We start from the raw sequence: 114,660 nt of genomic DNA on the forward strand, positions 1-114,660 counted from the left end.
TTCTGCAGCAGGCCTTCGCGCACGAACACATCGATGGTGCGGTCAATGCGCTGCGCGAACTCGTACTCGCTCCACGGCAGGAACAGCTCGGCCTGCAGGAACGGGTACACCGTGCGGCCCAGCTGGACCAGGCCGGTACGGCTCATGCGGCGGTTGTTCTGGAAGCAGCAGGCCACCCACGACGAGGCGGTGAACAGGTGCACCACGTTGTTGCGGAAGTAGCTGAGCAGCACCGCGGTGTCGCCGCTGACGCTGAGCACATCGCCGAGCGGGTGCTTGATGCGGGTGAGGACGTTGATCTCCTCGGCATGGGCGATGATCCGCTCCGGCGAGTGCGGGGTCACCGTCACCCGGTCCGAGTACGGCATCTCGACCAGCAGCGTCTTGCACAGCTCGATCTGCGCGATCAGGTCGGCCTCGCCCATCGCGTGCTTCGGCGTGGACAGCAGGGCCAGCGCCAGCAGGTTGATGGGGTTGACGTCGGCAGCGCCGTTGATGCGCACCTGGATGCGTTCGGCCAGCGTATCCACCGTGGTCGACAGCCAGGCCGGCTTCTCGTCCTCGGGCACCGCCTCGCCCTTCCACTCCGGGGCCTTCTCGGCCAGCACATCGTTCAGCGCGATCGGCTCGCCGAAGTTCACCACCACCTGGCCGTAGTTCTGCTTGAGCACCTTGGGGATGCCCCACAGCAGCGACCAGATCGACTCCTTTTCCTTCGGCCGGCCGGACAGTTCGTCCAGGTAGCTGCCGCCCTCCATCAGCTTCTCGTAGCCGATGTAGATGGGCTGGAACAGGACCGGCTTGCGCGGCTGGCGCAGGAATGCACGCAGCGTCATCGAGATCATGCCGCCCTTGGGCTGCAGCAGGCGCCCGGTACGCGAGCGGCCGCCTTCGACGAAGTACTCCAGCGAATAGCCACCGGCCACCAGCTGCGCGACGTACTCACTGAGCACCGCAGAGTACAGCGCATTGCCACGGATCGAACGGCGGATGAAGAACGCACCGCCCTTGCGCAGCAGGGTGCCGACCACCGGCAGGTTCAGGTTGATGCCGGCCACGATGTGCGGCGGCACGATGCCACGGTCGTACAGCAGGTAGGACAGCAGCAGGTAGTCCATGTGGCTGCGGTGGCTGGGCACGTAGACCACTTCGTGGCCCGGCGCGGCGGCCTTGAACTTGTCCAGGTGGTGCACCAGCACGCCCGCATAGATGCGGTTCCACACGTGGCTGAGCATGAAGCTGGCCGAGCGCACCACCGGGCTGGAATAGTCCGCAGCGATTTCCCAGGCGTAGGCGTGCGCCTTCTTCCAGGCATCGGCCGGCTTCGAGTTGTCGCGCTTGGCCTGTGCGGCGATCGCTTCGCGGACCGGCTCGGCGGCCAGCACCTGGTCCACCAGCAGGCGCCGGGTCGACAGGTCCGGGCCGATCACCGATTCACGGATGCGGCGGAAATGGGTGCGCAGCACGCGCTGCAGCTTGCGCACCGTGCGCTCCGGCTCCAGGCCTTCGTCGACGGTGCTGCGCAGCGAGATCGGCGGAGCGAAGCGCACGATGGTATTGCGCCCGTTCAGCAGCAGCCCCAGCAGGCGGCGGAAGCGGCCCACCAGCGCCCAGTTTTCCGAGAACAGCACCGCGAACCAGCCGCTCTGCTTGTCCGGCGCGCGGCCGACGAAGATCGACACCGGCACCAGGTGCACATCCAGGTCGTCGCGCACGCGGTGCGCCTGCAGGACCTTGGCCAGCGAATCGGAGTGGGTCTTGGCGCCGCGCTGCTCGGGAATCAGCGAGTTGCTGGAGCTGCGCCGCGACAGCGCCAGATAGGCGCGCTTGCGGCCGGTCGGATCACCGGCCAGCGGCACCAGCGGCGACGGCAGGCCGGCCTGGCGGCAGGCCTTGTCCAGGATCAGCGCGTTGGACAGGCCGTAGTCTTCCAGCACGTACATGACCGGGCGGCCATCGTTGTACTGGCCCGGGTCTTCCGGTTCGATCTTCAGCGACAGCCACGGCTCGACCAGGCGACCGAGCAGGCGGGCCCACAGTGGACGGCGTCCGGCCGGACGCGCGTGCGCGGGCGGCGGTACCGGGTTCGGGCCGGTACCGGTCGAGGGAGACGCCGGCACCGTATCGGCGGGCGTCGACTGGGATTCTTCGCCGGGGAACGGCAGCGGGTTCTGTTTCGACATCGGCGCCATTATGGCTTAGGCGGTGGCATTGCCGCTTCCCCACCCTCGGCGGGGGCTTCAGCCGGTGCTGGCGACGCAGCCGCGCGGGCCGCATCGGCCTTGCGCAGCAGCGCGTCGGTGTCGGCCAAGGTGCGGGTCAAGTACCAGTGGCCCTCGCGCCGGCTCAGTGGCAGCTGCAGGGTCATCTCGCGACCGGCCAGGTCGTAGTGCAGGCGCACCAGCGCATTGTCGCCCTGCACCGACAGCAGTTCGCCGCGCACGCTGCGCAGCGCATCGTCCACGCCGAGTCCGTAGCTGCCCAGCACCGCCTTGAGGGTGTGGATGAACGGCGCCAGCTGCTGCAGGCTGCCTTCCATGCCGGCCGCCTGCAGGCCGGCTTCATCATCGAAGCCGACCTTGCTGGCGGCGCCGACCAGCGCGGCGATGGTGCTGCGGGCACGTGCGCGGTCGCTGATCGGGGCAGCCTGCGCCCACCCCGCCAGGGTCTCGACCAGGGCGATGTAGTGGGCCTGCTGGCTGGGCGTGTAGCCCTTCTGGTGGCGCAGGTACTGCACGCCGAAGTTGCCCATCGACTGTGCGGCCTGGCGCACGGCGCCGGCCTGGCCAGCCAGCTGGCGATCGAAGCTGCGCTGCAGTTCGGTGCTGGCATCGGGCTTGCGCAGCGCGGCCAGCATCGGCAGCAGCTGGTCACCCAGCGGCAGTTCGGTCAGCGGCCACTGGCTGTGGCCCTCCGCCCAGGCCTGCTGCAGGCGTTGGTACTGGCCCGGCGGCACCGACAGCTTTGCGTAGCCGACCAGATCATCCTCGGCCAGGCGCAACGCCATCGCCTGTACCGCAGCCACCGGCTCGGCCGCCGGCCTGGCCGGATCGTTGGCAGACTCGCGGCACCCCGCCACGGCCAGCAGCAGCACGGCCGCCAGCCCCCATCCACGCGCAGACTTTCCTCGCACCGCCACGCTCATGCACTCGGACTCCCCGGACCGGCCCGCATCTTGCGGCCTGCGACGTGACAGCGGCAAGCCGGGACGTCACGGTTTCCAGCCAAGGGGGGCGCAGATCTCCTCTGCTGCGGCAGAAGGGATCTGACCCCAGCGCCGCCATCGGGATAAAAAAAGAGCCCGGATCACGGGGATCACAGGCTCTTCAAGCCGGCGCGGGGCCGGAGGACAGTGTTGTGGCACATGTCCGGCCCGAGGACCGGATGGCGGCGATCCTACGCTGCCGTTCAAGTTAAGGCAACACTTCACGTAATGCTATGTATGTATTTGATTTTATTGTGTCAATCGCGTTGCCAAACCGCTTCGATGAAATCTACGGCGTGTTTTTCGGCGATTCGGGCATAAATCCCCGGATAGCCGGCCAGCGCACAGCCCTCGCCCCAACTGACGACACCGAACTGGGTCCAGCCTTCACGCAGGCGCAGCAGCAGGGGGCCTCCGGAATCCCCCTGGCAGCTGTCGATGCCCTCGCGGCCGGCGCAGATCACCTTGCCACGTGATAGTTCACCGCCGTACGCCTGCTGGCATTCATCGAATGACACGAACGGCACCTGTGCGGTCTGCAGCTGAGTCGGATAGACCCGGCCATCGCCGATGTCGGTGTCTCCCCAGCCGATCACCGTGAATTCACGGCCCGGCTTGAGATAGCTGGCGTCGGGCCGCAGCCGCAGTGCTACCGGCTGTGCGCCGACCAGCGGTGCGCTGAGCTGGATCAGGGCGACGTCGTGCTCCAGCGAATTGCCGCTGTTGAATGCCGGATGGACGTGGATCGCCTTGACGTTGGAGGGTCGTGGTCCGGCGTCAGTGGACAGGGCCGTGACCTTGCCGACAACGGCGATGCCACCAGGCGCTTCGCCCTGCATGCAGTGCGCGGCCGTCAGCACCCACGAGGGTGAGATGAGGGTGCCCCCGCAGAAGTGGCGATCATGGTCCGAATCGCCGTCGAAGATGCCCTGGATGCTGACCATGAACGGGTACTCGTCGGCCGGCGCCGCTTCGCCGCCGATGATGCGCGGCGCATCGCGCAGCTGCGGCGCAGCGGTGGCGGGTACGGCAGACGCGGCCAACAGCAGGCCGATGAACAAAGAGGTGCTGCGATACATTTCCCTGTACTCCTCTGTCGATGGTTGGAACCGGCGCGGCCGCGGTCCGTACCGGTGCATCGATTGGGGAGCAGTGGAGAGGCCCACAGCGCGAACCTGCGCACAGTTCTCATGGCTGGCGCCGCCTGCGACAGCTGCAGACCCACAAATGCGAACGCCATCCCGCATGGATCGGGATGGCGTTCGTGGTGCCGGCGTGACCGGCGTCGGCTGTGGGCTCAGCGTGCAGCCAGAGCCGACGCGATTTCCTGCTGGATCGCCCGCGCTGCGGCCTGCGGATCGGCGGCCAGGCGGATCGGGCGACCGACCACGATGGCATCGGCGCCATCGGCAAAGGCCTGCGCTACGCCAACGGTACGCTTCTGGTCATCGCCGACCGGGCCACCGGGGCGGATGCCCGGGCAGACGATCGAGAATCCGCTGCCGGTGGCAGCGCGGATCGGGCCGGCCTCCTGGCCCGAAGCGATCACGCCATCGATGCCGGCGGCCTGGGCGGCCAGCGCGCGCTCGACCACCACGTCCACCGGTTCGCGGTCGATGCCCATCTGTGCGAGGTCGGGGCGACCCATCGAGGTCAGCACGGTCACTGCCAGCAGGCGCATGTCGCCGCTGTTGGCGGCGGCGCACGCCTCCATCATGGCCGGGTGCCAGCCATGGATGGTGGCGTAGCTGACCGGCCACTGCGACAGGCGCTTGATCACCGCCGCAGCCGTGGCCGGGATGTCGAAGAACTTCAGGTCGACGAACACGCGCTTGTCGCGGCGGGCCAGCTCATCGAGCACCTGGAAGTACTCGCCGGAGGCGAGCAGTTCCATGCCGATCTTGTAGAACGCCACGCTGTCGCCCAGGCGGTCGACCCACGCCAGCGCCTGCGCGCGGTCAGGCACGTCCAGCGCGAAGATCAGGCGCTCGTCATCGCGCAGCGGCAGCGGTGCGCGGCTCATGGTGCGTAGTCCAGCGCGGCGCGCTTGGCGTCGTGGCGGGCCTGGCGCGACTGGCTGTAATCGTTGTTGAACTGCGCCGGCTCGAAGCCGCCGTAGGTCGGGTTCGGCAGCATCCACCAGCGCTCGCCGAACCAGTCGTGGTACTGCTGCAGCAGGGCGTCACGGCCTTCGTTGGTGTTGGCGGTCACTTCCACGAAGTCACCCAGCTGGTCGCCGAACTGCATCAGCACGCGGTACTTCTGCCCGGCCAGGCGGCGGCGGCAGTTCTTCTCGCTGCCAGCCTGCTCGCAGCCTTCGACCACGGTGCCCAGGCCCAGGAACACGCTGTCATCGGCCACCGGCAGGCCCTGCTCGCGCAGGTTGGCCAGGGTCGCGTCCTTCAGGTGCACGGCACGGTTGGAGATGTACAGCAGGGTCACGCCCTTGGCGTTGGCCGCCTTGGCGAAATCAACCACGCCCGGGATCGCCTTGGCCTTCTTTTCGGCCACCCACTGGTCCCAGCTCAGCTCGTCGTATTCCTTGCCGTCGCGCACCAGGCGCGCCTGGTAGGGCGAGTTGTCCAGCACGGTCTCGTCCACGTCCAGCACCACGGCCGGCTTCAGGCCCTTGGCCTCGTTGCCGCGTTCTTCCGGCACCAGAGCATCCCAATGGGCTTCCTTCAGCGCCACGTCCAGGTGGTCGGCGGCGGCGCGGTAGGTCTGCTCGGTGATCGCCCTGTACTCCTGCGCACGCTGCATCCACAGCACGGCGTTGAGGTTGTCGTTGGCGGTGGCATCACGCGCGCCATCGGCCTTGGCGGCGGACGCCGGGGCCTGCGGCGCCGCGGCTTCAGCGGCAGGCGCGTCCACGCGCTTGCAGGCGGACAGGCCCAGCGCCGCGGTGGCGAGCAGGGTCAGGGACAGGGAAACAGGACGACGCATGGATTCACCGGCAATCAGATATACCGGTGCATTTTACCGGCAAAGCCGGCCCTGGGACGGCTATGCTTGGCGGTTGACCCGTTGCTCTTCCGGAGGCCGCCATGACCGATTCCACCCAGACCCCCGACGTCCCCCTGCTCGATGCGGTGCAGGCCCGCCTGCTGGGCTGCCTGGTGGAGAAGGAGGCGACCACCCCGGACACCTACCCGTTGACCGTCAATGCCGCCCAATCGGCGGCCAACCAGAAGACCGCCCGCGAGCCGGTGATGAACGTGGACGCCGGCAGCGTGCAGCACGCGCTGCGCCAGCTGGAAGCACTGGGCCTGGCCCGCCAGCACTTCTCCTCGCGCGCCGACCGCTACGAGCACCGCCTGCAGGCCGCGCTGGACCTGACCCGGCAACAGACCGTGCTGCTGGCGCTGCTGCTGCTGCGCGGCCCACAGACCCTGGGCGAGCTGGTGTCGCGCAGCGAGCGTCTGTACCGGTTTGCGGATATCGACGAAGCCCGCCACGCCGTCGAGCGCCTGCAGCAGCGCGCGCTGCTGGTGGTGCTGCCGCGCGCCAGCGGCCAGCGCGAAGACCGCTACATGCACCTGCTGTGCGGTGAAGTGGATGGTGCCGCGCTGGCGGCCAAGTACGCCAGCAGTGGCGGGGGCAGCAGCGATGCGGCCGATCCGGGCCTGGCCGAGCGCGTGGCCCAGCTGGAAGCGGCCGTGGCCGAGCTGCAGGCGCAGCTGGCAGAACTGCGCGGCTGACGCAGCCTGCCGGGGTCGGATCCCGCAGCGCGGGCTCCGACCCCGTCCGCATCAGGTAGTGCCGACCCCTGGCCGGTCACCCCGCACCGATCGGCGCAGGATCGATCCGTGGATCAGCACCCTCCGACCCTGAGAATTCCGTCGCAGTTGGACAGGGCGCGTACCCCCCATTCCTCCATCGTGTACTGATTCACCAGTTTGCTGCCGTTGTTGCGCACGCAGCTGACATTGATGAAGCACTGCGTGCCGGGCCGCCCTTCAATGCGGTTGACATGGCAACTGCGGCTGGCAGACGACGCATTCCATGCGTTCTGACACGCCTGTGTACTGGAACGTGGCGAAAGAGCGCCCATCTGGGGAAGCGTGAATGCAGATGCGGATGCAGACGCCATGCTCAACAACATCGTCACGGCCAAGGTCATGGGCTTCATGAGAACTCCTGGAGTTTCCGGGTTTGGGTAATGACCACAGCGCTGTCCAATGCGGCGCGTCGGTCACCCTCATCAAAGCCGGAAGCATCGGCGGTGAACCGGACGACATGCCGGTTTATCGCCAAATACAAGAGTTCTCATTCGATTCGTGCAGATTGCGTCATGAGCGCGGGGCTGAGACCGCCACCGCCCCCGGTGTCGCGTACAACCGGCTGGGTGAATCCACTCCTGGCAACTGGATCACTCCGCGCTCCTGCATGCCCAGGCCCAGCAGGATCTTCCCGGACACCACGTTGTCCAGATCGGTAATGCCATACAGATCCCGCAAGCCCAGCGCTCCGCGTGCATGCGCGAACACCGCACGCGCCGCCTCACCGGCGTAGCCCTGCCCGGCAAATTCCGAGAGCACCGCATAGCCGATGTCCGGCCCCGGCAGGCCATCACGCCGCACCAGCCCGGCATTGCCCAGCCACGCGCCATCGGACAAGCGCTCGATGGCATACATGCCGAACCCGTTCAACGCATAGCTGTGCAGCACCCGCAGCGCGATGTACTCCCGCGCCTGCTCCTCGCTGCGTACGTTGCGGTCACCAATGAATCGCACGAAGCCCGGATCGTTCAACAGTGCCAACATCGGCACCGCATCGCGGTCGGGCTCGATCGCACGCAGACGCAGGCGTTCGCTTTCAATCGGATGCACGCGCAGACCTCCAGCCGAAACCCCGATTCTGCCTCAACCCCCAGCTGTTGAATCTGATTTTCTTTGCATTGCCGTGGAAGGACACGCCCGGCGGTCACTTCAGGGACGGGTTCACGGCGTCCCCCGCGAACCCACCCCGACCGGCCAGCCACCGAACCAACGCGTGCTCCACCACGGAGGGGCGGCGCCGTTGGAGCGCCTTAGTCGAACAACGCCTCGATCGCCGCCAACCCCGCGCTCGCCCGTTCCTTCTTCCGCGCCGCATCCGCCACCGGGTCCGCGCCATCGCGCTGGATCTCCTCGGCCGGGATCTCATCGAAGAACCGGCTCGGCTTCAGCCGCACATGCTCGCCGAACTTGCGCGTGAGCTTGCTGTAGCTCATCCACAGCTGGATCTTGGCGCGGGTGATGCCCACGTACAGCAGGCGACGTTCTTCCTGCAGGTTGCCTTCATCCAGGCTGACCTGGTGCGGCAACACGCCGTCCTCGCAGCCGACGATGAACACGTACGGGAACTCCAGGCCCTTGGAAGCGTGCAGGGTCATCATGCGCACCTGGTTGCCGCCCTCGTCCTTGTCGCTGCGCGAGAGCAGCGCCAGCTGGCCGGCCAGGTCGGCGGCGGTGGCACCGCGCGGGCCGCCCTCGAACCACTGCGCCAGTTCCTCGATGTTGTTCGCCCGGCGCTGGTAGCTGGCCTCTTCCTTGGCCTGCTGGCGCAGCTCGCTCAGCAACCCCGATTCCTTGGCCACCTTGCGGATCATGTCGCCGGACGTCACCTGGCGCATCTGCGCCCGCAGGTCGCGCAGGATGTCGGTGAAGCGCGCCAGGCTGTTGGCCGCGCGCGGCGGCAACTGCTGCAGGGCGCCGATGGTCTCGGCCACATGCGCCATCGGCATGTCCTTTTCCTGCGCCAGCTCGGCCAGCCTGGCCAGCGTACCGGCACCCACGTCGCGCTTGGGCGACTGCACCGCGCGCATGAACGCGGTGTCATCGTCCGGGTTCACCAGCAGCCGCAGCCAGGCCAGCGTGTCCTTCACTTCCTGGCGTTCCAGGAACATCGTGCCGCCGGTCAGGTGGTAGGGGATGCGCAGCAGCTGCATCGCCTTTTCCAGCGGCCGCGACTGGAAGTTGCCACGGAACAGGATGCAGAAATCACTCCACGGCACGTTGCGCGACTGCGCCACGAAGGCGATTTCGGCGGCGACCTTTTCCGCTTCGTGCTCACTGTTGCGGCACTCCCACACGCGGATGCGCTCACCGTCGGCCTGGTCGCTCCACAGCTTCTTCAGGTGTTCGTGCGGGTTGTTGGCGATCAGCGCATTGGCTGCACGCAGCACGCGGTTGGAGCAGCGGTAGTTCTGCTCCAGCTTGATGATTTCCAGCGTGGGGTAGTCACGCCCCATCTGCTGCAGGTTCTCCGGGTTGGCGCCACGCCAGGCGTAGATCGACTGGTCATCGTCGCCCACGCAGGTGAAATTGCCCTTCTCACCAGCCAGCTGCTTGAGCAGGCGGTATTGCGCGTCGTTGGTGTCCTGGCATTCGTCCACCAGCAGGTAGCCGATGCGCTCGCGCCAGGCCAGGGCGATCTCGGGGTTCTCTTCCAGGATCTGCACCGGCAGGCGGATCAGGTCATCGAAATCGACCGCATTGAACGCGGTCAGCCGCAGCTGGTAGCGCTCGTAGACGCTGGCCGCTTCCTTCTCGCGGTTGCTGCGTGCGGCGGCCATCGCCTGCTCGGGCGACAGCCCGGCGTTCTTCGCGCGCGACACCAGGTTCTTCATGTCCTCGATGTCATCGGGCTTGGCGCCGTGCATCAGGTCCTTGATCTGCGCGGCGGCATCATCGGCATCGAAGATGGAGAAGCCGCGCTTCAGGCCCACGGCGGCATGTTCGATCTGCAGGAACTTCAGGCCCAGCGCATGGAAGGTGCAGATGGTCACCTCGTCGGCGTCCTGCTCGCGCAGGCGCTTGGCCACGCGCTCGCGCATTTCCTTGGCCGATTTGTTGGTGAAGGTGATCGCCGCGATGCGGCGCGCCGGATAGCGGCCACTGCCGATCAGGTGGGCGATCTTCTCCACGATCACCCGCGTCTTGCCGCTGCCGGCGCCGGCGAGCACCAGCAAGGGGCCTTCGATGTGCAGGACGGCGGCGGCTTGGGGGGGATTGAGACCGTGCATGGGGACAGGATTGTAGCGGGGTGCCGGCGGGCCGACCTGACTTGCATGACGCCTGGCCCTAAGGTATTGAGTCGACTCCGGAACACAGGAGCGTGGTCCATGTCCTTGAACATCATCGCCCGCCCGCTGGTGGCTACCCTGCTGGGCCTGCTGGCCGTGCCTGCGGCCGGGTCCAGCCCGGCACCGCCTGCCGACGCCTATGAAACGATTGTGCTGCAGTCGCACGAGTTTCTTGTCTACCATCCGGACCTGCGCTTCCGTGGGCTCGGCATGCAGGCCCGCGAGCGGGGCCGCCACGAAGAAGCCCGCAACGACTTCCGCAATGCCGCGCGCTACGGCGACAAGCTCTCACAGGCAGCGCTGGCCGACATGCTCTGGAACGGGCAGGGCGGTCCGGTCGACCGCGCCCTGGGCTATGCATGGATGGACCTGGCGGCCGAGCGCGGCACCGAATGGCTGGTGGTACAGCGCGAACGCTTCTGGGAGGCGCTGTCCGCCGACGAGCGCGAGCGCGCGGTGCGCGAGGGCCGCGCGCTGTATGCCGAGTTCGGCGATCCGGCCGCGACGCCGCGGCTGGAACGTGAACTGCGGGCCGGCAGCATGCAGCAGACCGGCAGCCGCGCCGGCTGGAACGGCGCCATGCGCAGCCAGGGCCGTGGCGATGCGGGGGCCCGTGTGCTGCAACCGGAAAAGCACCAGTTGGCGCGCTACTGGGACCCGGTGGCCTACCGGCAATGGCAGGACGAGGAGCTGGCCAGATCGGGGCGATGAGCCACGCCTGCCAGGCCATCGTTGCCTCGGCGCTGCTGGCACCGGGGTACGCGACAGCCGGCACGTGATCGCCCGGCCACGGCCGATCCGCGACGGCGGGCCGGGTGGCGACTAGAATTGGCCGATGGCCAAGCTCTACTTCTACTACTCGGCGATGAACGCCGGCAAGACCACCACCCTGCTGCAGAGCGCGCACAACTACCGCGAGCGCGGCATGCGGGTGGCGATCCTGACCCCACGCCTGGACGATCGTGCCGGCGCCGGCGTGGTGGCCTCGCGGATCGGCCTGCGCGCTGACGGCATGGCCTTCGACCGCGATACCGACCTGCAGCGCTGGGTGGAGCAGGATCTGGCAGCCAACGGCCCGATGGGCTGCGTGCTGGTGGACGAGGCGCAGTTCCTGACCCGCGCCCAGGTCTGGCAGCTCAGTGAGGTGGTCGACCAGCTGCGCATTCCGGTGCTGTGCTACGGCCTTCGTACCGACTTCCGCGGCGAGCTGTTCGAAGGCAGCCAGTACCTGCTGGCCTGGGCCGACGAGATGCAGGAGATCAAGACCATCTGCCACAGCGGCAAGAAGGCGACGATGACCGTGCGCGTGGACGAGCATGGCCACGCCGTGCAGGACGGCCCGCAGGTGGAGATCGGTGGCAACGAGCGCTACGTGTCGGTCAGCCGTGCCGAGTTCAAGAAGATCACCCGCGGCGAAGGCCGGATCGATCCGGCGCAGGCGCCCCTGCCGCTGTAAGGGGTGTTCTTTTGCAGGGCTTGCAGCCCTGCACCTGCTTCAAGCCGAAGCAACGGCAACAGCGGGCATTCCGTGGAATGGCGGGGCGGTGTCGGAGTGCGGGGACGCTGCAAGTACGTCCCTGTAAGCTTGGCAGCCGCATCCATGCGGCTGACACCCCGCACTCCGACACCGCGCCACCTCTGACACAATCCCGCAGCTGTTGGTGGGTGTCGACCTTGGTCGACACATCTGTCAGATATCGAATGAAGTTCCGGGGTCAGATGCGTTTTCCTTCGGAAAACGGATCTGACCCCCAAGAGCGATTCCAACAGATCGCGCAAATCTGTCGAAGGCGGGGTGGGTCCGGTTGAGGGGGCGTGAGCGCCATGGATGGCGCGACCGAGGCTACATGGACGTATTTACGCCGCCCCCCTCAACCGGACCCACCCCGCCATCCCACGGAATGCACGCAATTGACGTTGCCTTGGCTTGAAGCAGGTGCAGGGCTGCAAGCCCTGCAAACCCAACCCCCTCTTAGTACAGCGTGCGCTCCGGCGCACCGGCCGGCGGCGGGGTGTACTGGTACAGCCAGGTCTCGGTGAGGGTCTTGCCACCACTGCGCAGGAACAGGCGGATGTCGATCTGCTCGGTACTGCCTTCCGGCGGCACCAGGTCGAACATCGCGCGATAGCCGTTGATCTCGCGCAGCGGGCGCGCCGACACGATCTCGACCCGGCCACGGCTGGCTTCCACCACCGCTTCGACCTCGGCCTTGTCGATCAGCCTGGCCAGTTCGCCACCTTCGAAGTCCACCGCGAAGCGCCAGCTGAAGTACTCACGCTTCTTGCCGACCACACCGCCCAGGCCGGTGCGGCTGGCCACGCAGTGCGCCAGCGGCGGGCGCGCCGGCGGTTCGGCGCCCCAGTACAAGCGGTAGCCGACCAGCAGCTCCTGGCCCGGCTGCGGCTTTTCCTTCGGGTTCCAGAACGCCACGATGTTGTCGAACGTCTCGTCCACGGTGGGAATCTCCACCAGCTGCACCGAGCCTTCGCCCCATTCGCCCTTCGGCTCCACCCACAGGCACGGGCGCTTCTCGTAGAACACGCCGTCGTCCTGGTAATGGTCGAAATTGCGGTCGCGCTGCAGCAGGCCGAAGCCGCGCGGGTTGCGGTCCACGAACATGTTGAAACGCAGGTTGCGCGGGTTCAGCAGCGGCCGCCAGATCCACTCGCCGGCACCGGTCCACAGCGACAGGCCATCGGTATCGTGGATCTCCGGGCGCCAGTCCCAGCCCATCCGGCGGTCGTTCTCGCCCACCTGGTACATGCTGGTGCACGGGGCGATGCCCAACCGCTCGATCGTCTTGCGCGGGTACAGCGCGCTGTCGATGTCCATCAGCAGCACGTCACCGTTGGTGATCGCGAAGCGATAGGCTCCGGCCACGCTGGGCGAATCCAGCAGGCCGTAGACCACGATCGTGTCCGAATCAGCCGACGGCTGTTCCAGGTAGTAGGCGATGAAATCCGGGAATTCCTCCGGCTTGCCCATGCCGGTGTCGATCGCCAGGCCACGCGCGGACTGCCCGTACTGGCCCTCCTTGCCGACTGCGCGGAAGTAGCTGGCGCCAAGGAAGGCGGCGAAGTCGCGGTCGGTGTCCTTGCGGGTGTTCAGGCGGAACCCGGCGAAGCCCAGATCGGCCGGCAGCTCGCCATCCTTGATGCCGCTCTTGCCGTAGTTGAACGCCGCGCCGTCATACGCCAGTTCCTGCGCCTTGCCGTCGACCACGTCGAACATGCGCACCGGCGAATGGAAGTACAGGCCCAGGTGGAAGAACTTGGCCTGGAACTTGCCGGGCTGGTCGGCCCACAGCGCATGGTCCTGGCGGTAGCCGATCGACTGGTACTGGTCCCAGTCCAGGCCTTCCAGGCGGCCCGGCAGCACCCGCTTGTGGCTCTTGTAGGGTGCCTGTGCAAGCGCGCGCGCCTGGCCCTTCAGGGTGGCGAAGTCGAACGGCTGCGGTTGGCCGAGGCGGCGCAGGCCCATCTGGCCGCTCCTGCTGGCCGCGCACGCGGGCAGGGACGGCAGGCCGAATGCAGCCAGGGCGAGGGAGGCATTGCGGATGAAGTCGCGTCGTTGCATGCAGGCGCGTCAGGCACAGGGAGGAAGGTCGGCCATCATAGGCAGACAAACGTTAACGGGCAGCGGAGACGCGCCCTGCCCGTTCAGCTGCCGCTGGTCGCCGGCTCAGCGCTGGCAGTGGCTGCACCAGACGCTGGTGCGCTGGCCGATGGTGGCGTGCTTCAGCGCGCGCCCGCAGTTCGGGCACGGCAGCCCGTCGCGGCCGTACACCAGCAGCTCCTGCTCGAAGTAGCCCGGCGCACCGTCGGGGCTGATGAAATCGCGCAGGGTGGTGCCGCCGCGGGTGATGGCGTAGCCCAGGATCTCCTTCACCGCGTCGGCCAGCCGCTGGTAGCGTGCTCGCGAGATCTTTCCTGCCTCGCGCAACGGACTGATGCCGGCCTTGAACAGGCTCTCGGCGGCGTAGATGTTGCCCACGCCCACCACCACCGCCTGGTCCATCAGGAAGGTCTTCACCGGCGCGCTGCGGCCCCGGCTGCGGGCGAACAGGTAGTCGCCGTCGAACGCCTCGTCCAGTGGCTCCGGGCCCAGCCCCTGCAGCAGCGGGTGGATCTCGCCAGCCGGCTGCCAGAGCAGGCTGCCGAAGCGACGCGGGTCGTTGAAGCGCAGCAGGCGGCCATTGTCCAGGCTGATGTCGACGTGGTCATGCGCCCGCAGCGGGGTATCACCGGGCAGCACGCGCAGGCTGCCGGACATGCCCAGGTGCAGCACGGCGCTGCCGATGGCGGTATCCAGCAGCAGGTACTTGGCTCGCCGGCGGATGTCCTCGATGCGCTGACCCGGCAGCAGCTCGGCCACTTCCGGTGGAATCGGCCAGCGCAGGTCGGCACGGCGCAGGATCACGCCATGCACGCGGCGGCCCTGCAGGTGCGGCGCCAGGCCGCGGCGGGTGGTTTCGACTTCGGGCAGTTCAGGCATGGGGCGATTCTACGCCCGCTCAACGCGGCGGCGCGGACAGCTCGCGGGCATCCAGGAAGCCATCACCGTTGGCATCCTGCTTGTGGAAGCGCTGCACGATCACCTGCCGCTGCTGCTCGCGGCTGATTGCCCTGCCCTTGCCGCCGGGCAGCTCGTCGGCGCTCAGCACGCCATCACCGTTGCGGTCCATGCGATCGAAGGCATACAGCATCCACTGTACGTACTCGGCCTCGCTGACCCTGCCGTCGCCATCGCTGTCCATCCGCTGCAGATAGCTGGCGGTGTCGGTGACCTGGGCCAGCGCCGCACCCGGCAGCAGCGCCGCCAGCAGAAGCCCGTACCCTGCCCTCACGCGCCCACCAGGCTGTAGCCCTTCAGCCGTGCGGCGTAGGCCTGCAACGCCGCGATGCCGCTTTCCTCGGCCTCGCGGCACCACGCCTGCAGCTGATGCAGGCGCTCAGCGGCGTCGTGGCCACGGGCTTCCAGCAGCGCAGCCAATCGCCCGCGGTACTCGACCAGGGTGCGGATGCGCGGCCGCTGCGCCACCCATGCGCTGAGCTGGGCGCGGCTGTCCGGCTTCAGCCAGCGGCCATCGTTGACCAGGCCACGGCGCAACCGGCGTGGCAGCAGGCGGCGCAGCTTGGCCCCGGCCTGCGCGGCCTCCTCGCGCAGGGCCGGCATGAACACGTTGCGCTGGTAATCGGTCATTGCCTGGAAGCGATGCGACAGCAGCGCCTTCAGGGTTTCGGCATCGGGCACGGCGATGTTCGGGCGCACGTCCATGGCCGGCGCCACCCGCAGCACCCTGGCCAGTCGCAGCGCCTGCAGCAGGCGGATCGCACTCCAGCCGATGTCGAACTCCCAGCGCCGCATCGCGAAGCGCGCCGAACTGGGGAAGGCATGGTGGTTGTTGTGCAGCTCCTCGCCACCGATCCAGAACCCCCACGGCGTGAGATTGGTGGAGGTATCGGCCGACTCGTAGTTGCGGTACCCCCACCAGTGGCCCAGGCCATTGACCACGCCCGCCGCCCAGAATGGGATCCATGCCATCTGGATCGCCCACAGCGCCACACCGGGCAGGCCGAACAGCACGCCGTTGATCGCCAGCAGCAATACCGGCCCCAGCGTGGCGTGCGGGGTATACAGGTGGCGCTCGATCGCGTCGTCCGGCGTGCCGCGCCCGTACTGCTCGATGTCCGCGCGCATGCCGCGCGCTTCGCGGTACAGCTCCACGCCATGCCAGAACACCTTGCCGATGCCGCGGGTGACCGGGCTGTGCGGATCGTCCTCGGTCTCCACCTTGGCGTGGTGCTTGCGATGGATGGCCACCCACTCGCGGGTGATCATCGACGTGGTCAGCCACAGCCAGAAACGGAACACGTGGGCCAGCGCCGGGTGGAAATCGACCCCGCGATGGGCCTGGCTGCGGTGCAGGTACAGGGTCACCGAGAAGATGGTGATCTGGGTGAAGACCAGCAGCACGCCCAACATGGCCCACCCGCCGAGGCCGAGCACACCACCGGTCAGCAGGGACATCAGGGCATCGGGCATGACAGCTCTCCGTATCGACGCGGGGATGGCAGACATGATGGGCGCTTGCGTTGCAAACTGCATCCCTGCGGCGGTGATTGCCACCGTCATCCGTGGCACCGTTCACAGTTGGGGACCTGAGTTGTCGAGCCTTGATCCACGCGCCAGCACCATGACTGCCGCCCCGCCCGTTGCGGAGCTGCCCCCCTTGATCGAACTGGACCGCGCCACCGTGGTGCGCGGTCAGGTGAAGGTGCTGCACGGGCTCAGCCTGCGCATCGCGCAGGGCCAGCACACCGCCCTGCTCGGCCCCAACGGCTGCGGCAAGTCGACCTTCATCAAGCTGATCACCCGCGAGCTGTACCCGCTGGCGCAGGTCGACGGCTCCGTGGCGGTAAGGGTGCTGGGGCAGAACCGCTGGCAGGTGGACCGGCTGCGATCGCAGCTAGGCATCGTCACCGGCGATCTCAGCAGCAATCTGGCCGACATGCCGGGCCTGACCGTGGAACAGGCAGTGCTGTCCGGCTTCTTCGCCAGCTACGTCGTGCCGGCCTTCCGCGAAGTGACCGCCGATATGCGCGCACGTGTGGGCGAGACACTGGCGATGACCGGCGCCCTGTCCCTGCGCGACCGCGCCTACGCCGAGTTGTCCGCTGGCGAGACCCGCCGCGTGCTGATCGCCCGCGCGCTGGTCAACCGGCCGCAGGCACTGCTGCTGGACGAACCCTCCACCGGGCTGGACCTGGTCGCCCGCGAGCAGCTGGTGGCGACCATGCGGGTGCTGGCGCAGCAGGGCATCACCCTGGTGCTGGTGACCCACCACATCGAAGAGATCATTCCCGAGATCGAGCGGGTGGTGCTGCTGCGCGATGGCCGCGTGCTGGCCGACGGCACCCGCGCCGAGCTGCTGCGCAACGAACCGCTGTCGGCGGTGTTCGGCGGCGCGATCACCGTCTGCGAGCAGGAAGGCCGGCTGACCGCATACGCGGGGTAGTCGGCATGCCTTTGTAGAGCCGAGCCCACGCTCGGCTGCTCCTGATCACGGCAAACGGCAGCCGAGCATGGGCTCGGCTCTACACAAGAAGGTGCAGCGGGCCGGACCCCGGCCCGCTGCACGCAACCTCAGAACCGCAACGCCAGCGCGCGCGACTCGATCGGTGCCATCCGGCTCTGGTCCTGCAGCTGCAGGTCACGCAGCTCGTACGGTGCGCCAAAACCGGCCGGCAACGCGGCCTCGCCGAACGGCAGCACCAGCTGGCCGGCGCCTGGGCCATCGAACCACGCGGCTGCATGTGCCTGCGCGACCGGCTTCATCCGGCCATCGCGGGCCGTGGCATACAGCGTGCCACGTGCCTCGTAGCGGCCTGCCGCAGCCACCTGCAGCGGCAGCGCCACCTGGCGGCTGGAAGGGTCCGGTGCTGCCTGGCCACTGAAACGCGCGGTCGGCCGTGCCACCGCGAAGGCCACCTTGCCATCGCGCAGCACGCCATCGGCCTGGGCGAACACCTGCAGCTCCCACAGCCCCTGCACGGTGCCGATGTCGGTCGGGATCCGCACCTGCGCGCGCAGGCTGCCATCGGTGGTGCGCAGCAGGCGCTGCGGCCAGCTGCGGCCATCCGGTGCGACCAGCAGGGCTTCCCCCCCCAGGCCGCCACGACGCGATGCCAGCTGCGCGGTGGTGGCGCCGTCTTCCAGCAGGCGTGCCTGCAGCTGCACGTTGCCACCGGCCAGCACCTGCGCCTGGTTGGCCTGGACTTCCAACCGCAGCGGGCTGTTGGGCTCCAGCACCTGCACCACATAGCGGCCCTGCGCCTGCGTGCTCTGCAGGGTGTACGCACCGGCGGCACTGGTCGCGCCGGTGCGCAGCATGCTGCTGCCATCACTCACCGGCATGCCGGCATCCTGCAGCGCGCGCGCATCGACACTGCGGGCCACGCTGCTGCGGCCAGCCGGGTCGCGCACCTGAAGGGTGTTGGCCGGCAGCGCGCGGGCTCCTGCGGCCGGACTCAGCTGGATCACCGCATCGGGCGCCGTCAGCGGCAGGTCCAGGCCGCGCTGCAGCTGCGTGCCATCGACCTGCTGCCAGTAACTGCGGCTGACCGAGGCATATGGCGTGGCCACCTGCAGCGGCTGTGCCGGGTCCAGCGCCCAGGCAAACGACAACGGCGCGTGTTCGCTTTCATCGGCAGGCAGCGGCGCGGCCACCAATGCGGCAGGCACCTGATCGCCCGCGCGGGCCGCCTGCAGAGGCTGCGCGGCCTGCGCGGCGGAAAGGGACAGTACTGCCAGCACCGCACTGGCCAGCAGGGTGGAATGGGTCGTCATGGTCATCTCCCTCACTGGGTCAGGTCGTTGCGCAGCAGGGTGCCGAGGCCGAAGCACTCGCGCCGGCTCTGGTTGTGGCTGAGCGGTTCTGCGCCCTGGGTGCGCGCTTTGTCGGTGAACCAGGTGGTGCCGGCCGCCTTCTGGCTGCTGCACTCCAGGAAGCCATCGGAGCAGGACGACAACCAGTTCTGGGTGAACTCCAGGCCAACGTTGGCGGCATAGCCACCGCAGTAGCTGTTGCTGTCCCACACCGCCGATTCCACGTCACTGCCGACCACCGCGCGGAACGGCCTGGGCAACGCCGGGCGACCGGCCGTGCCGTACAGGTTCTGCGCGTTGTAGGTGGCCATGCTGGCCACCTGCTGCTGGCGTACCGCGTCGTTCTTGTAGCCCAGCAGCCAGCCCAGTGACGTTTCGAAGGTATTGCCGTTGAGCACCGCATCGGCCAGTGGCGTGCCCGCCGAAGACGGTGCCAGTGCGTTGACCTTGCGCACCGTCCGGATGATCTTCGGATAGCGGCTGTCGTACGTCGGATTGGACAGGATCCAGCGCATCACGTTGCCGCCGTTGGAATGGGTAATCACCACCAGCTGGGTGATGCCACGGCTGTCGATGAAACTGGTCAGCTGGTTGGCCAGGCAGCCGGCGGCCTCCGGTTTCCACATGTACTGGGTGAAGTCACAGTTGATGACCACATAGTTGCTGCTGTTCGGCAGGCCCTGGCGCACGGTGTCGATGATCGCCGGCTGCCAGTAGTCCTGGGTGGCATTGGTCTGCGCGCCGGTGCCATGCACGAAGGCCACGCCGACCACGTCGGCGGCCTGCGCCGGTGCTGCTGCCAGCCCCAGAAGCAGGGCCAGGACGGTACTTCCTGTTGCGGTGCTGCGCATCGCTTCTCTCCCTCTGTCTTCGGATCCCCCCGACCCGGCTGGAACTGGACGGCCCCTGGTGACTGCCGATGTGCCGATGCTCACGGTGCGGCCGCGTGAAAGTCCGTGCGCTGCGCCCGGATTCAGCAGACTGGCACGCTTCGTTGACGTTCTTCATCTCCTGTGATGACCATGCCGGGTCTGGCCGTATGACCGATGGCCACTGCGGTGCCGCATACGGGCTGCGATCATGACGCGGTGTTTTTCCTCCGGAGCCCGTCCATGTCGCTGATTTCCCACCCCGCCCGCCCGCTGCTCGGCCTCGCCGTTGCCGTGGCCCTGGCCGGCTGTGCTGCCACGGCCACCAAACCGACCGCCGTCGAAGCCAACATCACCACCAAGGCCGTGGGCTATCTGGACAAGAGCGCTGTTCCGGCCAGCCTCGATCTGGTGCCGGCACCGCCGGTGGCCGGTTCGGCCGCCCTCGCCCTGGACGAACAGGTCAGCCGTGAAGCCCGCGCGCTGCGTGGCAGCCCGCGCTTCGCCCAGGCCGGCATCGATGCGGAACTCGGCTTCCCCGAAGGTGCAAACCACTTCTCCTGCGCCGCCGACATCGACGTCGATGCGGTGAAGACTCCGGCGCTGTATCGACTGCTGGAGCGCAGCCGGATCGACGCCAGCGCCGCTACCAAGGCAGCCAAGAACCACTACCAGCGCCCGCGCCCGTTCATGGTCAACGGTGAGCCGACCTGCTCGCCGAAGGACGAGGATGGCCTGCGCAAGAATGGTTCCTATCCATCCGGCCACACCTCGATCGGCTGGGCCTGGGCACTGATCCTGTCGGAGATCGTGCCGGACCGCGCCGATGCCATCCAGGCCCGCGGCCGCAACTACGGCGAGAGCCGCCTGGTGTGCAACGTGCACTGGCAGAGCGACATCCTGGAAGGCCGCTTCATGGGTGCCGCCGCCGTGGCCCGCCTGCACGACAACGCCGCGTTCAACAAGGACCTGCTGGCCGCACGCAAGGAGATCGCTGCCGCGCGCAAGGCCGGCCTGCACTCCAGCCGCGACTGCACCACCGAGAACGCGGTACTGAAGGTGCGCCCGCAGAGCGCGCTGTAAGCCATGCCTCTGTAGAGCCGGGCCATGCTCGGCTCAGAGCAGCCGAGCGCAGGCTCGGCTCTACACGAAGCAGGAAACAGAAGGGCCGGCATTGCGCCGGCCCTTCTTCATTGCATTACCGCAGCGACCGCATCAGAACTTCGCGGTGAACTCCACGCCCCAGGTGCGCGGCTCGTTGAGGAAGCCGGTCAGGTTGTTGAAGTCGATCGCACCGACCACGCGGGTCTGGTTGGTCAGGTTGCGGCCGAACACGGCCACGTCGTACTGGCCATACTCCCAGTTGTAGCCCAGGCGCAGGCCGCCTTCCAGCGAACTACGGCCGCGGAATTCCGGCGACTCGTAGATGAAGAAGTTCACCGCGCTGCGGTAGGCCCAGTCGGTGTAGGCGTACAGCTCGCTGCCATCGCTGAGCGGGAAGCCCACGCGCAGGGTCGCGTTGTGGATCCACTTCGGCGCCTGCGGCAGCGGGTTGCCGTTCACCAGCGCGTAGGTCTGGCCGTTGATCACCGTGGTCGGGTCGGTGATGGTGCAGCCGCCGCCGCAGATCGCCACCGCCAGGTTCTTGTCCTTGATCTCGGTGTCGTTGTAGCTGCTGCCAAAGGTCAGCAGGACGTTGTCGGCCAGGTAGGCCTCCAGGTCCAGCTCGACGCCCTGGCCGATGGTCTTGTCGGCGTTGAGCAGGGTGGCGGTGTTGTTGGAGCCGCCCACGGCGATCAGCTGCTGGCCATCGACGTCGTAGCGGAACACGCTCAGGCCCAGGCGCGCGCGGCGCTCGAACAGGTCGGCCTTGATGCCGGCCTCGTACGAGATGACCTTCTCCGAATCGGCCTGCGACAGACCCGGCGCAAAGGCCAGGCGGCCCTGGATCGACGGCGCGCGGAAGCCCTTGGCCACGCGGGCGTAGGCGTTGATGTCGTCGGTGAGCTTGTAGACGCCGCTCAGGTCCCAGCTGACGTCGTTGACGTCGGTGTTGGCCAGGTACGGGCCACTGACCGGGGTGCCGAACGGAACCGCCTGCAGCACGCTGGCGCTGAAGTCCTTCTTGTCCTGGGTGTAGCGCACGCCGGCACGCAGCTTGAAGCGGTCGGTGACGTCGAAGTCACCCGAGGCGAACACTGCCCAGGCCTTGTTGCGCTGGTTCTGCACCACGTGGCCGGTCTGCGGATTGCCCGGGGCCAGCGAGTCGTAGTTGAAGTTGTTGATGGTCACGTCTTCATCGAAGTAGAAGACGCCGGCCTGCCAGTCGAAGCGGCCCCACTCGTTGGACTCGACGCGGAATTCCTGCGTCCACTGGCGATGGTGCGGCAGGCCATCAGCCGACTCTGAGGAGAACGGAATCAGGCCCGGGCCGTAGTTGCCGGCACCGAGGAAGGCCGCACCGTAGCCACCGTCGATGTCACCGCGGTTGAGCGATTCGGCGGTCTCGTAGCCGGTGATCGAGTGCAGGGTCACCGAGCCGAGGTTCCACTGCAGGCGCGCGCTGCCCCCCCAGGTCTCCAGGTCGGAGAAGTTGACGCCGTCGTTGGCCACCTTGTCGCGGTCGAAGTTCTCGACCAGCGAATTGCCACCCTTCTGGATGATGTTGGCGCGGAACAGGCGGGCGGTGCCGTTGAGCTTGCGCTTGTGCAGGTTGAACAGCGCTTCGAAGTCATCGCCTTCGTACAGGAACTGCACGCGGCCTGCCGCTTCGTCATAGCCTTCGAAGCCGCTGTTGGGCGCGCCCACACGGGTGTTGTCGACCCAGTCGTCACGACGCTGGTAGATCGCCGAGACGCGCGCCGACCAGCGGTCGGTCAGCGGGCCGCCGTAGGCGCCCTGCACGTTCCAGCTGTTGTAGCTGCCGTAGCCGACGCGGATATAGCCGTCGGCATCCTGCGACGGGCGGGCCGAATCGAACTTGACCACGCCGGCCGGCGTGTTGCGGCCGAACAGGGTACCCTGCGGGCCACGCAGCACTTCCACGTTGGCCAGGTCGAACAGCGGGAAGCCCTTCAGCAGCGGGCTTTCCTGCACGACGTCGTCGTATACCAGCGACACCGGCTGCGAGGCATTGAGATCGAAATCGGTGTTGCCCAGGCCGCGGATGTAGAAGCGCGGGAAGGCACGACCGTAGGACGACTCGATGTTGAGGCTGGGCACGCGTGCGGCCAGGAAGCGGATGTCATCGCCGGCCGAACCGAGCACATCCAGCTTCTCGCCCTGGATCGCGCTGACTGCGACCGGTACGTCCTTGGCGTTCTCGACACGGCGCTGCGCGGTTACCTGCAGGGTGTCGAGGGCAACCGGATCCTTGGCGGCAGGGGTTTCCTGGGCGGCTGCTACCAGCGGCAGCAGGGCGGAAAGAGCGGCAACGAGAGGGCGCGCGACCGGAAGGCGGCCACGGGAAGTGCGGGTCGGGGACATGGCGGTAGGCTGTGTTTGGAGGGGTGGTAAAACGGCGCTACCAGATAATTGTTGCAATACAGCACCTGCCCCGCAAATGCCGGCCGTTCATGGCCCCGTCGCCCTGCCCCCGGGGCGCTCGCTAGACTCGGGGTTTTCCAGCGCCGCGGAGCCGCCGCAATGACCCAGTGGTACTTCCATGCCTCGGCCCAGGCCGACCGAATCGGACCGCTCGATGACCCGGCCGCGCGCCGCTACGCGCAGGCCAACCCGCGCGCGCTGGCCTGGTGCCAGGGCATGAGCGGATGGACCTCGATTGCCGAAGTGCCCGAACTGCAATCCGCGGCCCCGGGCATGCCCCACACCCCACCGCCGGTCCCCGCCGCCGCCAGCGGCCGCGCCGACGACATCGAATTCCGCATCGTCGGCCATGAAATGCAGTTCGTGGAAATCGAGCTTGATCCCGGCGAGAGCGCCATTGCCGAGGCCGGCGCGTTGATGTTCAAGGACGCCACGGTGCAGATGGATACCGTGTTCGGCGCCGCCAATGGCGACCAGGGCGGCGGCTTCATGGGCAAGGTGATGGCTGCCGGCAAGCGCGTACTGACCGGCGAAAGCCTGTTCGCCACCGTCTACACCCAGAGCGGCCATGGCAAGGGCAAGGTCGCCTTCGCTGCGCCCTACCCTGGGACGGTGCTGGCGATGAAACTGGACCAGCACGGCGGCCGCCTGATCTGCCAGAAGGACAGTTTCCTGGCCGGCGCGCGCGGCGTGCAGATCGGCGTGCAGTTCCAGCGCAAGATCATGACCGGCCTGTTCGGGGGCGAGGGTTTCATCATGCAGAAACTGGAGGGCGACGGCTGGGTGTTCATCCACGCCGGCGGCTGCGTGGTGGAGCGCGAGCTGGCCGCCGGCGAACGCCTGGATGTGGATACCGGCTGCGTGGTGGCCTACCACCCGACGGTGGACATGGACGTGCGTCGGGTGGCCGGCATCAAGAGCATGCTGTTCGGCGGCGAAGGCGTGTTCCTGGCCACGTTGACCGGCCCCGGCAAGGTCTGGCTGCAGTCACTGCCGTTCTCACGCCTGGCCGGCCGCATGTGGATGGCCGCACCGCAGGGCGGCGGCCAGAGCCGCGGCGAAGGCTCGGTGCTGGGCGGGCTGGGCCGGATGCTGGACGGTGACAACCGGTTCTGACCCACGCGCGGTAGTGCCGGCCGCTGGCCGGCAACCTCATGGACCTTGGCACTACCTTTATGAATGGGCGATATTTCCCACCCTGCCCGCCCCGCCGCGGCTTCGGTATGCTGGCGCCCTTTCCTGAATCCGGCGCCGCGCGCGCACTGCCGATGAGCCTGTTCCGCCCCCGCATGCTGCTGTCCGTCGCCCTGATCGGCCTGCTGGCCGGCTGCGGTGGCGATCCGGTCCGCCCCACGCCACCGCCTGCGCCGACCGTGGTCCCGCAGGCCAAGCCGGTGAAGATCGGCATCGCCCTGGGCGGCGGCGCGGCCAAAGGCTTTGCCCATATCGGCGTGATCAAGATGCTGGAGGCCAACGGCTTCGAGCCGGCCGTGGTCGCCGGCACCAGCGCCGGCAGCGTGGTCGGCGCCCTGTATGCCAGCGGCATGGATGCCTTCCAGATGCAGAGCAAGGCCGTCGCGCTGGACGAAGCCAGCATCCGCGATGTGCGCCTGTTCTCCGGTGGCCTGGTGCAGGGCCAGAAGCTGCAGGACTACGTCAACGAGCAGGTCGCCAACCGTCCCGCCGAGCGCCTGAAGAAGCCGTTCGCCGCCGTCGCCACCCAGCTCGAAACCGGCGAGCGCGCAATCTTCGTGCGCGGCAACGTCGGCCAGGCAGTGCGCGCGTCGAGCAGCATTCCCGGTGTGTTCGAGCCGGTGAAGATCGGCGGCCGCAACTACATCGATGGTGGCGTGGTCAGCCCGGTGCCGGTGGATGCCGCACGCCAGCTCGGCGCCGACTTCGTGATCGCCGTGGACATCTCCAGCAAGGCCAGCGGCAAGGCGCCGACCGACATGCTGGGCATCGTCAACCAGTCCATCTCGATCATGGGCCAGCGCCTGGGCGAGCAGGAACTGGCGCGCGCCGACATCGTCATCCGCCCGAAGGTACTGGACATCGGTGCCGCCGATTTCAGCCAGCGTGGCACCGCGATCCTGGAAGGCGAAAAGGCTGCGATGGCAGCGATGCCGCAGATCCGCGCCAGGATCCAGCAGCTGCAGCGCGCGCGCGCCGCAGCAGCCGCACCGGCACCGGTGGCCGCGCCGAAGTGCGAGGAAGCCTCGCGCCTGGGCAAGCTGATGGGCCGCAAGGACAAGTGCTGATCCATTGAAGCCAGGCCACCGGGCCCGCCCGGTGGTTGCTCAGGACTCCAGCTGCGACAGCGGCAACGCCTGGAAGCCCTTCACCGTGCGCAGCACGAAGCTGGAATTGGCATCGGCCACGCCACCGGCATTGAGCAGCCGGTCCAGCAGGAAGCGCGAGAAGTGCTCCAGGTCGCGCACGTAGACGTGCAGCAGGTAGTCCATGTCACCCGTCAGCGCGTGGCAGGCCACCACCTCGTCCCACGCCTGCACGCTGTCCACGAAGTGGCCGATGGCGGCCTGGTCGTGCTTTTCCAGCTGCACGCGCACGAAGGCCTGCAGGCCCAGCCGCAGCTGCCGTGGCTCCAGCCGCGCGCCATAGCCGACGATCACGCCCTCGCTTTCCAGCCGCTGCAACCGCCGCAGGCAGGCCGAAGGAGAGAGATTCACCCGCGCCGCCAGCTCGGCGTTGGTGGCGCGCCCATCCCGCTGGATTTCGGCCAGCAGGCGTATATCCGTGCGATCGAACTGGACTTCTCCGGCCATTGTTGCCCCGCAACATGGTGAGTACGCAAGGATATTGCGCCAACAAGGCCAATCGGCGCAACTTTTGCAACCCTGTTGCGCGTCCCCTGCCCTAGCATCATGGGTATCCCATCCAGGAGTGCCGCATGGACCTCGCCCAGCCCCGCCGCGTCGAACACCAGCAGACCGACAAGGGCTACGTGCCGGTGTATACCACCGCGCTCGTCGAGCAGCCATGGGACACTTACAGCGCCGACGACCACGCGACCTGGAGCACGCTTTACCAGCGCCAGCGCGAGCTGCTGGTCGGCCGTGCCTGCCAGGAGTTCCTGGATGCGCAGGACGAGATGGGCATGAGCGCACACATGATTCCGCGCTTCGACCAGCTCAACGAAGTGCTCGGCGCCGCCACCGGCTGGACCCTGGTCGGCGTTGAAGGCTTGTTGCCGGAACTGGATTTCTTCGACCATCTGGCCAACCGCCGTTTCCCGGTGACCTGGTGGATCCGTCGCCCGGACCAGATCGACTACATCGCCGAGCCGGACCTGTTCCACGATCTGTTCGGCCACGTACCGCTGCTGATGAACCCGGTGTTCGCCGACTACATGGAGGCATACGGCCGTGGCGGCGTCAAAGCCCACGCGATCGGCCCGGATGCGCTGCAGAACCTGACCCGCCTGTACTGGTACACGGTGGAGTTCGGCCTGATCGATACGCCCGAGGGCCTGCGCATCTACGGTGCCGGCATCGTGTCGTCGAAGGGCGAGTCGCTGTACTCGCTGGAATCGGCCGCGCCCAACCGCATCGGCTTCGACCTGCAGCGGATCATGCGCACGAAGTACCGCATCGATACCTTCCAGAAGACCTACTTCGTCATCGACAGCTTCGAACAGCTCATGCAGGCGACCTCGCCGGACTTCACCCCGATCTACGCGGCACTGGCCAACCAGGCGCATCTGCCGGCCGGTGAAGTGCAGGGCGACGACCGCGTGTTCCAGAAGGGCACCGGCGAAGGCTGGGCCGACGGCGGCGACGTGTAAGCACACAACGCGCACGGCTTTGCACTGAAAACGGCGCACATGGGTGCGCCGTTTTCGTTGTTGCCTGCCTGCGCCACTGCAGCGACGCAGGCGAGGGCAGGGCACTCAGGCGTCCACGGCCCGGCAGGACCCGCGCACCATCAACTGCGGATGCACGCTGGCCGCGGTCGGCGCGTCGGGAACGTCGGCCTGGACAAGCATGGCGGCGGCGGTGCGGCCGATATCGGAGACGTGGCGACGCACCGACGTCAGCGGCGGCCACAGCCGCGATGCCAACGGGCTGTCGTCGTAGCTGACGATCGACAGCTGCTGCGGCACCGCGATGCCTGCACGCAATGCCACCTGGTACACGCCTGCGGCGATTTCGTCGTTGCCGGCGAAAATCGCACTGGGGCGTTGCTCGCCCATCAGCAGCCGTTCGGCGGCATGCACGCCGGACTCGAAGGTGTCGCCCGCTTCCAGCACGCGCTCGCCGGGCAGGGTCAGGCCGACCTGCGCCAGCCGATCAAGGAAACCATACGTCCGTTCGCGCGCGGCACGCCGGTCACCCGGTCCGGTGATCACCGCGATGTCGCGGTGGCCAAGCGAAAGCAGGTAGCCCGCCGCAGCGGCAGCACCATCGCGGTCATGGGTGACCACGGCATGGTTCTCATCCTCCGAGGCATGCGCGTTGATGCGCACGTAGCGGCAGTCGATGTCATCGAGCATCTGCGCCAGCGCAGCCGATTCGGACGCACGCGGCCCCAGGATCACGCCGTGCAGCTTCTGCTGCTGCACGAAACGGCGCACGCCCTGCGGGCATTCCGGATCCTGGCTGTCGCAGGGGTGCACCACCAGCTCATAGCCAGTGCCGCGCAGCGCGTCCAGCGCGCCGTGCTGCAGGTCGACAATGCATTGGGCCCCCGGGTCGTCATACACCAGGCCGATCAGGAAGGAGCGGCGGAATGCCAGCCCGCGCGCGAGAGGATCGGGCACGTAACCGACCTCGCGCATCAACGCCTCGACCTTGTCGCGGGTGTCCTTGCGCACCAGCGGCGAGTTGTTGATGATTCTTGAAACCGTTTTCTTGGAAACTCCCGACAGTCGTGCGATGTCGTTGATCGTGGCAGCCTTGCCCTTCGATACCGGCAACGCGGCATCGCTAATAGTTCGCACTGACATGTATAGAACCAGGTAAGTCGGAAAATTCTAGCCTTGCGCCCGTCGGGCGCGAAGTTGCGGAATGTCGCAGCGGATCTGAATCGTGTCGTGTTCGACAGGCTCTGCTGCGCAAGGTTCCATTGTGATCGCTCTACTGCTTCTGCATCTGAACCGTTCTTCCGCGCGTATTCACCCTGGATGTGGACGCGACGCGCGCGAACGCCAACATTCCCTTAACCATGCTCCGCTACATTCGAGGCATGGACCTGCAGACTTCTCCGTTTCCGCCGTTCCGCGGCCGCGACCGGTTGATCGCCGCAGTCGACGCGGCGATGAGCTCCGGTGATCCCGAGCGCATCACGGCCGACCTGCAGCTGGCGCTGCAGGAAGCCATAACCGACAGCCGCATCGAGTTGCCCGAATGCGTGCATCGGCCGGTCAGTGATCATTACGCGCGACGTCCGCTGTACCACAGCCGCGAACACGGCTACAGCGTGATTGCCATGAGCTGGGGCCCAGGGCAGGGCACGCCGCTGCACGACCACGATGCCATGTGGTGTGTGGAGGGCGTGTGGTTGGGCGAGCTGGAGATCACCCGTTACGAGCTGCTGGAGTGCGCCGGCGAGCGCTGGCGCTTCCGCCGCCACGCCGCGCTGCGCGGGGGCTGCGGCAGTGCCGGCAGCCTGATCCCCCCGCATGAGTACCACACCCTGCGCAATGCCAGCGATGAGGCCCTGGCGATCTCGGTACACGTGTACGAGGCGCAGATGGAGCGCTCGGCGGTGTTCGATCCGCTCGGTGGCGACTGGTACCAGCGCCGCATCCAGGCGCTGCAGGCCGACCCGGCCTGAATCCGGCGCGGTGCGGAGCAGGGCACCATCGCGGTCCGCATGGCATCATGCGCCGCTGCGCTGCCGGTACCGGCAGCATCCGCGATGCCCTGGCGGGCAAGGAGCAAGACGATGTCCAGCGCTGATCCGCGCCTGCGCGCGCTGTTGAAGCTGGCACCGGTGATCCCGGTGTACACCCCCGAAGATGTGAATGAAGCGGTCGAAGTAGCCCAGGCACTGTTCCGTGGTGGGCTGCCGGTGATCGAGGTGACCCTGCGCACGCCGCAGGCGCTGGATGCGATCAAGGCCATGGTCGAGGCCGTGCCGGACGCGGTGATCGGTGCCGGCACCGTACTCAACGCCGCGCAGATGCAGGCGGCGAAGCAGGCCGGTGCGCGTTTTGCCGTTTCCCCCGGTGCCACGCCGGCACTGTATGCGGCCGCGCGTGATGCCGATCTGCCGTACCTGCCCGGTGCTGCCACCGCTTCGGACCTGATCCAGGGCCTGGAGCACGGCGCGGACACCTTCAAGTTCTTCCCGGCCGTGCAGGCCGGCGGCGCCGCGCTGCTGGCCGCCTGGCACGGCCCGTTCGCCGATGTGCGCTTCTGCCCGACCGGCGGCATCAGCGCGCAGACCGCGCCGCAGTTCCTGCACCTGCCCAACGTGCTGTGCGTGGGCGGTTCGTGGCTGACCACCCCGGCGCTGCTGCAGACCCGCGACTGGGACGCCATCGAGCGCCTGGCCCGCGAGGCCTCGGTGCTGGCCAGCTGAACCTGCTTCGCGGATCTTCAAAGGTTTGATCGTGATCAAAGCGCCGGCCTCGCGCCGGCGTCATTCTGTGGGCAAGCGCACTACGGAGATCCGAACATGAATTCCACCATGAAGGCCGCTGTCGTGCGTGAGTTCGGCAAGCCACTGGTGATCGAGGAAGTCTCGGTACCGCGCCCGGGGGCGGGCGAGGTACTGGTCAAGATCGAGGCTTGTGGCGTCTGCCACACCGACCTGCACGCCGCCGAGGGCGACTGGCCGGTGAAACCGAACCCGCCGTTCATCCCCGGCCACGAGGGCGTGGGGCACGTCGTGGCCGTGGGAGGCGGGGTAGGGCACGTCAAGGAAGGCGACAGGGTCGGCATCCCCTGGTTGTACTCGGCGTGTGGTCATTGCGAACACTGCCTGGGTGGCTGGGAAACGCTGTGCGAGACGCAGCGCAATACCGGCTACTCGGTCAACGGCGGCTTCGCCGAGTACGCACTGGCCGATGCCAACTATGTCGGCCTGCTTCCGAAGGAGGTGGGCTTCGTCGAGATCGCGCCGGTGCTGTGCGCCGGCGTGACCGTCTACAAGGGACTGAAGGTCACCGACACCAAGCCCGGTGACTGGGTGGCGATTTCCGGCATCGGTGGCCTGGGCCACATGGCCGTGCAGTACGCCCGCGCGATGGGCCTGAACGTGGCCGCGGTGGACGTGGACGACACCAAGCTGGCACTGGCCCGCCAGCTGGGCGCGCAGGTCACCGTCAACGCGCGCACCACCGACCCGGCCGCGTTCCTCAGGAAGGAAATCGGCGGCGCCCACGGTGCACTGGTCACCGCAGTGTCACCGAAGGCGTTCGAGCAGGCGCTGGGCATGGTGCGCCGTGGCGGCACTGTCTCGCTCAATGGCCTGCCGCCCGGCAACTTCCCGCTGGACATCTTCGGCATGGTGCTCAACGGCATCACCGTGCGCGGCTCGATCGTCGGTACCCGCCTGGACCTGCAGGAATCGCTGCAGTTCGCCGCCGAGGGCAAGGTCGCGGCCACGGTCAGCACCGACCGCCTGGAAAACATCAACGACGTGTTCGCGCGCATGCATGCGGGCACCATCGAAGGCCGCGTGGTGCTCGACTTCGCTGCCTGACCGCCTGTGCATGGCCGCCGTCGCTCCGTCCCCCTCTCCCACGGACGCGGCGGCCATGCCGATCCATCGGTAGTGCCGGCCGCTGGCCGGCAAACCCCAGGCGGTTCGGTAGTGCCGGTCGCTGGCCGGCATGCCGGGTTCTCCGCCGCAGCCGTACAATGCGCGCATGCCTGGCGTGCTCAAGACCCTGTTGCTGTCCCTCGTTGCCCTGATCGGCGGTGTGCTGTCGCTTGCGCTGGTCAGCAGCGTCGCCAGCTGGCTGCCACCGTTGCTGGGCCTGTCGCCGGACAACAACAGCGTGCAGCTGGGCTGGGATCTCACCTTCAGCGTGCTCGGTGGCATCGCCGGGGTTTCCTTTGCCACCTATTACGCGCCCTGCTGGCCGCGATCGCACGGCTTCTCGATCTGGTCGCTGGTCGCGCTGGGCTGTGGCTACGCCATGTGGACGGCGGGTGCGGATTTCCCGTTCTGGTTCGTCATTTCACTGCTGGCGTCGCTGCCGTTGCAACTGCTGGCCGGCTGGTGGTTCGGCCGTCGTCCCTCGCGCGATCCGCGCTGAGCGTATACAGGTAGTGCCGGCCGCTGGCCGGCAACCTCCGCCATCCTTCAGGTGCCGGCCAGCGGCCGGCACTACCGCTCCAGCGACGGCAACGTCTGCTTCAGCCGCGCGATGTCGTGCCACGGGTCCGCCTTCAGCCGCTTCGCGCGCGCCAGCGCCTTGCCCATGGGAAATGCGTCGGCGGCACTGATACGAGCCAGTTCATCCCAGCGCAGCGGTACTGCCACACCGGCGGAATCGCGCGCACGCAACGACCACGAGCACACACTGGTGGCACCCCGCGTATTGCGCAGCCAGTCGATGAAAATGACGCCGCCACGCTTGGCCTTGCTCATTGTCGCCACGTAGCGGTCGGGCGCCCGCTCCGCCATCGCCCGGGCGAACGCCTCACAGAACGCCTTGGCCTGTTCCCAGTCGGCCTTGGGCCGCAGCGGCACCACCACGTGCACGCCCTTGCCACCGGACAGCCGCACGAAACTCTTCAGGCCGACTTCCTGCAGGCGGTCACGGACATCACGCGCAGCAGCTTTCACCTCTGCCCAACCCACCCCATCACCGGGATCGAGATCGAACACCAAGCGATCCGGGTGCTCGGGATCGGTCACGGTCGCGCCCCACGGATGCAGCTCCAGGGTGTTCATCTGCACCAGTTGCAGCAGGCCCCGCACATCGTCGATGTAGACGTAGTCCTCGCGGCCGCTCTTCTGCTGAAGGGGCACCGCGTGCACGGCATCGCCCAGGCCGGGGCCATGGTGCTTCTGGAAGAAGCAGGCCTTGCCCACGCCATCCGGGCAGCGCAGCAGTGACAAGGGCCGCCCGGCAATTTCGGGCAGGATCCAGCGCGCCACGCGCTGGTAGTAGTCCGCCACGTCGCCCTTGCTGAGCTTCTGCCTTGGGAACACCACCCGCTCTGGATGGGTGATCTGGACCTCGCCCCCGGCTTCAGCACTCGAGACGGCCACTCCCAGGTCCTCCTTCTGCTTGTCGCTGCGCAGCCGCTTGAAACTGGCCTGGCGCAGCAGGCCTTCCTTGCCCCAGCCACGGAATGCCACCTCCGCCACCGTCACCGGCTTCACCCAGCGCACGCTGGCGGCGCGGAACGGCACGTGCGCCGGCAGCTGCAGCACAGGCGTCTTCACCGCCAACGGCTGCAGCGCCTTGTGCAGCGCGCGCAGGCTTTCGTCGTCGAAGCCGGTGCCAACGCGGCCCACATAGCGCAAGCCGCCCTTGTCCGGCGTCGCCAGCAGCAGCGAGCCGAACCCCACCCGGGAGCCCTTCGGTGCCGTGTAGCCGACAATCGCGAACTCGTCGGTGTCTTCGTGCTTCACCTTCACCCAGCTGCGTGCACGGGTGTTCACGTAGGGCGCATCCACCTGCTTGCTGACGATGCCTTCGAATCCCGCCTTGCCGCTGGCATCGAATACCTGCGGGCCATGGTCGATCACGTGCTCGCTGAAGGCCAGGGTTCCGGGCGTGGGACCGATGAGATCCTTCAGCAGCGCCTTGCGCTCCAGCAGCGGTGAACGACTGATGTCCACGCCGGCCACACCCGGCAGATCGAAAACGATGTAGCGCAACGGTTGCTTCGAACTCCCGTCGATCACGCGCTGCAGCGCGGCGAAGTCGCTGCGTCCATCCCGGTCCAGCACCACCAGCTCACCGTCCAGGCGCGCATCCCGCACCGGCAGTGCCTGCACGGCCTGTACCACCTCGGGGAAATCACCGGTCCAATCCAGGCCGTTGCGGGAGCGCAGCGTCACCTTGCCTTCGTGCAGATCGGCCAGCAGGCGATAGCCATCCCACTTGATCTCATGCAACCAGCGCTCGCCGTCCGGTGCACTGTCGCGATGATCGGTCAACTGTGGCTTGAAAGCACGCGGGTAGGGCGTGTCACGCGCGCCGTCCAGGCTCAGCGCTCGCGCATGCCAACGCGCATCGGCCTTGCGGGTCGCCGATCGTGCAGCCGGTGCGGCGCGCGTTGACTTGCCCACCGTGCGCTTGCTCACTGCGGATGTGCGTTTCGGCATGGGGGATTGGAGCAGATCATCTGCTTCGGCATCACGCGCTTCCTCGTCGTCGCGTTTGATCAACAACCACTGTACCTGGCGTCCCTTCATCGCTGTGCGCACCAGCTTCCAGGCGCCAGCCAGGCGTTGCCCATGCAGCACGAAGTCGATCTTTCCCGCTGCCAGTGCCTGCAGTGGATCGCCTTCGCAGGCCCATGTGCCGTGATCGAAGACCTCCACGTGGCCAGCGCCGTAGTGGCCTTCGGGAATATCTCCTTCGAAACCGGCGTAGGACAGCGGATGGTCTTCCACTTCCACGGCCAGCCGCTTGTCACCAACGCGAAGCGAAGGACCCTTCGGCACCGCCCAGCTTTTCAGCACACCGTCCATCTCAAGGCGGAAGTCATAGTGCCGCGAAGTGGCATGGTGCAGCTGTATGACAAAGATCGGCCGCCGCTTCGGGTTGCCGTGTGCGGGCGTGTCGTCAGGTTCCGGTGTCTGCCCGAAGCCACCGCCAAGTCGGCGCTTTCGCCGGTACTGGTGCAACGACATGGCTCAACCTGCCTTGCGCCGTGCAGCGGTTTTCTTTGCGGCCTTCTTCGTTGCCTTCTTTGCGGCCTTCTTTACCGTCGGCTTGGTGGCTGCTTTCCGCGTTGCCATCTTCTTCGCCGGCGTACGCTTGTTCGCGTCGAGGCTCTTCTGCAGCAGCGCCATGAAATCGACCACGTTGGTGGTGGAATCCTCGCGCGATACAGGCTCATCCTCCACCCGGGTGGTACCGCCCTTGGACTTGATGCGCTTGTTCAGCACCTGCTGCAGGCGCTCGCGGAATTCGTCGTGGTACTGCGACGGATCCCAATCACCGGACATCGACTCGATCAACTGCTCGGCCATCGCCGTTTCCTTGCGGCTGATGCGGTAATCGGCGAGCTTTCCGGTGGGCAGCTTGTAATCTTCGGGATCCACCAGTTCCTGCGGATAGCGCAGGATCATCAGCACCAGCGCGTCCGCATGCGGCATCACCGCGCACAGGTATTCGCGGGTACGCACCACCACCCGGGCGATGCCCACCTTGCCGGTACTGCGCAATGTCTCGCGCAGCAGCACGTAGCCCTTTTCGGCCTTCTTGCCGGGCACCAGCAGGTAGGGTTTCTCGTAGTAGCGCGGGTCGATCTGCGCGGCATCCACGAACGATTCCACCTCCACCGCTTCGTGGCTTTCCGGTGCCGCAGACCGGATATCGCCTTCCTCCAGCACGACATAGCTGCCCTTGTCGTACTCATAGGCTTTGACGATGTCCTTCCATGGCACTTCCTCGCCGGTATCGGCGTTGACCCGCTCGAAGCGGATCGGCTTGCGGTCGCGGGAGTCGAGCATGCGGAACTGCAGATCGACCTTGCGTTCGCCTGACATCAGCGACACCGGCACGTTGAGCAGGCCAAACGACAGCGTGCCGGTCCAGATCGGGCGGGCCATGGGCGTACCTTTGGCGGGGCAGGGCATCCAGCATCGGATGGGCGGTGTAAACCACCCGTGTCGATACCGTGCACGTGGGTTCTACGGAGAACGGTAGTGCCGGCTGCGGGCCGGCAGAGCTCGCGGCCTGAAGTTTCCTGAGGTTGCCGGCCAGCGGCCGGCACTACTGCAGCAGCGGCCTCACCGCCACCGCAGGAATATGATCCAGCGCGCGCCAGGCGTCTTCCACCACCGGCCGTGCCTGCGACCAGCTCAACCGCGACTGCCCGCGCATCTGTTCCCAGTGTTCGGCCAGTTCCTCACAGGTATCCGCGGCGTCACCGCGCGGCCAGTCCGCAGCGTGGGTGGTCAATGCGAAGGCATAGACCGGGCATAGATCGCGCCAGTTGCGGTGGTTCTGCCCGCGACGCTCTTCATAGTCGCTGAGCATGTACTGCAGGTAGTCCTGCGCCACCGCCTGCGGATCTTCATGGCGGCGCGTGCGGCGTTGTGCGGTGCGCTGGCCGAGCGGATCGAGCAGGGCGTTGAACACGGACGGTGCGGGTCGTTCAAGACGGGGCATGGCCGGCTCCTGCAGCGGGGGCGGGTGGGCAGGAATACGCGCGGTGCCGTTACCGGGGGGTGAGCGAGATGTTCATGACGCCGGGTTCGCGGCGGCTTTACCTGTGGCGCGGTGTAGTGGGACCCCCGAGCGCAGGTAGCCAGACCATGAGCCGAGAGAATTCCCGAGACCCGTTGCGGGAAAACCACCCGCCCATTCCCGGTGAACAGCGCGGCAAGCGCGATGCCGACAATGCCGACTACCGCGGCACCGGCGCACCTTTCTACGACGCCGAGCACGGTGGCGACCATCTGCCGGTGAAGCACGAGGCTGAACAGGCCGCCCAGGACCGCAAGGATGGCGGCGACCGCCATCGCGGCGGCCAGGAAAGCCCGCTCAAGCGTCGCGAACGCAAGCAGCGCGCCAGCGACAACCAGGACGAGGCGCTGGAGGAGACCTTCCCGGCCAGCGACCCGACCTCGCCGTTCGTACCGGCCAAGGCGCCCGACTGACGGGTAGTGCCGGCCCCTGGCCGGCAACCCCCTGACGCCCTGTACGGCGCGATGCCGGCCAGGGCTCCGATTTACGGGTAGTGCCGGCCGCTGGCCGGCAGCCTTCTGACGTCCTGCACGGCGGGATGCCGGCCAGCGGCCGGCACTACCCAGTCAACGCCAGGACCATTGCAGGCCCACGCTGGCCCGGCGCCCGGGTCCCGGTTCGTAGAAGCGCCCGTTGCCGTCGTTGACGATCACCGAGCCGATGTAGGCCTGGTCCAGCACGTTCTCCAGCCGGGCGAAGGCGCGCAGCTCGCCACCTGGCAGTGTCCAGAAACGACCGGCCTCCAGGTTCAGCAACGCGTAGCCCGGCGCCCGCTCCGTGGCCACGTCGTTGACCAGGGTATCGGTGCTGGCGGCGGCCTCCAGCGCCCACTGCCAGTCGGCCGGGGTCCACTGCAGCCGGGCAAATGCCTGCTGGCGCGGTACGCCGGGCAAGCGGCTGCCGGCGGAAACCCAGGTGTTCGAGGTCAGGTACGGCGCACGCACCTGCGCCTGCAGCCAGGTCCAGGCCACCTGCAGTTCCAACTGTTCTGCCAACGGCTGCCGGTAGCGCAGTTCCACGCCCTGGCGGCGGGTGCGGCCGATGTTGCGATAGGTGCTGCGTCCGCCGATGTTGCTGGCAACTGCCAACTCATCGTCGGTATCTGCGCGGAACAGGCTGATATCGAACTGGGTTCCGGCCTGTGCATGCCATTTGCTGCCCACCTCCAGGCTGCGGCTGCGCGCCGCCGCCAGATCCAGCGCCAGTCCCGCCTGCCCGTCGGCGCGATACCCCAGCTCGTTGAAGGTGGGCGTCTCGAAGCCACGGCCCACCGCCGCGTGCAGTCGCCACTGCGGGCTGGCCGCGAAGCTGATTCCGGCCACCGGCGTGGTGGCCCGGTAGCGGCGGTGGCCGCTGTCGTCCGGGTTGCGGGCGGTGATGTAGTGATCGTCGGATTCGAAGCGCACGGCGCTGTGACGCACGCCAGCCAGCAATGACCAGCGTGGACTCCACTGCCACCACGCCTGGGCGAACTGATCGACGTTCTGCACGGTGTCGATCTGGTCTCTGCGCAGCCGCCCACGCACGCCGAGAGCGCTGCCGATGAAGTTCTCGTAGCCGGTGCGATGCTGGCGCTGGCGGTCGGCGCTGAGCCCGGCCACCAGATCCAGCGGTCGGCCGGCGAGGTCGCCGTGCCAGCCCCAGCGCGCGTCCAGCCCGCCATAGCCGCCCTCCAGGTCGATCACCCCGCCGGCATGCAACGGGCTGTTGGTCTGAGCTGCCGGCGGGATCGGCAGGTACTGGCGTACCGCGCGCTGGCCGACATAGCCCATCAGCTGCCAACGCTGCGCCCCGGTTTCACGGGTCCAGCGCAGGCCAGCCTGCTGCTGGCGCACCGATTTACGAGTGTTGTACTGGTGCGCCACGGCGGTGGCCTGGCGCGGATCGGCCGCCACCTGGGTACGGCTCAGGCCCAGCGGGTCCTGCGCATCGGGGGCATCGAAGGCATTGAGCAGCAGCTCCAGCCGCCCCCCGCCGAGATCGCCACCGATACGCGCAGCGAGCGATTCGCGGCGGGCACGGCTGTGGTCGCGCCAGCCATCGGTGCGGAAGTGATTGGCGGCGATGTTGTAATCCAGAACACGGCCGGCACCCTTCAGTTGCGCGCCGACGCTGAGCGTGTTGTCGGCACCCGCGTTGACGCGCAGCCGCCACGGGTCGCCGGCCTGGCCCTGTGCGCTCCAGACCTGCAGCACGCCGCCGGAGGAATTGCCGTACAGCGCCGAGAACGGCCCGCGCAGCACGTCGATCCGTTCGGCACCGAGCAGGCTGGCATGCGACAGCTGGCCCTGTCCGTCGGGCATGGTCGCCGGCACCCCGTCGATCAACACCCGCACCCCACGCACACCGAAGGTCGAGCGCGCACCAAAGCCACGGATCGACAGCTGGGTGTCCTGCGCGAAGTTCTGGCGGTCACGGGCGACCAGGCCCGGGACCCCGGCCAGCGCCTCGGACAGCTGTGCGCCGGCGCCGGCGCGGCCGGCGTCGATCCAGACCGTGTCCAGGCTGGCCGGCAACGCGAACGGGTCGATGCCCGGCACCCGCGCTGCCTGCACCTGCACGCTGGGCAGGGCGGTCGGTGCGGGCCCGGCCACGGCCGCCCAGGGCGACAGCAGCAGGATGGACAACGGCAGGCAATGGCGACGTGCGGCGGGATTCATGATTCAGGTTGATGGATCAGGCGGCAACGCACGCCATGGTACGGGGCTACGGATGACGACGGCGGCGGCCAGCCCCGGCAGGCTTTGTTACGATGGGCTGTTTCCGGCTGCAAGGCCGCAGACCGCGTAGCGCACTTCCTCCCCCTTTCCGTCTACCGAACGAGTACCGCCGTGTCCTTCTTTGCAAACGTGGAACTGGTCCCAGGCGACCCGATCCTGGGCCTGACCGAGGCGTACAACGCCGACAGCCGCCCGACCAAGGTCAACCTGGGTGTGGGCATCTACTACGACGAGAGCGGCCGCATCCCGCTGCTGCGCGCCGTCAAGCAGATCGAGCAGCAGCTTGCCGCTGACGCCAAACCGCGCGGCTACCTGCCGATCGATGGCCTGCCGGCATACACGCAGGCCACGCGAGAGCTGGTGTTCGGCAAGGACTCGCCGCTGCTGGCCGCCGGCCGCGTCACCACCGCACAGACCGTCGGTGGCAGCGGTGCGCTGCGCGTCGGCGCCGACGTGCTGAAGAAGCTGCTGCCGCACGCCACCGTGGCGCTGAGCAACCCGAGCTGGGAGAACCACCGTGCGGTGTTCAGCGCGGCCGGTTTCGAGGTGCTGGATTACACCTATTTCGACCCGGCCAGCCATGGCGTCGACTTCAACGGCATGCTGGCCGACCTCGGCAAGCTGGAAGCCGGCACCGTAGTGCTGCTGCACGCCTGCTGCCACAACCCCACCGGTGCCGACCTCACGGTCAGCCAGTGGAAGCAGGTCGCGCAGCTGCTGAAGGACAAGCAGCTGTTCCCCTTCATCGACATGGCCTACCAGGGCTTCGACAAGGGCATCGAGCAGGATGGCGCCGCCGTGCGCATCATCGCCGAAGCCGGCATCGACAGCTTCATCGTCGCCAACTCGTACTCCAAGTCGTTCTCGCTGTATGGCGAGCGCGTGGGTGCGTTGTCGATGGTGGCGCCGACCGCTGCTGACGCCAAGGCCGTGCAGTCGCAGGTCAAGCGCGTGATCCGCACCATCTACTCCAGCCCGTCCACCCACGGTGCCGCGTTGGTGGCCGGCGTGCTGACCAACCCGGAACTGCGCGCGATGTGGGAGCAGGAGCTGACCGAGATGCGCGAGCGCATCCACGCCCTGCGCCAGGGCCTGGTCGAAAAGCTGGCCGCTGCCGGTGCGCCGCAGTTCGGCTTCATCAACGAACAGGCCGGCATGTTCTCCTACTCGGGCCTGAGCCGTGAGCAGGTCGAACGCCTGCGCGACGAGTTCGGCATCTACGCCGTCGGCACCGGCCGCATCTGCGTGGCCGCGCTGAACCAGAACAACCTGGAATACGTCGCCAAGGCCGTGGCCACCGTCGCCAAGGGCTGAAGCAACGCACCAGTGGTTTGACAACAAAGGCGCCGAAAGGCGCCTTTGTTTTTGCTTCTGCTTTGCCTCTGCCTTTGCCACACCCTCCGCGCTCGCGGCGAACCCTGAAGCGCAGGGCGAGGTACACCGTGGCCAGGACCGTGAGGCGCATGGATGCGCCGACCGAGCCCCCATGGATGGGTTTACGGCGTGTCCTGGCCACGGTGTACCTCGCCCTGTGCCTCCATGAAGGAAGGCGCCACGAGCGCAACGCATCTGGAAACGATTACGCCTTCCCGCGCTCACGCACGCCCCCGCCAGACGGGCGACAATAAGCGTTTTCCCGCTGCCGAGACCTGCCCGACCATGTCCCGTACTTCGTTGACCCGCTTCCTGATCCAGGAACAGCACGCCGGCCGCATCAATGCCGACCTGCGCCAGCTGATCGCCGTGGTCGCCCGCGCCTGCACCAGTATCTCCATCGCCGTCAGCAAGGGCGCCCTCGGTGGCGTGCTCGGCGACGCCGGTACCGGCAACGTGCAGGGTGAAGCACAGAAGAAGCTGGACGTGATCAGCAACGAGATCCTGCTCGAAGCCAATGCCTGGGGTGGCCACCTTGCCGCCTGCGCCTCGGAGGAAATGGACCACAGCCAGCCGGTGCCGGACATCTACCCGCGCGGTGATTTCCTGCTGCTGTTCGATCCCCTCGACGGCAGCTCCAACATCGATGTCAACGTCTCCGTCGGCACCATCTTCTCCGTGCTGCGTTGCCCGACCAACGTCGAGCTGCCGGGCGATGACGCCTTCCTGCAGCCGGGCAGCAAGCAGATCGCCGCTGGCTACTGCATCTACGGGCCCAGCACCCAGCTGGTGCTGACCGTCGGCCATGGCACCCACGCCTTCACCCTGGACCGCGAGAAGGGCGAGTTCGTGCTGACCACCGAGAACATGCAGATTCCGGCGGCCACCCAGGAATTCGCCATCAACATGTCCAACCAGCGTCACTGGGAAGCGCCGATGCAGGCCTACGTCAGTGATCTGCTGGCTGGCAAGGAAGGCGCGCGCGGCAAGAACTTCAACATGCGCTGGATCGCCAGCATGGTGGCCGACGTGCATCGCATCCTGACCCGCGGCGGCATCTTCATCTACCCGTGGGACAAGAAGGATCCGTCCAAGGCCGGCAAGCTGCGCCTGATGTACGAAGCCAATCCGATGGGCCTGCTGGTCGAACAGGCCGGCGGCGCCGCCTGGACCGGCCGCGAGCGCATCCTCGACATCCAGCCCGACCAGCTGCACCAGCGCGTGCCGGTGTTCCTGGGTTCGCGCGAGGAAGTGGCCGAAGCGGTGCGTTACCACCACGCGCACGACGAAGCGCAGGGCTGACGGCTCGACGCCTGACGGCGGTCATGGCAGTTCGATGACATGACCGCAGGGTGACACCGCGGGCGGCAAACGGCACCATCAAGCCGTTGCCGCCGAAGGAATGCACGCATGCACGAGCAGGGCCAGGTCGATTTCATCGAAGTCATCCACAACGCCGTCCCCAGTGAGGTCTGCGCGGCCATCGTCGAGCGCATGCGTGCCACGCGTGGCCTGCTGCCCGGTGCGGTGGGCAGTGGCGTGTTCCCCGAACTCAAGCACAGCAAGGATCTGCGCATCAGTGGCCTGGACGGCTGGCAGGACGTCGACCAGCAGCTGCAGATCGCGGTGTTCAACGGCCTGCTGACTTATCTACGCCGTTATCCACAGGCATTGATCGCGCCGCTGATGTTGCAGATCCAGGACAGCAATGGCCAACCGCGACGCCTGTCTGCCGAGGACTTTCCCGACATGCCGCAACAGCAGCTGGCCGACCTGGCCCGCACCTGCCTTCGTCCGGGTGCGATCAACCTGCAGTGGTACGCCGCGGGCGAGGGTGGCTACCCGTACTGGCACTGCGAGCTGTACCCGAAGGATGCGCAGGCCGAGACCCTGCACCGGCATGTTCTGTGGACGCTGTACCTCAATGACGACTTCGACGAGGGCGAAACCGAGTTCCTGTTCCAGGGGCGGAAGATCGCGCCGCGCACCGGCAGTTTGCTGATTGCGCCGACGGCGTTCACCCACACCCATCGCGGCAATCGGCCACAGGGTGGCGACAAGTTCATCGCCACCAGCTGGATCCTGTTCCAGAGTGCGCAGAAGTTGTTTGGGGGGTGACGCCGAACTGCTCGTCGGCCTCGATGTACAGTCGAGCCATGCTCGACTGATGGCCTCAGAACAACGACCCTTGCGGCGAATCCTTCTTCGGCGGCAACGGCTTCTGGAACCGGCTGCAGTCCAGCTTCGGCCAATGGCTGTTCTGCGCATTGAATCCCAACCGCTTGCGCGCCAGCTTGAAGCGGTTGTTCAACAGATCGGCATACACGCCCTGGCCGCGCATGCGGGTGCCGAACTGGCTGTCGTAGTCCTTGCCACCACGCAGCTGCTGGATGGTACTCATCACGTGCGCGGCGCGATCGGGATGATGGGTATCGAGCCAGTCGCGGAACAGTGGCGCCACTTCCAGCGGCAGGCGCAGCAGCACGTAGCCTGCGGTACTGGCGCCTGCATCGTGCGCAGCCTCCAGCACCGCTTCAAGTTCGCTGTCGTTGATCCACGGAATCACCGGTGCCACCATCACGCCCACCGGGATACCCGCGTCATGCAGGCGCTTCATCGCGCGCAATCGTGCATGGGGTGCTGATGCGCGCGGTTCCAGCTTCGCGGAGAGATGCGGGTCCAGCGAGGTCACCGAGAAATGCACACTGACCAGGTTCTCCGCCGCCAGCGGCGCGAGCAGATCAATGTCGCGCTCGACCAGTGCGTTCTTGGTGATCAGCGAGAACGGATGCCTGGTTTCCAGCATCACTTCGATCAGCTGGCGGGTCAGCTTGAACTTGCGCTCGATCGGCTGATACGCATCGGTGTTGATGCCCAGCGCGATCGGCTGCGGCACGTAACCGGGTTTCGACAGTTCCTTGCGCAGCAGCTGAGGCGCATTGGTCTTGGCGAACAGCTTGGTCTCGAAGTCCAGACCAGGTGACAGGTTCAGATAGGCATGGGAAGGACGCGCGAAGCAGTAGGAACACCAACACTATATGTGTTCGAGGAAAAGTGTTCAGCACTGCGTCCCCTATGTCGGCCTCCCTACAGACTACCCGCGGAGTTCCGCCCTCTTGTATTCCAGCCCAGGGCGGTAAAGGGTAGGTTAGCGGGGCATTGCGGCTACCCCCAGACTTGAGGCTCCGCGAGCAGACCAGTTCAGGATGAATTCTTCCTGCTCCGCAGTCTCCACTGCACCAGGCCGCACCGAGCGCACCTTAGCGATCGCATCGATGCCGTCTGAAGCGCAGCCCGTGTCAATGAGAAGCATCGACGCCACGGTGCCCGCCCGCCCTAGGCCTCCTTTGCAGTGCACCACAATCCTGCTTCCGGACAAGAGCTCGGCTGCGAGCTGTGGTCCTATGGATTGCCATGGCAGAAGAAGCCGTGCATCAGGAGCCGCACCATCCTTAATCGGTAGGCCGTGCCACATCAAACCATGCGCTTTGGCACGTTCTGCCAAGGAGATAATTCGTAGCTCCTCGAACTCCCACGGCTCAATCAACGTGATTAGATGCTGTGCTCCCCACGCAACTAGGGACGCTAGATCGATATCCAAGTCTCGGGCCCAAGACCCCGTCATTGCGGCGTCCTGATGCTTTCCCGGTGCAAAGGTCACGCCGATCGCACCGCCATTCATCCCGATAGGCAGGGTCGCAATCTGCAGTGGATGGGAGTTACTTGTCCTGCTCACCTGCGCTCTCCGAAATCAATGGCCCCTTTGGGCGAGAAGCGAACGCTGCGTCCTTTTCCAACGGTGATGGGCCTCTGGCGTCGACTGCCTTCCTGAATTCTGTTCATCTTCGCAGGCCAATTTCCTTCGCTCAGCAATGTCCGCTGCCGGCCAGGAGCGGACATCAATCGCAAGAGCAAGAGCCTTCCATACCCAAGCATGGCATCCTGACAGACGAGCGACAGCCATGTTTGATCCCGCTAATCACTCCAATCCATGGACGCTGCGTCCTCATCGTGGTGACGAGCCTGTTCCTCATAGCCCTTCGCCAGCTGATCAAGCGCCCTAGATGTATAGGGATACTCTGCACTTATCGCATCAGACCAACTGCGATACTGCTTAGCTAGTGCTCTCTCCTGCTCACCTCCGTCCCTGGTCTGGCGCGTCGTGACACCTCTGCCGTTATAGACCCCAACAGTAAATCCTTCAATCATCTCCTTACTCCGGAGATTGTCGAGAACTTCACGAACGGCCTCATGCGGCCAGAGGCCATCATTGCCAACTGGGGATGCGGCGAGCACTTGACCAATTTTGCTATCTGCGAATGCCAACCTATTCATGGCTTCTGCCTGCCCCCGTGCGTCCCTGAGCCATCCCTCTAGCGAATCCAGATCCAGCGTGCCGTCGTCCGAAGCTCCAGGGACACGGTTCCATATTTCCAGAAGGCGGTAGGCCTGCCGTGCCCGCGCACGCGCGCCTTCTTCCTGAGCTCCTTCCTCTGAGGCGAGACCCTGCGAATCGTCTTGGAAGACCGCGCAGATCAACTGGATGAACAAGTCGGGGCTAACCGAGAGCTCGCGAAGAAGCGCGACTGGTGGCCGGGAGGAATGCTCCAGAACACTAAGAAAGCGCCATTCCAATGCCGCAACCATTCCTTGGTCTACAACCTCTCTATCGAGCCGCTTGAAAGCCTCGGACACGTGATACTGGAACATCCCATAGTCACCTTCTCCAACGCTCGCGGACGATTGATTGGCGATCTCATTGAGAACAGCGATCACGAGACCAATCCGAACCTTCGACTCCGGACGCTCTCGCACAAGCGACAGTGCCACTCGAGCTCGCCCTGAGTCCATCAATCGTTGGATTGCGTATTCAATGTCAGCCAAGTCACCGTCGATCCAGAGTATCGGGACGCTGCGCCAGTACAGCTGATCGATCTCTTCACCGAGCGCAACCAACCTGCCCCACGTCCAGCTAGACGTCGGCAAACCAATCAATACTGTCAGCAAACACTGGATACCCCACTTCTCAGAACTGATCTTAGCGATAAGACTATCCGCCCACAGTTCCCTCCGATCATGGAATGAGCGCCTTACCAGAGAGATGGCAAGATCCTTGGATCGTTCATCCTTCGCACGTATGGCTAGCTCTAGAAGGGCATCGATCTGCGCTTCTGGAATCCCTGCTTGGTAAACTGCAAAGGCCACCGTAGACGGAATCTCTGCGACCTGCGCAAGATTAAAGACCCCTTCAATCCCGCTGCTTTCAAACACTGCTAGGGCGGCGCTAGCTTGGGCCGCGCCGAGCTGCTTCTCCTCGGCTTTCCATCCCTCAGTCGACGGGTTGGGTAGGGCCGCGCCGGCCTGGAAGAGCCACCGAACTCTGTTAAGTAAATCGGAGGGCGTAAACTGCTCATATGACTGCGCAAGTCGATCCAGTATCGGCTCGGGCAATCGCCACGGAGCATCAGGGAATGCTCTGTGGTGATGAAGGACCTCGCGCAGCCTACTCCAGATCGTACTGCGAGCGCGCTCATCAATCAGGTTAAGCTGAGCTTTCTCCAGTGCGCCCAAGAACTGAGAAGGGTCGGGCTTGAGATCTTTTATCCTGCCAAGAAGCGAGTCGAATCGCTCGGGATCCTCGCCAAGATCTGCCACCAGACGGTCGCTTACGCTGACAGCGCCTCGACGCAGAAGCTCCAACGATACAACTTCGACCTGAGTAACGGAGAAGTCACGCCAGAGCGGCTTTGGTGATGGCGTAAGGCTGTCATGTGCGCTTGGAAGGATACCTAGCATGAGGTTCCAAGAGGATTCTGGAAATCGCTTGCGAATGTGGTCCAATGCCAGAAGTCGCTGGTCAAGTGTGGCGTATGTCTGAGGATTCCACAGAGCGTGGATCTCCCGCAGGCTATTTGCCGGCCCGTTCTGATATCGCCGCGGCTTCACGTCCAGTGCCGCGAGCGCTGAAAGGATACGCGTGACTCGCGGCATGTGCGCCGGCCACCAAGCAAGCATCTCAAGCGCCCACATCAGATCGGAGAGATACTCCCCGCCAAAAGCTCCCGTCTCACTATCATCAAAAAGGACAGTGATAGCTTGAGACACGTCATTTAAGCTATCCTCAATCGCAGAGAGGAGAGAAGTTGGGGATGCCTCCGCCAAGAGGCGGAAGTCGCGCGCCAGAGACCACCAACGATGCTCATCAGCGCAATCCAACAACTGAGAGACAATGGTATCGGTGCGCGATCGCGCATCTGGAACGAGTACGACACGGTCGCAGTACAGTGCTAACAGGATCAGCGTTCGGCCGATACCACGGCGTAGCATAGGGGAGAATTGAGACCCTACACCCTTCACTCGTGCCAGCCACCTCTCGCTTGGATCCATGTTGAAGCGGGGATCGAGCTCACCAAGAACAGCAATCGCGGATTCGCCGAGCTGATCGATCAGCGCACTAGTCAAGGAACCGGCAAGCAAATGCCATGCGTCGGATGGCGATGCCACTCGCCAAGACGTGCCAATCTTCTGAAGTGGACTGTCGAAGCTACTGAAGTAGGGGCGTACTCCTTCCACGAACTGTTCGTAGGAGGATCCTGCCAGCGCAGCCAGACAGTCCCTGTCAGCTTGGTGATCCTCATCCCAGCCCCCTGCGAGCAGCGCCGCGAGCAGCGCTCGCGGAGCTGAAGCCTCGGCCCACTGAGGCGGGTTCCGTCCCGCCGCAGCCGGCATTCGCCGCCTCAGGACAGTCAAGTTTCGTGCGCTATCGCGTGCGAGCGATCTGGCTTGATCTTCAGGGACCCCAGCCAGAATCAGTGCTGCTGCGATACCTTCTCTTGATGGGCGCTCCAGTATGAGTACGCCGTCGTTCTTTTCGGCTGTTTGGTCGTAGGCTTGCGCAACGAAGTGCCCGTTCTTCGCCAGCGCCGCTGCCAATCCAGGATTTGGGTCGGTCAGGATAAGAATGAGTGGCGCAGCAGCGCCCTTAAGGGCTCGCGCAGCCACCTCATTCACTACAAGGCAGCGCGCACGATAGCTAAGCGCTGACTCTTCAGGTAACTCGCTCAATGTCGCCCAAATGAACGCTACGACCTCCTCAGATGAGGTTGACTGCAGCGACAAAACGGATGCTTCACCTCTTAGCCACCTCAGCACTTGAGCCGCAGTTTCGTCTCGATCCCAAAGCACGAGCTCTTTGGTGATCGGCCATTCTGTGGATAGCGACCACTCCTCCCATGCCGCCTCCAACTCGGTTGTACCTTCTGGACGCTTTCCGAGGTAGGTTGCCAACCACAGTCCGACCGCAGGCGTAATCTCGATCCAGTGCACCAGATCATCGGCATCATAGACGCGGACATCGCTCCACGGACCGCTCTTAACCTGCTCTCGTGCCCATTCCTCTTTTCCCGGCCAGTGCTGCAACGTTACGGCGACAAAGGTTGCCGAGCAAGGCACCAATGAAAGAGGGTCGACCGTGCGCTTCTGGTAGTCACCGCGAATCTTGGCTGCAACCCCGTCACGCTGTGTGCTCAACTCCCATCCAGCTACGCCGGATGGCACGTAGTGGCTGCCAATGTCAACGCAACTCTGCCCGTCCCACCCAGGATGTCGAACTCCGCCATCTGCCGGGAAATGTATGTGTGCGGCCGTGCCATGCGTCGCACGTATCAGATTGCTTACTAGCGTCGGCAGGTTCACGGGCCCGTCAGGTTGCGAACCCCATGAAGCGAGATCGTCGGAGGTTACCCAGCGCACCGGAGTAGTGTGGCGAGACGAGTGCGGAAATGCAGGAAGGTCTGGATAGCTAACCTCTCCGCTCTGCGAAAACTGGATCCCGCGTTCTCCCAAGCAAGTGCGAATGACGCCATCATGCTCAGGAGCAACCGGCGCCTCCCCAGTCTCAATATGGGCGATAACAGAGGTGTGTAAACCAACTGCATTGGCCATATCCTTTCGAGACCACGCTAACAATGCGCGGGCCTGGCGAACCTGCTGAGGGGTGAGGGTGACCATTCCTGTGGGTCGATCCGCTGACATCTCTGATTGGCCGGAATTGTTGGAGTTGCCAGTGTATCTAACCGCTGTCAGATTATCCGCCAAATCGGAGCACCTAGACGATTCAAGTAGGCTCTTAGATCGGCGGTCGTGGAGCACTAAGGAACTGAAGGAATTACAACTGGCATTCCCAATACCTGGTCTATCTCATTCTTGAAATCGAAGCCGAGCCAGTCACTCACAGGCTTTCCTTGCGCGTCCTGCATGGCCCCGAGAAGATCCACTCGCCCACGATCCATGAGTCCGAACTGAAGCGAGCCGCCAACCGTATCGTGACTTCGGTCGCGGATGCGTCGCGCAAGTGCAACGCGGGGCTCATCTCTCAAGCCACCGCTACCGGATGCACGGAGGTTTTCGATGTCATTTCTCAATGAGTCGGAATCATCACCGATGACAGCGTACTGGCCGCCGAGCAGATCAATTCGCTCTGCCACCTGACAGAAATCGCCGCTTCTGAAGTCTGGGCCGATCCAGTAGCAGTCTACCCGACCGCTGCCCAGCTCCCTCTTAGGTCTCTGCCGCAGAGCCTCAGCCCACCCCGTCTGCGACGAGCGCATTGGCGGCAGATCCTCATCCTGGCTTGGTGGAAAGGCGAAGATAACGAACTCACAGTATGGCAAACGGTTGGACCCATAAGCGTCGGCGGCATCCCGAATGTACTTGTCCGAGACCAGTCTAATAAGCTCGGCTACGCGATGAAATGCCGGCATATAGACGGGGTCATCAGGCTCTGACTGAGGCCGCAGGTTCCTGAGCATAATTGAGGCACAAGCATGCGTCATGACCGCTGGCGTCACCGCGCCTGCGTAAACCATGCACACTTCGTAGCTCAGCATTGGCCCGTCGGCGATCGAAAATCTTGTCCGGCCCCAAGCCCCAACCGACAACTTCATGATCTTCATCGCCTGATCGGTGACACGCCTGGCCGAATCGCCTCCCGAAACAGTGATCAGCGAATCCGCTACAGCCCACACCTTGGAGGTTCCCGACTCAAGCCACACTACTGCATTGGTCATGATTGAAGATCTCTTTGCAATTGCACTCGTAAAGCGTGCCAGTATCGTAATTGGCCCACACTGATGCCATCAGCGAATCCCCTACGCAGACATGTGACCCTCAACTTGCGAGAATCGGTGCCGCGACCGATGGAGCCGCCCCCCCTCCCGATTCTCTTGCATGATCGAACTTACAACCTAGAGAATCTCCGCGACATCACCCGCTTCTGAAGCACTGCAAAGCTACTTCAACAAACGCGGCTCAACACGGCGGATATACATCGCTCACCCTATCTGGTCGGTCAGCCATCTAGCGCGATGAAGCCGGCTCCTGAGCCAGCATGAGACGACAGTGACACATCGATCATCGGTATCCTTCGTCGGCATGCAGGCGAGTGGAAAGCCGCCAGGGCTCCTTTAGCTCAAGCGCGTCTATTACGACCACTTCATCTCCATTGATCTCCGCCAAGAAGCTGAATGCAAAGCCATCCAATTCAACCTCCTTCTCCCCCTCCACGCTATGGATGGGAATGTAGTACTTCTCCTCACTGTCCCATATCGCTGAATCCCAATCTGGTGCCGTGAAACTCACACTGACCTTAGGTTCGCAACGTCCGAAGCCAATGAACTGACCGGTTTCACCGCCGATGCGGTACAGCGATGAGATGGAAACCTTGTCGACCTCAAGCACCTGGGTCACGTCCAGATCCGCCTCATCCTCATCATCCGCTTGGATAGAATAGCCAAGCAGCGCATCCTGCAGGGCCCCTAGGAAGAGGTCAGTGCGCTGCTCGAGCATCTCAATCTTCTGCTGACCTTCAGGAGCGATAGCCAAGGCGTCCAGGAGCTGAGACATGGACCTCACACGCGTGATGTGATGGTCTCGATCACACGCCTGGGCGAAGTCACCATCCTGAGACCATACAATCAGCGGTGCCTGCTCGCTGACATCCGAACTGATCGCCGCAAAGATGAAAGCGTCCGGGAACTGATCCTTCTTCCCTGATGCCCCAAAAAGGCCGGTTCCGTGGGTATAGCTGGTAAGAATATCGCTTGGCTTGACGCTATCGATGCTGTGAACCTTTACAGCCATTCGCTCAGCCATCTGCTGCTTTACCTCACTGAGGTGGCGCTCAAAGAACTGCGACCGAATCACATCTATGTCAACCTGCGGCAGCTCAATGGATAGCAACTGCTGCGCAGCATGTCGGAGGTCTGGCTTTGTCAACGCATCTAATCTCTCCACGTCACTGTTCCGAAATCGCTTCGCGATCTCCATTATTGTTAGATCAGTGGTAATGACCTTAACAAGCCCGTCCTGCACCAGCTTCTCAAGGGTTGAAGCTTCGGCTCTTGTGAAGCCCGGCCCCCAGCTGATCCAAATATTCGCATCAACGAAAACGCCTTGGGCGTGCCCGTGCATACAAGACTCCGCGTACTAGAAAGACATTCAGGCGAGAGTTGGGACGGGCAGCAGACCCTCATCATGAGGCAGTCGCTCCCTTAGGAAGTAAAGCAACCAAATTCTTCGGAAATTTCCATTACAGATGCAGACATCAGCGAAATGGTTGTGCGGCCATGCATTAATGCAGGCCGGTTAGCCACATTGCACGGGAAACCGGCCCATCCACCACTACCAAATCGCAAGATTCCCACTACAGCCCATGGGTGGCTGCTTCAATCTCGGCAAAATTGATCTCCTTCGCCAGATCGTTCCCAACGATGACCGACAGAATTGCGGGGCGCGCAACGCGCGTCTCGCTGACCCGGTACGTCCAGAGCATGATCTTCAATAGCTCGTGCGCCGATATGCCTCGGTGTTTGGTGATAAGAGTAATACCAGAACCCATGATCGTCGTGGACACGTTGCGACCTGCATAAATATTGTTCAAGTTGTCCCAGAAGTTGATCATGAACGCCAAGTACTCGGGCATCGTCAGGACAGCCTTGTTCCTATCGTTGAATCTACTAAATGCAGCAAGTAGGTACTCGTCTCCGTGCGGGTAGATCGTACCGAGCTTGTAGCGGACCTTCTTCCCGACCCTCCGCTGCTCGTTGACCTCGAGCACATCATCTTCGTGAAAGGGGTACTTGGCGATGCGCTTATCCAGGTCGCTAGTTCTTATGTCCAGCTTCTCGGTAAGGAACCTTCCGTTCAAAGTGTTCCGCGCAATGAGTACGTCATCTACAGTTGTGTCAAAGTACTCATTGAAGGCAATGACTTTCAGGCCATCCTGCTCGAAGATGTCCCCCACCTTCACCGTAACCTGAGTGTTATCGACCTTCACCTTGATGTGCGTAAGCTTCTTGAGTCTTATCCACGAGCTGATATGGATCAGTCCAATAAAAAGCACTGCGCCCAGCAAGACCCAGAGCTTTAGATCGTCCGGGATCTCGACGAAGATTGTGACAAACGAGATAAATCCAAGCACGATGGAAATCGGCTTTGATGACTGCGCTAGAACCTTGCTGTCCAGCAAACGAATATTGACCATTTCCCTGTCTGCCAGTTGTTAGAGTCCAAGCGTGCTGTACACCACGGGCTCGTACTTCCAAGCACCTGAACTTGGATGCGCCGCATGGAAGGCTATGCAGTCGTCCAACGCACGCATGATGATCTTCGGCTGAAAAGAAACGTTCACTGAGGTGTAGTTAGCAGTGATAAGTGGGTTAGGAATCCCGCCGCCATCAACCAATCGCGACTGATTGAGGTTGGCAATGACCAAGGGCAGATTCAACTCTTGAATTACTTTGATCTCGTGGGCGAGGAACGAGACACCATCCCCACCCTTCCTCCTGGCATCAGGGCTGGCGAGCAAGACGACTTGCTTTGCGTTATTCAGGCGCTCGCGAAGACGACGCTTGATCGTTTCTGGTGTACTGGAATCCCGTGCCCCGTAGATGTCGTGCGCGTCGTAGAAATTGAAATCAATGTGGGCATTGTCACGCCAGGCCTCCATCAAGCGGTATGAGCTGATGTCTTCACTTGCAAAAGCGACGTAAGTCTTGTTGCGATAGCTCATTCTCTGACCTCCTGTCAGCAAATTTTGTAGAGGGCATCCAAAGCAGACTGACCACGGGCATCGCCCGCCCTAGTGCGCCAATCCTCAAGCGCTTTCTGGTTGAGCCTGGTCAAGTGCGCAAGCGGTAGCGAATAGCTGACGCTAGCTGAGTCCATGGAAATAGACTCAAAAGAACGCGACTCTTCCTTCAGCAGATTCTGACGCTCTCGCGAAAGTGGTGTTGTTCGGATGAGGCTCGACAGTACAACCTCCGTGAAAAGCCAGGGAGAGGATGTCTGACCATCATCGATGGTGCTGCCAGCCGAGAGCGACGATGGCGTACTGAGCAGGAATAGGCACTCGCAACTGTCGATCATCTTGGCGATTGCCATCGCCAACATCATATGCACGTGGCTAGTCGAGAGGTTTCGCTTACTGTAGTTGTAGGTGTCCTCGTTCTTGTTCTTACAGTACTTGTCGTCGATCTGCTTCAGCAGTTCGTCAGCGCTACCCCAAACCATCGAGTCTACAAATGCGGTTACGCCAAGCTTCTCCTTCAGCCAGCCGACCAGCCCAAACGCGAGCTCCTTGTCCAGATGCGAGTGGGAGATGAAGACATCTGCCCTAAGCTCAGGGAACCACTGCTTGACGAGCTGATCTGCATTGAGCTCACCGTTCTGACCTGTGTACATCTGCAGCTTCTGCGACACGTGAGACCGGCGTTCATTCACAAGCTCGCGGCCGCGGTCAGCGTGGAGGCGAGTAAAGCCTGGCGAAGGCGTTTGGATCAAAAATCCCCTGTACATCATTCCCCCTTCCATGACATTCGATGGTGTGGTGATCCACCACACGTCAAGTAAAGATAGGCCCCAATAAATTGTGATCGATCTCCCAAAATATCGCACATAGGCCGGCCATTGGTCTAGCCGCTTAACGGGACTTGCTTGGCCTTTCTCTCTCGGCCGATTACGCCGCCCTACGCCTCACTCGGGCGTAGCATGGGGCCGCAGCAACCACACGCAGCCACCTTACGCCAGGCCCTTAACGATGTGGCTGATTGCGGAGGCGGTGCAGGTCGGGAATCGCTTTGGCTTTGAGGTATCAGAGACACTAGCGGGTTACCGCCAGTACCTGTTGGCACGGTGGGCCAAGCCGGCTCTAGGACAAGTACGCCCCAGGCGCGTGCCTCTGTATGACTGCTCTTCATCAAGGAGGAAGAATGATGAAGCACTATCCGTATGCACTGCTCAGCGTTGCACTGATGGCATGGTGATCTGACGCGGAGGAGGCCGGAGGGATCTATTTCTACAGCCCCAAGCTACGGAGAGTTGAGAGCCTCTCATTCAAATGCTCAGCGGCGACCTTCAGCCCTTGGTCCTCGTCCGAGTACGGCGATCCAAATAGAGGAATCTCAACCCAGAATTGCTCCTGTCCGGGATGAACGTAAGGGCCATAGTCGTCCAAGAGAAGTGCAGATCCAAGACGAGGACAGACATGCGACAGATCCTTAGTCTTGCCCGACCATTGAACGTACGGGAGTTGAGGGAACCACTCTGGCGCGGTGCCTTCGCGAACCAGCAGGCCGGCAATACTGCGCGTAAGAGGCTCCGGTACGGTCGTGAACATGACAAGCTCTTCGAACTGAGAACGTACGCTCTCCAGAAACTGAAAGAGACCAGGCCTGGGAATCTGGCTTATGGCGTTGGAGATCAACGTTCCTTCCAGGTCCAACGCCAAGATGGTCGGCCTCATGGGACTCTCTATGGTGATCACGTGTACGAACATTGCCGCTTTCAAGCACGCCTGTCCATCGCGTGAGCCTAGTGGTACGGCCAGGCCGTGAGCCTCCTGGTACGCTTGCTCCCACGCAGTTGGAACCCACTGGTCTAAGCGGTCATAACGTCTGAGGGTCTCACGCTTTTTTTACCCGAGCCTTCAGTCCAAAGCGATGCTATGTACAGGATGAATCATAGTGATCAGGACGGCGTCCTTTGTTTCGCATGGAGATGCCGATCGGGATTGAAAGTAAGTGCACCAGTCGAGTGTCGGAGTAGCTGCACGACCCAGCATTGCTTTCTCTATAGAGTGAGCGCACATTCACCATTGTAGGTTCTGCAACTGCGATTTCTTGCTCCTGTACCTACAATCGTACTTTGGCATAGTGTCCTACCTGGTCAACAGCCTTGGGGAGTTCACATGAAGAACGGCCTTTCCACCGAAGCACGAATCATGGCCGGTCTAGCGCGGCTAGTGCAGAAGAAGCCTGAGCATCCAGCGAATGTTGCAAAGCTGTTAGCAGGGCAACGCCTTGTCTCCGTCAAGGGTGTTGAAAGGGAATCAGGGGTAAGCCGGTCCAATTTTGGCTCTGCCAGTTCTCGCTATGCCGACCAATGGGAGGCAATTAGGGAGGCATCGAAGGCGGAAGCCAATCGGGGCTTCAGCGTACAGCTACTTGAAGAGAAGGCGGAGAGTCGCCGGCTGAGACGACTACTTCATCTGACGCAGGTGCACAATGCGTCACTCCAGCTTCGGCTTAGCAGGCTGAAGGCTCGATCGGAAGAGGACGATACGGTTACGCCTTTCCGCGTCAATCGTCGGACTCGGAAGCGGTAGCCTCCCTTAGATGCCTGAGTATAGATTGGCTCTGCACAACCCGACGCTCCGCAATGGAGCGCCCGGATCTAACGCCATCCAGTCTCTTCTCCTCGGCAACAATCGCCTGGTTCTCCTTCATGCGACGTTGCCAGAAATCCCGGTGTTCAGGAAGAATCAAGCAACAGCGGCATGAGGCACACAACGTAGGGGATCGAACCCCAAAGTCTGGTTGACGCCAACCTGTCAGCAAGTCCGCATGCGGATTGCAGGCAGACTCAGCCGGAAGGATGTTGATCAGGCAGCTGGCGTAGGTCCCCGTCCACATCTCAAAGCCCGAAATTTTGACGAGCGCTAGTGCCTTGTCTATGGCGGTATCGCCATCCATGCTGTTGATCGAGCTTGCCAGCTCACTTGCATGCTTGGCGATTAGCTTCTTCGCAGGGCCAGCCGCCACAGCATGACCTGTCATGACCTCAAGGAAGAATTGCGCTGCCTCCAGCGTCCGCTCTCCCTGCAGGTCTTCAAGCAGTGCTGCATCGCTTCCAATGTAGCCCGACTCGGTGATTCGCTCGCTCATATGGCGGTAGTGATCGCGAAGCGCACCGAGCAGCGCAGGCTTTGTCCTGTAGATGTAGTGGGCAAACGTTTTCCTCCAGCGAAGAGGCCGAATGCTCCTAGTTCTATGCCATGCATCCTGTGCGCTCAGCCCGTACTTTGACACTAGTAGCTCAGCTGCAAACTCTCTCTGCAATGCAGCGATGCGCATTGCCGTGAACCGACCCAGATGCTTCGCATGCGAAGGCAATGACTTGGCTTCGGAGAAGCTGAGCAGAAGGTCTTTGGTTCCTTCACCCTTGAGCCGTCTCCATGGCTCAAGCACACGACACAGCGCCTCAAGCGCCGCTATTGGTATGGGTTCATAGTCCGTACCGCAGGGCCTCAGACCTGCGGTCCAGGCGTGATCAGTCTTCTTCCCCTTTGCCGACACCCCATTGATCATGAAGATGTCCATCAGTCCGTCAGATGACTGATGGATCGTGACGATGCCATCAAGCGGGTCGTTCACATGACTGATCTTTAGGCCAATCAGCTCATGCGATCTCAGGCCAACGCACCCCTGGATGCATATTGTGGCCGCGGCAATGGTGTTCATGACGAGCCGGCGCACGCTCTGCACTGTGCTAACTTCAACTACTGCTCCTTCCTCATCGACTCTTGTCCGTGGATGAAGCGGTGTGTGCCATGGCAGGCCCGTATCGGGCACGATGGCCATTTTGTAGTCGCGAAGTTCCTCGCTGAGCTGCTCGAAAGCTTTCACCCTCGCTGGTCCTCTTTCAGGCATCTGAGACCTTCTCTGGAGGAAGTGGTTCTGGATCTTAATCACATCATCAAGACCATAGCGAATCCATTCCCAAGCTCTGCTTAGCAACGGAACGGCAACGTCATCTGGTATTGGTGCCAGCCCGCCCCCCTTCTTCAGACCCAGGTCAATCTCGACTACTCGATTGGCGGATTTCCCGTCGAAGGGCGGCTCTGGCAGGCAGTCGATTCCGGCTTCTTTGTACTTGGTCTTAAGCTCATAGATCTGCGCGAGCGGTCGCAGCAGCTTGTAGGCCGTTGCGTAGCTCCAGTCCCTAGGTCTCCCTTCATCGAAGCTACCTTCCAAGTACTGGCTCTCCAGGTGATCAATGAAGTCCCAGCTGTGGAGCGAGGTGAGGCTTATCAATGAGTCTATCTTTCGCCGGATCATGTAAACGGCAATCTCCCTGATGCTCATCATGGTCGCCGGAAGTGACCCAACGGAAAGCACACCATTGTCGAGGGCTGACCGCAGGTAGAAGGTCATCTGCTGATGAAGTGTTGCGTGCGCTTGATCGGTGAAGCGGCCACCTCCAGGCACCTCGAAGCTCCAGTCCAGGATGACCTTCTCGTTCTGCTGGCCCTCTATGTCTCTCGCGAAGGTCCAGTCACCGGGGGCGACCTCATCATCAGGCTTTGTGGACTTCCGAATTGTTGCCATGATCAGACTCCAGTTTGGGCTAGCTAATCGCTGTCGCTACTCGAGAGCGGGCAGCGCACTCAGCGTCACAAGGAGAGCCTGTTTTCGGTTCTCGGTTGAGTCGAGGTTGGGGATCCAGCGAGTGAGAAGGGCATCGTATGCGGGTTGGAACTTGCACCTCCAAATCCCGAGCCCCAACCGTCCTCGGGCGCATTCGTACTCTTCCTTAAGCTGAAGCGCTCTAGCAAACGCGTAAGCTTCATCGGTATCTGAGCCTGCCAGAGGACAGGATGGGCACATGCCGTAGGCGGTGCATAGGCGTCCTTCGACCTGGCCACCAATAGGGCTGTGAAAGGCATCAAGGCAGGTGAACCCTGGTGTGGCTGCGGTGGAGTCTCTGTTACTGGGCTTTGAGCGCGTGTCCACCTTCCCTTGAGAGGTAATCCATCGCTGGTGCGTGGCTATTGCACCTGCCATGTTCTCTTTACTTCGCTGCAGCATGGCCACTGTTCTGTAGTGATCCTGCCCGGTGTCTATTAATCGGTGGCCCAGGAGGTTCTTAAGCAGGACCGCATCTCCGTTTGTAGCTTTGTCAATTAACTCTGCCATTCCCATTCTGAGTGCTGATGCGCCGCAGTACGGACTTCCTTTGCTCTGGCAATACACCATGATGTAGTTGGTGATCCGAGTTGGGATGTTGTCGAGCCGTCCCGCATAGGAGTCAATGCGGAGTCCTGATACTTCGTTTCGGCCGCCTTCTGACACCGCGTGGAGGAACAGATCCCTGCTCAGGGGCTCGGCAGCGTAGTCGCGTAGAAGCATTGTCCATTCGAGCAGGAAGCTGATGATGTTGTTGACGGAGAGCGAGTTGTCACTAGTGTTTGCGGCCCACTGGATGATACTGCTAGTACCCGGCCGGCCCCTGGAACCTCCACGACGTTTCACTGACTGCAAGTGGATCCTTCTAGCTCCCAGCACCTCCACAAACTGAATACCGCCTAGTTCCAGACAGTTCAGTACTTGACCATTCCACCCCGTATGCGAAAGGAGCAACAGATAGAGTGGCGTCAGCTCACCTCCGAGCGGGTACGCGAGGTTCCGATAGGCTTGGTACGTCCTGTATTCTTTGCTCCAGCTGCCGGCATTCCTACCGAGATTCATTGGTGCGGGGAAGCTGCCTTTGTTGTCGAAGAGCACGCGAGCCACTTGCGCCTCAGGGCTATTGATCCGCACGTGCTTGCCAGCTTTCAGGTCTGATAGTGCTTTTCGCACAGTTGCCAGCCTAGGCCAGACCTCCTTCATAAGTCGCACGCAGTCCTTCGCGGCGACTAGGAGTGTCTCGGTCATGCCATCCGCATCCAAAGTCTTTGAAGCTGAGCTGCTTTTTGTTCTAGCAACCGAGTACCGCGGGACCTCAATGTGACTCCACCGGCTGTCGAGGCGAATGAGTTCTGGCACCAAGAGCACGATTGCCTTCAGGTAGTTGGTTCTGGTGCTCTCGCTTAGGATCTTGTTGGTTATGGGATCAGGCTTATCAAGATCTTGCTTTATTTGAGTGATGAAGTTTGCTGGCACCTCATCGGGCGTGCTAAAGCGCGTTTCTTGGCCCCGAAAGTACTTTAGTGCCGCCTGCTTGAAGTTTCCCGCAGCGGAGTACCTGCCAGCCTGCTGCTTGTCTGCTTGTGTGTTGGCAAATGCCGTTGCGAGGGAAACACACAGGGGGCCAATGGCTAGCCAACTTGAGAGATTGACCTTAGTACTTGATCCGTCTCTGTTCTCGAAGTGAACTTCCAGCACTCCGGGTGCTCTTTTGAACCACCAGTTCTTCTTCTCACCCGGTACATCTGGTTGCTTTGCTGGTCGAATCCTCTTCTTGCGTCGGTCCATCATTGAGCCTCTCCCAAGTGGACTTAGGTGCCAGGATGCGCTTTAGGCTGACCGAGCTGCATGTGAGGCCTTTGCTCGTTGAGCATCCGGATGCGCTCGCGAATCTTGCTTTCGTATGTCACAGCACTATTCAGATAGATATTTTCGGTGGTCTCTACCGAAGCATGTCCGAGGATGGAGGCAATGTACTTGCTCGGTTGCGTGTCGCCGCTGAGCCTGCGGCTGATGTACTTGATGATTGCGAACGTGTGCCGAAGCGCATGAACTGTGATTGCCTCTGCTACAGCCATCCTGTAGTAGGCATTGTTCTCGAGTTTTGCCAGCTTCATTAGGAACCGTTCACGCCCTTGGGCAAAGTGACGATCGAATGTCTGCTCGGACACGCGGCTGCCGATGCATCGTGCATTTCCGATCTCGTGCACGAACACGTGGCCATGATCGGGTTCAGACGTCAGCCCTTGCCTTCTTGCCATTGCAAGCTGTCGCGTTGTTCTGACGTACAGGCTGAGCGCGCTAAGCAGCCAGACAGGAAATGGGACGTTTCTCGCCTTGTTCCCCTTGCCCACGATCACTACTGGAAGCTCCGACACCGGGTCCAGCTGATCGAGCGGCATGGTCTCAATAGCAGAGAGCCCTAGATTGCAGACTTCGGCGCGCCTTAGGCCCGTATGTAGGCAGACCTCAGCCATGAGTCGGTCAGTGGTTGCGCCCTCGCAGAGCACGACTGTTTGATCAATGATCTCCTTCACAGGAGGCCCCAACTCCTCAAGCAAGAGGTCCAAGGTTTGAGGGTCAAGCGCAGTGATAAGCAGGTTGCTGCCTGATCCAGAGATATCTGCGTCAATGTCGAGATAGGTGATCTTCCCGCGTTTGGTGTCTCGCTCGGCGGTAGGGATCACGTTCTTCAGATATCCATGCCGTAGGCAGTAGAGGATGAACTTCGTGAGCGTCGACCAGCGTCGATTGACCGTGCTCGCGGCCAGGTTCTTTCCTGTTGCTGCCGACTTGGAGTGACAGAGATCTGTGGCGTAGCCCCTCAAGTGTGCGGATGAGATATCGGCCACCTTGATGCCCGAGGCGTCCAAGTAGTGATGGAAGTCGGCCATGTCGGCCAGGATGGTTGGCGCGGTGTTCCTTCCCCCCTTCAGGCACGGCGTCGCCGCCCTAGTTAGATAGGTGGCACACATGAAGTCGAACGCCGGCTCTATGACTCTCCCGTCAGTTCGGCTGGTCAAGAAGCAAAAGTGATTCGGCAAAGGAGTACCCCAAAGTCCCCCTTTTGAAGCAGGACTCTTCCCCTCGTTGTTCCTGACCACCCGGATTTCTGCGTCGTAGGCCTTCATGGGCGCGGAACGTAGCACTCCCAGTTCGGAATGCAAGCGCGTGAGCCTACTGGTACGCCCTACATGCGAATGTCCTTCATTTGCATTTATTTCGCAAATTTTTCATGCGCTTAGAGCGTACCTTTGAGTATGGAAATTTTTGCTAAGAAGACTCCCTATTCATAATGAATAGGCATTCCATTGCGCAAACTTTTGCTTCTTTGCGCTGACCGCGGCGATTGCTGTGGGACTGCCCACGACGCTGCAGGGCAGGCGTCGTGGGCACTACTTCTTGTGCCGTTGTTATCCCGAGGCCTCGTTCGAGGTTGGCCCATAGTTCGGTCAGGCGGTCAGCGTCGCTGAATCGCCTCTGATACTTCCACAGGCCAACGTGCTGTGTGGATGATCCTCGCCTCCTGTAGATTCTCTTGAAGGATCTCGCGCTTGGTCAGCTGTGACACTTCTTCCCACTCATTTCTAAAAATGTAGGTCGCGTTCCCGGCTTCTGGACTCTCAAAAACAAATCTGCGCTTGCGCGTGAATCCGAAGACGATGTAGTCGCTGAACCCACCAAGCCCGACTGCCAGAAAGTCAGGCTCGTGCCGTGTGATGGTTCGTATGCGCTCCGTGGCTGTCTCTCGATCGGTATCCGACAGCTGTTCCAGATAGCCTTCCAAGACCTCCATGGCCCTTGCGAACGGAAAGGCGCCAGGTGGAAGAATCCGCCAGTTGATCTTTTGAATCCTTAGAGGTACAGCAAGTTGAGGGTCAACGATGTCAAAACGAGGAAAGCACTCCAAGTAGAGGTTGAGCAAATTTACGATTGCTTCTTCCGGCTCTGCTCGATCAACTAACCTCGTTGCCATGGCGATGCCGCCGGCAGACTTCACTGCGGTGAGGTACTCCCCAGGAGGGGCGAGATGCTCTCTGGGATAGGTGTCATAGGATCTTGTCTGTGTCCCGTGATGGGTGTGCCCGTGCCAGTCCTTCCATGACGTGTTGATCATGCGAGACTTGCTGATCATAGGAAGGTCCCTTCTTATGATCTCTCTTCCGCGGGCATTGAACAGCGTCGCGGGGCCTTGGGCACTCGGCACGATGGAAGCGCCTTCTGGAGGAACTTTCTCAAACCCCAGAAGCAATGCTTCTTGCTTTGTAATCGGTGAGCTGAGCAGTCGAAACTGCTGTAGCCGTTCAATCGGGGCTCGATAGATGGATAGCGATCTGACTTGCTTTGGCATGTTCTATTCCTGCGATTGTAAAGAAATAGAAGAGCAGTGGGCGCGCGTCTGAATTGTTCCATTGACTCCGAACTACAACTCACTGCATGGGTTCATGTATCGAATGGCTATTCGTCCAAGCTTACGGGATTGCTGTGTGCACACAGGGGCATCGATCGTTCGAAAAGCTGGCCGTTTGACTATCGTCAGGCGTCCCCCGGCCAGAATTTGTACTTGCTTGGCCACATGATGTTCACTTCTGCCTGAAGAAAGCGGAGCAGTTCTGTCTTGATGCCTCTTGGCTCATCTGTGCGATAGGACAGTTGCATGAACCAGATGTATGCGTCTGCTAACTGAAGGAGGCGGGAGTGGTGTGACTGCGCGAAGTGCACGGTATCTATCAGGTGATCAATGTCCTGGCCATAGGCATAAGGCGTTCCGTTCTGTCGGTACCGGGCAAGGCTGCTGACCGATCTTTCGACAACACCCCCGTGTTCAAGGTCCCCAATCATCAGACCCAGCTCTTGGCGACCGCGGCACAACTGGTTGACTTTCTCAATCAAGAACATGAATGCCATTGCCTCGTAGTCGACGCTGTCCGCAATCCTGGAAACCTCCATACGCACCACAACCCTGAAAACATCCTGTGGACGATCCATCAGCTGAGCAAGGCGCTTCAGGACATCTAGTCGCCTGCCCGGGTCTCGCCACCGTCTGAAATTTCGATTGCCTGAGCAGATGTCCGTAGCATGGAACTCTGTCGACTGTGTGAGGTCGTAGGTGCGGAAGCACTCGTGGGCCAGTTCAGCAAGACTAAGCTCAACTTCTGGGATCACCTCTTGCCTGATGGCCAAGCCTCCTAGCCAGTAGTACGGCTGCCCATCAGGGTTTGGCTTGACCTCATCAAAATAGAAAATCAACATCGTTGACAATCCTTTGATCGACTCGTTGGCTGTGTCGTCCGCTAGGTACTCTCTAATTGCTTCTCTCGCAGAGGAGTTTTAAAAGACACGCATAGGAATTCTGCTGGGTTGCTCCCGAGTTCAGCTCAGACTCCGCGGCTATGGCCAGATGCGGGGGTCAACTGATGCCGAACTCATGTGACCGAGTCACTTAATATCCTTTCGTAGTACTTGTCCATCGGACGATGATTTGGTGCTTTCTTAGGTTATCTGCGGTCTGGCTCCAAGATAGAATGCAATCCCTTCAACTAGGGGAATCAAACAGGGGAGGACGGGGCGTCTTCCTCCCGGGCGAATGTACGTTCTTCTATCAGAAGCCCCCGCTGTTAGGCCACGATAACTTAGACCTGAGCTTCGTTTGGCGCAGCCTTTAACGTGGGCTCCAGTCGCTTCGGAATCTTCCAAGATCTCGCCCTGCGCCACTTCATTCCCAGGCACAGTTGATTCAGTTTTCCTCTGAATGCCCATAGCATCACGACGATTGGAACCACTGTCCCTGCCGCCGTTCCCAAGATTCCCAGAGCTGTATCAGGTGGAGAAGTCAGCTTATGAACGAGCAGTACGGTTCCGAGGGGAAGCAACGTCCAGTAGCCAAAGCGGACGCAGAACACTTGCCTCTTAACCGCATTGAACTCCGGACCAGATGACTTCTTTCTAGCAATCTTATCCGCAAGCCGCTCCGCCACGCGTAGCGCTGCTTCTTGCTTCTGGTTTTTTTCACGCAGCGCATCCAACTCATCTTGCAGAACGCGCGCGTCTTGCTGTTCTTTGCTGCGCTCACGCTTAGCCTGCTCAGCGAGCTTGACTTGCTCTGTCAGCGCAAGGTGCTCATCCGCAGCGCGGGCTACCAAGTCGTCCTCAAACAAGAATGCAAGGTCTACACCGTCCTTACCCACCTCTTCAGGCGACACCTTAATAGACTTAAGCCTGGCCAGAGCGCGGGCTATTTCCTCTTTGCGGGCTTCGCCAACAGACTTGTCGGTAATTTCTGCTCGAAGGCGATCATACTCCTCTCCAATACGCGCCCCTAACTGGGAGGACAGCACCACGCGCGTTCTGTTGACAATGGTGAAGGCTATCGGAGTAGCTTGGTTCGGTCCGAAAGCCTTGCCAAGTTTGGACCATAGCCATGTAGTAATGAACTCAAGATCAGTTGAGTATGGTATGAATCGATCCGTGTTTAGATACAGGTTCGACATAAAACTAGACTGGCGCATAGCATTTTTACCGGAGACTATGATTGCGCCGATACTCTCCACGGGCGGCTCATTCCGCCCCTTACGCAAGTAATTAATTTTGGAGAACTTTGAAAGAATCTGACCCGCCGAATCTTCATCCCATCCCAGTTCTCTTGCTACCTCGGCTCTCGAATCGACGCTCTCGATGTTGAATCCGTGATTATCCAAGTAGCCGCGTTCCTCATCCTTTTCGATTCCGAGTTGTTCCAGACGGATCCAGAAGGCCTCTTCTTTATCAAGCACATCAGCCCGCGAGCCACATCCAGAGACGATGTTTACCATTGCGTCCCGGGTCGGATTGAGGCGCTCTTTCTTGTCTACGATGGCTCTAGCAGATCCAAAGTACTTCTCGATCTCGACGCGAGTTTCGTCAAAGTACCGAAATTTGATTTTTCCTGGGGAGCTTTTAACCGGCTTCCGATTGACATCCCTTACCAAGTTGTAAAGGTCCAGGAAGATGTCACGTCGCATCTGACCGTGGAGTCCTGCAGCGCTAAAGATAACCTCTGTGTCTAGATAGATCAGTAGGTCGTTGTTTAGCGTCGCTCCGCTACCATCAGCGTTGTACCTTAGCCCTTCGTAGATGATGAGCCCTTGCTTAGTCTGCTCAAGTACGTCTAGGTCTGCTTGCTCTTTGATGCCCAGAATGAACAAGCCAATGTGGGTAGCATTAGCACTGGGCCTCGTGTTTCCCTTTACATACTCATAGAAGTCATGAACGAGCAAATCCCGATCTTTTTGACCAAGCGGAGCGTCGGAGAGTGCCTCGACATATCTCACCAACTTCTGGGTAAGCGCGTCCTGGGTTTTCTGCGCGTGCCGGAACTGGGCTTCGATTTCAGGGGGAGCTTCAAATTGTTCCGTCAGCTGAAACTGATTGCGCCCCACCCCGGTCGAGCAGAACGAGTTCTTAAGCTTTTTCCGAATGCAGTTTCGGATAACTGCTTCTGGAATATCAAAGCCAAAATCTCCGTTCATTGTTTTGGCGAGCGTTCTAGTGTCGAACACTTGGATATTATTTAGATGTATTGACGCTGTAATGAATCTCGCAAGAATATCTTGCTGATCCATGTTGTCATTGTGGAGGCTGCGAAAAAGGGCAGCTGACGCAAGAAGCAGATTTCCTTCCATAATGCTCTTAGAGATTTCATCCATAATTCGCTCCTTCCAGTGGTACTAGTAGGTCGCGCCCAGTCTCGAGTCCGCCTCTCGACTTCGTTACTGTAGCGTTCAGAATGCGAGCTGAACAGTCCTTTCTCGTATACCCCGCCGGCAATGGCATTTGCCATCGGCAAGTCTTTTTGCCCATGCGGTAGCTTTCCTGATTGATCGATCAGGCTTTCACAGTAGTCAGTGCGTCAGGTGCTTGATGCTCACCTCCGCTCGCGCGAGGCGGCAACCCTGCAATAGCTCGACACAAGCGTCATGCCACGGCTAGTTCGAGAGCCTTTGGTCGTTGAGCAATGAGGCAGGTGCAGCTGGAGAGACTGGGTGCTCTTTCAGATCAAGTCGCTAATGTAGCTGGCAGAATTTAAGTGGACCGACAATCTCTGTTGAGGTTCAGCTTCGTTCCCGTATTCAATGGATTAGCCACCCTAGAGAACCGTGTTATTGCCGCTGCTTTCGATTGTGATACCGCGAGCAGCGGGTTGAAGGCGAGCAGGCCGCGACAGTGATTTGATCAGCGGTAGTGCCGCTCGTTTGCGTGCTTCCCACACGCCATGCAGGTCCTGTGAAGGCTGTATCTGCCGCTTTTTTCGGCGCCCAGTGGTCCCCCGCAGTAGGGACAGATCGGCCCTCTGCCTAGTTCCGCTTGGCGACACCGATGGAATGTCCACAGACCATGAATGAGGGCAAATGCCAGCCCCGCGGTTGGTAGCCACATGACTACTTGATGGAACCCCTTGGTCACGGTGTTGTCGCCAAGGGGATGCACGACTATCGCGAATGCGAAGGAGAGAGTCGCCACCAGGCCGACGGGGTAGTAGAGGCGTATCAGCTTCAGCCAGCTCATTACCATTCTCTCGGTGTAATTGTTTCCGAGAAAGCTAGCTTTTGCTCATCTCACAGCTTGAGACAGCTTGCCCACCCACTTGGAGTGGACTCCATCTTACTTCTCAGAACAGTTGGCCCTGGGGCGACAGCTCTCTGGGGGGCTGAAAGAGTTGGGTGTTAAGGGGAGGGAGCTTTGCGAATCCCAAGCTTCTGTGCACCTTCTTGAATCTTTGGGAAAGTAGATCTGCAAAGGGGCCCGTACCTCGCATTCTGGTACCGAATGCGGCGTCGTACTCTTTGCCACCATGCAGCTGGCGCATGAGGCTGAGAACGTGTTCTGCCCGGTCCGGATAGTGCAGTTCCAGCCACTCTTTCCAGATGTCCTTGATCTCGTTGGGTAGTCGCAGCAGCACGTAGCCTGCAGCCCGCGCTCCATGGGCGTGCGCTTCTTGGAGGATCGCCTCGAGTTCGTGGTCAGTGATGCGGGGGATGACAGGAGCCACCAGTACACCAACAGGCACGCCGGCCTTATGGAGTGTCTCCATCGCCCTTAGCCGTGCGTGCGGAGCAGCAGCTCGTGGCTCGAGCTTTGCTGATAGCTTTCGATCAAGTGTGGTCACTGAGAAGTACACCGTGACCAGGCGGTCCTTAGCCATGGCCGCGAGTAGATCGATGTCACGAGTGATCAATGCACTCTTGGTCACGAAGCTCACGGGGTGGCGCGTTTCGGCCAGAAGCTCAAGGCATTGGCGAGTAATTTGGTAACTCCTTTCGATGGGCTGGTACCCATCCGTGTTGATGCCCAGGGCAATGGCGGCGCATTGGTAGTTGGGCCGACTAAGCTCATTGCGCAACCGCTCTGCGGCGTTGATTTTCGCAAAGAGCTTGGTCTCAAAATCCAGCCCTGGCGATAGGCTGAGGTAGCTGTGGGAGGGTCGGGCGAAGCAGTAGACGCATCCGTGCTCGCATCCCCTATAGGGATTGACCGACGCACTGAATCCAACGTCCGGGGAGTTGTTGCGGCTGATGACAGTCCTGGCGCGTTCTTCGGTCACCTGGGTTCTCAGCCGCGGCAACTCCTGCAGGTCTTCGTAGATCGATTCCCAGCCATCATCGACGCCGACTGTTGTCGTCGCATCGAAGCGGCTTGGCACGCGTGAGGCGGAGCCTCGGCCTTTGATAGGTACTTGGGCCTTTCGAGCATCCTGTTCCATGCCGCCCTCGGCCCCAAGTGAGTGGTTAGTATTATTGCTAACCACAGGGACTGCAAGGTGCGGGGATTCAGCTGGCTGTAGGCCTCTTGCTTCATCGCGACGTGTTGTATTCCCAACCTTATCCACAGGGCGGTTGCGGCTGGGCAACCATCAGTCCCGTTGGCTAGCAAGCGCTTTGGCTTCGGCCAGGAAGGTCTGCATCAGGCCCCGCGATCGACGGGTAGCTGCTGGGAGCACAATTCCCAGTTGGGCACACAGCGAGACTGCGTATGCCATCTGCGCTCCTGTCGGGGGCTTGATGTCCCAGTCGGTGAGTTCTGGGATGAGCCTCGAGAGTTCCTCCGCTAGACGGTACTCAAAGCTTCTCGACTGGCCTTCGTCTTCTTGCATTCGGCGAACCTGGCTGATCACTTGTTCCCTTCCTAAAGGAGAAAAGGGCAGCTCTAGAGTGAATTCCAGTTCCGGGCATACGAGATAGAAATTCATGGGAGTTCAGATCAGTACTTATAAGTAGACTACCTTTAGAGGCGTAGTCTTTAAAGTACTGGAACCACAAGCTTGGTCGTATGGTCGAACATACGCATCAGGCAGTCCTGGCCGACGTCATCCGGGCGAGTCGCGTCGCTCTTGGATTCAGTCAGGAAGGCTTTGCAGACCATATCCAGATGCACCGGGCTTACTACAGCAAGATTGAGCGTGGCGAGAAGAATGTCACTCTCGCCACACTTGAACGGGTGGCCAATGGCCTCGAGAAGACCATGTCTGAGTTGCTGGCAGAGGCAGGCCTCTAGAACGTTTCTCCCTAACTCTCACAGTCTCCGATCGACCAACCTTGGCGGAATGACGCTCTCTGTTCGATTTTCGAAGATTTGGCCGCGAGAGTGTTCACTATTTCCTTCGCAAGTTACTGATTGGGAAGCACTTTCCCAGTGAACACTTATGGGAAATTCAGACCATGCTCACAGCCGCGATACGGATTCACCGACTGGCTGAAGCCGACGTCCGGCGAAGTGTTGCGGGTGATGATGCTGCGCGCGGTCTCGGCGCGCACCTCGGTGCGCAGGCGCGGCGCGAGGAACTCCTCGCTCTCATCGACCGCCCAGCCGTCGTCCACCGCCTCGCTGACGGTGCTTTCGAAGCGTCCGGCGAGGTGGGACGTGGAACCTCGGCCCTTGATCGCAATACCCATTGCGGCAGCGTACGCCGTGGCCGTCTCAATGGCTGCGACGGCTGTCTGAAGGGTTCAGGGCAAGTCTGAGCCGAGCGTGGGCTCGGCTCTACAGTGGATACGGATACCTTGTAGAGCCGAGCCTACGCTCGGCTGCAATGCATCAAAGCAGCGCCAGGTACCCGCGCACGGTGGCATCCAGCCCGTCATACAGTGCCTCGCCGATCAGCGCGTGGCCAATCGACACCTCCAGCACGTCCGGCACGTGGCCCAGGAAATCGCGCAGGTTGTCCTGCGACAGGTCATGGCCGGCGTTGACGCCCAGGCCCACCGCCTGCGCCCGCCGCGCCGCAGTGGCGAACAGTTCGAGCATTGCCGCAGCGTCGCCCGCCGCATGCGCCTCTGCGTAGGGGCCGGTGTACAACTCGATGCGGTCGGCACCGACCTCGGCGGCCTGCTCCAGCGACGGGTTGCCCGCATCCACGAACAGGCTGACCCGGCAGCCCATCGCCTTCAGTTGGGCAATCAACGGGCGCAAGCGCTCGGCGTCGCGTTCGAAGTCGAAACCGTGGTCGGAGGTGATCTGGCCATCGCCGTCGGGCACCAGGGTGGCCTGCGCCGGACGGGTCTGTTCGCACAGCGGCAGCAGCCCCGGGTACCCCTCGCGCGGCGGCGCAAATGGATTGCCCTCGATGTTGAATTCCACGCCACGCGCGCGGGTCAACGTGGACAGGGCCAGCACGTCCTCGGCGGTGATGTGGCGGCGGTCCGGCCGCGGATGCACGGTGATGCCATGCGCGCCGGCATCCAGGCAGGCCTGGGCGGCGCGCACCACGTCCGGTTCGGCACCGCCGCGCGAATTGCGCAGGACGGCGATCTTGTTGACGTTGACGCTGAGCTGGGTCATGGAACGGAACTACTTGGAAAGAGGGGACGGATCGTTGTCGTTGGCGTCATCGTTGCGGCGCGCCTGGGCCTGCTCGCGCAGGCGGCGCAGTTCCTCGGCATCGATCAGGGTGGCCGGGTCGCGCTGCAGGTCGCCGAAACGGGCCACGTAACGACCGCGTACCCAGGCCAGCAGGAAGCCGAGCGCAGCCAGCAGGCACAGGGTCATCAACCCCGCGCTTGGGGTCTTCAGCGCGAAGGCAAAGCAGCCCAGCGCCAGCAGCAGGTACAACCAGTACATAGTCGGGCTCCCCGGATGATCGCCGCAGTGTAGCGCTGCGTCAGAGCAGCGGCGAGGCCAGCCGGGCGAAGGCCTCGGGCAGGCGGTGCAGCCACAGCGAGCGCCCGGCCTGGTCATGCACCCGCGTGGCGCGATCGAATTCACCCTGCAGCAGCTCGGCCAGGGCTGCCACGCGGTCCCGGTCGCTGATCATCATCGACAGCTCGAAGTTCAGGCGGAAGCTGCGGTGGTCGAAGTTGGCACTGCCGACAATGCAGACGTCGTCGTCGGCGATGAACGCCTTGGTGTGCAGCATGCGCGGGCCGTACTCGTAGATCTTCACGCCGGCATGCAACAGTTCGTCGAAGTACGAGCGCGCGGCCTGGGTCACGAACCAGGAATCGCTCATTTTCGGTACCAGCAGGCGCACGTCCAGGCCGCCCAGCGCGGCCGAAGTCAGCGCCATCCGTGCCGCTTCACCCGGCACGAAATAGGGCGTCACCAGCCACACCCGCTCGTGCGCTTCCTGGATGGCGGCGACGTGCAGCCGGTGGATCGTCTCCCAGCCTGAATCCGGGCCGGACACCAATACCTGCGCGTTGATCGCGCCATCCCCGCGCAGCGGCATATCGGCCGGCCACAAGCGGGCGATATCCATCCGCGAGGGTTCCTGGCCACTGGCGTAGAGCCAGTCCTCGGCGAACACCAGCTGCAGACTGCGCACCACATGACCGCGGATGCGCATGTGCAGGTCGCGATAAGCGTCGGGCCTGCGGCTTTCGTCTTCCTCGTCGGTGATGTTGATGCCGCCAGTGAAGGCCAGGCGGCCATCGACAATCACCAGCTTGCGGTGCGTGCGCAGGTTCAGCCACGGGCGCTTGAACGGTTTCAGCAGCTGCCGTGGGTGGAACCAGATCGCTTCACCGCCGGCGTCGAGCAGGGGCTGCAGGAAACGGCGGGGCAGGGCGGATGAGCCCACCGCATCCAGCAGCAGGCGCACCTGCACACCGGCACGTGCGCGCTCGACCAGGGCATCGCGCAGGGCGGTGCCTGCGTGATCCGGATTGAAGATGTAGTACTCCAGATGGATGTGATCGTGCGCCTGTGCAACGGCTTCCAGCAAGGCCGCGTAGGTCGCCGCACCGTCCACCAGCCAGGTCACTTCGGTGGCACTGCTTGGGGCCAGTCCGGTCGTTGCCTGGGCAACCTTGGCCAGTTCGGTGCAGTCCGAATCGGGCGGGCAGACATCGCTGTAGTGCTCCATGCCCGAGCGTGCACGGCCACGACGCAGCCGTTGCCGCTTCACCTTCTGCGGGCCCAGCAGGTAGTAGATGAAGAGCCCGAGATAGGGGAGCAGTGCCAACGAAAGGATCCAGCTCAGCGTGGCCACCGGCTCGCGCTTCTGCAGCATGATCCAGCCCGCCAGCGCGAACAGGTACAGCAGGTAAGCCACCGCCAGGATCGTGCCGAGGTGGGCGATACCGTCGAGCCAATGGCGCAGGGAATCGAAGAGGGCAAGCATGCGCCGATCATAGCGGCGCATGCTGCCGGATGGGGTCAGATCCCTTTTCCGAAGGAAAGGCGTTCTGACCTCATCCCATGTGCCAGGACGAGGACAAAAAAAAACGCCCCTGTCTCCAGGGGCGTCTGCAGTCGCGTCATGACTGTTGTGTTGCGGTGTCGCGTTTACTGCTGCACAAAACCGATCTTCTTCATCTGAGCATTCTTCGCGGCGGCCAGAACCTTGGCCATCACGTCGTACTCGGAATCCGGGCTGGCGTCGATGCGCAGTTCCGGCTGGTTGGTCGGGTCACGCTGGACCTCCTGCTCCATCCGCTGCTGCAGCTCGCTGGTATTGATCGGGCTGTTGTTCCACGAGACCTGGTTGCTGGCGTCGATCTTCAGTTCGATCGGCGGCGGCGGTTCGACCAGCTGCGGCGGTGGGTTGAGCACGCGCTGCGGCAGGTCCACGGCGATCGGGTACGTCATGATCGGCGCGGTCACGATGAAGATGATCAGCAGAACCAGCATCACGTCCACGAGGGGCGTGACGTTGATGTCTGCCATGGGGCCCTTGCCACCACCACTACTGAATGCCATGGCTTATTGCCCCTTTTCTTTGGTCGCAACGAAGCCGACGTCCAGCATGCCCTGTTCCTGCGCCACCTTGGTCAGGTCGTTGATGACGCGCATCTTGGTGGTGCGGTCACCACGCAGGTTCAGCGGCGGCTGCGGGGTCTGCTGTGCGGCGGTCGCCAAGCGGGACTCGAGAGTCTGCTTGTTGATTTCTTCGTCGTTCCAGTAGATCGAGCCGTCTTCCTTGACTGCCAGCGTGATCGGGTTCGGACGCTTTTCAGCATCTTCCGGCTTCTGGATCAGGTTGGCTTCCGGCAGATCCACCTTGACCTTGTGGGACATCAGGGGCGCCGTGATGATGAAGATGATCAGCAGCACCAGCATCACGTCCACGAGGGGCGTAACGTTGATGTCGGCCATGGGGCCGCCGCTGTTACCACTACTGAAAGCCATAACGGGCTCCGTCTAGATCTTGGTGACTACTTACTTCGTCGCTGGGTGACGCGCGCCGCAATTAGCGGACGCGCGAACCGGTGGCGAAGAAGTCGTGCAGGTCGTGCGCGAAGGTATCGAACTTGCTGATGGTCGCGCTGTTGATCTTGCTGAAGAAGTTGAAGGCGAACACGGCCGGGATTGCGACGAACAGACCGATCGCGGTCATGATCAGCGCTTCACCCACCGGGCCGGCAACGGCGTCGATCGAAGCGGAGCCGGTGGCACCGATCTTGATCAGCGCGCCGTAGATGCCCCACACGGTACCCAGCAGACCGACGAACGGAGCGGTCGCGCCGACGGTGGCCAGCAGGGTCATGCCCGACTGCAGCTTGTTGCTTTCGCGGGTGACGGCCTGACGCAGAGCGCGGTCGACGAACTCCGAACGGCTCAGGTTCTCACCGACGCCGCCGGTAGCACCGCCTTCAGCGCGCTGGTGGTGGGCGGCTGCCTGGGCAGCGTCCAGGGCGATCTTCGAGAACGGCTCCGAAGCCGGCTGCTCTTCCATCGCACGGATGGCGTCCTGCGCGTTCGGGGTGTCCCAGAACAGGCTGACGACGCGATCAGCGGCGCTCTTCAGGCGGGTGGCACGGAAGATGTTGATGACGGTCCAGTACCAGGACATGGCCGACATGGCGATCAGGGTCAGCAGCACGACCCAGGAAACCGCGAAATCACCCGGCTTGGTGGTCATTTCGTGGATCAGGTGCTCGAAGCCCATCTGCGACAGGGCGTTGGACGGATTGCCCCCGGCAGCAGCGGCGATGAAAATTTCCTGCAGCATGACGCTTACCTTTGTTGTGTGTGGTGATAAAGGGTGTAGCTAAGCTAAACAATCGAACCGGGAGCGGGGGTGGCCAGGCGGCCACCCGGGCGCATCAGTTCAGCGCAAAGTTGACCGGGACGCGAACGCGACCTGCCGTCTTCTTACCGCCTGCTTCAGCGGCGTTGAAGCGCCACTTGCGAGCCGCTTCCATCGCAGCACGGTCCAGGTCGCGGTTACGGCTGGACTTTTCCACCGTGACATTGGTGACGTTGCCGCTGGCATCGACATCAATGATCAGGATCACTTCGCCCTGGATACCTGCGCGGAAGGCTGCCGGCGGGTAGCGCGGCGGATTCATGGCCTTCGACGAGATGTCCACGCTGGCCTCGATCGAGGTCGGCGGTGCCGGCGGCGCCGGCGGCGCCGGCGGGGTGACGATATCGTTCGGGCGCGGCTCCGGCACGTCGACAACCGGCGCCTGCGGCGGCGGCGGTACGGGCGACGGCTTCGGCGGCGACAGATTCTTCACCGGCGGTGGCGGAGTATCCTGCGGCGGCGGCGGCGGCGGCGGCGGTGGGGGCGGCGGCGGCGCGTCGACGATGGTCACCATGACGTTGCGCTCCTTCTCCGCGACGGCCTTGGGAGCCACGGCGGGAATCAGGAGCATCATGAAGGCGGCCAGATGCAGGGCAATTACAAACGCGATGCCGACGATGCGAGGCCAGCTCAGCCCCTTGTCATCGGGTTGTTCGTACCGGTGAACGACTAGTTGTTCCGTCATGCGCCAAGAGCTCAATAGTGGGGCCGGAATCCCGGGGGCGGGATCCCTGATCAGCGGTGCATGACACCGCAGGAACCTCCAAGCTTATACCAATCCTGAGCGCCTGCGCATCAACTGAGCAGGCATTCAGGCGTTATTCCTACTTACTTCAGGTTGATGATTTTTTTGGCATCAGCCTGGTTCTTCACGCCCTTCGCCAGCGCCTGCTGGGCGGCCTGCTTGGCCTCGGGGACGCGACCTTCGGCATGCAGGACGCGTGCCAGGTTCAGGTAGGTCTCACCGTCCTTGGAGAGCGGGGCGGCCTTCTGCCACGCATCGATCGCCTGCGGCACCTGGTCGGAGTAGTAGTAGGACTGGGCCAGCGCCAGGTAGACCTGGTAATCCGGCTTCAGGATGCCCTTCTGCAACCCTTCGTTGATGACCGCGATGACGTCCTTTTCCTTGTTCTCGGTGTTGGCATAGATCGAGTACAGCTGCTTGTACTCGCGCTCTTCGGTGAGCTGGCCGCTGCTGCGCAGCTTGTCCATCACCGCGGCGGCCTTCGGCATCTGGTCAGCCTGCATGTACATGTTGGCCAGATTCAGCTGGGCCTTCTTGTCCGACGGGTTCTTGGCCGCCAGCGCTTCTGCGGCCTGCACGGCCTCACCGGTCTGGCCGGCTTCGGAAAGGGCCGCCATCAGCAGCTGGTTCCAGTTGTCCTTCGGCTCGGCAGCGCCCGCGATGGCCTGCTTCAGCACCGGGATCGCTTCCTGGTAGCGCTCCAGCTGGTACAGCGCCTGGCCCTTGGCAATCAGCTCTTCCGGCTTGGTCGACTTGCTCTCGGCGAAGTACTTGTCCAGGGTGGCCAGGCCTTCGGCAGTCTGGTCTTCCTGCAGCTGCAGCTGGCCCAGCATCAGCATCGACTGGAAGTGGCCGTTGTTGTCCAGGCCGTTGAACTGGATGACCTGCTTCAGGTAGGCGATGGCGGCCGGGGTGTCGTCGGTCTGGTAGGCGGCCTGCGAGGCCAGCTGCGCGGCCAGCGACTTGTCGTACTCGTTGGAGGCGCTGTCAGCCAGGATCGCGTCAGCCTGCGTGCGCGTCTCCGGGAACTTTTCCTTGTTGTAGCTGTCGATCATTTTCTGCAGCTTGCTGCCCATCTTGGCCGAGGCCTTGGCGGTCGGCTCCTGGCGGGTCGCATTCGGGTACAGCGGTTCGGCCTTGGCCTGCTTGCTGCTGCCGCCGCGGCTGCCACGGTCGGAGGAACGCGAGGACTGCGCGAAGGCATCGGTGACCACGGCGCCGGTCAGGGCGGTCGCGACGAGGACGGAAAGCACAGCTTTGTGGTTACGGAAAATCATCGTTCACCTCGATCGAACCGCCGGATAGCGGCAAAGTCGGACTGTCAGAAAAATCTGAGCCGCCAAACGTATCAGAAACAGATGGCGTGAGAAATCGTTTTATGTGCTGCAATACAGCATAGAACTGCGCACTCATCCGCACTTTGGCCGCAGCCCGGCCGCCTGGGCCTGCTGATAGACCGGCGCCAGGCCCGGCGCGTCGCGTCGCAGCTCCTGGATCCGGTTGGCCGGATCGGGGTGGGTGGACAGCCATTGCGGGCTTCGACCGCCGCTGGCGGCCATCATGTTCTGCCACAGATCCACGGCCTGGGCCGGGTTGAATCCGGCCTGCGCCATCAGCCGCTGGCCGATCACGTCCGCCTCGCTTTCCTGGGTCCGCGAGCCGGGCAACAGGAAGGCCGCCTGCGCGCCCATGCCGCCCAGCTGATTGACCGTATTGGCGGCACCATCGCCATAGGCGGCACCGGCCAGCGCGCCCAGCACGGCCAGGCCGGTCTGCGCGCCCATCTGCCGGGTAATGCGTTCTTCGTGGTGACGCGCGATCACGTGGCCGATCTCATGACCGATCACGGCAGCCAACTGGTCCTGGTTCCTGGCGACGGTGAAGATGCCGGTGTTCACGCCCACTTTGCCGCCGGGCAGGGCAAAGGCGTTGGGTTCCTTGTCGACGAATACGGCAGTCTCCCACCGTACCCCACGGTACTGAGGCGGCAGCTGTGCGACCAGCGCATTGACCACGCACTGCACGTAGCCGTTCTGGCGGCCATCGGTGCTGATCTTCTCTTTCTGCTTGGTCTCGGCAAACGCCTGCGCACCGAGCTGGTCAAGCTGTGCCTGCGACACACCGCCCACCATCTGCCGTCGTCCGGTTGGCGAGGTGGTGGTTGCACAGGCACTGACCAAGGTGGTGATGACTAGAGCCAGCAGCAGTTGTTTCATGGGTCCGCCCCCGTGTTCATGTGCGCAGTGTGTAGCGTACCTGCTTAATCTTTCGTCAAGCGGGCACGGCGTTACGTTGATCCCAGGAACACCATCGCGGCGAGCGCAACCGCGTTGTTCAGCGCATGCGCGGCAATCGCCGCCCACAGGGTGCCGGTGCGGCGGTACAGCCAGCAGAAGGCGGCGCCCATGCCACCGTACACCAGCCACAGCTGCGCCATGCCCAGCAGCGAGTTCTTGCTGACACCGGGCACTTCATGGACCAGGGCGAACGCCAGGCTGCTGAGGATCAGGCCCAGCCAGGGGCGGCCGGCTTGCCACAGGCGCCCGAACAGGACGCGGCGGAACAGCAGTTCTTCGTAGGCGGGGGCAAGGACGACCGCAAACAGCACCAGGAACAGCGGGAAGCGAGCGATCGCGCTCTGCATCAGTTCCACGTTGGTGGGCACCGGCTCGATGCCGAACTGCTTGGAAAGGAAGGCGATGCCGTTGCTGCCGAGCACGATCAGCGTGGCCACCAGCAGGGTCCAGCCCCAGGTGGACGGCCGCAGCAACGCCTGTCGCGACGCCATGCGTTCGCCGGCGCTTGCCGGGCGTCGCCAGAAGTACAGCAGCAGCGCGGCGCCACCGGTGGCGATCAGGGCCATCAGGATCTGCGCCAGGGCACCGGGCTGGCCCACTGCCGCGCCGACAGCGTCAGGTGTCAGTCCGCCATTGGCCTCGGCGTTGGCGCGGCTGACCACGATTGCACGGTAGAAGCCCCAGAACAGGCCGGAGACCATGCTCAGGCCGACCAGGGTAACGGCGGCGATGCCCAGGTCGATGAAGAAGCCTGCCAACGGTGCCACGGCGCGCGGTGGGGTAGACACCGGCGGAACCGGGGGCGGGGCGGCGGAGACCGGGGTGGATGCGGACATCAGGTACCTGTGTTCAAGGGACGAAGGCCGGTGCAGCTCCCCGCGCACCGGCCAGGTCCCGATTGTGTCAGATATCCAGGTTGGCGACTTTCAGCGCATTGTCTTCGATGAAGTCGCGACGCGGCTCGACGACATCGCCCATCAGGGTGCTGAAGATCTGGTCGGCAGCGACCGCATCCTCGATGCGCACCTGCAGCAGGCGACGGGTCTCCGGGTTCACCGTGGTATCCCACAACTGCTCCGGATTCATTTCACCCAGACCCTTGAATCGCTGGATCTGGCGGCCGCGCTTGGCCTCCTCGAGCAGCCAGTTCTGCGCCTTCGCGAAGCTGTCGACTTCGATCGACTTGGCGCCGCGGGAAATCGTTGCACCTTCGCGCACCAGGCCGTGCAGCAGCTTGGAAGCCTGGTGGATCGCACGCAGTTCGCCACTCTCGAACGCCGACATCGGCAGCACCTGGATGTGCTCCTCGCCCATGTGGCGACGGGTCACCAGCACAGCGGCGGGGCGTTCCTCGTTGGCGTCCTGCAGTTCCAGGCTGAAACGCGGGCTGCCCAGGCTGCCCTGGTTGAGGCGCTTGGCCAGCGCATCCAGGCCTTCGCCTTCGCCCGCATTGCGCAGGCTGTCCATGTCCATCGGCACGAAATCGACCAGCGCTTCGAGCAGGTTGCGGTCATAGCGGTGCGCGTTGCGTTCGATGGAATCGAGCGCGGCGGCGTACGCCAACAGCAGCTTCTCCAGTGCCAGGCCTTCGATGCCCGGTTCGCCGGTGGCCGGCACCAGCGCGGCGTTTTCCACCGCACTGCTGGCCAGGTAGCTGTCCAGCGCCGGATCATCCTTCAGGTACAGCTCCTGCTTGCCCTGCTTGATCTTGTACAGCGGCGGCAAGCCGATGTAGACGTAACCGCGCTCGATCAGCTCCGGCATCTGACGGTAGAAGAACGTCAGCAGCAGGGTGCGGATGTGGGCGCCGTCGACGTCGGCGTCGGTCATGATGATGATCTTGTGGTAACGCAGCTTGTCCGGGTTGTACTCGTCACGGCCAATGCCGGTGCCCAGCGCGGTGATCAGCGTACCGACCTGGTCGGAGGACAGCATGCGGTCGAAACGCGCGCGTTCCACGTTGAGGATCTTGCCGCGCAGCGGCAGCACCGCCTGGTTCTTTCGGTTGCGGCCCTGCTTGGCCGAGCCACCTGCCGAGTCACCCTCGACGATGAACAGTTCGGACAGCGCCGGATCCTTTTCCTGGCAGTCGGCCAGCTTGCCCGGCAGGCCGGCGATGTCCAGCGCGCCCTTGCGGCGGGTCAGGTCGCGGGCCTTGCGGGCGGCTTCACGTGCACGCGCGGCGTCGACGATCTTGCCGGCAATCGCCTTGGCTTCGTTCGGGTTTTCCTGCAGGAACTCTTCCAGGCGCGCACCGAAGGCGTTTTCCACCGCCGGACGCACGTCGGAGCTGACCAGCTTCTCCTTGGTCTGGCTGGAGAAGCTGGGATCCGGCACCTTCACCGACAGCACCGCGATCATGCCTTCGCGCATGTCGTCGCCGGTCAGGTTGATCTTGGCCTGCTTGGCGATGCCGTTCTGCTCGATGTAGTTGTTGAGCACGCGGGTCAACGCACCGCGGAAACCGGCGAGGTGGGTACCGCCGTCCTTCTGCGGGATGTTGTTGGTGAAGCAGTACATCGTCTCCTGGTAGGAGTCGGTCCACTGCAGCGCCACCTCCACGACGATGCCGTTGTGCTCGCCGGTGACGGAGATGACATTCGGGTGCAGCGGGGTCTTCAGCTGGGCCAGATGCTCCACGAAGCTGCGGATGCCGCCTTCGTAGTGGAAGTCATCGCGACGGCCGTCGCCACGCTCGTCGGCAAGGACGATCTTGACGCCGGAGTTCAGGAACGACAACTCGCGCAGACGGCGGGCCAGGATGTCGTAGTGGAATTCCACGTTGTCGTGGAAGGCGACGGTGGACGGCCAGAAGCGCACGGTGGTGCCACGCTTGGTGGTGGCTTCCAGCTTGGCGAGCGGGGTCACGGCTGCGCCGTTGCTGAATTCCTGCTGGTAGTGGGAGCCGTTCTGGAACACGTCCACCAGCAGCTTCTGCGACAGCGCGTTGACCACGCTGACGCCGACGCCGTGCAGGCCGCCGGAAACCTTGTAGCTGTTGTCGTCGAACTTGCCGCCTGCATGCAGGACGGTCATCACCACCTCGGCGGCGGAGACCTCGCGACCGAGCTTGGCGCTCATCTGCTCGTGCTTGCCGGTCGGAATGCCGCGGCCGTTGTCGGACACCGAGACCGAGCCGTCAGCGTGGATCGTCACCGCGACATGGTCGGCGTGGCCGGCCAGCGCTTCGTCAATCGAGTTGTCGACAACCTCGAACACCATGTGGTGCAGACCGGTGCCGTCATGCACGTCACCGATGTACATGCCGGGTCGCTTGCGGACAGCCTCCAGGCCTTCCAGGGCGGTAATGCTGTTGGCGTCGTAATTGCCGTTGTTTGCCGGGGTGTTCTGTTCGTCGCTCATTGCGCTTGCCGTAGGCTCCGCAGGTCGGGCACCGCTTGGGGCGATGTGCCGAGAATGAAAGGATTCCAACCCAAATTATACCAGCCGGGGTCGAGTGGCCCTGATGTGCCCACTATGGCACAGCCACGATCTGTGCATGTTCCACGTGGAACCGGGCGATCTGGGTCAATTCCTGCAGGGCCGCCGGAGGTTCAGTAGCGGTGACGAAGATCTGCGCCGGTCCGGTGAGCAGGCGCTCCAATACCCGCGCCTGGTGGGTACGATCCAGTTCGGAGGCCAGATCGTCCAGTGCGATCACCGGCCATTCGCCGCGCTGTTCTGCATAGTCCTCGGCCTGCGCCAGCAGGCACGCCAATGCGGTCAGCTTGGCCTGACCGCGTGACAATGCATCGCGACCAGGAATGCTGTGGAAATCCACGCTCCAGTCCGCCCGGTGCGGCCCAACCGAGGTGTACCCGGCCTGGCGGTCACGATCCCGGGCCAGAAGCAGCGCATCTGCCAGGGGAAGCTCATGCCGACGCCAGCCCGGACTGAGTTCCAGGGCCTGGATGCCGAGTTGCGGCGCCAAACTGGCAGCCAGCGCCACGGCACGCTGCTGCAGCCGCTCGAGGTAGTGCTGACGCCGGCTGGTAAGGGGCTCTCCGGCCTCAGCCAACTCGTGATCCCAGGTGTCCAGCATCCGCGACGGGCCGCCCTGCTTGAGCAGGGCATTGCGCTGCTTCAGCGCCCTTGAATAGCGGCGCCACAAGGACAGGAAATCAGGTTCCACGTGGAACAAACCCCAATCCAGGAAGCGACGGCGGGGCTCGCCACCGCCGCTGACCAGCGCATGGCTGCCGGGCTCAAACGTCACTACCGCCAGCGCTGCGCAGAGATTGCCGAGCTGAGCCACATCTTCACCGTCCAATCGTCCCTTCCAGTCCTGCCCACTGTGGCGCAGGCCGGCCTTTCGGCGATGCGGCGCGTGGTCGGCACGCTGTTCGTCCCATTCCACGAAGATCTCCAGCGCCTCCTGGCCCTGGCGCACCAGTCCATCGCGAACCCTGCCGCGGAAGCTCCGGCCATAGGCCATCAGATGCAGGGCCTCCAGCACGCTGGTCTTGCCGGCACCGTTGTCGCCAGTGAGCAGGTTCAGCCCCGGCTGGGGCAAGAGATCCACCGCACTGAAGCGACGCAGTTGGTGCAAGGCGAGGCGGCGGATAAGCATGGGGCGCGAACGACCATCCGCTCGAGGCGGTAGAGGGGAAGGGAATCCATCAGCTTACTGCATCGGTCAAGCCGGACGCGCTGCACCCGCATCGATGCGGAGCAGAAGCTCCCGCGCACCAACTGATCGCGGGTTCCACGTGGCGCCGGTTCACCGGCATGCCCGTTTCCAGCTCCGGACGCAGCTGAAATTCCTTCAATTCTGCACAGGGTTGCGGGGCGTGGCCCGCCAGATTTCAACGATTTCAGGACCACTGCCGCAGGTGTTTGATGAGCGCTTGCCTGGCCGGGTGAGCGGGCGGGCGCCCGGATTCCTCCAAATCTGAGATCCGATGCCCTGCGAGGTTCCACAGATTTCAAAGAATCCGGACCATTCGTTTCACGCTGTCCACAGCGGGGCTGTATGACTTATACACAAGGTATGGGCAATCTGTGGATAAAAAAGCCCTTTTGCCTGGGTCTGGAAACTATCCACAGGTTCCCCCCCAGCCTGAGACGCGTCTATACAGGGGGTTTCGCCCTCATAAATTCCTTTTAAATCATGCAGATAACACATTTTTCCACGAAATCTGGCTCTACCATCACCACCATGCTTTAGATTTATACCCAGATTTAGAAGCTAGGCTTGGCCCGATCTGTCCCGAATGGGTCCTGTGGACAGAGAGGATTTCAGGAACAGCGAGCACGGTCGCCGTAGCGTGGATGCGCTTCGGCATCCGACCAGCCAGGTCCATAGCAACTGCGTTGAGACCCCAGGTACCGGCCCCGATCAAACATGATTCGGAGGCAGTCCCTGGCATCGACTCAAAGTCCCGTCGCCAGTTCGGCCTGGGAAGCAAAGCGCACGGAACCGGGTCCATCAAGGAAGATGCTGTCCGTTCGAAATCCGTGCTGGAAAGGGTTCAGCCCGATGATCCACGTGGAACGTAAAAAAAAACGCCCGGGAAAATCCCGGGCGTCATTCGGTTCCACGTGGAACAGCGCTGCTGTCAGAGACGCAGCGGCATCACCACGTGACGCGACTTCTCGCTGCTGGACTCACGCACCAGCGCCGAGGAGTTGGAGTCGCGCAGCTGGATGATGACTTCCTCATCGCGCAGGGCGGAGAGGGCATCCAGCAGGTAGTTCACGTTGAAGCCGATGGCCAGATCGCTGACCGTGGTATCGGCTTCGATCTCTTCCTGGGCTTCCTCCTGCTCCGGGTTGTGCGCGCTGATCTTCAGGTTGCCCGGCGACACTTCCACGCGGATGCCGCGGTACTTCTCGTTGGACAGGATCGCAGCGCGCTGCAGCGAGGCGCGCAGCGCTTCACGATCAACCTTCACTTCACGGTCGGCACCGATCGGAATCACCGCTTCGTAATCCGGGAAGCGGCCGTCGATCAGCTTGGAGGTGAAGGTGACATCGTCGCGCTTGACGCGGACGTGGCTGCGGCCGACTTCCAGCTCGATCTCGCGATCACCACTTTCCAGCAGGCGCTGCAGCTCGGTCACGCCCTTGCGCGGCACGATGATCTGGCGCTTGGAACCGCTCGGCTTGGCCAGGTCGGTTTCACACAGCGCCAGACGGTGGCCGTCGGTGGCAACGGTACGCAGGGCGTCACCGCGCAGATCGAACAGCAGGCCATTGAGGTAATAGCGCACGTCCTGCTGCGCCATCGCGAACGCGGTGCGCTCGATGAGCTCCTTCAGGGTCGCTTCGCCGATGGCCACGCGCTCAGTGGCTTCCACTTCGTCAACCGACGGGAAGTCATTGGAGGGCAGGGTTGCCAGGGTGAAGCGGCTACGACCGGCCTGCACGGTGATCTTGTCTCCGGTCTGCGAGACGGTGATCCGGCTGCCATCGGGCAGGGCGCGGATGATCTCGAACAGCTTGCGGGCGGGAATGGTGGTTTCGCCGTCCTGGGCGTCTTCAACCGCGATCCGCGACACCATCTCCACTTCCAGGTCGGTACCGGTCAGCGACAGCTGGCCGTTCTGCACCTGGACCAGGAAATTGGCCAGAACCGGAAGGGTCTGGCGGCGTTCGACCACGTTGACGACCTGTGCCAACGGCTTGAGAAAGGCTTCGCGCTGCAGTGTGAAACGCATGTGGTTCCGTGCCCCTATGCTTTAAAAAATGTGGAATAAATCAAAAGCTTGGTGGTGCTGGTAGAGACAGAATCGCTGGAAAACAATGCTAAGTCTTTGTAAATAAAGGAGTTTCAGGCGTCGAAACCCTCTGTATTACCGACCCCCAAGGGGTGGGGAAAGCTGTGGATAAATTCGACGGGATTTCAGACGCCATTTTTATCCACAACGTGTCCCGCGCTTGCTACCGGATTCTGCACCGTTTTGTGCGATGACGCCTCATCGGCATCCGTGCATCATTCGCTCAGCTTCCGGATCAGCTTGTCCCAGTCCTCGCGGAGCTTGCCGTCGGTTTCCATCAGGGTCCGGATCTGGCGGCAGGCATGCAGCACCGTGGTGTGATCGCGACCGGCAAAGGCGTCGCCGATCTCGGGCAGGCTGTGCTCGGTCAGTTCCTTGGTCAGGGCCATGGCAACCTGGCGGGGGCGAGCGAGCGAGCGGGTCCGACGCTTCGACAGCAGATCCTTGATCTGCAGGCCGTAGTAGTCGGCAACGGTTTTCTGGATGTTGGGAATGCTGATCGCCTGCTGCTGGGCGCGCAGCAGGTCGCGCAGGGTTTCCTGGGCAAATTCGGTGGTGATCGCGCGGCCGGTGAAGTTGGCGCGGGCGGTCAGGGTATTGAGCGCGCCCTCGAGGTCGCGCACGTTGGAGCGCATCTTCTTGGCGATCAGGAACGCAACATCATCGGGAATCTCAGCACCGCGTTCGCGCGCCTTGGCCAGCACGATCGCGGCGCGGGTCTCGAAGTCCGGCGGTTCGATCGCGACCGACAGGCCCCAGGCAAGCCGTGACTTCAGGCGCGCTTCCAGGCCTTCGACCTCGCGCGGATAGCGGTCGCAGGTCAGGATGATCTGCTGCTTGCCATCGAACAACGCGTTGAAGGTGTGGAAGAACTCTTCCTGCGTGCGGTCCTTGCCGGCGAAGAACTGGATGTCATCGATCAACAGCGCGTCCACCTGCTGGAACTGGCGCTTGAACTGATCCATGGTCTTTTCCTGCAGGGCCCGGATCATGGCGCTGAAGAACTGTTCCGAACGCAGGTACAGCACCTTCGCGCCTGGATTGGCCTGGCGCATCGCGTTGCCGGCGGCGAACATCAGGTGGGTCTTGCCCAGGCCGGTGCCTCCGTACAGCAGCAGCGGGTTGTGGGCCCGGTCGCCCGGCTTCTGCGCTGCCTGGAAGGCAGCGGCCAGGCCCAGCTGGTTGCTGCGGCCTTCGACGAAGTTGGCGAAGGTGTAGTGATTGTCCAGGTTGCCGGCGAACGGCACCTGCGGTTCGCTGGACACAGGCGCCGACGACGTGGAAACCGGCGCGTTCTGCGCCTCCACGGGGCGCGGGCGCGAGCCGATTTCAAGAAAAACGTCGCTGAAACCGGCGAAGTGAGCCAGCAGTTCACGGATCCGGGCCAGGTACAGCTCGCGGACCTGGTCGACGATGAAGGCATTCGGTGCATACAGCACCAGGCTGTCCACGCGCAGATCGGCCTGCAGCGGCTTCAACCAGGTATGAACGTCTTCCGGCGGGAACTCCGCTTCGAGGCGCTCGAGACTACGGGACCAGGCATCCATCAGCAATAATCGTCCGGTGGCCGGGGCATGGACGCGACAAGGCGCCCAAACACAGGCCGGAAAGGGGAAATGGATGGCTCAGACTACCACCGAGCGCCCGCCTTCGGAATGCTTGTCCCCTACTTATTCACAAAAACATCCACAGCTATTGCACAGCCCGGTGAATTCGCGTAGTCCCCGGGGGTTGACGTGAGGGGGGAGACCTCTCTAGAATTTCCGGTTCTTTCCGTCCCATTCATACGAGAGGCCCCCAATGGCCACGAAGCGCACCTACCAGCCCAGCAACCTCAAGCGTAAGCGCGACCACGGCTTCCGTGCCCGTATGAAGACCGCTGACGGCCGCAAGATCCTGTCGCGTCGCCGCGCCAAGGGCCGCAAAGTCCTGAGCGCCTGATTGCCATGCCGCACCCTGCGGCAGACGCAATCCCTTCGACAGTGAATACTGCAGACCCGCGCAAGCGATTCCCTCGCTCTGCGCGGGTTCGCACGCGTGCCGAATACTCAACGGTCTTCAACGGCGCCCGCCGTGTGTCCGATCCGCTGATGACCCTGCACTGGCTGCCGGCTGACCGGCCGGCCAGGCTGGGTCTGGCGGTTTCCCGCAAGGTCGATCCGAACGCCGTTGGGCGTAACCGGATCAAGCGCGTTCTGCGCGACATCCTGCGTCAGACACGTACCGATATCCAGCCAGGCGACTTCGTCGTCGTGGCCCGTAGTGCTGCGCGTTCCGCCAGCAACGACGAGATCCGCCAGGCCTTCCTGCGCCTGCTGCGTCGCCTGCGTGCATTGCCCGCGCCGGGCGTGGACGGCACAATGCCGCCGCCTGATGGCATCGCAACTCCTTCTTTGACCGAGCCGGCATCGCGTCCCGGCCCCGCCGAGCCTGTCCGCTGATGAACCAGACCCGCGTATTCCTCATTTTTGCCTGGCTGATGGTGGCCGTGCTGCTGTGGATGGAGTGGAGCCGTGAAAAGGCTGCTCCGACCCCGCCACCGACGACCACGTCGGCCCCGGCTGCCGTACAGAGTGTTCCGGGCGCTGCCTCGGGCAGCATTCCCAGTGCACAGGTCCCGGGCGCCCCGGGCCAGGCCGCTGTGCAGGCGCAGGCCAGTGCCACCCCGGCCAGCCAGCGCGTGACCGTCACCACCGACGTGCTGCGCCTGGTGCTTGATGGTGGCCGCGTGCTCGACGCCGAGCTGCTGCAGTTCCCGCAGACCAAGGACGAAGGCAGCCCGCCGGTTCGCCTGCTGACCGAAGACCCCGCGCATCCGTACAGCGCGATCAGTGGCTGGGCCAGCGAAGACAAGAACACCCCGGTTCCCGGCGCCGACGGCTTCAAGCTGGTCGGTGACACCAAGGACTTCGTGCTGGCCAAGGGCCAGAACGAGCTGCAGATCCCGTTCGTGTGGACTGCCGACAACGGCGTGACCATCAAGCGCACCCTGACTGTCTCGCGCAACGAGTACGCCGTGCGCTTCAAGGACGAAGTCAGCAATGCCGGCGCCGCGCCGTGGAACGGCTACGTCTACCGCACCCTGGACCGCACCCCGACCATCCTGTCGCGGAGCATGACCAACCCGGACTCCTTCAGCTTCAACGGTGCCACCTGGTACGACAACGACAAGAAGTACCAGCGTCGTGCGTTCAAGGACTACCTGGAAGACGGCACGCTCAACCAGAACATCACCGGCGGCTGGCTGGCGATGCTGCAGCACCACTTCTTCACCGCCTGGATCCCGCAGAAGGACCAGACCGCACACTACGTACTGTCGCAGGTGGCCGGTCGTGACCTGATCGAAGCGCGTGGCCCGGCCTTCACCGTGGCCCCGGGCCAGTCCACCAGCACCGAAGCCCGCCTGTGGGTCGGCCCGAAGCTGGTCAACCTGATTGCCAAGGAAGACGTGCCGGGCCTGGACCGCGTGGTCGACTACAGCCGCTTCTCGATGATGGCGGTGATCGGCCAGGGCCTGTTCTGGGTGCTGAACCAGGTGCACAAGCTGGTCGGCAACTGGGGCTGGGCGATCGTCGGCCTGGTGGTGCTGCTGAAGCTGGTGCTGTACCCGCTGTCGGCGACCCAGTACAAGAGCGGTGCCAAGATGCGTCGCTTCCAGCCGCGCATCGCGCAGCTGAAGGAACGCTATGGCGATGACCGCCAGAAGTTCCAGACCGCGATGATGGAGCTGTACAAGAAGGAAAAGATCAATCCGATGGGCGGCTGCCTGCCGATCCTCATCCAGATGCCGATCTTCTTCGCCCTGTACTGGGTGCTGGTGGAATCGGTCGAACTGCGCCAGGCGCCCTGGTTCGGCTGGATCCAGGACCTCACTGCACGCGACCCGTACTTCATCCTGCCGGTGATCAACGTGGCGGTGATGTGGTTCACCCAGAAGCTGACCCCGGCACCGGGCATGGACCCGATGCAGCAGAAGATGATGCAGTTCATGCCGCTGGTGTTCGGCGTCATGATGGCCTTCATGCCGTCCGGCCTGGTCCTGTACTGGGTGGTCAACGGCGGCCTGGGCCTGCTGCAGCAGTGGTGGATGACCAAGCGCCATGGCGGCGAGCCGGTCCCGGCCACCACCGCTCCGGCCCCGGTCAAAAAGAAGTAATCGGTAGAGCCGGCCGCTGGCCGGCTGATCGCAGCAGAAGCCCGCCGCAAGGCGGGCTTTTCGCATGCGGCGTTAGAATCGCCTGCACACCGTTCCTTCCATCTTCGAGTCCGCCATGCGTGCGTCGTCGTTCCGACTGTTCCTGCCTTCGCTGTTGTTGACCCTGGTTGTTGCCGGCTGCGGCGACAAGGACGCGAAGGTGCCGGCGACCACCGTCACCCAGGCGAGCGCGCAGGCTGCGGCCGCCGCCGATCCTGCCGCTGCGCCGTTGCTGGCGGCGCTGCAGAAGCAGCTCGATGGCTACCGCCGGATCATCGTGCTGCTGGCCGACGAGGAGCAGCAGTCGACCGCCGACCGCGGCACCTCCACGCGTGTGGGACAGCAGCTGTTCCACGATGGCCTGGAACAGCGCACGACCATCGCCGCGCAGTTCGACACCCTGCTGCGCGGTTCCAGCCCGCAGCGCTTTGCCACTCTCGGCACGGTGCTGGACTACATCGAGTCTGCGCCGGAACTGTTCGACGCCGATCGCCTGGCCTTCCGTGAAGTGCTGCGTGACCTGCATGAGCGGGTCGGCACCGATTCCTCGCTGCCGGCGGTGAAGCTGCACCAGCGCATCGGTGAGGATCTGGAAGCGCTCGATGAGATCGAGCGCAACTACAACCAGGAACTGACCCGCATCTTCAGCCGCTTCGAGCGCACCCGCGCCATCGAACTGAAGCGCGAGAAGTGGGACGACTACATCGCCCACCTGCACAAGGACTACAGCCGTGAAGCGATCCTGCGCGACTACGGGGTGATCGAGCCGTATCCGATGTCGATGAAGGACAGTGACCGCGAGATCTTCGGCCGGGACCTGCCGGCCAAGACCGTGGTGCTGACCTTCGACGACGGTCCGCACAAGGCCTACACCGATGAAGTGGTGGCCATCCTCAAGCGTTACGACGTGCCGGGCGTGTTCTTCGAAGTGGGCCGCAACCTGGGCAAGGTCGAGGCCGATGGCAAGGTCAGCCTCGGCCCGATGGCGAAGATCAGCCGCAACCTGATGGAACAGGGCTATGCGGTCGGCAACCACAGCCTGACCCACGCCCAGCTGTCGCGCACCACCGGCGACGCCCTGCGCCAGCAGGTGCTGGACACCGACACGCTGCTGAAGGATGTCGACAGCAAGCGCGCGCCGCTGTTCCGCTTCCCGTACGGCGCGCGCAATGCCGAAGGCCTGCAGCTGCTCAACGAAGCCGGGCTGAAGTCGATCATGTGGAACATCGACTCGATGGACTGGGCCGACCCGGTGCCGGAATCGATCGTGCAGCGCGTACTCGACCAGGTGAATAAGGAGCAGCGCGGCATCATCCTGTTCCATGACATCCACGATCGCGCAGTGAAGGCGCTGCCGCAGATCCTCGACCGGCTGATCGCCGAGGGTTACCAGTTTGCCGGCTGGAACGGCCGCGACTTCACCGTGGCCCGTGCGCGCAAGGGTGATGCCGCTGCCGCCACCGTCACCACCGGCTACGAGAAGTCGTGGGCGATCGTGGTCGGCATCGACAACTATGCCAAGTGGCCAAAGCTGGAATACGCCAGCCATGATGCGCAGGCGGTGGCCGATACCCTGACCGGGCAGTTCGGCTTCCCGTCCTCGCAGGTGATCGTGCTGAAGAACGAGCAGGCCACGCGCAACAACATCCTCGCGGCCTTCCACGACCGCCTGGCTGACGATCGCACCGGGAAGAACGACCGCGTGTTCGTATTTTTCGCTGGCCATGGCGCGACCCGCCAGCTCGCCTCCGGGCGCGACCTCGGCTACATCATCCCGGTCGATTCGGATCCGAAGGAATTCGCCACCGACGCGATTGCGATGACCGACATCCAGAACATCGCCGAAAGCATGCAGGCCAAGCATGTGATGTTCGTGATGGATGCCTGCTACAGCGGCCTGGGCCTGACCCGTGGCGGCCCGTCGTCGTCGTCGTTCCTGCGCGAGAACGCGCGTCGCAGCGCGCGGCAGATGCTGACCGCCGGGGGTGCCGACCAGCAGGTGGCCGATGCCGGCCCCAACGGCCACTCGGTGTTCACCTGGGTGCTGCTGCAGGCGCTGGCCGGCAAGGGTGACCTCAACGGCGACGGCCTGATCACCGGTACCGAGCTGGCCGCCTACGTGGCGCCGGCCGTATCGGCGGTCTCGCACCAGACCCCGGCCTTCGGCAGCCTGCCCGGTTCGCAAGGCGGCGAGTTCGTGTTCCAGGTGCCGGACAGCCAGGAATTCCTCAATGCCGATACGCGCCAGCTGACCGCCGATGCGATCGCGCTGAACAACAAGGTGGAGGCCGCCAGCGAGGCCAAGGGCAGCCAGGCACCGGTGACGGTGGCTGACCTGCAGGGCGGCAAGGCCAAGCTGGTAGTGCCCTCCGCCGGACCGGCGTCCGACCGCCAGCGCGCGCAGCAGGCCAACGACCGTGGCCTGCAGCTGTACCGCGAGAAGCAGTACGACGAGGCAGCCGCGCAGTTCACCGAAGCGCTGAAGCTGCGTCCGGACTTTGCCCAGGCCGCCAACAACCTCGGCTTCGTCTACTACCGTCAGCAGCGCTACGCTGAAGCCGCACGCTGGCTGGAGAACACGCTGAAGATCGATCCGTCGCGTGCGGTGGCCTATCTCAACCTGGGCGATGCCTATTTCAACGCCGGCGACAAGGCCAAGGCGAAGCAGGCCTACACGACCTACCTGGCGCTGCAGCCGCAGGGCAGTGGTGCCGCGCAGGCACGCGCGCAGCTGGAGAAACTCTGAACCATGAACGACGCGATCCGTACCGACACCATCGTGGCCATCGCCAGCGCTCCGGGCGCTGGCGGTGTCGGCCTTCTGCGCCTGTCCGGTTCGCGCGCTGCGGCGATCGCCCGCGCGCTGGGTGCACCTGCACTGCGCCCGCGCCATGCACACTATGCGCGCCTGCGCGACGCCGATGGCGACGTCATCGACGATGGCATCGTGCTGTGGTTCCCGGCGCCGAACAGCTTCACAGGCGAAGAGGTGGTGGAACTGCAGGGGCACGGCAGCCCGGTACTGCTGCAGCAACTGGTCGCGCGCTGCATTGCGCTCGGTGCGCGCCAGGCGCGGCCGGGTGAGTTCAGCGAACGCGCGTTCCTCAACGGCAAGCTCGACCTGGCCCAGGCCGAGGCCATCGCCGACCTGATCGCGGCCGGCGACAACCGCGCCGCACGCGCCGCGCGACGTTCGCTGGATGGTGTGTTCTCGCGGCGCATCGACGCCGTGGTCGAGCAGTTGGTGCTGTTGCGCATCCACGTGGAAGCAGCCATCGACTTCGCCGACGAACCGCTGGATACCCTCGGCGGTGCGCAGGTGCGGCGTGGGCTGGAGCAGGCGCGCAGTGATCTGGCCCTGCTGCGCCGCGACGCCGAACGTGGCCGTCGCCTGCGCGATGGCCTGCACGCGGTGCTGATCGGTCCGCCGAACGCCGGCAAGAGTTCACTGCTCAATGCGCTGGCCGGCAGCGAGCGCGCCATCGTTACCGACATCGCCGGCACCACCCGCGACACGCTGCGCGAGACCATCCGCCTGGATGGCCTGGAGCTGACCCTGGTCGACACCGCCGGCCTGCGCGACGGTGGCGATGCCATCGAACGCGAAGGCATGCGCCGCGCGCACGTGGAAATCGAGCGCACCGACCTGGCGTTGATCGTGCTGGATGCGCGCGATCCGGCGGCCGGGCAGGCGGCGTTGGGTGACGCCGTGGCAGCGGTGCCGCACAAGATCTACATCCACAACAAGTCGGACCTGCTCGGTGTGCTGCCGGCGCTGGACGACCCGGACCGCGTATTCGTTTCGGCAGCCACCGGCGCCGGGCTGGACGACCTGCATGCGCGCCTGCGTTCGATTGCCTCGGCCGGGGCAGGGGAGCAGGTGGATGGCGAGTTCTCCGCGCGCACCCGCCATGTGGACGCGATCGAGCGAGCGCAGGAACACGCGCAGCGCGCCGATGGCGAACTGGCGCATGAGCACCTGGAACTGGCCGCCGAGGAATTGCGGCTGGCCCATGACGCACTGGGCGAGATCACCGGGCAGATGAGTGCCGATGATCTGCTGGGGAGGATCTTCTCCAGTTTCTGCATCGGCAAGTAACACGGGGTCACATCCCCGAAGACGCTCTGATCGTCTAGCTTACCCATGACTGGCGGCAATGGGTTTCAAACCTGTGCGCGACACCTCCTTGATATCATCCCGCCATGAACCCGATTACCGACAGTGACGTGCGATCAGCTCTGCTGGGCAAGGTCATTGCTGAGCATGTCGCAAATCCAAACACGCTTGTGGTGGAGGAAATGGGGCTTGCGCGCGGCGCCTGCCGTGTCGATGTATGTGTCATCAATGGCCACCTGCACGGCTACGAGATCAAGAGTGATGTCGACACGCTGCGGAGACTCCCGTTGCAGCAGCAGTTCTACTCCGATGTCCTCGACAAGGCGACGATCGTGGTGGGTCAGCGCCACCTGGACCATGCATTGGAGACGTTGCCTGCTTGGTGGGGGGTCAGGCTGGCATCACGTGGAGCGCGCAACGCAGTGAGGCTAGAACTAGTGCGGCCTGCAAAACTCAATCCATCAGTGAGCGCGACGGCCGTCGCAGCACTCCTATGGCGCGATGAACTTTCTGCTCTGATCGGTGGGCGGACGCCGGAAAGATCAGCGCTGCGCGGCAACCGCGCAACGCTATGCGAACGACTGTCGGAGCTCTACAGTCTTGCGGAAATCCGTGCGCTGGTCAGGGAACAGTTGAAGCGCCGGTCAGACTGGCGAGGTCGCGAACAACCTTAGTCATATGGTGGTTGGTCGCCACCGTTGGCCAGGTCGAGCTTCCCCCGGTACTGGTGACACTGTTTGCGCAGTCTTCGATGTACGCATCGCCCCAGCTGTAGCCGCGCCCCATGAAGACCACCGGCAGATCGGAGACCAGGTGCCTGCACAGATCACGGTACTGGTCGCGGCCATTGCGCTTGATCTGGGTACCCACAACAATCCGCCACTGATCATCGATCGTGTACTTGATCTTGGCGTTGGGGTCGAACAGGCGCGGATCCATCAGTTCCGTCTGCGGGGAAGCGCAGCCATAGTCACCAAACCACGGCATCCGTCCAGAATGCATGCCGGCTAGCCGCGTGTACGCGCGCCATTCCCGGCGATTCACATCGCCATGTGGGCGATAGCTCGAAGAGGGGCTCAGACTGGCAGGAAAACTGCCTCCTACGATGGTGATTGATCTCCAGTCGGCCAGATCCGGAACCGCCGCAATCCATGCCTGCCAAGTCGATGCCTGCAGCGTGGGTGAGTCGGCGACGTCGGCCGAGCTGTCGAGGATCAGATCCACCTGACCAGATACCACTCCCAACAGTCTCAGCAGCCCGGAGATCCGAGCAAGGCGTCCTCCTTCAAGATCATCCGGTACGAGCCGCAATCCGCAGCCACGATCATCGCGTGCGACAATGCGTGCCACCGCCTGTTGGTAGTCGACGTGCCGGTCAATGCCGGTAACGGGAATGGCCTCGCATCCCGCGGTGCGAATGAGGTCGAAGATCCGCTCCAGATGATGCTGGCCGTCCGCCACGGTGTCGTCCCCAGCAAGATAGGGCGAATCAAACAGGCAGCGGCGCGACTTCCAGTTACTGCTCAGACGTCTGCCCACATTCTTCAGGTGGTCATCGAGTGACTTGGCCGGCGCATCGTTCTCGAAGTCCCACTGCTCGATAGGGATCTCGAACAGAGGATAGATCCCATCCTTGATTCCTTCGTTGGTACGACCCACCGCGAGATACTCACCCTGTCGCCATTTGAGGATCGGCATGTACATCGGTTGTTCCATGATCTGCCTCTGACAACCCGCTTTTGGTCATTCGAGGCTAGTCGCGGGCCTTACAGCGCTTCAATCAGAATTGTTTGAAGAGTGGCGGCGGTCAGATCGGAGCCCCTGCCGGCATCCGCTCCCCCCCTTCCCCCACCTGTCACATTGCCGCCGCATACTGACAGCCATCACATACCGCTTGAGGAAGTCGCAGTGAAGTCGTGGGGTTGTGCGTTGCTGTTGTCGCTGGCCGTGGCACCATCGGTAGCCATGAGTGCTGAATCCTCCACCCCGGCCGCACCCAAGGTGTCGGTCTACGGCCATCGCGGGGCAAGCGCACTGCTGCCCGAGCACACCCTGGCGTCGTACGCGCAGGCGATCGCCGATGGCGCCGACTACATCGAACCGGACCTGGTGATGACCAAGGACGGGGTGATGGTGGCCCGCCACGAGAACGAGATCGGCGGCACCACCGACGTCGCTTCGCATCCAGAGTTCGCCAGCCGCCGCACCAGCAAGGTGATCGATGGTCAGAAGGTCGACGGCTGGTTCACCGAAGACTTCACACTGGCCGAGCTGAAGACCCTCTATGCGCGCGAGCGCCTGCCGGAACTGCGCAGCACCGCCTACGACGGGCAGTTCCGCATCGCCAGCCTGGACGAGATCCTGGCCTTCCTGGTGCAGCAGGCCGGGCGTGCCAACCGCGGCATCGGCCTGGTGCCGGAGATCAAGCACCCGACCTACTTCCAGTCCATCGGCCTGCCGATGGAAGACAAGCTGCTGGCCGCACTGCGTGGCAACGCGTACACCAATGTCGGGCCGGTCACGATCCAGTCGTTCGAGACCGCCAACCTGCGCTACCTGCGCGGCAGGATCGGCCGGGGCAGCAACATCCGGCTGCTGCAGCTGCTGTGGAAGGGCGATACCCAGCCGGCTGACATCGCCAAGGCCGGCGGCGCGCTGACCTATGCGCAGATGATGGCCCCGGCCGGCCTGAAGGACATTGCCGGCTACGCCGATGGCATCGGCCCCGAGCTGCGTTCGATCATTCCACTGGATGCCAAGGGCGCGCTGGGCACGCCGACCTCGCTGGTACGTGATGCGCATGCCGCTGGCCTGATGGTGATTCCGTACACCTTCCGCCCGGAAAACCACTTCCAGCCCAGCAACCTGCGCAAGGGTGCCGACAGCGCGCGCAATGCCGAGGGATCGATCGCCGAGATGCGGGCTTACCTGGCGACGGGCATCGATGCGTTCTTCACCGATGACCCGGCGCTCGGCCGGCAAGCGGTGGATGGGATGGGCGCGGCGGGGAACTGAGCGATCCACGCGCCGGGCATGGCCCGGCGCTACCCGGGGGCCGGTGTGCTCTGGTAGGTGCCAACCTTGGTTGGCACACAACAACCGCGCCGACCAAGGTCGGCCACTACCGATTCATGAGGTTGCCGGCCAGCGGCCGGCACTACCGTCACCTAGCTGCGCGGTTCGTCCGGGCGGCGGAACGGGATCACCACGTAGTCCTGGCCCTCGCGCGGCTGCCACAGTACCGGCACGCGCTGCGGTGACGGCGGCTCCAGCTCGTCGTCGGACAGCGGCTCGGCCTCGTCTTCTTCGTCTTCCCAGCTGTAGCGCTGGCGCGGTGGCAGTGGGTCGGCGTTGCGGAACAGCAGCGCGGCGATGATGCCGGCGAAGGCGCCGCCCATGTGCGACTGCCAGGACACACCATCGGCGTGCGGCAGGATGGTCATCAGCATGCCGCCGTAGAACAGCATGCCGATCAGACCGGTGGCGATCGCCGCACGGTCGCGGCGCAGCAGGCCGAGGCTGGCCAGCAGGAACATCAGGCCGTGGGTCACGCCACTGGCGCCCAGGTGCACGCTGCCCGGATTGCCCAGCATCCACGCGCCGAGGCCCGAACCCAGCCACAGCAGGGGCAGCGCGCGTACGGTGGCCTTCGGATACACGCTGCCGGCGAGCGTGCCGAGGATCAGGATGGCGATGCTGTTGGCGGCGATATGCTCGACCGAGGCATGCAGCATCGGGCCGCCGATCAGGCCGAGCAGGCCCTTGGCTTCCAGCGGTGCGACCGCCCACGGTCGCCAGTCGAACGTGCCCTGCAGGGCGAACACGGCCACCAGCACCAGCACGGCGGCCAGGCTGACATTGAACGCCCGCAGGATGCGCGAGCGATCATTGCGGGGGGCCGGCACGTCGCCAGCGGGCAGGGGCGCGTTGTTGTCCATACCTCAGCAATGGCGGTGACTGGCGCGAAACCAAGGCCACCGTAACGGGAGAGTGGAGGCGGCCGGCGGGACAATCCCACCGGCCGCGCCGTTCAATGGATCAGGCTCAGGCCTGGCCTTCGCCTTCCTTCGGCGGGTACTTCAGGCTCAGCACCACGGTGGCGGCGATGATCACCGCGACCACGCCCAGCGAGACCGGGGTCGGGATCTTGAACAGGTCGATGATCATCATCTTGATGCCGATGAAGCCCAACACCAGTGCCAGGCCGTACGGCAGCAGGTGGAAGCGGTCGGCCATGCCGGCCAGCAGGAAGAACATCGCGCGCAGGCCCAGCACCGCGAACACGTTGGAGGTGAGCACGATGAACGGGTCAGTGGTGATCGCGAAGATCGCCGGGATGCTGTCCACGGCGAAGATCACGTCGGTGACCGCGATCAGGATCAGCACGGCGAACAGCGGGGTGAACCAGCGCACGCCATCACGCTTCACGCTCAGCGCGTTGCCGGCGTAGTCCGGCAGCAGGCGCAGGTGCTTGCGCATCCAGCGCAGGGCCGGGTTGGTCTCCAGGTCCGGCTCCTGGCCGGCGGCGAACCACATCTTCCAACCGGTGAACAGCAGGAAGGCGCCGAACACGTAGAGCAGCCAATGGAACTGGCTGATCAGCACGCTACCGGCGAAGATCATGATCGTACGCAGCACGATCGCACCCAGGATGCCGATGATCAGCACCTTCTGGCGCTGCTCTTCCGGCACCGCGAAGTAGCTCATGATCATCAGGAAGACAAAGATGTTGTCGACCGCCAGCGCCTTTTCGACCAGATAACCGGTCAGGAACTCGAGGCCGACCTTGTTGGCCACGACCTGGCCGGCGGTCTCATTCAGGTAGTACCAGAGGCCGGCGTTGAACAGCAGGGCCAGCGCGACCCAGCCGATGGACCACCACAGGGCCTCCTTGAAGGTGACCTTGTGCGGTCCACCATGGCGCATCAACACGAGGTCGACCAGCAGGGCGATGACCACCACCGCTGCGAAGCCGCCCCACAACCACACGTTACCGATCGTCTGCATTGGGAATGTCCGTTGGAAAGATGAATGCCAGGCCGGACGGCGAGGATCTGCAACGGAGGATCGGGAGGGGATCCAGGGACAGAGCTTCGCCAGTACGGCGAAGGTCTCGCTCGCAGTTCCAGTCGGCTGGAACTGCCGCTGCACCGGAGCCTGCGGGCTCGAAATGACGGCGACAACGTCTGGGAGCTACTCCCCTTCTGGGGCCGATTCTGCCGCCTGGCCGGGCCGCCGTCAAATGCCCCTGCACTGGGGTCGGAGCCCCTGCGGGGATCTGACCCCGGCGCCCGGTTTACAATGGGTGGATGAATACCCCCCTTCCCGTTGTCCGCCTCAAGAATGCGTGGCGCTCCAGCCACCCGTGGATCTTCCAGAAACTGGTCGAGAAGCCGACCGTCCGGCCCAAGCCCGGTTCCATCGTCGACGTGGTCGGCATCGATGGCGAGTTCATTGGCCGCGGGTTCTACAACGGGCACTCGCGCATTGCCGTGCGCATCCTTGAAACCGACCAGAACGTACCGGTGGATGCCGGCTGGTTCTCGCGCAAGATCGCCCAGGCAGTGTCGCTGCGCCGTGAGGTGCTCAAGCTCGACGCGGTGTCCGACGCCTGGCGTGTCGTGCACAGCGAAGGTGACGGCCTGTCCGGCCTGGTGGTGGACCGCTACGGCGACCTGGTGGTGGTCGAGTTCTTCGCCGCCGGCATGTTCCGCCACCGCGAATGGATCTACGATGCGCTGCGCGAGCAGTTCCCCGGCTGCCGCTTCCACAGTTTCGCCGACGAGCACGTGCAGAAGCAGGAAAGCTTCGACTTCCACGGCAACACCACCACCGAAGCGTCGGTGATCACCGAGTACGGCATCAAGTTCCGCGCCGACCCGGCCGGTGCGCACAAGACCGGTTTCTTCGCCGACCAGCGCGAGAACCGTGAGTGGCTGAGCCAGCAGGTGGAAGGCAAGAGCGTGCTCGACCTGTGCTGCAACACCGGCGGTTTTGCCGTGTACGCGGCGGCGCGTGGTGCTTCGGAAGTGATCGGCATCGACATCGACGAGGACGTGATCCAGATCGCCAAGGGCAATTCGCGCCTGAACAACGTGCGTCCGAAGTTCATCCAGTCCGACATCTTCCCGTGGCTGCGCGACGCCGCCAACCGTGGCGAGCAGTACGACGTGGTGATCCTGGACCCGGCGAAGATGACGCGCGACCGCGACCAGGTCATCACCGCGCTGAAGAAGTACCTGGACATGAACAAGCTTGCGCTGGGCGTGGTCAAGCCGGGCGGCCTGTTCGCCACCTTCTCCTGCACCGGCCTGGTGGCCGAGGACCAGTTCCTCGACATGCTGCGCCGCGCGGCCTATTTCTCCGGCCGCACGATCCAGATCCTGAAGGTGGCCGGCGCCGGTCCGGACCATCCGTTCATGGCCCACGTGCAGGAATCGCGTTATCTCAAGGCCGTGTTCTGCCGCGTGGTGGACTGACCGCGGGACGCTGTAGAGCCGAGCCCATGCTCGGCTGATCTGCCTGACGGCCTCAAGATCCGCCGGGCGTGGCCCGGCGCTACCCAATGCGCGGCCGCAGCGCTATGGTCGGGCTCTTCCCCATGCCGGTGAGAGCCCATGCCATCGTTGCGTCGTCTGTCCGTTGTGCTTGCCCTGGCGCTGAGCGCGCCGCTGTCGGCCCATGCCATCGAGTTCAGTGCGCAGGAACTGGCCCGCGCCAAATCCCTGCAGCAACGCCTGGTCACGCTCGACAGCCACCTGGATACGCCGGCCAACTTTGGTCGCAGCGGTTTCGACATCGAGCAACGCCACGACCGCAACGCCCTTTCGCAGGTCGATTACCCGCGCATGGTCGAAGGCGCGCTGGACGGCGGTTTCTGGGCGATCTACACCGACCAGGGCGACCGCACCGCTACCGCCCATCTGGCCGAGCGTGACCACGGCCTGCAGCGACTGATGGAAATCCGCGAGATGCTGGCGGCCAATCCCGAGCGCTTCGCGCTGGCACTGACCGCCGACGACGCAGCGCGGATCAAGGCTGCCGGCAAGCGCGTGGTCTACATCAGCATGGAAAATGCCAGCCCGCTGGTGGCTGACCCCAGCCTGCTGTCGTTCTACCACCGCGCCGGCCTGCGCCTGCTCAGCACGGTGCACTTCGCCAACAATGAGTTCGCCGATTCGGCCACCGATCCCAAGGGGGCCGAGTGGAAGGGCCTGAGCCCGGCCGGCAAGGAGCTGGTGCGGCAGGCGGTGAAGCTGGGCATCGTGATCGACCAGTCGCACGCCTCGGACGCGGTGTTCGACGACCTGCTGGCGATGATGCCGGTGCCGTTCGTGCTGTCGCACAGCTCGGCCAAGGCAGTCTATGACCATCCGCGCAATCTCGACGATGCGCGCCTGCGCAAACTGGCCAAGGCCGGTGGCGTGATCCAGGTGAACGCCTATGGCGGCTACCTGATCGATACGGCGAAGACGCCCGAGCGCAAGCAGGCCGAGGAAGCGCTGAGCAAGCAGCTGGGCGGCTGGGAAGGCATGGGCATCGAACAGGGCGTTGCCCTGCTGAAGGCCGAACAGGCGCTGGACCATGAGCATCCGGTGCGCCACGCCAGCCTGGACGACTTCTTCGCCCACTTCGAGCACATCCTCACGGTGGTCGGCCCCGAGCACGTGGGCATCGGCCTGGATTGGGATGGTGGTGGCGGACTGAGTGACCTGCCCGATGTCAGCCAGCTGCCGAAGATCACCGCGTGGCTGCTGCGCAAGGGCTATACCGAGAAGCAGATTGCCGGCATCTGGGGCGGCAACCTGCTGCGGGTGATGCGCCAGGCGCAGGATTACGCCGCAAAGCAGGGCGGTTGAAGCGCCCTGCGGTAGTGCCGGCCGCTGGCCGGCATTGCCCCTGTCAAGAGGATGCGGGTTGCCGGCCAGCGGCCGGCACTACCGGTGATCGGTTTACTTCGCGATCAGTGCGTGGCGGCGGCTGTACAGGAAGTACAACACCAGGCCGGCCACGTTCCACAGCAGGAAGTACAGCTGGGTGGTGTGCGGCAGGCTGATGAACAGGTAGATGCAGCCCAGTGCCGCCAGCGGGCCGACCACGAAAGCCAGCGGCGTGCGGAAGGTACGCTCGCGGTTCGGCTCGCGCAGGCGCAGCACCACCAGACAGATGCCCACCGCAGTGAACGCGGCCAGGGTACCGGCGTTGGCCAGTGCGGCGATCTCGTCCAGGCGCGCCACGCCGGCCAGGGCCGACACCACCACCGCAGTGAACAACGTGGTCGCCACCGGCGTTCCGGTACGTGCGTTGACCTTGGACAGGCCACGCGGCAGCAGGCCATCGCGGCTCATCACAAAGAAGATGCGGCTCTGGCCGTACAGGAAGGCCAGCAGCACGGTCGGCAGGGCGATGATCGCGATCACGCCGATCACCATTGCCGCGGTCGGATGGCCCAGCTGGCGCATGATCAGCGCCAGCGGCTCGGCGCTGTGGCCGAACACCGCGTAGCTCATCGCACCGACGGCCGCCAGCGCCACCAGCACGTAGACGATGGTGCAGCCGATCATCGAACCGATGATGCCGATCGACAGGTCGCGGCCCGGGTTCTTGGTCTCCTCGGCGGCGGTGGAGATCGCATCGAAGCCGTAGAAGGCGAAGAAGATGATGGCTGCCGCCGCCATCACGCCGTGCTCGACGCCATCGGGGCCCATCGACTTGGCAAAGCCGTACGGCATGAACGGCTGCAGGTTGGCGCTGTCGAAGGCGGGCAGGGCCACGGCGACGAAGATCGCCAGCGCGATCAGCTTGAACACCACCAGGATCGCATTGAGCGTGGCGCTTTCCTTGGTGCCGGCCATCAGCATGCCGGCCACCAGCCAGGTGATGATGATCGCCGGCAGGTTGATCATTCCGCCTTCCACGTGCGGGCCGGCTGCCAGCCAGGCCGGCAGGTGTACGTTCCAGCCGAACTGGGTGTGGACCCATTCGAGGAAGCCGACGAAGTAGCCGGACCAGCCCACCGCCACCGTACTCACCACCAGCGAGTACTCCAGGATCAGGCTCCAGCCCACCACCCAGGCAAACACCTCGCCCAGCGCGCTGTAACTGTAGGTGTAGGCACTGCCGGCGGCCGGCATCATCGTCGACAGCTCGGCGTAGGACAGCGCCGCACAGGCGCAGACCGCACCGGCGATGGCGAAGGAGATCAGCACGGCCGGGCCGGCCAGGTTGGCACCCACGCCGATCAGCGTGTAGATGCCGGTACCGACGATGGCACCGATGCCCAGCGCGATCAGGTGCGGCCAGCTGAGCGTCGGGATCAGACGCCTGCCGGCTTCGTGGACGGTGACGGAATCTAGGGACTTGCGCCGGAACAGGGACATGCAGGCCTCGGAAGGGGTGACTAAGAACGACAAGTTCCCGAGTGTGACCGAACGCAGCGCAGCATTACCACTGACGCGGGTCATACCCGACGCGCCGCGCGCTGCACCGCGATCAGGCTGCCGGAATCGGCATAAAGCAGGCCGGACCCCCGCGCCGGGCGACGTCAGGGCATGGCGGGCCAGTGGCAGCCGTCTTCCTGCCAGGCCTCGACGTCGTCGTGAAAAGAGCTCCTGCGCCCGTCACGGGCACGCTCATAGCGCAGGTCCAGCACCAGCGCGCCCTGGGTACTTAACAGGTAGCGGCCGTTGAGGCGGCCATCGATGCGCTCTTCCCAGACGCTGTCGAACTGGTACGGGCGATCTTCGGCCAGCACCGTGCTTTGCATCGAGATCCGGCGCAGGGGCAGGCGCTTGCGCTGGCCGGCGTAGCGCACGTCGGACTGTCCGTCCTCCAGCCAGCGCCATTCCAGGTGGATGCTGCCGTTGCGACCGCCGGTCAGGCAGCGATGGTCCTGCACGGTGGCGCCAGAGGCGGTGCCGGCGAACAGCAGGGCCAGGCCGAGCAGCGGCAGCCGCCCGTTCATCCGTTCAGCCCCAACCGGATGCCAAACCCCACCAGGAACAGGCCGGCCACGCGGCGCAGCGCGTCGCTGATCCGCGGGTGCTGGATCAGCCGGCGACGGGCCAGGTTGCCCACGCCGATCAGCATCGAGCAGTAGGCCATGCTGACCACCAGGATGATGCCGGCCAGCGCCGCGAAGGTGGCGATGCCCTGGTGTGCCTTCGGGTCGATGAACAACGGCAGGAAGGCCATGTAGAACAGGATCGCCTTCGGGTTGAGCAGGCTGACCAGGATCGCCTGCTGGAAGTAGCGGCCCGGCTGCATGCGGATCGGGCCGGCGTCACCGCCCTCGTGCTTCGGCGTGCGCAGCAGGCTGATGCCGACCCACACCAGGTAGCCCGCACCCAGGTACTGCACGGCGTGGAACACCAGCGGGTTGGCCTTGAGCAACGCGGCCACGCCGGCCAGCGCCAGCCACATCAGGATCTGGTCGCCGACCAGCAGGCCGGCCAGTGCGGTGTAGCCGCCGCGCACACCGCCACGGCCGGTGGCGGTCAGCAGGGTGAAGGTACCGGGACCGGGCAGGGCGAGAAACACCAGCACGGCGACCAGAAACGTCCACAGGTCCTGGATGCCCATCCACGGCATGGCGGTGTTCTCTCTTACGGGGGGCCGCCATTGTCGGCCAGCGCCGGGACTGGCGACAGGGGGCCGGCAGGATCTTCGGGCATGCCAGACAGCAGAGGTTGCAGGTGCTGGCGCAGCTGCGCGTGCAGCTGCCGCACCGCCGGCGAGAACTGCTTGCGGTGCGGGCAGACCAGCTGCAACGGTATGTGGCTGCCGATGCCATCGAGCAGCAGCTGCAGGCGCCCTGCAAGCACATCCTCGCGCAGGTCCAGCCAGGATTTGTAGGTGATGCCTTCGCCGGCTACCGCCCAGCGCCGCACCACATCGGCGTCATCGCAGACCAACGGGCCGCGCACCGGAATCACGCTGCGGCGCCCGTCGACCTCGAACGACCAGCGATCATAGGCGCGGCCACTGAGCTGGTAGACCAGGCAATCATGCTCGCGCAGATCGTCCAGGCGCGTGGGCATGCCGCGCCGCTGCAGATAGTCGGGCGACGCCGCGAGTATGCGCCGATTGCCTTCCAGCAGGGGCAGGGCGACGTAGTTGGCGTCGTCGAAGTGGCCGATGCGGATGGCCACGTCGACCGGGTCGCGGAACACGTCGGCCACTTCGTCGGACAGGCGCAGGTGCAGGCGCAGCCGCGGGTGCGCGGCGCGAAAGGCGCTCAGCCAGGGCAGCAGCAGATTTCGACCGAAGTCCGACGGCGCCGACAGCTGCAGGGTGCCGTGCAGTTCGGCGTCTTCGCCCTGCACGCGCGCCTGGCCCTCGCGCAGGGTGGCCAGTACCTCCTGCGCATACGGCAGGTACAGCGCCCCCTCGCCGGTCAGGCGCAGGCTGCGCGTGGTGCGCACGAACAGTCGCAGGTCCAGCTCGCGTTCCAGCCGCGCCACCGCCGCAGCGACCTGCCCCGGCAGCAGGTCGGCTTCGCGGGCTGCCTGCGAGAAGCTGCCCAGTGCGGCAGTGCGGACGAACAGCTGCAGATCGTCGAAGCGGATCATCTTCATCGCCAGAGTGAAAGTGCTGCCCGATTCTGCGCCTTTCCGAGGGACCGCGCGCGGCGCAACCTGTCGCCTCCTTCCCCACTGGACCGCTGCCATGCGCGCCATTGCCTACACCCAAGCCGGCCTGCCGATCGATGATGCCCAGGCCCTGATCGACATTGAACTGGAACTGCCGCAGCCCGGCCCGCGTGACCTGCGCGTGGCGGTACGCGCGGTGGCGGTGAACCCGGTCGACACCAAGGTCCGCCGCGGCGTGGCCACCGATGGCCCGCGCGTGCTGGGCTGGGATGCGGTCGGCATCGTCGACGCGGTGGGCAGCGAGGTGACCCTGTTCCAGCCCGGCGACGCGGTCTACTACGCCGGCGTCATCGACCGCCCGGGCAGCAATGCGCAGTACCAGCTGGTGGATGAGCGCAGCGTCGGCCGCAAGCCGGCCAGTCTCGACGATGCCGCCGCCGCGGCGCTGCCACTGACTGCAATCACCGCCTGGGAGCTGCTGTTCGACCGCCTGCGCATCCCGGAGGGTGGTGGCGAAGGCCAGACCCTGCTGGTGATCGGTGCTGCCGGTGGTGTCGGTTCGATCCTGGTGCAGCTGGCACGGAAGCTGACCAAGCTGACCGTGATCGGCACCGCCTCGCGCCCTGATACCCAGGACTGGGCGTACGCAATGGGGGCACACCACGTGATCGACCACAGCCTGTCGCTGGCCGAGGGACTGGCGCGGCTCGGCATCAGCGAGGTGCAGCATGTCGCCAGCCTCACCCACTCCGACCAGTACTACGCGCAGATCGTGGAACTGCTGGCACCGCAGGGCCAGCTGGGGCTGATCGATGATCCTGGCCAGGTGGACGTGATGGCGCTCAAGCGCAAGGCGTTGTCACTGCACTGGGAGTCGATGTTCACCCGGCCGCTGTACCGCACTGCGGACATGCAGCGCCAGCATGACCTGTTGAACCGTGTGGCCGAGCTGATCGACACGGGCGTGCTGCACACCACCCTGGGCGAGCACTTCGGGCGCATCGACGCGGCCAACCTGCGGCGCGCCCACGCGCTGCTGGAAAGCCAGCGTGCCAAGGGCAAGATCGTGCTGGAAGGCTGGTAACACCGGCGGTTCCCGCGCGCCCTTGGGGTCAGATCCCTTCCCCCCAGGGAAAGGGATCTGACCCCTGCCTCAGGCCACGCCGTTGTCGACGTGGGTGGCGAAACCGGGCTGCTCGCGCAGCCGTTCGAACCACGCCGAGAGGTGTGGCAGCACGGGCTTGTTGCCAGGTGTGCTGCGCCAGCGCTGGGCCGACAGCCCGAGCACGATGTCGGCCAGAGTGAAGGCGTTGCCCGTCACGTGGCAGTGGCCACCGGCCAACTGTGTGTCGAGTACGCCCATCAAGTGGTTCCACTGCGCCAGGCTGGCCTCGGCGCGGGCATCGTCCGGGTAGTCCGGATGCCGGCGCACGCGCGCCATGAACACGTGCCGCCAGGCGCTGTTGAGGTCGCTGGCCTGCCAGTCCATCCACTGCTCGACCCGGGCGCGGCCCTGCGCCGTACCGGGCAGCAGGTCATCACGGCCAGCACGTACGGCCAGGTAGCGGCAGATGCTGTTGGATTCCCACAGCACGAAGTCGCCATCGCGCAGGACCGGCACCTGCCGGTTGGGATTCAACGTGGCCAGCAGGTCCGCCGGTGGTTCTGGCTCGTGTTGGAGTGGCAGGTCGAGGCCGGCGCACAGCCACAGCACCTTGCGCACGTTGATGGAGGTGGGCTTTCCGTACAGAGCGAGCATGGTCCTGACGCAGCAGCTGAGACTCGGCCAGCCTACACTTGCCCCATGCAAACCGAATATCTGCTCATTGCCGGCCTTCTATTGGCCGTGCTCATCCTGCAGCTGGTCGCCCTGCTGCGCCGCCCGCCGCATGACCGCCTGGAACAGGCCGTGCGCGAGGAGGCGCGCGCCGGGCGCAGCGAACTGCGCGAACAGCTCGATGGCTTCGCCCGCGCGCTGACCGATCTGTCCACCCGCACCGATCAGCGCCTGGACCTGCTGCGCGAAGCGCTGGGCGAAGATGCCCGCAAAGCGCGCGCTGAAGTGGCCGACAGCCAGCAGCGCGGCGCAGCATTGATGGGGCAGCGGCTGCAGGAACTGCGCGGCCAGCTGGAGACCTTCGGCCAGCAGCAGGAGGCACGCATCCATGCGTTTGGCCAGCAGCTGCAGGAGCTCACTGCGCGCACCGATACCCAGCTCGGGGCGCTGCGCCAGACCCTGGTGGACGATGCACGCAAGGGCCGCGAGGAGGGCGCGCTGTCGCAGCAGCGCCTGACCGACAGTCTGGGCCTGCGCCTGCAGGAACTGACACAGCGCAACGAGCAGCGCATCGCTGAGATGCGTGCCACGCTGGAGGAACAGCTGCGCGCGCTGCAGAACGACAACGCGCAGAAGCTGGAGCAGATGCGCCACACCGTGGACGAGAAGCTGCAGTCAACGCTGGAAACGCGGCTGGGCAATTCCTTCAAGCTCGTCTCCGAGCGCCTGGAACAGGTGCAGCGTGGCCTCGGCGAGATGCAGCAGCTGGCCACCGGCGTGGGCGACCTCAAGCGCGTGCTGACGAACGTCAAGAACCGCGGCAGCTGGGGCGAAGTGCAGCTGGAGAACATCCTCGAGCAGACACTCACCCAGGAGCAGTACGCGCGCGCGGTGAGGGTGCGCCCGGATAGTGGCGAGATGGTCGATATCGCCGTGCGCCTGCCGGGCCGCAGCAGCGACGACACGCCGGTGTGGCTGCCGATCGACTCCAAGTTCCCGCGCGAGGACTACGAGCGCCTGCTGGACGCACAGGAACAGGGCGATGCCGAAGGCGTGCGCCTGCAGGGCATCCAGCTGGAGCGCGCGGTGCGCGTGCAGGCCAAGTCGATCTGCGACAAGTACATCGTGCCACCGCACACCACGGACTTCGCGGTAATGTTCCTGCCCACCGAAGGCCTGTATGCCGAGGTGATCCGGCGCCCGGGCCTGGTTGACCTGCTGCAGCGCGAGTACCGTGTGGTGGTCGCCGGACCGACCACGTTCACTGCGTTGCTCAACAGCCTGCAGATGGGCTTTCGCACGCTGGCCATTGAAAAGCGATCCAGCGAAGTGTGGAGCCTGCTGGGTGCGGTCAAGAGCGAGTTCGGGAAGTTCGCCGGCATCCTGGAAAAGGCCGAGAAGCAGATCACTACCGTTGGCCGCAGCATCGGCGAGGCCAGCCGCAAGACCCGCACCATCGAACGCCGCCTGCGTGGCGTGGAGTCGCTGGCGTCCGAACAGGCGCAGTCGCTGCTCGGCGACCTGGCCGAGGGTGATGCGGTGGCCGAGGAGGAAGGCAGTGATGGCGAGGGCGACGAGGCCTGAGCCACGCTGACACGCCGCCTGCATCGCCGATGGGTATGCTGGCGGCCTGTCCGCTTCGACCAGGTACCGCCATGCGCCTGCCCCGCTTCACCAGCCTTGTCCTGACCGCGCTGCTCGCCGCCTGCGGCAGCGCGCCAACGACCGTGGGCACGACCACGCAGGCCGCCTCCGGCACCCCCGAAGCGGTCGAAGCCTACCGCGAAGCACGTGACGTCGACTGTCAGGCCGCCGGTGGCACCCTGCAGCGGCTCGGCCGGCTGCAGCGCGAGCAATGCGTGATTCCCTATGCCGACGCCGGCAAGGCCTGCAGCCGCAAAAGCGACTGCACGGGCCAGTGCCTGGCCGCAGGCGAGGCAATGGCCGGTGATGTGGCGTCCGGTACCTGCCAGCGTGATGCCAGCCAGAACTTCGGTTGCCGCCAGCGTATCGATGACGGCAAGGCGCAGGGCACGATCTGCGTGGATTGAGGATGCCTGTAGAGCCGAGCCCATGCTCGGCTGCCATGGCATCAGCCGAGCATGGGCTCGGCTCTACAACAGCGCGCGCGGCGCTATGCTGGTGGGCCATTCCCGCCGTAGCCGGAGCCCCGCGTGAGCACCCCGATCCAGGACATTCCCCTCACCACCATCGACGGCCAGCCGTCCTCGCTTGCCGACTACCAGGGCAAGGTGCTGCTGCTGGTCAACGTCGCCTCCAAGTGCGGCCTGACCCCGCAGTACGAAGGCCTGCAGGCGCTGTATGCGGAAAAGCACGCGCAGGGCCTGGAAGTGCTGGGCTTCCCCGCCAACAACTTCCTCGGCCAGGAGCCGGGCAGCGAGGCCGAGATCCAGCAGTTCTGCCAGCTCACCTACGATGTCAGTTTCCCGATGTTCTCCAAGATCAGCGTGGCTGGCGAGGACACCCACCCGCTGTACCGGCAGCTGACCGCCGCGCAGCCGCAGTCGATCGGCGAGGGCCCGCTGCGCGAGCGCCTGGCCAGCAAGGAGATCCCGATCCATCCGGCACCGGCGGTGCTGTGGAACTTCGAGAAGTTCCTGGTCGGCCGTGATGGCAAGGTGGTTGCACGCTTTGCCCCGGACGTGGCGGCCGATGACGTGCGCCTGCGTGACGCCATCGAGGCCGCGCTGGCGGCCTGAGGAAAGCGTGCCAACCGAGGTTGGCACCTACCGGAAAAGAAAAACCCCGCCGAGGCGGGGTTTTTTCATGCACGGGCTGCAGCGATCAGTTGCTCCAGTTCGGCATCGGCATGGCATCGACCGGGATCGGCGAATTGGCATCGTCGTGGCCACGGTCGCGCTTGCTGCGCAGGTCGTTCTCGATCTGGTAGTTGCGGCGCTGCATCCACGCATCGCGCACCAGCGAGTACTCGTCCACGGCGGTGTCGCGCAGATCATCGATCGCCAGCAGCTGTGCGCGGGTGTCGACCAGCTGCAGGCCCTGCAGGCCGATGCGGACCTTGTCTTCCTCGATGCGGCGGATCGGCGACAACGGGATGTCACCGGCCAGGCCGAACACATCGCGCACGGTACGCGGGCCGAAGAACGGCAGTTCCACGTAGCGCGAACGACGCCAGCCCCAGGCTCCCAGGGTCTGGCCGAAATCTTCATTGCGACGCGGCACCATCGCCTTGCTGGCCGGATCGAACAGGCCACCGATGCCCAGCGTGCTGTTCATCAGGAAGCGGCCGAGGCTGTCCCACGCATCGGCACCGCGGCCCTGCAGCAGCTGGTTGGTGATGGTCACCGGCGCACGCAGGTTGCTGAAGAAGTTGCTGACGCCGGTCCGCGCGAAACGCGGCACCACGTGGGTATAGGCGGTGGCCAGCGGGCGGGCCACACCGCGGTCGACCGCATTGTTGAACTTGTGGACCTTGCGGTTGAACGGTTCCCACGGATCGTAGGCCGCGGCACTGCCGGTGTTGCCGGTGCCACCATACAGGGCGTCGAAATCATCGTCGCTGGCGGCGGTGGATGCTGCGGTCTTCGGTGGGCTGGCCTCTGCGCCCTGCGGCGCAGTTGTCGGCACCGCAGCGGCAGGCGTTGCCGGGTTGGCCACGGGAGCGACCGGAGCAGTACCGACCACCCCGGTATCGGCCGTTGCGGCCGTCGCTTCGGCAGCAGGGCCGGGCGCGACCACGGTGCTGGCGACCGGTGCGTCGCTGCGCGCGGGCTTGCCGGCACAGGCGGTCAGGGCGGTGGCCAGGAGGATCAGGGGGAAAGTGCGTACGACGTTCATGTCAGCTCGCAGCAGAAGTAGCGTTGAAGTCCAGGTCGGGCGACAGCCGGTAGGCTGCGCTCAGCTCGTTGAAGCCGGCCGGCGCGCCGGAAATGGCCAGCGCATGGCCCGCCTTGCGTGCCCGGGCGGCCAGTTCGGCCAGCAGAGCCAGGCCGGCGCTGTCCACGCGCTCGACCTCGCCCAGCTCCAGCCGCGCCAGCTGGGCTGGCAGGGCCTGCAGTTGCGGCCACAGTGCAATCACCGCGGCACGGTCGAGCACCCCGCGCAGGCGCAGGGTGTCGCCTTCCAGCAGCGCCAGTGCGTTACTTGCCATTGCCCGCCGGCCCGGCCTGCAGGCTGCCGCTGTGCAGCTCGCTGGCCACCTGCTTGATGCCCTTCTGGCGCAAGGGCGTATCGAACTGGTTGCGGAAGGTCTGCACGTAGGAAATGCCTTCGATGTTGACGTCGAAGATCTTCCACTGGCCGTTGACGTTGCGCATCCAGTACTCGACCGGGGTCGGTTCGTTGCCGGCGCGCACCAGTTCGGTGCTGACGCGCACGCCACGGTTGCCCGGCAGCGGGCTTTCACCCTTCAGGCGGAAGCTCGGTTTGCCCTGGATGTTGAGCAGGGTCGAACCGTAGCGCTGCATCAGGCTGTCGGCCATCGCATCGGCGAACAGCTTGATGTCGCCGTCGGAGGCGCCGCGGGCGTGCGGGCCCAGCACCAGGCGTGCCGCATAGTCGCGGTCAAAGGTGCGGTTCAGTTCGCTGTCGATGTAGCTGCGCAGGCTGGCCGGGTTGCTGCTGAACTCGCTGCGGCGCTGCTGCAGCGTGGTGAGAATGCGCGTGCCGGCATCGATCACCACCTTGCCGGCCTGGCCCTGCGCTGCGGCAGCGGCGGGGGCGGCCGCCTGGGCCTGGGCAAGGAACGGAGTGGCCATCAGCAGCGCCGAGGCGAGCAGGGCGGGAATCAGTTTCATTTTCATGGTTGCGGTTCCGTTGCAGGCGCCTGAGCGCCATCGTTGGGCTTCTGGGCAGCGCCACCACCGGCGCCGCCACTGAACATGTACTTGCCGACCAGCTGGATCAGGTCCACCGCCGGCTGGGTGAAGACGATCTCGTCACCGGCCTTCAGCACGTCCGGGTCACCGCCCGGCTGCAGACCGATATAGCTCTCGCCGAGCAAACCACTGGTGAAGATGCCCGCCGAGGTGTCCGCCGGCAGGTCCTTGACCTTGCTGTCCATGCGCAGGGTCACGATGGATTCGAACTTCACCGGATCCAGGTCGATGGAGGCGACCTGGCCGACGGTGACGCCGCCGATCTTCACCGGCGCCTGCTTGCGCAGCTGGCCGACCTGGGAGAAGCGCGCCTTCAGCTCGTAGCCCTGGCTGCCCCAGCTCCAGCGCTGGTTGGTCGAGGCCACGGCCAGCACCATCAGCGAGGCCAGGGCCAGCAGCAGGAATGCGCCGACAGAGAATTCGAGTCTGGGACCGCGGATGGCCATGTGGATTACCTGATCGAGTCGTGGTGGCCGCGCGCGCCTGCGCACCGCCGGTGGAGGGGTTAGGTGAACAACATTGCCGACAGCACGAAGTTGAACATCAGCACCAGCAGCGAGGCATTGACCACCGCACGGGTGGTCGCCACCGAGGTGCCCTCGATGGTCGGCTCGGCGTGGAAACCAACATAGGCGGCGACCAGCGCTGCGGTGCCGCCGAAGATCGCCGACTTCAGCATCGCCACGCCGAAGTCGTCCCAGAAATCGACGCTGTTGCGCAGTGCCGACCAGAACACGCCATTGTCCAGGCCCAGCACATGCACCGCTTCGAAGTAGCTGGCGCTGATCGCCAGCGAGCAGAAGATGCCGGTCAGCAGCGGCACGGTCAGCACCGCCGCCCAGAAGCGCGGCGCGACGGCCTTGGCCACCGGGTCGATCGCCATCAGCTCCAGTGCCTTGATCTGGTCGGTGGCGCGCATCAGGCCCAGTTCGGCGGCGATCGAACTGCCGGCGCGGCCGATGAACAACAGCGCGGTCAGCACCGGCGCCAGTTCCCGGTACAGCGACAGGCCGAGCAGGGTCGACAGCGCGTCGGCCGCACCGAAGGTGGTCAGCGTGCGGTAGCCCTGCAGGGTCAGCACCAGGCCGACGAAGGCACCACCGACGGCGATGATCGGCAGCGAGCGTGCGCCGATCTTGTAGATCTCGCGGGTCAGCTCGGCCAGGAAATCACGGGTCGGCAGCGAACCACGCAGCACGGTCAGCGAGAACAGGCCGGCGCGACCCAGCGAGCGGGTGGCTTGGACGAACGGCATCAGGCGACCCTCGCGCGCGGCGCGGCATCGAACGGAATGGGGCCATCGGGCTGGCCGTGCAGGAACTGCCGAAGCAGCGGGTCCTGACTGGACTGCAGCGCCTCGGGCGTGCCCTGGAACACGATGCCGCCATTGGCGATGGCGATCACCTGGTCGCAGATCGGCAGGGTCTCGTGCACGTGGTGGCTGACAATGATGCTGGTCAGGCCCAGGCTGTGGTTGAGGCGCTGGATCAGGCTCATGATCACGCCGGAGGCGATCGGGTCCAACCCGGTCAGCGGCTCGTCGTAGATCATCAGTGGCGGATCCAGTGCCAGCGCGCGGGCCAGCGCGACCCGGCGCGCCATGCCACCTGACAGTTCGCGCGGCCAGGCATCGGCAGCGGCCAGCAGACCCACGGCATGCAGCTTCATTTCCACCAGGCGGCGCAGCACGGCGGTCGGCAGGCGGGTATGCGTGCGCAGTGGCAGCGCGACGTTTTCGGCGACGGTCAGATCGGTCAGCAGGCCGTTGCCCTGCAGCAGCACACCCACGCTCTTGCGCATCTCCAGCAGCGCGCCGCTGTCATGCGGAATCGGCCTGCCGAACAGGGTGACCTCGCCGGCGACCGGACGCAGTTCGCCGGTCAGTGCCGCCAGCAGGGTCGACTTGCCACTGCCGGACGGGCCCAGCACGGCCGTGATGCTGCCCTTGGGCACCTGCAGCGACACGTCACGCAGGATCGTGCGCCCGCTCCGGTCGATGCGGACGTTGGATAACTGCACCAGACTGGAGGCGGAAGCCGACATGGGCACCATTAACGTTTTTTAGACATCGAAGGATCGGGCCCATCGGCTGAACATAAGCAGACTGGACGGTCCAGTATTGTGGCACGGCATGACCCTTGCCAGGCCGGGACAATCGGCCGGCAGCGCGGAACAATCCGTACCGGCGATGGGCTGGCCATTGAATACTGCCTGCCGTGCTGCACACTGTGCATGATGAGTGACCCGGGCAGCGATTTCCGCCTCTACCATTCCAACTCCCTGGACGTGCTGGCTGCGCTGCTGGCGCGCAACGTACGTGTGCCGGTTCCGGGCCAGCCGTTGCTCGCGCCGGAGGTGGTGCTGATCCCGCAGGTGGCGATGCGGCGTTGGCTGCAAGCGACACTCGCTGCCGAATATGGCGTGGCCGCCAACCTCGAGTTCCTGACCCCGGGCGAATTCGTTGCCCGTGCACTCAATGCCAATGTGCCGGGCGAACGCGACGACCTGGACGCCGCGGGCCTGCACTGGAAGCTCTACCAGGCATTGCGCGACCCGGCGCTGCTGGCGCAGCCACCGATGCGCGCGCTGCAGTCCTATCTTGCCGGCGGCGACGCCCTGAAGCCGTGGGCACTGGCCGGTGAACTGGCGTCGGTGTTCGAGAAGTACCAGGCCTGGCGCCGCGACTGGTTGCTGCGCTGGGAGGCCGGCACCGACCCGGCCGACCCGCAGGCGATCCTCTGGCGCACCATCGCCCATGGCCGCGACTACCGCGCGCGCCGCATCCAGGCGTACCTGGATCGCTTCGAGGGTGCCGGCCAGCCGCTGCCGCAGGGCCTGCCACCGCGGATGTCCGCGTTCGCGACGCTCAACATCTCGCCCGACGTGCTGCGGGTGATGGCCACCCAGGCGCGGGTGGGCGAGCTGCACTTCTATATGCCCACTCCGGTGCAGTCGTACTGGGGTGACCTGCAGACGCTGGCCGAGCGCCTGCGCAGCGGCGCGCCCGATCCCTTCGGTGAAGCGGCCGGTGAGAACCGCCTGCTGGAGGCCTGGGGTGCGGCCGGCCGCGACTTCATGGCGGTGCTGGGCAGCTACGAGGTGGTGCACCCGGCCGGCGAGATTGCCGCGTATTCGGATCCGGAAGAAGACACCCGGCCGACCCTTGACGAAGGCGGCCTGTCCGACAGCCTGCTGCATCGCCTGCAGCGCGATCTTTTCCATCGCCGCGCGTTGCCCTCGGGCGAGCTGCGCGATGGGCTGCGCAGCGACGACCCCAGCCTGCAGGTGCATGCCTGCCACACCCGGCTGCGCGAGCTTCAGGTGCTGCACGACCAGCTGCGCAGCCTGCTGCAGGACCCGCGCTTCGACCCGCCGCTGCAGGCGCGCGAGATTGCGGTGCTGGCGCCGGACATCGATCCCTATGTGCCGTACCTGGAGGCGGTGTTCGGCGGCCGCGGGGGGGAGGACGAGCACATTCCCTACGCGCTGGCCGACAGCAGTCCGCTCGCGGGCGAGCCGCTGGCCGATGTGTTCGTGCACCTGCTGGGCCTGCCGGTATCGCGCTTTGGCCTGAATGAAGTGCTTGACCTGCTGGCCAGCGCGCCGCTGGCCGAAGCGGCCGGACTGGAGGCGGTGGACTTCGATCGGCTGCATGGCTGGCTGCAGCAGGCCGGCGCACGCTGGGGCCTGGATGCGAAGCACCGCAACCAGCACCAGGCGCCGGCCGACGACGCCTACACCTGGCAGTTTGCACTGGACCGCCTGGTGCTCGGTCACGCCACCGGCAGCGAGGCGGACCTGGCCGGCGTGGCGCCGTGGATCGAACTGGAAGGCGGCGCGCTGGAAGCACTGGACCGGCTGCTGCGGCTGCTGCGCGTGCTGGCGGTCTACCAGCGTCGCCTCGGCGAGCTGCTGACCCCGGCGCAGTGGCGGCAACGGCTGCTGTCGCTGCTGGACGCGCTGCTGCCGACTGCGCCCAGTTCACCCAACAGCCAGCGCGCCCTGGAGCGGCTGCGCAAGCTGCTGAACCAGTTCGCCGACGATGCCGCCAAGGCCGGTTTCGAAGACGGCGTGCCGCCTGAGGTGGTGCGTTCGCACTTCGCCGGCGTACTGGGCGAGGCCGATACGCGCGCGCCGCTGCTGACCGGTGGCATCAGTTTCGGCCGCATGGTGCCGATGCGCCTGCTGCCGTTCCGGGTGATCTGCGTGCTCGGTCTCAATGACGGCGATTTCCCGCGCCGTGACCCGGCCGCGGGCCTCAACCAGCTCACCGCCGAGCTGGACACGCCGCGCCGCCGCCCGGGCGATCGCTCCACTCGCGAAGACGACCGCTTCCTGTTCCTGCAGCTGTTCGCCGCCGCGCAGGAGGTGTTCTACCTCAGCTACCTCGGCGCCGATCCACGCGATGGCAGCGTGCGTGAGCCGTCGGTGCTGGTCAGTGAACTGATCGATGCCGCCGCCGCGTATCACCTCGATCCGCCTGCGGCGGTCCGCGACTTTACCGTGCGCCATGCACTGCAGCCGTTCTCACCGGCGGCGTTCGGAGAGGGTGATCCACGCCGCTTCAGCTATCGGCGGCAATGGCATCCCGCTGCCGGCCGCCTCACCGGCCAGCGTGGTGGCCTGCAGCCGTGGTTCGATGCCCCGCTGCCGCCGCCGCCCGACGATGCCGTGGAAGACGAGCTCGCGCTCGACACCCTGCGCCGCTTCCTGTGCGACCCGGCCGGGCAGTTCCTCGCACAGTCGCTGGGCCTGCGCCTGGCCGACGATGCCGGGGAAGTTGATGACCTGGAACCGCTGGTGCTGTCATCGCGCGGCCCGGAAAAGCGCAGCGTGCAGGCGGCGGTGGTGCGCGCAACGCTCAGCGGTGATACCGAGCCGTTGTACCCGCGGCTGCGCGCGCGTGGCCTGTTGCCGTCCGGTCCATTGGGCCAGCGCCAGTTCGAGGTGGAGCAGCTGAAGACGCGTCCGTATGCCAGTGCGCTGCTGGGCTGGATGCAGGGCGAACCATTGGAAAGCCGTCGCTACGAAGTGGACATCGATGGCGTGCGCCTGCACGGCCGCGTGGCCGATCGGCATCCCGAAGGCCTGGTGCGGCTGCGCGCCGGCACGCTCAATGGCAATGCAGTGATCCGCCAGGGCCTGGACTGGCTGCTGGCCAACGCCGCCGGCGACGCACTGCCCCTTGTGCAGTTCCACGATGGCGGCGACGCCGGTCCCGGCCCGCATGTACTGCCGGCACTGAGCGCGCCTGCTGCACGCGCGGCGCTGCGCGCGCTGCTGCAGTTGCGCCAGCGCGGCCTGCGTGAGCCGCTGCGCTTTGCCCCGTATACCGGCTGGGTGCTGTACAACGCGCCGGCAGAGAAACAGCGCAGCGAGGGCTGGAAGCAGTGGCATGGCAGCGACCGCAGCTGGGGTGAATCCAGCAGCGACGCCTGGCAGCTGCTGCTGCGGGGTGCCGACCCGTTCGCCTCCGATGCCAGCTATGCCGACCTGCTGCGCAACAGCCAGGTGGTCTTCAGCGCGGTGCGCGAAGGCCGCACCCTCGGCGCCGAAACGCGCCAGGAGGGCAGCGCATGAGCCCCGCCTTCATCGATGAGCGAGCCCAGTGCATGGCGGTCGATCCCTATCTGGCCCTGCCGCTGGATGGCATCCGCCTGATCGAAGCCAGTGCCGGTACCGGCAAGACCTTCACCCTGGCTACGCTGTTTACCCGCCTGGTGGTGGAACAGGGCCTGCGCATCGGACAGATCCTGGCGGTGACCTTCACCGATGCGGCTACCCAGGAACTGCGCAAGCGCATCCGCGAGCGCCTGGCGCTGGCGGCGCGACTGGTCGATCTGGAACCGGTCGAAGGCGAAGCGCCGGACGTGCGGCTGACCCGCGAGGTGCTGCTGCGGCATCTGCAGGGAGGTACCGAGCGCGCCGCCGCACTGAAGCGCCGCCTGCAGGTCGCCGCCGATGAGATCGACCTCGCGTCCATCTTCACCATCCACGGTTTCTGCACCCGCGTGCTGCGCGAGCACGCGCTGGAAAGCGGCCACACGTTCGATCCACCGGAGCTGCTGGCCAGCGACCGTGAGTTGCTGGAAGCGCTCGCGGCCGACCTTTGGCGGGTACATGCCAATGACCCGGCCACGCTGGAACCGCTGACCTGGCTGTGGTCCACCCCGGACGCACTGGCCGCCGATCTGCGCGCGCTGCTGGCCGCGCCGCCGCTGCACCCGTTGCCACAGGCGGTGGCGCTGCCCGATCCGCAGGCCGCCCTGCAGAGTGTTGCCGAAGAGCTGTCCGCAAGCGTGCGCGAGCATGGCGAGCAGTTCTTCATCGACCTCTGCGATGCGGTCGACAACAAATGGATCAACGGCGTGTCCTACAAGCTGGGCTGGCTGCACCCGCTGGGCCGGCAACTGCTGGGCTGGGCCGAGCGCGCCGACCCGCGCGAGCTGCTGACCAGCGAGCGCCTGCCGGCACTGCTGCCGGAGGCGCTGGCAGCCAAGACCAACAAGAAATTCGCCGAGCGCACGCCATCGTCGCCATTGCAGGCGCCGTTGGCCCGCTATGTCGCGCTTCTGGCCGAACGCGATGCCTGGCT

Annotated in this window: 97 protein-coding genes and 2 pseudogenes (2 of these 99 cut by a window edge); 32 read left to right on the forward strand and 67 right to left on the reverse strand. The window is 64.2% G+C overall.

The genetic code is table 11. From position 1 onward, the window contains the following. The 5 genes from plsB to AC5P74_RS11205 form a co-directional block, all read right to left on the reverse strand. A protein-coding gene (gene plsB / locus AC5P74_RS11185) for a glycerol-3-phosphate 1-O-acyltransferase PlsB (RefSeq protein WP_346607616.1) crosses the window boundary here: on the reverse strand, positions 1-2,192 show its 5' portion. The gene continues 445 nt to the left of window position 1, outside the view; 2,192 of the gene's 2,637 nt are visible here — the first part of the coding sequence; it begins with the start codon at positions 2,190-2,192; the stop codon falls past the left edge of the window. Continuing rightward, a complete protein-coding gene (locus tag AC5P74_RS11190; protein ID WP_329842729.1) occupies positions 2,192-3,145 on the reverse strand; it encodes a hypothetical protein in 954 nt (317 codons plus the stop codon). The genes plsB and AC5P74_RS11190 overlap by 1 nt, the downstream gene beginning before the upstream one ends. Before the next feature lie 317 nt (positions 3,146-3,462). Beyond that, a complete protein-coding gene (locus tag AC5P74_RS11195; protein ID WP_495204922.1) occupies positions 3,463-4,284 on the reverse strand; it encodes a S1 family peptidase in 822 nt (273 codons plus the stop codon). Positions 4,285-4,502: 218 nt separating this feature from the next. After that, positions 4,503-5,228 carry an orotidine-5'-phosphate decarboxylase gene (gene pyrF / locus AC5P74_RS11200; protein WP_005421084.1) on the reverse strand — a complete coding sequence of 242 codons (726 nt, stop codon included), beginning with the start codon at positions 5,226-5,228 and terminating at the stop codon, positions 4,503-4,505. Then, positions 5,225-6,148: a 5'-nucleotidase, lipoprotein e(P4) family gene (locus AC5P74_RS11205; RefSeq protein WP_005421086.1), complete on the reverse strand. Its 924-nt coding sequence runs from the start codon at positions 6,146-6,148 to the stop codon at positions 5,225-5,227. Before AC5P74_RS11205 ends, pyrF begins: the two co-directional genes overlap by 4 nt. Positions 6,149-6,249: 101 nt before the next feature. Here AC5P74_RS11205 and AC5P74_RS11210 point away from each other — a divergent pair, with 101 nt between their 5' ends. Next, positions 6,250-6,903 (forward strand): YceH family protein, encoded by a 654-nt coding sequence (locus tag AC5P74_RS11210; RefSeq protein WP_164093077.1) that lies wholly within the window; start codon positions 6,250-6,252, stop codon positions 6,901-6,903. Between the two features lie 113 nt (positions 6,904-7,016). Here the strand turns inward: AC5P74_RS11210 and AC5P74_RS11215 are convergent, their stop codons facing one another. From AC5P74_RS11215 to AC5P74_RS11225, 3 genes are all read right to left on the reverse strand, one after another. Continuing rightward, positions 7,017-7,334 (reverse strand): hypothetical protein, encoded by a 318-nt coding sequence (locus AC5P74_RS11215; protein ID WP_138953373.1) that lies wholly within the window; start codon positions 7,332-7,334, stop codon positions 7,017-7,019. Between the two features lie 160 nt (positions 7,335-7,494). Beyond that, the gene (locus AC5P74_RS11220; RefSeq protein WP_329842733.1) at positions 7,495-8,034 is read right to left on the reverse strand and encodes a GNAT family N-acetyltransferase; all 540 of its coding nucleotides are present in this window, start codon (positions 8,032-8,034) and stop codon (positions 7,495-7,497) included. A 200-nt stretch (positions 8,035-8,234) separates the two neighbouring features. After that, on the reverse strand, positions 8,235-10,211 hold the full coding sequence (locus tag AC5P74_RS11225; RefSeq protein WP_053498020.1) for a UvrD-helicase domain-containing protein: 1,977 nt from the start codon (positions 10,209-10,211) through the stop codon (positions 8,235-8,237). A gap of 99 nt (positions 10,212-10,310) precedes the next feature. On the opposite strand from AC5P74_RS11225, the gene AC5P74_RS11230 reads away from it, so the two are divergent. Together AC5P74_RS11230 and AC5P74_RS11235 are read left to right on the forward strand one after the other, a co-directional pair. Next, a complete protein-coding gene (locus AC5P74_RS11230) occupies positions 10,311-10,982 on the forward strand; it encodes an SEL1-like repeat protein (protein WP_164263785.1) in 672 nt (223 codons plus the stop codon). Between the two features lie 124 nt (positions 10,983-11,106). Then, a complete protein-coding gene (locus tag AC5P74_RS11235) occupies positions 11,107-11,727 on the forward strand; it encodes a thymidine kinase (protein ID WP_005421101.1) in 621 nt (206 codons plus the stop codon). 516 nt (positions 11,728-12,243) lie between these two features. On the opposite strand, the gene AC5P74_RS11240 is transcribed toward AC5P74_RS11235, so the two are convergent. The 4 genes from AC5P74_RS11240 to AC5P74_RS11255 all read right to left on the reverse strand — a co-directional run bounded on the left by AC5P74_RS11240 (position 12,244) and on the right by AC5P74_RS11255 (position 16,317). Then, complete coding sequence (locus AC5P74_RS11240) at positions 12,244-13,848, reverse strand: OpgD/OpgG family glucan biosynthesis protein (protein WP_072167419.1); 1,605 nt, start codon at positions 13,846-13,848, stop codon at positions 12,244-12,246. A gap of 105 nt (positions 13,849-13,953) precedes the next feature. Then, the gene (gene mutM / locus AC5P74_RS11245; RefSeq protein WP_346608207.1) at positions 13,954-14,766 is read right to left on the reverse strand and encodes a bifunctional DNA-formamidopyrimidine glycosylase/DNA-(apurinic or apyrimidinic site) lyase; all 813 of its coding nucleotides are present in this window, start codon (positions 14,764-14,766) and stop codon (positions 13,954-13,956) included. 19 nt (positions 14,767-14,785) lie between these two features. Next, complete coding sequence (locus tag AC5P74_RS11250; RefSeq protein ID WP_053496705.1) at positions 14,786-15,118, reverse strand: EF-hand domain-containing protein; 333 nt, start codon at positions 15,116-15,118, stop codon at positions 14,786-14,788. After that, positions 15,115-16,317, reverse strand: coding sequence for a DesA family fatty acid desaturase (locus AC5P74_RS11255; protein ID WP_206619812.1), 1,203 nt, complete (start codon positions 16,315-16,317; stop codon positions 15,115-15,117). The genes AC5P74_RS11250 and AC5P74_RS11255 overlap by 4 nt, the downstream gene beginning before the upstream one ends. Before the next feature lie 151 nt (positions 16,318-16,468). Between AC5P74_RS11255 and AC5P74_RS11260 the strand changes: the two genes are divergently transcribed. Beyond that, positions 16,469-17,290 (forward strand): ABC transporter ATP-binding protein, encoded by an 822-nt coding sequence (locus tag AC5P74_RS11260; RefSeq protein ID WP_053496707.1) that lies wholly within the window; start codon positions 16,469-16,471, stop codon positions 17,288-17,290. Between the two features lie 128 nt (positions 17,291-17,418). Here AC5P74_RS11260 and AC5P74_RS11265 read toward each other — a convergent pair whose 3' ends face one another. Further along, positions 17,419-18,621, reverse strand: coding sequence for a DUF4785 domain-containing protein (locus AC5P74_RS11265; protein ID WP_329842739.1), 1,203 nt, complete (start codon positions 18,619-18,621; stop codon positions 17,419-17,421). Between the two features lie 11 nt (positions 18,622-18,632). Continuing rightward, entirely contained in the window at positions 18,633-19,511 is an 879-nt protein-coding gene (locus AC5P74_RS11270) for a hypothetical protein (protein WP_070488845.1), read from the reverse strand. Positions 19,512-19,772: 261 nt separating this feature from the next. Here AC5P74_RS11270 and AC5P74_RS11275 point away from each other — a divergent pair, with 261 nt between their 5' ends. Further along, positions 19,773-20,612, forward strand: coding sequence for an acid phosphatase (locus AC5P74_RS11275; protein ID WP_005421113.1), 840 nt, complete (start codon positions 19,773-19,775; stop codon positions 20,610-20,612). Between the two features lie 132 nt (positions 20,613-20,744). On the opposite strand, the gene AC5P74_RS11280 is transcribed toward AC5P74_RS11275, so the two are convergent. After that, a complete protein-coding gene (locus AC5P74_RS11280) occupies positions 20,745-23,015 on the reverse strand; it encodes a TonB-dependent receptor (RefSeq protein WP_053496709.1) in 2,271 nt (756 codons plus the stop codon). A 159-nt stretch (positions 23,016-23,174) separates the two neighbouring features. Here AC5P74_RS11280 and AC5P74_RS11285 point away from each other — a divergent pair, with 159 nt between their 5' ends. Together AC5P74_RS11285 and AC5P74_RS11290 are read left to right on the forward strand one after the other, a co-directional pair. Then, positions 23,175-24,191 (forward strand): TIGR00266 family protein, encoded by a 1,017-nt coding sequence (locus tag AC5P74_RS11285; protein ID WP_005421115.1) that lies wholly within the window; start codon positions 23,175-23,177, stop codon positions 24,189-24,191. 152 nt (positions 24,192-24,343) lie between these two features. Then, entirely contained in the window at positions 24,344-25,336 is a 993-nt protein-coding gene (locus AC5P74_RS11290; RefSeq protein ID WP_053496711.1) for a patatin-like phospholipase family protein, read from the forward strand. A 39-nt stretch (positions 25,337-25,375) separates the two neighbouring features. Here AC5P74_RS11290 and AC5P74_RS11295 read toward each other — a convergent pair whose 3' ends face one another. Next, positions 25,376-25,861 carry an Lrp/AsnC family transcriptional regulator gene (locus AC5P74_RS11295; RefSeq protein WP_005411782.1) on the reverse strand — a complete coding sequence of 162 codons (486 nt, stop codon included), beginning with the start codon at positions 25,859-25,861 and terminating at the stop codon, positions 25,376-25,378. A gap of 125 nt (positions 25,862-25,986) precedes the next feature. Between AC5P74_RS11295 and phhA the strand changes: the two genes are divergently transcribed. Continuing rightward, positions 25,987-26,880, forward strand: a complete 894-nt coding sequence (phhA, locus tag AC5P74_RS11300; RefSeq protein WP_053496712.1) for a phenylalanine 4-monooxygenase — start codon at positions 25,987-25,989, stop codon at positions 26,878-26,880. Between the two features lie 105 nt (positions 26,881-26,985). Here phhA and AC5P74_RS11305 read toward each other — a convergent pair whose 3' ends face one another. Then, positions 26,986-28,041: a LacI family DNA-binding transcriptional regulator gene (locus AC5P74_RS11305; RefSeq protein WP_346608134.1), complete on the reverse strand. Its 1,056-nt coding sequence runs from the start codon at positions 28,039-28,041 to the stop codon at positions 26,986-26,988. A gap of 239 nt (positions 28,042-28,280) precedes the next feature. Here AC5P74_RS11305 and AC5P74_RS11310 point away from each other — a divergent pair, with 239 nt between their 5' ends. The 4 genes from AC5P74_RS11310 (at position 28,281) to AC5P74_RS11325 (ending at position 31,305) form a co-directional block, all read left to right on the forward strand. Continuing rightward, positions 28,281-28,871 carry a cysteine dioxygenase family protein gene (locus AC5P74_RS11310; RefSeq protein WP_053496714.1) on the forward strand — a complete coding sequence of 197 codons (591 nt, stop codon included), beginning with the start codon at positions 28,281-28,283 and terminating at the stop codon, positions 28,869-28,871. A 111-nt stretch (positions 28,872-28,982) separates the two neighbouring features. Next, positions 28,983-29,621: a bifunctional 4-hydroxy-2-oxoglutarate aldolase/2-dehydro-3-deoxy-phosphogluconate aldolase gene (eda, locus tag AC5P74_RS11315; RefSeq protein ID WP_065186797.1), complete on the forward strand. Its 639-nt coding sequence runs from the start codon at positions 28,983-28,985 to the stop codon at positions 29,619-29,621. A gap of 96 nt (positions 29,622-29,717) precedes the next feature. Beyond that, entirely contained in the window at positions 29,718-30,746 is a 1,029-nt protein-coding gene (gene adhP, locus AC5P74_RS11320) for an alcohol dehydrogenase AdhP (RefSeq protein ID WP_053496716.1), read from the forward strand. A 166-nt stretch (positions 30,747-30,912) separates the two neighbouring features. Continuing rightward, on the forward strand, positions 30,913-31,305 hold the full coding sequence (locus tag AC5P74_RS11325) for a hypothetical protein (protein ID WP_053496760.1): 393 nt from the start codon (positions 30,913-30,915) through the stop codon (positions 31,303-31,305). A 71-nt stretch (positions 31,306-31,376) separates the two neighbouring features. On the opposite strand, the gene ligD is transcribed toward AC5P74_RS11325, so the two are convergent. From ligD to AC5P74_RS11340, 3 genes are all read right to left on the reverse strand, one after another. Continuing rightward, the gene (gene ligD, locus AC5P74_RS11330) at positions 31,377-33,863 is read right to left on the reverse strand and encodes a DNA ligase D (RefSeq protein WP_346607549.1); all 2,487 of its coding nucleotides are present in this window, start codon (positions 33,861-33,863) and stop codon (positions 31,377-31,379) included. 3 nt (positions 33,864-33,866) lie between these two features. Then, positions 33,867-34,787, reverse strand: a complete 921-nt coding sequence (gene ku, locus AC5P74_RS11335; protein ID WP_346607550.1) for a non-homologous end joining protein Ku — start codon at positions 34,785-34,787, stop codon at positions 33,867-33,869. Between the two features lie 163 nt (positions 34,788-34,950). Beyond that, positions 34,951-35,349: a hypothetical protein gene (locus AC5P74_RS11340; protein ID WP_049413394.1), complete on the reverse strand. Its 399-nt coding sequence runs from the start codon at positions 35,347-35,349 to the stop codon at positions 34,951-34,953. 146 nt (positions 35,350-35,495) lie between these two features. Between AC5P74_RS11340 and AC5P74_RS11345 the strand changes: the two genes are divergently transcribed. Next, on the forward strand, positions 35,496-35,840 hold the full coding sequence (locus AC5P74_RS11345) for a hypothetical protein (RefSeq protein WP_053496719.1): 345 nt from the start codon (positions 35,496-35,498) through the stop codon (positions 35,838-35,840). Between the two features lie 153 nt (positions 35,841-35,993). On the opposite strand, the gene AC5P74_RS11350 is transcribed toward AC5P74_RS11345, so the two are convergent. Beyond that, complete coding sequence (locus tag AC5P74_RS11350) at positions 35,994-38,087, reverse strand: TonB-dependent receptor family protein (protein ID WP_070488830.1); 2,094 nt, start codon at positions 38,085-38,087, stop codon at positions 35,994-35,996. 171 nt (positions 38,088-38,258) lie between these two features. Between AC5P74_RS11350 and AC5P74_RS11355 the strand changes: the two genes are divergently transcribed. The 3 genes from AC5P74_RS11355 (at position 38,259) to AC5P74_RS11365 (ending at position 41,639) form a co-directional block, all read left to right on the forward strand. After that, positions 38,259-39,461 carry an amino acid aminotransferase gene (locus AC5P74_RS11355; protein ID WP_053496721.1) on the forward strand — a complete coding sequence of 401 codons (1,203 nt, stop codon included), beginning with the start codon at positions 38,259-38,261 and terminating at the stop codon, positions 39,459-39,461. Between the two features lie 345 nt (positions 39,462-39,806). Further along, positions 39,807-40,823, forward strand: coding sequence for a class 1 fructose-bisphosphatase (locus AC5P74_RS11360; RefSeq protein WP_005421178.1), 1,017 nt, complete (start codon positions 39,807-39,809; stop codon positions 40,821-40,823). A 108-nt stretch (positions 40,824-40,931) separates the two neighbouring features. Then, positions 40,932-41,639 carry a 2OG-Fe(II) oxygenase gene (locus AC5P74_RS11365; protein WP_346607551.1) on the forward strand — a complete coding sequence of 236 codons (708 nt, stop codon included), beginning with the start codon at positions 40,932-40,934 and terminating at the stop codon, positions 41,637-41,639. A gap of 55 nt (positions 41,640-41,694) precedes the next feature. On the opposite strand, the pseudogene AC5P74_RS11370 reads toward AC5P74_RS11365, so the two are convergent. The 17 genes and pseudogenes from AC5P74_RS11370 to AC5P74_RS11450 all read right to left on the reverse strand — a co-directional run. After that, positions 41,695-42,549: pseudogene (locus tag AC5P74_RS11370) on the reverse strand (PA0069 family radical SAM protein); the annotation flags it as partial. 120 nt (positions 42,550-42,669) lie between these two features. Further along, positions 42,670-43,203: a cyclin-dependent kinase inhibitor 3 family protein gene (locus AC5P74_RS11375; protein ID WP_495204939.1), complete on the reverse strand. Its 534-nt coding sequence runs from the start codon at positions 43,201-43,203 to the stop codon at positions 42,670-42,672. 293 nt (positions 43,204-43,496) lie between these two features. Beyond that, entirely contained in the window at positions 43,497-47,051 is a 3,555-nt protein-coding gene (locus AC5P74_RS11380) for a hypothetical protein (protein ID WP_495204923.1), read from the reverse strand. A 620-nt stretch (positions 47,052-47,671) separates the two neighbouring features. Next, on the reverse strand, positions 47,672-48,589 hold the full coding sequence (locus tag AC5P74_RS11385; protein ID WP_495204924.1) for a hypothetical protein: 918 nt from the start codon (positions 48,587-48,589) through the stop codon (positions 47,672-47,674). A gap of 343 nt (positions 48,590-48,932) precedes the next feature. After that, the gene (locus AC5P74_RS11390; RefSeq protein ID WP_495204925.1) at positions 48,933-49,991 is read right to left on the reverse strand and encodes a PIN domain-containing protein; all 1,059 of its coding nucleotides are present in this window, start codon (positions 49,989-49,991) and stop codon (positions 48,933-48,935) included. 232 nt (positions 49,992-50,223) lie between these two features. Then, complete coding sequence (locus AC5P74_RS11395) at positions 50,224-51,063, reverse strand: macro domain-containing protein (RefSeq protein WP_495204926.1); 840 nt, start codon at positions 51,061-51,063, stop codon at positions 50,224-50,226. An 18-nt stretch (positions 51,064-51,081) separates the two neighbouring features. Further along, complete coding sequence (locus AC5P74_RS11400) at positions 51,082-51,591, reverse strand: TIR domain-containing protein (protein WP_495204927.1); 510 nt, start codon at positions 51,589-51,591, stop codon at positions 51,082-51,084. Between the two features lie 14 nt (positions 51,592-51,605). Beyond that, on the reverse strand, positions 51,606-52,280 hold the full coding sequence (locus tag AC5P74_RS11405; RefSeq protein ID WP_495204928.1) for a hypothetical protein: 675 nt from the start codon (positions 52,278-52,280) through the stop codon (positions 51,606-51,608). A 595-nt stretch (positions 52,281-52,875) separates the two neighbouring features. Then, on the reverse strand, positions 52,876-53,322 hold the full coding sequence (locus AC5P74_RS11410; RefSeq protein ID WP_495222487.1) for an NIF family HAD-type phosphatase: 447 nt from the start codon (positions 53,320-53,322) through the stop codon (positions 52,876-52,878). Positions 53,323-54,157: 835 nt separating this feature from the next. Then, a complete protein-coding gene (locus tag AC5P74_RS11415; RefSeq protein ID WP_495204930.1) occupies positions 54,158-56,185 on the reverse strand; it encodes a site-specific integrase in 2,028 nt (675 codons plus the stop codon). A gap of 36 nt (positions 56,186-56,221) precedes the next feature. Next, positions 56,222-58,051 carry a hypothetical protein gene (locus AC5P74_RS11420; protein WP_495204931.1) on the reverse strand — a complete coding sequence of 610 codons (1,830 nt, stop codon included), beginning with the start codon at positions 58,049-58,051 and terminating at the stop codon, positions 56,222-56,224. Between the two features lie 23 nt (positions 58,052-58,074). Next, positions 58,075-59,394, reverse strand: coding sequence for a tyrosine-type recombinase/integrase (locus AC5P74_RS11425; RefSeq protein ID WP_495204932.1), 1,320 nt, complete (start codon positions 59,392-59,394; stop codon positions 58,075-58,077). 329 nt (positions 59,395-59,723) lie between these two features. Next, a complete protein-coding gene (locus AC5P74_RS11430; RefSeq protein WP_495204933.1) occupies positions 59,724-60,614 on the reverse strand; it encodes a hypothetical protein in 891 nt (296 codons plus the stop codon). Positions 60,615-60,799: 185 nt separating this feature from the next. Continuing rightward, a complete protein-coding gene (locus AC5P74_RS11435; protein WP_495204934.1) occupies positions 60,800-61,516 on the reverse strand; it encodes a DUF3800 domain-containing protein in 717 nt (238 codons plus the stop codon). Between the two features lie 380 nt (positions 61,517-61,896). Further along, a complete protein-coding gene (locus tag AC5P74_RS11440; protein ID WP_495204935.1) occupies positions 61,897-63,948 on the reverse strand; it encodes a hypothetical protein in 2,052 nt (683 codons plus the stop codon). Positions 63,949-64,910: 962 nt separating this feature from the next. After that, the gene (locus AC5P74_RS11445) at positions 64,911-66,002 is read right to left on the reverse strand and encodes a PA0069 family radical SAM protein (protein ID WP_495204936.1); all 1,092 of its coding nucleotides are present in this window, start codon (positions 66,000-66,002) and stop codon (positions 64,911-64,913) included. Between the two features lie 150 nt (positions 66,003-66,152). Then, a complete protein-coding gene (locus AC5P74_RS11450; protein WP_141098939.1) occupies positions 66,153-66,488 on the reverse strand; it encodes a hypothetical protein in 336 nt (111 codons plus the stop codon). Positions 66,489-66,568: 80 nt separating this feature from the next. On the opposite strand from AC5P74_RS11450, the gene AC5P74_RS11455 reads away from it, so the two are divergent. Then, complete coding sequence (locus tag AC5P74_RS11455; RefSeq protein ID WP_049408452.1) at positions 66,569-66,793, forward strand: helix-turn-helix domain-containing protein; 225 nt, start codon at positions 66,569-66,571, stop codon at positions 66,791-66,793. A 152-nt stretch (positions 66,794-66,945) separates the two neighbouring features. Here AC5P74_RS11455 and AC5P74_RS11460 read toward each other — a convergent pair. From AC5P74_RS11460 to dnaA, 15 genes and pseudogenes are all read right to left on the reverse strand, one after another. Next, positions 66,946-67,191, reverse strand: a pseudogene (locus tag AC5P74_RS11460) (radical SAM protein); the annotation flags it as partial. A gap of 142 nt (positions 67,192-67,333) precedes the next feature. Continuing rightward, positions 67,334-68,077: a pyridoxine 5'-phosphate synthase gene (locus AC5P74_RS11465; RefSeq protein WP_005421190.1), complete on the reverse strand. Its 744-nt coding sequence runs from the start codon at positions 68,075-68,077 to the stop codon at positions 67,334-67,336. A gap of 9 nt (positions 68,078-68,086) precedes the next feature. Next, positions 68,087-68,356, reverse strand: a complete 270-nt coding sequence (locus tag AC5P74_RS11470) for a hypothetical protein (protein WP_005421192.1) — start codon at positions 68,354-68,356, stop codon at positions 68,087-68,089. A gap of 40 nt (positions 68,357-68,396) precedes the next feature. After that, positions 68,397-69,857, reverse strand: coding sequence for a cardiolipin synthase (cls, locus tag AC5P74_RS11475; protein WP_005421195.1), 1,461 nt, complete (start codon positions 69,855-69,857; stop codon positions 68,397-68,399). Between the two features lie 164 nt (positions 69,858-70,021). Next, positions 70,022-70,435, reverse strand: a complete 414-nt coding sequence (locus AC5P74_RS11480) for an ExbD/TolR family protein (RefSeq protein ID WP_005411740.1) — start codon at positions 70,433-70,435, stop codon at positions 70,022-70,024. Between the two features lie 3 nt (positions 70,436-70,438). After that, positions 70,439-70,864, reverse strand: coding sequence for an ExbD/TolR family protein (locus tag AC5P74_RS11485; protein ID WP_005421196.1), 426 nt, complete (start codon positions 70,862-70,864; stop codon positions 70,439-70,441). Positions 70,865-70,925: 61 nt separating this feature from the next. After that, positions 70,926-71,687: a TonB-system energizer ExbB gene (gene exbB, locus AC5P74_RS11490; protein ID WP_005411738.1), complete on the reverse strand. Its 762-nt coding sequence runs from the start codon at positions 71,685-71,687 to the stop codon at positions 70,926-70,928. 94 nt (positions 71,688-71,781) lie between these two features. Further along, entirely contained in the window at positions 71,782-72,450 is a 669-nt protein-coding gene (locus AC5P74_RS11495) for an energy transducer TonB (RefSeq protein WP_053496724.1), read from the reverse strand. Positions 72,451-72,593: 143 nt separating this feature from the next. Further along, positions 72,594-73,787, reverse strand: coding sequence for a tetratricopeptide repeat protein (locus tag AC5P74_RS11500; protein WP_005421200.1), 1,194 nt, complete (start codon positions 73,785-73,787; stop codon positions 72,594-72,596). Between the two features lie 132 nt (positions 73,788-73,919). Beyond that, entirely contained in the window at positions 73,920-74,726 is an 807-nt protein-coding gene (locus AC5P74_RS11505; RefSeq protein ID WP_005421202.1) for a M48 family metallopeptidase, read from the reverse strand. 71 nt (positions 74,727-74,797) lie between these two features. Next, a complete protein-coding gene (locus tag AC5P74_RS11510; protein WP_032954741.1) occupies positions 74,798-75,643 on the reverse strand; it encodes a CPBP family intramembrane glutamic endopeptidase in 846 nt (281 codons plus the stop codon). 67 nt (positions 75,644-75,710) lie between these two features. Next, complete coding sequence (gene gyrB, locus AC5P74_RS11515) at positions 75,711-78,170, reverse strand: DNA topoisomerase (ATP-hydrolyzing) subunit B (protein ID WP_005421206.1); 2,460 nt, start codon at positions 78,168-78,170, stop codon at positions 75,711-75,713. A 112-nt stretch (positions 78,171-78,282) separates the two neighbouring features. Next, on the reverse strand, positions 78,283-79,377 hold the full coding sequence (recF, locus tag AC5P74_RS11520; RefSeq protein WP_005421208.1) for a DNA replication/repair protein RecF: 1,095 nt from the start codon (positions 79,375-79,377) through the stop codon (positions 78,283-78,285). Between the two features lie 988 nt (positions 79,378-80,365). After that, positions 80,366-81,466: a DNA polymerase III subunit beta gene (gene dnaN / locus AC5P74_RS11525; protein WP_005411731.1), complete on the reverse strand. Its 1,101-nt coding sequence runs from the start codon at positions 81,464-81,466 to the stop codon at positions 80,366-80,368. 275 nt (positions 81,467-81,741) lie between these two features. Continuing rightward, complete coding sequence (dnaA, locus tag AC5P74_RS11530; protein ID WP_049417185.1) at positions 81,742-83,073, reverse strand: chromosomal replication initiator protein DnaA; 1,332 nt, start codon at positions 83,071-83,073, stop codon at positions 81,742-81,744. A 253-nt stretch (positions 83,074-83,326) separates the two neighbouring features. Between dnaA and rpmH the strand changes: the two genes are divergently transcribed. The 6 genes from rpmH (at position 83,327) to AC5P74_RS11560 (ending at position 90,512) form a co-directional block, all read left to right on the forward strand. Next, positions 83,327-83,467 carry a 50S ribosomal protein L34 gene (gene rpmH / locus AC5P74_RS11535; RefSeq protein ID WP_005411729.1) on the forward strand — a complete coding sequence of 47 codons (141 nt, stop codon included), beginning with the start codon at positions 83,327-83,329 and terminating at the stop codon, positions 83,465-83,467. 5 nt (positions 83,468-83,472) lie between these two features. Next, positions 83,473-83,967, forward strand: a complete 495-nt coding sequence (rnpA, locus tag AC5P74_RS11540) for a ribonuclease P protein component (protein ID WP_072168770.1) — start codon at positions 83,473-83,475, stop codon at positions 83,965-83,967. Next, the gene (gene yidC, locus AC5P74_RS11545; RefSeq protein ID WP_005421214.1) at positions 83,967-85,682 is read left to right on the forward strand and encodes a membrane protein insertase YidC; all 1,716 of its coding nucleotides are present in this window, start codon (positions 83,967-83,969) and stop codon (positions 85,680-85,682) included. The genes rnpA and yidC overlap by 1 nt, the downstream gene beginning before the upstream one ends. A gap of 115 nt (positions 85,683-85,797) precedes the next feature. Continuing rightward, on the forward strand, positions 85,798-88,467 hold the full coding sequence (locus tag AC5P74_RS11550) for a polysaccharide deacetylase family protein (RefSeq protein WP_005421216.1): 2,670 nt from the start codon (positions 85,798-85,800) through the stop codon (positions 88,465-88,467). Between the two features lie 3 nt (positions 88,468-88,470). Continuing rightward, positions 88,471-89,820 carry a tRNA uridine-5-carboxymethylaminomethyl(34) synthesis GTPase MnmE gene (mnmE, locus tag AC5P74_RS11555; protein WP_111175893.1) on the forward strand — a complete coding sequence of 450 codons (1,350 nt, stop codon included), beginning with the start codon at positions 88,471-88,473 and terminating at the stop codon, positions 89,818-89,820. Positions 89,821-89,924: 104 nt separating this feature from the next. Next, positions 89,925-90,512, forward strand: a complete 588-nt coding sequence (locus AC5P74_RS11560) for a sce7726 family protein (RefSeq protein ID WP_080104375.1) — start codon at positions 89,925-89,927, stop codon at positions 90,510-90,512. Here the strand turns inward: AC5P74_RS11560 and AC5P74_RS11565 are convergent. Next, positions 90,460-91,542: a beta family protein gene (locus tag AC5P74_RS11565; protein WP_346607552.1), complete on the reverse strand. Its 1,083-nt coding sequence runs from the start codon at positions 91,540-91,542 to the stop codon at positions 90,460-90,462. The two genes, AC5P74_RS11560 and AC5P74_RS11565, sit on opposite strands and share 53 nt — an antisense overlap. Positions 91,543-91,746: 204 nt before the next feature. Between AC5P74_RS11565 and AC5P74_RS11570 the strand changes: the two genes are divergently transcribed. Next, positions 91,747-92,853: a glycerophosphodiester phosphodiesterase gene (locus AC5P74_RS11570; protein WP_069138192.1), complete on the forward strand. Its 1,107-nt coding sequence runs from the start codon at positions 91,747-91,749 to the stop codon at positions 92,851-92,853. 152 nt (positions 92,854-93,005) lie between these two features. Here the strand turns inward: AC5P74_RS11570 and AC5P74_RS11575 are convergent, their stop codons facing one another. After that, the gene (locus AC5P74_RS11575; RefSeq protein WP_053496731.1) at positions 93,006-93,776 is read right to left on the reverse strand and encodes a rhomboid family intramembrane serine protease; all 771 of its coding nucleotides are present in this window, start codon (positions 93,774-93,776) and stop codon (positions 93,006-93,008) included. Positions 93,777-93,882: 106 nt separating this feature from the next. Beyond that, positions 93,883-94,845 carry a TerC family protein gene (locus tag AC5P74_RS11580; protein ID WP_010487446.1) on the reverse strand — a complete coding sequence of 321 codons (963 nt, stop codon included), beginning with the start codon at positions 94,843-94,845 and terminating at the stop codon, positions 93,883-93,885. 302 nt (positions 94,846-95,147) lie between these two features. On the opposite strand from AC5P74_RS11580, the gene AC5P74_RS11585 reads away from it, so the two are divergent. Both AC5P74_RS11585 and AC5P74_RS11590 read left to right on the forward strand, forming a co-directional pair. Then, complete coding sequence (locus AC5P74_RS11585) at positions 95,148-96,317, forward strand: class I SAM-dependent rRNA methyltransferase (protein WP_005421231.1); 1,170 nt, start codon at positions 95,148-95,150, stop codon at positions 96,315-96,317. A gap of 138 nt (positions 96,318-96,455) precedes the next feature. Then, the gene (locus AC5P74_RS11590; protein WP_171958333.1) at positions 96,456-97,697 is read left to right on the forward strand and encodes a dipeptidase; all 1,242 of its coding nucleotides are present in this window, start codon (positions 96,456-96,458) and stop codon (positions 97,695-97,697) included. A gap of 93 nt (positions 97,698-97,790) precedes the next feature. Here the strand turns inward: AC5P74_RS11590 and AC5P74_RS11595 are convergent, their stop codons facing one another. The 4 genes from AC5P74_RS11595 to AC5P74_RS11610 form a co-directional block, all read right to left on the reverse strand. Next, on the reverse strand, positions 97,791-99,218 hold the full coding sequence (locus AC5P74_RS11595; protein WP_049417155.1) for an amino acid permease: 1,428 nt from the start codon (positions 99,216-99,218) through the stop codon (positions 97,791-97,793). A gap of 164 nt (positions 99,219-99,382) precedes the next feature. Then, positions 99,383-99,802: a hypothetical protein gene (locus AC5P74_RS11600; protein WP_053496733.1), complete on the reverse strand. Its 420-nt coding sequence runs from the start codon at positions 99,800-99,802 to the stop codon at positions 99,383-99,385. Next, positions 99,799-100,428, reverse strand: coding sequence for a leucine efflux protein LeuE (gene leuE, locus AC5P74_RS11605; protein WP_171958331.1), 630 nt, complete (start codon positions 100,426-100,428; stop codon positions 99,799-99,801). Before leuE ends, AC5P74_RS11600 begins: the two co-directional genes overlap by 4 nt. A 14-nt stretch (positions 100,429-100,442) precedes the next feature. Continuing rightward, positions 100,443-101,414, reverse strand: coding sequence for a LysR family transcriptional regulator (locus tag AC5P74_RS11610; RefSeq protein WP_053496735.1), 972 nt, complete (start codon positions 101,412-101,414; stop codon positions 100,443-100,445). 91 nt (positions 101,415-101,505) lie between these two features. On the opposite strand from AC5P74_RS11610, the gene AC5P74_RS11615 reads away from it, so the two are divergent. Then, positions 101,506-102,513 carry a zinc-binding alcohol dehydrogenase family protein gene (locus AC5P74_RS11615; protein WP_171958329.1) on the forward strand — a complete coding sequence of 336 codons (1,008 nt, stop codon included), beginning with the start codon at positions 101,506-101,508 and terminating at the stop codon, positions 102,511-102,513. A 69-nt stretch (positions 102,514-102,582) separates the two neighbouring features. Here the strand turns inward: AC5P74_RS11615 and AC5P74_RS11620 are convergent, their stop codons facing one another. After that, positions 102,583-103,188, reverse strand: a complete 606-nt coding sequence (locus AC5P74_RS11620; RefSeq protein WP_005421243.1) for a glutathione S-transferase family protein — start codon at positions 103,186-103,188, stop codon at positions 102,583-102,585. Between the two features lie 45 nt (positions 103,189-103,233). On the opposite strand from AC5P74_RS11620, the gene AC5P74_RS11625 reads away from it, so the two are divergent. The 3 genes from AC5P74_RS11625 (at position 103,234) to AC5P74_RS11635 (ending at position 105,926) form a co-directional block, all read left to right on the forward strand. Further along, complete coding sequence (locus AC5P74_RS11625; protein WP_053496736.1) at positions 103,234-104,790, forward strand: DNA recombination protein RmuC; 1,557 nt, start codon at positions 103,234-103,236, stop codon at positions 104,788-104,790. Between the two features lie 71 nt (positions 104,791-104,861). Continuing rightward, entirely contained in the window at positions 104,862-105,257 is a 396-nt protein-coding gene (locus AC5P74_RS11630) for a hypothetical protein (protein WP_138953398.1), read from the forward strand. A gap of 123 nt (positions 105,258-105,380) precedes the next feature. Then, positions 105,381-105,926, forward strand: coding sequence for a glutathione peroxidase (locus AC5P74_RS11635; RefSeq protein WP_053496738.1), 546 nt, complete (start codon positions 105,381-105,383; stop codon positions 105,924-105,926). Between the two features lie 85 nt (positions 105,927-106,011). Here the strand turns inward: AC5P74_RS11635 and AC5P74_RS11640 are convergent, their stop codons facing one another. The 6 genes from AC5P74_RS11640 to AC5P74_RS11665 are packed head-to-tail and all read right to left on the reverse strand — an operon-like array spanning position 106,012 to position 110,108. Beyond that, complete coding sequence (locus AC5P74_RS11640) at positions 106,012-107,025, reverse strand: MlaA family lipoprotein (protein ID WP_065179035.1); 1,014 nt, start codon at positions 107,023-107,025, stop codon at positions 106,012-106,014. Position 107,026: 1 nt separating this feature from the next. Continuing rightward, complete coding sequence (locus AC5P74_RS11645) at positions 107,027-107,338, reverse strand: STAS domain-containing protein (protein WP_005421254.1); 312 nt, start codon at positions 107,336-107,338, stop codon at positions 107,027-107,029. Next, positions 107,328-107,990: an MlaC/ttg2D family ABC transporter substrate-binding protein gene (locus tag AC5P74_RS11650; protein ID WP_346607553.1), complete on the reverse strand. Its 663-nt coding sequence runs from the start codon at positions 107,988-107,990 to the stop codon at positions 107,328-107,330. Before AC5P74_RS11650 ends, AC5P74_RS11645 begins: the two co-directional genes overlap by 11 nt. Continuing rightward, positions 107,987-108,511: an outer membrane lipid asymmetry maintenance protein MlaD gene (mlaD, locus tag AC5P74_RS11655; RefSeq protein WP_005411706.1), complete on the reverse strand. Its 525-nt coding sequence runs from the start codon at positions 108,509-108,511 to the stop codon at positions 107,987-107,989. The genes AC5P74_RS11650 and mlaD overlap by 4 nt, the downstream gene beginning before the upstream one ends. A gap of 59 nt (positions 108,512-108,570) precedes the next feature. After that, positions 108,571-109,320 (reverse strand): MlaE family lipid ABC transporter permease subunit, encoded by a 750-nt coding sequence (locus AC5P74_RS11660; RefSeq protein ID WP_005414955.1) that lies wholly within the window; start codon positions 109,318-109,320, stop codon positions 108,571-108,573. Further along, complete coding sequence (locus AC5P74_RS11665; RefSeq protein ID WP_049402893.1) at positions 109,320-110,108, reverse strand: ABC transporter ATP-binding protein; 789 nt, start codon at positions 110,106-110,108, stop codon at positions 109,320-109,322. The genes AC5P74_RS11660 and AC5P74_RS11665 overlap by 1 nt, the downstream gene beginning before the upstream one ends. 189 nt (positions 110,109-110,297) lie before the next feature. Between AC5P74_RS11665 and recC the strand changes: the two genes are divergently transcribed. Together recC and recB are read left to right on the forward strand one after the other, a co-directional pair. Continuing rightward, positions 110,298-113,645, forward strand: a complete 3,348-nt coding sequence (gene recC, locus AC5P74_RS11670) for an exodeoxyribonuclease V subunit gamma (RefSeq protein ID WP_053496742.1) — start codon at positions 110,298-110,300, stop codon at positions 113,643-113,645. Next, on the forward strand, positions 113,642-114,660 hold the 5' end (the start) of the coding sequence (gene recB, locus AC5P74_RS11675; RefSeq protein WP_188250464.1) for an exodeoxyribonuclease V subunit beta. Its footprint extends 2,662 nt past the window's final position; only the first 1,019 of its 3,681 coding nucleotides appear in the window; it begins with the start codon at positions 113,642-113,644; the stop codon falls past the right edge of the window. The genes recC and recB overlap by 4 nt, the downstream gene beginning before the upstream one ends.

Source organism: Stenotrophomonas sp. YJH_SMC_94-11 (genome assembly GCF_059370435.1).

Excerpts from the sequence above, each read along its gene's own strand:
- AC5P74_RS11190 (WP_329842729.1), bottom strand. The coding sequence starts at position 3,145 with ATGAGCGTGGCGGTGCGAGGAAAGTCTGCGCGTGGATGGGGGCTGGCG.
- AC5P74_RS11195 (WP_495204922.1), bottom strand. The coding sequence starts at position 4,284 with ATGTATCGCAGCACCTCTTTGTTCATCGGCCTGCTGTTGGCCGCGTCT.
- pyrF (WP_005421084.1), bottom strand. The coding sequence starts at position 5,228 with ATGAGCCGCGCACCGCTGCCGCTGCGCGATGACGAGCGCCTGATCTTC.
- AC5P74_RS11205 (WP_005421086.1), bottom strand. The coding sequence starts at position 6,148 with ATGCGTCGTCCTGTTTCCCTGTCCCTGACCCTGCTCGCCACCGCGGCG.
- AC5P74_RS11210 (WP_164093077.1), top strand. The coding sequence starts at position 6,250 with ATGACCGATTCCACCCAGACCCCCGACGTCCCCCTGCTCGATGCGGTG.
- AC5P74_RS11215 (WP_138953373.1), bottom strand. The coding sequence starts at position 7,334 with ATGAAGCCCATGACCTTGGCCGTGACGATGTTGTTGAGCATGGCGTCT.
- AC5P74_RS11225 (WP_053498020.1), bottom strand. The coding sequence starts at position 10,211 with ATGCACGGTCTCAATCCCCCCCAAGCCGCCGCCGTCCTGCACATCGAA.
- AC5P74_RS11230 (WP_164263785.1), top strand. The coding sequence starts at position 10,311 with ATGTCCTTGAACATCATCGCCCGCCCGCTGGTGGCTACCCTGCTGGGC.
- AC5P74_RS11235 (WP_005421101.1), top strand. The coding sequence starts at position 11,107 with ATGGCCAAGCTCTACTTCTACTACTCGGCGATGAACGCCGGCAAGACC.
- AC5P74_RS11240 (WP_072167419.1), bottom strand. The coding sequence starts at position 13,848 with ATGCAACGACGCGACTTCATCCGCAATGCCTCCCTCGCCCTGGCTGCA.
- mutM (WP_346608207.1), bottom strand. The coding sequence starts at position 14,766 with ATGCCTGAACTGCCCGAAGTCGAAACCACCCGCCGCGGCCTGGCGCCG.
- AC5P74_RS11255 (WP_206619812.1), bottom strand. The coding sequence starts at position 16,317 with ATGCCCGATGCCCTGATGTCCCTGCTGACCGGTGGTGTGCTCGGCCTC.
- AC5P74_RS11260 (WP_053496707.1), top strand. The coding sequence starts at position 16,469 with ATGACTGCCGCCCCGCCCGTTGCGGAGCTGCCCCCCTTGATCGAACTG.
- AC5P74_RS11265 (WP_329842739.1), bottom strand. The coding sequence starts at position 18,621 with ATGACGACCCATTCCACCCTGCTGGCCAGTGCGGTGCTGGCAGTACTG.
- AC5P74_RS11270 (WP_070488845.1), bottom strand. The coding sequence starts at position 19,511 with ATGCGCAGCACCGCAACAGGAAGTACCGTCCTGGCCCTGCTTCTGGGG.
- AC5P74_RS11275 (WP_005421113.1), top strand. The coding sequence starts at position 19,773 with ATGTCGCTGATTTCCCACCCCGCCCGCCCGCTGCTCGGCCTCGCCGTT.
- AC5P74_RS11280 (WP_053496709.1), bottom strand. The coding sequence starts at position 23,015 with ATGTCCCCGACCCGCACTTCCCGTGGCCGCCTTCCGGTCGCGCGCCCT.
- AC5P74_RS11285 (WP_005421115.1), top strand. The coding sequence starts at position 23,175 with ATGACCCAGTGGTACTTCCATGCCTCGGCCCAGGCCGACCGAATCGGA.
- AC5P74_RS11290 (WP_053496711.1), top strand. The coding sequence starts at position 24,344 with ATGAGCCTGTTCCGCCCCCGCATGCTGCTGTCCGTCGCCCTGATCGGC.
- AC5P74_RS11295 (WP_005411782.1), bottom strand. The coding sequence starts at position 25,861 with ATGGCCGGAGAAGTCCAGTTCGATCGCACGGATATACGCCTGCTGGCC.
- phhA (WP_053496712.1), top strand. The coding sequence starts at position 25,987 with ATGGACCTCGCCCAGCCCCGCCGCGTCGAACACCAGCAGACCGACAAG.
- AC5P74_RS11305 (WP_346608134.1), bottom strand. The coding sequence starts at position 28,041 with ATGTCAGTGCGAACTATTAGCGATGCCGCGTTGCCGGTATCGAAGGGC.
- AC5P74_RS11310 (WP_053496714.1), top strand. The coding sequence starts at position 28,281 with ATGGACCTGCAGACTTCTCCGTTTCCGCCGTTCCGCGGCCGCGACCGG.
- eda (WP_065186797.1), top strand. The coding sequence starts at position 28,983 with ATGTCCAGCGCTGATCCGCGCCTGCGCGCGCTGTTGAAGCTGGCACCG.
- adhP (WP_053496716.1), top strand. The coding sequence starts at position 29,718 with ATGAATTCCACCATGAAGGCCGCTGTCGTGCGTGAGTTCGGCAAGCCA.
- AC5P74_RS11325 (WP_053496760.1), top strand. The coding sequence starts at position 30,913 with ATGCCTGGCGTGCTCAAGACCCTGTTGCTGTCCCTCGTTGCCCTGATC.
- ligD (WP_346607549.1), bottom strand. The coding sequence starts at position 33,863 with ATGTCGTTGCACCAGTACCGGCGAAAGCGCCGACTTGGCGGTGGCTTC.
- ku (WP_346607550.1), bottom strand. The coding sequence starts at position 34,787 with ATGGCCCGCCCGATCTGGACCGGCACGCTGTCGTTTGGCCTGCTCAAC.
- AC5P74_RS11340 (WP_049413394.1), bottom strand. The coding sequence starts at position 35,349 with ATGCCCCGTCTTGAACGACCCGCACCGTCCGTGTTCAACGCCCTGCTC.
- AC5P74_RS11345 (WP_053496719.1), top strand. The coding sequence starts at position 35,496 with ATGAGCCGAGAGAATTCCCGAGACCCGTTGCGGGAAAACCACCCGCCC.
- AC5P74_RS11350 (WP_070488830.1), bottom strand. The coding sequence starts at position 38,087 with ATGAATCCCGCCGCACGTCGCCATTGCCTGCCGTTGTCCATCCTGCTG.
- AC5P74_RS11360 (WP_005421178.1), top strand. The coding sequence starts at position 39,807 with ATGTCCCGTACTTCGTTGACCCGCTTCCTGATCCAGGAACAGCACGCC.
- AC5P74_RS11365 (WP_346607551.1), top strand. The coding sequence starts at position 40,932 with ATGCACGAGCAGGGCCAGGTCGATTTCATCGAAGTCATCCACAACGCC.
- AC5P74_RS11375 (WP_495204939.1), bottom strand. The coding sequence starts at position 43,203 with ATGAATGGCGGTGCGATCGGCGTGACCTTTGCACCGGGAAAGCATCAG.
- AC5P74_RS11385 (WP_495204924.1), bottom strand. The coding sequence starts at position 48,589 with ATGACCAATGCAGTAGTGTGGCTTGAGTCGGGAACCTCCAAGGTGTGG.
- AC5P74_RS11390 (WP_495204925.1), bottom strand. The coding sequence starts at position 49,991 with ATGCACGGGCACGCCCAAGGCGTTTTCGTTGATGCGAATATTTGGATC.
- AC5P74_RS11395 (WP_495204926.1), bottom strand. The coding sequence starts at position 51,063 with ATGGTCAATATTCGTTTGCTGGACAGCAAGGTTCTAGCGCAGTCATCA.
- AC5P74_RS11400 (WP_495204927.1), bottom strand. The coding sequence starts at position 51,591 with ATGAGCTATCGCAACAAGACTTACGTCGCTTTTGCAAGTGAAGACATC.
- AC5P74_RS11410 (WP_495222487.1), bottom strand. The coding sequence starts at position 53,322 with ATGAGGCCGACCATCTTGGCGTTGGACCTGGAAGGAACGTTGATCTCC.
- AC5P74_RS11415 (WP_495204930.1), bottom strand. The coding sequence starts at position 56,185 with ATGGCAACAATTCGGAAGTCCACAAAGCCTGATGATGAGGTCGCCCCC.
- AC5P74_RS11420 (WP_495204931.1), bottom strand. The coding sequence starts at position 58,051 with ATGGACCGACGCAAGAAGAGGATTCGACCAGCAAAGCAACCAGATGTA.
- AC5P74_RS11425 (WP_495204932.1), bottom strand. The coding sequence starts at position 59,394 with ATGAAGGCCTACGACGCAGAAATCCGGGTGGTCAGGAACAACGAGGGG.
- AC5P74_RS11430 (WP_495204933.1), bottom strand. The coding sequence starts at position 60,614 with ATGCCAAAGCAAGTCAGATCGCTATCCATCTATCGAGCCCCGATTGAA.
- AC5P74_RS11435 (WP_495204934.1), bottom strand. The coding sequence starts at position 61,516 with ATGTTGATTTTCTATTTTGATGAGGTCAAGCCAAACCCTGATGGGCAG.
- AC5P74_RS11440 (WP_495204935.1), bottom strand. The coding sequence starts at position 63,948 with ATGGATGAAATCTCTAAGAGCATTATGGAAGGAAATCTGCTTCTTGCG.
- AC5P74_RS11445 (WP_495204936.1), bottom strand. The coding sequence starts at position 66,002 with ATGGAACAGGATGCTCGAAAGGCCCAAGTACCTATCAAAGGCCGAGGC.
- AC5P74_RS11450 (WP_141098939.1), bottom strand. The coding sequence starts at position 66,488 with ATGAATTTCTATCTCGTATGCCCGGAACTGGAATTCACTCTAGAGCTG.
- AC5P74_RS11455 (WP_049408452.1), top strand. The coding sequence starts at position 66,569 with ATGGTCGAACATACGCATCAGGCAGTCCTGGCCGACGTCATCCGGGCG.
- AC5P74_RS11465 (WP_005421190.1), bottom strand. The coding sequence starts at position 68,077 with ATGACCCAGCTCAGCGTCAACGTCAACAAGATCGCCGTCCTGCGCAAT.
- AC5P74_RS11470 (WP_005421192.1), bottom strand. The coding sequence starts at position 68,356 with ATGTACTGGTTGTACCTGCTGCTGGCGCTGGGCTGCTTTGCCTTCGCG.
- cls (WP_005421195.1), bottom strand. The coding sequence starts at position 69,857 with ATGCTTGCCCTCTTCGATTCCCTGCGCCATTGGCTCGACGGTATCGCC.
- AC5P74_RS11480 (WP_005411740.1), bottom strand. The coding sequence starts at position 70,435 with ATGGCATTCAGTAGTGGTGGTGGCAAGGGCCCCATGGCAGACATCAAC.
- AC5P74_RS11485 (WP_005421196.1), bottom strand. The coding sequence starts at position 70,864 with ATGGCTTTCAGTAGTGGTAACAGCGGCGGCCCCATGGCCGACATCAAC.
- exbB (WP_005411738.1), bottom strand. The coding sequence starts at position 71,687 with ATGCTGCAGGAAATTTTCATCGCCGCTGCTGCCGGGGGCAATCCGTCC.
- AC5P74_RS11495 (WP_053496724.1), bottom strand. The coding sequence starts at position 72,450 with ATGACGGAACAACTAGTCGTTCACCGGTACGAACAACCCGATGACAAG.
- AC5P74_RS11500 (WP_005421200.1), bottom strand. The coding sequence starts at position 73,787 with ATGATTTTCCGTAACCACAAAGCTGTGCTTTCCGTCCTCGTCGCGACC.
- AC5P74_RS11505 (WP_005421202.1), bottom strand. The coding sequence starts at position 74,726 with ATGAAACAACTGCTGCTGGCTCTAGTCATCACCACCTTGGTCAGTGCC.
- AC5P74_RS11510 (WP_032954741.1), bottom strand. The coding sequence starts at position 75,643 with ATGTCCGCATCCACCCCGGTCTCCGCCGCCCCGCCCCCGGTTCCGCCG.
- gyrB (WP_005421206.1), bottom strand. The coding sequence starts at position 78,170 with ATGAGCGACGAACAGAACACCCCGGCAAACAACGGCAATTACGACGCC.
- recF (WP_005421208.1), bottom strand. The coding sequence starts at position 79,377 with ATGCTTATCCGCCGCCTCGCCTTGCACCAACTGCGTCGCTTCAGTGCG.
- dnaN (WP_005411731.1), bottom strand. The coding sequence starts at position 81,466 with ATGCGTTTCACACTGCAGCGCGAAGCCTTTCTCAAGCCGTTGGCACAG.
- dnaA (WP_049417185.1), bottom strand. The coding sequence starts at position 83,073 with ATGGATGCCTGGTCCCGTAGTCTCGAGCGCCTCGAAGCGGAGTTCCCG.
- rpmH (WP_005411729.1), top strand. The coding sequence starts at position 83,327 with ATGGCCACGAAGCGCACCTACCAGCCCAGCAACCTCAAGCGTAAGCGC.
- rnpA (WP_072168770.1), top strand. The coding sequence starts at position 83,473 with ATGCCGCACCCTGCGGCAGACGCAATCCCTTCGACAGTGAATACTGCA.
- yidC (WP_005421214.1), top strand. The coding sequence starts at position 83,967 with ATGAACCAGACCCGCGTATTCCTCATTTTTGCCTGGCTGATGGTGGCC.
- AC5P74_RS11550 (WP_005421216.1), top strand. The coding sequence starts at position 85,798 with ATGCGTGCGTCGTCGTTCCGACTGTTCCTGCCTTCGCTGTTGTTGACC.
- mnmE (WP_111175893.1), top strand. The coding sequence starts at position 88,471 with ATGAACGACGCGATCCGTACCGACACCATCGTGGCCATCGCCAGCGCT.
- AC5P74_RS11560 (WP_080104375.1), top strand. The coding sequence starts at position 89,925 with ATGAACCCGATTACCGACAGTGACGTGCGATCAGCTCTGCTGGGCAAG.
- AC5P74_RS11565 (WP_346607552.1), bottom strand. The coding sequence starts at position 91,542 with ATGTACATGCCGATCCTCAAATGGCGACAGGGTGAGTATCTCGCGGTG.
- AC5P74_RS11575 (WP_053496731.1), bottom strand. The coding sequence starts at position 93,776 with ATGGACAACAACGCGCCCCTGCCCGCTGGCGACGTGCCGGCCCCCCGC.
- AC5P74_RS11580 (WP_010487446.1), bottom strand. The coding sequence starts at position 94,845 with ATGCAGACGATCGGTAACGTGTGGTTGTGGGGCGGCTTCGCAGCGGTG.
- AC5P74_RS11585 (WP_005421231.1), top strand. The coding sequence starts at position 95,148 with ATGAATACCCCCCTTCCCGTTGTCCGCCTCAAGAATGCGTGGCGCTCC.
- AC5P74_RS11590 (WP_171958333.1), top strand. The coding sequence starts at position 96,456 with ATGCCATCGTTGCGTCGTCTGTCCGTTGTGCTTGCCCTGGCGCTGAGC.
- AC5P74_RS11595 (WP_049417155.1), bottom strand. The coding sequence starts at position 99,218 with ATGTCCCTGTTCCGGCGCAAGTCCCTAGATTCCGTCACCGTCCACGAA.
- AC5P74_RS11600 (WP_053496733.1), bottom strand. The coding sequence starts at position 99,802 with ATGAACGGGCGGCTGCCGCTGCTCGGCCTGGCCCTGCTGTTCGCCGGC.
- leuE (WP_171958331.1), bottom strand. The coding sequence starts at position 100,428 with ATGCCGTGGATGGGCATCCAGGACCTGTGGACGTTTCTGGTCGCCGTG.
- AC5P74_RS11610 (WP_053496735.1), bottom strand. The coding sequence starts at position 101,414 with ATGAAGATGATCCGCTTCGACGATCTGCAGCTGTTCGTCCGCACTGCC.
- AC5P74_RS11615 (WP_171958329.1), top strand. The coding sequence starts at position 101,506 with ATGCGCGCCATTGCCTACACCCAAGCCGGCCTGCCGATCGATGATGCC.
- AC5P74_RS11620 (WP_005421243.1), bottom strand. The coding sequence starts at position 103,188 with ATGCTCGCTCTGTACGGAAAGCCCACCTCCATCAACGTGCGCAAGGTG.
- AC5P74_RS11625 (WP_053496736.1), top strand. The coding sequence starts at position 103,234 with ATGCAAACCGAATATCTGCTCATTGCCGGCCTTCTATTGGCCGTGCTC.
- AC5P74_RS11630 (WP_138953398.1), top strand. The coding sequence starts at position 104,862 with ATGCGCCTGCCCCGCTTCACCAGCCTTGTCCTGACCGCGCTGCTCGCC.
- AC5P74_RS11640 (WP_065179035.1), bottom strand. The coding sequence starts at position 107,025 with ATGAACGTCGTACGCACTTTCCCCCTGATCCTCCTGGCCACCGCCCTG.
- AC5P74_RS11645 (WP_005421254.1), bottom strand. The coding sequence starts at position 107,338 with ATGGCAAGTAACGCACTGGCGCTGCTGGAAGGCGACACCCTGCGCCTG.
- AC5P74_RS11650 (WP_346607553.1), bottom strand. The coding sequence starts at position 107,990 with ATGAAAATGAAACTGATTCCCGCCCTGCTCGCCTCGGCGCTGCTGATG.
- mlaD (WP_005411706.1), bottom strand. The coding sequence starts at position 108,511 with ATGGCCATCCGCGGTCCCAGACTCGAATTCTCTGTCGGCGCATTCCTG.
- AC5P74_RS11660 (WP_005414955.1), bottom strand. The coding sequence starts at position 109,320 with ATGCCGTTCGTCCAAGCCACCCGCTCGCTGGGTCGCGCCGGCCTGTTC.
- AC5P74_RS11665 (WP_049402893.1), bottom strand. The coding sequence starts at position 110,108 with ATGTCGGCTTCCGCCTCCAGTCTGGTGCAGTTATCCAACGTCCGCATC.
- recC (WP_053496742.1), top strand. The coding sequence starts at position 110,298 with ATGATGAGTGACCCGGGCAGCGATTTCCGCCTCTACCATTCCAACTCC.